The organism is Halomarina litorea (assembly GCF_024227715.1).
GTDB classification, from domain to species: domain Archaea; phylum Halobacteriota; class Halobacteria; order Halobacteriales; family Haloarculaceae; genus Halomarina; species Halomarina litorea.
On sequence record NZ_CP100451.1, the window covers coordinates 53,965 to 159,483 of the forward strand.

Genomic DNA, 105,519 nt, shown 5'->3' on the forward strand with positions numbered 1-105,519 from the left:
AGTCGGCCGTCGCTATCGGCGGGGCGAGCGCACTCAGCGCCTGTCTCGACCGTGAAGAGCCAGATATCCCTCGCGGGCCGGAAGACCTCTCGTCCATTCCGCAACGACAGTTCGCGTGGAACGAGGTGCTCGCGACCGACGACGCCAACAACCACCTCGGCCCGCGCCACCGCGTGCTGCTCTACCTTGACTACGCCCGCTCGGGCACGCCGAGCGAGCGCGACCGGCAACGGATGGAACAGGCGCTCCGAACGCTGGAACACGCCTATCCGCGCCGCCACGATGGGCTCCTCTTCACTGTGAGCTACTCCCCGGCGTACTTCGAGCGCTTCGACGCGTCGCTCCCTGACAGTGTGGATCTCCCCGCGCCAGAGCCCCTTTCGCCGTTCGAACAGCCCGAATTCGACACGCCCGACGCGGTCGTCCACCTCGCGAGCGACTACGGATCGGTCGTCCTCGCTGCCGAGGAGGCACTACTCGGCGAGAAAGACACACTCAACGGCGTCGACGTTGAGGCGTCCCTCGGAGACGTCTTCGAGCGAGCCGATCGCCGAACGGGCTTCGTTGGCGAGGGTTTACCGGCCGATCACCAGGACGTCGATGGCATCCCCGACTCCGATTCCGTCCCGGAGGATGCTCCGTTGTATATGGGATTCAAATCGGGATTTCAGAAAAACCAGGCCAGCGAGGACCGAGTCGCTATCGGGGACGGGCCGTTCGCCGATGGGACGACCCAGCACATCTCGAAAATCCGGCTTCGGTTGGAGGACTGGTACGGCGAGCAAGACCACGACGACCGCGTCGGGGAGATGTTCTGTCCCTTCCACGCCGAACAGAACCTCGTCGAGGGGACCGGCGAGAGCCTCGGCGAGTCGAGCCGGGTCGACGAGTGTGCCGAGCTGAATGAATCCGCCCGGGAATACGGCCGCGTCGGTCACTCCCAGAAGACGGCGCTCGCCCGGGAAGACGGCTCGCCGATTATCCTGCGGCGGGACTTCGACTCGACGGACGGTGGCGAGGCAGGTCTTCATTTCCTCTCGCTCCAGCGACGTATTAGCGACTTCGTGAAGACCCGCGAGGCGATGAACGCGACCGACGACGTTGATAGTCCAGCGGTCCGTCAGCGTGTCAACAACGGTATCCTCGAGTACACGTTCGTCCGCCGCCGCGGGAACTACCTCCTTCCGCCGCGCTCGCTCCGAGCACTCCCACCGGCCGACCCGAGCTAGCGACCAACACGAACCGTGAACAACGTTCACACGCGTTCGACGGTCCAACCAGAACCCGTTTTCGTGTGACCTCCGAAGCCCGACTAATGAGACGGCGGATGGTACTTCGGGGAGGAGCGTCGCTCGCCGGGGCCGCAGCATTATCCGGATGTACCTCGATCTCGGGACTGTTCGAGACGCGCAACGCGGGAGAACCACCGCTTCCGGAGAACCGTCCCGACGCGGTGTACTACCCGAGTCACGTCGAGGGAATGACGATGGCCGGGATGGGTACGAGTGGCGACTACAAGTTCGGCCTGATGTACAGTTTCGCCCACCGCTTCTGGAACGTCAACGGTGAGGGCGTCGAGAAAACGAGTATCGAAGAGGACGATTCGGCCCACCTCATGGCCTCGGTCTGGGACCCGGAGACGGGCGTCGTCATCCCTGAAACGGGACTAACCGTCGAGATTTCACGAGACAGTGAGTCGGTCAGTCAAGAGACAATCTACCCGATGCTCTCCCAGCCGATGAGGTTTCACTACGGTGCGAACTTCGGCCCGTTCGAGGACGGGACCTACACCGCCACCCTGAGTGTCGGTGGACTGTCGACCCGCCGAACGGGGTCGTTCGTCGACAGATTCGGTGAACCGACGAGCGTTGATATCGAGTTCGAGTACAGCGAAGAGACCAAACAGGAGGTGATGTTCCGGACGCTCGACGAGAAAGCAGGTACGAAAGGTGCGGTCGAACCAATGGAGATGGAAGGGGTTCCCCAGTCGTTCGCCCCGACCACAGACGACCTGCCCGGACGGGTCGTCGGCGAGGGAACGAGCAACGACGTAGGGTTCGTACCGACGGTCCTCGACAGCCCGCCCCAGGGCATCGACGAGCAGAAATCATATCTCGCCGTCTCGGCGCGGACGCCCTACAACCGAATGATCGTTCCCGCGATGGGCCTCTCGGGGACGCTTGTCCGGGACGGCGAGACGGTCTTCGAGGGATCGCTCCAGCGGACGCTCGATCCGACCCTGAACTACCACTACGGCGCAGTCGTTGACGACGTTCAGCCGGGCGACGAACTGACGCTCTCGGTCGGAACGCAACCTCAGACGGCCCGCCACGAAGGATACGAAACCGCCTTCGGCGGACTCATGGGCGATATGTCGGACGTAACGATCCAACTCCAATGACACGACCCGGCTCTACCGTACTGGCCCGTCGCGTGCTCAGTGCCCTCTGTGTCAGCACCGTAGCGACCGCGGCGATACCGACCGCCCAGGCACACAGCGGAACAACACACGCGGGAACACCACACTGGGTGTTGTTTGCGCTCGTCGCGGTCGGTATCATCGGGGCAGGGCTGAGCGCACTGGCCGCCCGACGCGGCGTTCTCGGCGGTCGTGGCGCAATTGTAGGGGTCTTCGCCGGTGGTATCTTGGCGATGGTCGGAGGGATCGGCCTCGTCGAACTGCAAGTCGTCGCTGCCAGTGGACCGCAGTTCGGGGAACTCTACGGCCCCGTGGCGTTCCTGACTGGAAGCGCCATCATGCTGGGAAGCCTCGTCGCCGGGTGGTACTATTGGCACGACCGGCCCCGATACATGGCACTCGGGGCCGTACTCGGCGCGTGGGTGATGTATCCAGCGGTGATGCCGAACAACGGCATCACACACCCACTCGGGTACGCGCTCGTGTTCGCGTTCCCGGTAGCCGTCGGACGTATCATCCAGCAGGACGCCCGGACGCTGCTCATGCGTATTCGACGCAATCAGCTCGCCAGTCGGACAGCACTGGCGGCGAGTGGACTGTTCGCTGTGTTCTTCGCGTTCTCGGCGGGAACCCTGTCGCTCAATCCGGACACCGTGCCCTCGATGGACACGACACGAAAGGTCGTGGTCGTCCCGCTGACCGACCCGCTCGTCTCGTGGCCGGCCGTCGAGTTCTACTTCCCATCCGTTCCGCTGGCCGGGTTCGTCTCGATCGGGACCGTCATCCTCGTCGGCGTGCTCGCGACACTGGTCGGACTGAACGCGGGGTACGTCGCCGACCGGTGGACACGTGCGAATGATGAGACGGCCGACAGCGCGTTCGCCGGGTCGCTCGCTGCGTCCGGCGCGACTGCCTGTTGTTGTTGCGCACCGGCGATGTACGGCGTGCTGAGTGCCGTCTTCGGCGCAGCAGCCACGCCCGTCTACTGGGCGTTCATGGACCCGACGTCGCCGGTCGGTGGCCTGTTCCTCACTGTGAGCGTCCTTCTACTCGTGGCAACGCTTGTCCGCTCGTCCGATAGGCGCCCCGTCCAGTCGTCGGCGTCAGCTGGCGTCCCGTCCTCATCGGACTGATCAGAGAGTCTGTCGATACTCCGTTCCTCATCGTTTGGACGTTCTATTCACTCTCGCTCTCCTACTGATACCCTGATCGGCACTCGGTACTACGAAGCTCGTAGTATCTCGACCGTCTCCGACCGAAGATCGGTTCGCTGATCGGCTGACTAGCGCTTGTCGAAGGCCCTCAGCAGTCGCCGGAGGAGTTCCAGTAGGTCCTCCGAGGATTGGTCGCCACCATACACTGAGACGGTGTCGACGCCGGAGAGACCGTGTTCCCCCGACTCGTCACGCTCCCAGAAGAGCCAGGCGGTGTCGTCGCCCTTCTCGAGTCCCGTCTCACCGACGGGGAAGCGCAACTCGAGAACCTCGGTGGTCTGTTTCTCGTCGCCATGTCCAGTCGTCATTTCTTTGACCTCACCGTCGTCGACTGGGCGAGCGCCCTCCCCATCGTCGAGCGCGCTCCGGGAGCCGAAGCGATAGCGCACGTCCTCCTCCGTCGGGTCGAACGTCGTCTTCTCGCCGTCACTGAGATACTCAGATGGGAAGACCACGACCGAAACCTGGTCGTGGTCGTCGAGGTCGACGAAGTTGTCGGCGTTGTCGGGTTGTACGTCGATATCGAGTTCGACGGGGAAGTGCGCCGACGCGACGCCGCTGAGCGCGGGAACGGCGCCGACACCGGCAGCGATGCCTGCCGAACTCTTGAGGAATCGACGACGCCCGAGATGACTGAGTATGCTCCTGTCCGTATCCGATGGCGTATCTCGTACCATGCTACGTTCGAGAGTACATGCAATGGCGACAGTATCTGTTCTGGTTGGATCGACGAATGAGCCATCGCTCTCGTCCTCTTCGGATTCCCAGTTCGTGGTAGGCCGACAATTCTTTACATCGACTTCGCTCCGAGATGTGCTACAACAACACGCGGATTGCGGACCCAATCACTCTACAACGTCCAATGAACGAATCAACGATCGAACGACCGAGTCGCGGCGAAGCGTCCGAATCCGAGAGCGCTGGACCGGACGAGGGCAGCCAGACGCAGTGTCCGGAGTGTGGCGGACGCGTCGTTCACGACCACGAACACGGCGAGACAGCCTGTGACGACTGTGGCATCGTACTGGGTGAGGATCTCATCGACCATGGCCCAGAGTGGCGCTCGTTTGAGGACGAGTCATCGACGAAAAGCCGCGTCGGGGCACCGGTTACGAAGCTCAAACACGATAAAGGGCTCAGTACAACGATTGGCTGGCAAGACAAAGACGCCTACGGCCGAACACTCTCCGGACGTCAGCAACAGAAGATGCGGCGGTTGCGAACCTGGGACGAGCGCTTCCGGACGAAGGACTCCCAGGAACGGAACCTCAAACAGGCCCTTGGTGAAATCGATCGCATGGCCTCCGCACTCGGCCTCCCGACAGACGTCCGCGAGACGGCGAGTGTCATCTATCGGCGTACCGTCGAAGCGGGACTACTCCCCGGTCGATCTATCGAGGGGATGGCGACGGCAAGCCTGTACGGGGCGGCGCGCCAACAGGGCTCCCCACGGACGCTTGTCGAATGTGCAGCCGTTAGTCGGGTTGAGAAACTCCCGATCCAACGGGCCTATCGATATCTCTCTCGCGAACTCGGCCTCGCGATCGCGCCGACCGATCCAGTCCAGTACGTCCCGCAGTTCGCTTCGGCGATCGAACTCCCCGACGAGGTCGAGCGGGTCGCCCGTGAGCTCCTCGAGACAGGAAAGCGACAGGGGGTTCACAGTGGGAAGCACCCTGCTGGGCTCGCGGCCGCTGCCCTCTATGCAGCGGCCCGACTGACGAACACGGAGATCACCCAGGCGACGGTCAGTCACGCATCGAACGTGAGCAAAGTGACGATTCGAAATCGGTACCAGGAGCTCCTCGAAGTCAGAGCGGAGCAGGGACGATGACCGATCTGCAACGAGATGTTCTTGGGGCGCTTGACACCCACGGACCGCTCGATACTGTTGAGATCGCCGAACGAATCGATGACCACCCCCTCACCGTCGATCGGATCTGTACCCAGCTCCGTCGAGACGGAGCGATCAGAACGATCAGTGGTGGACGGTACTGCGTGACCCCGAGTGGACGCGAACACTCACTGAGGAAGGAGAGCGGACGCAATCACGGATCGGCGACCCAGTACTGACTCCCGGCTTCCTTACAGCGGCGATTCTATCTCTTCTCCCCGAACCGTCCGACTATCGGCCCTACCACGGCTGTAGGTGAATTCGAAGACGCCGGAGAAACCAGAGCGGAACGATCGCTGCCACCGCGAGTCCAGCAGCCTGATCGAACACAGTCCACGCCATGCCACCCAGAACGACACTGATTGCACTCGCTCCTGTGTACGCGACACCGGATGTCGCCCACTCAACTCGCGCCGTCGGTCGCGACCAACTGAGAACCCGGCCGAACCGCGTCACTCGACTGAGCCAGAGGCCGAGAACAAGCCCGGAGACACAGCTGAGAAAGAGAGGGAATAGCTCCCGGAACTCGACGACGGCAGCAATGCCGACCCCGATTCCTACCGGCGAAGTGAGCACGACGACTTCCGCTGTCGTCGTCGCGAGTACGCGAGCAGACGACACGCCGTCGCGATCGTTATCCGGCATCGATATGGCAGAGGGCGACCAGTGAAATGAGCCCATTGATCGATTATCGTCGTTGTATTCTGCAACTGTGAGCCGGGGCACTACACCTGTTCGTCGAGAAGCACGCGCGAGCGATAGGGTCGCTGACCACGCGATACGGGAGACGAATCCCCCCGGAAAAATTGATAATAAACTTACATTTTTCCCGACGTGTCGAAAGATACTGGCCGTATCGTGCGAATCATCTAGTGATGACCAACCGGGGCGGATTGGGAAGGGGACCAGCAGACGTCCCCGTCTCTGAGCTGGAGGTACCACAGGGCGAGACTCCCGCAGCTCGCTGTGAAATCTGTGACGTCCCGTTCCCGACGACCGAGCAGCTCGCATTGCACCAGGGATTAGCACACGAAGCGGAGTTGAGCGAGCACGAGAAGGCCCAGTCCATACGGGCATACGAAGAGGAACAGGAGTCGCTCGGGATGTTTCGACTGAAAGCGCTGTTCGCGCTCGTTCTCCTCTACTTCGGCTTTCTCCTCATCTATGCGGCCATGACCTAGCTCCCTTTGGACGTCCCCATCACGCGTCGGACGGTCGCCCCAAGCTCTCGTCCTGCCCGTTCGGTTGTCCTGACGACGGGCTTTACGGGTTGGGTGATTCCCACTGAACAGGAACCCGACACAGGCTCTTTTCCCGGGTGGCCGAACTCGGGATAGCGACTCGAACGATGAACTATTTGCCTACCTCAACGCTGCTATCCGCGAAACGAGCAGCTACACCAACACCAGTGTACTCCGACAGAACGGAGGCACCGGCTCGCGAATCGAGGCTCATACACCGCTGTCACGAATTCCAATCGTGAGCGACTGCTGTATCCTCGACCGTCGAATGGGACGCGTGACCACCACTCTCGGTTGCGCAGGTCGGAGCGTGCTCTACTAACCCATGATTCTCACGGGACTCCTCTTAGGGACAGTATTCGTCGGAGCATTGGTACTCCTCGGCTATCGGAGGAACGGAGACGAGTGGAGGTCCGCTCGCACGGACGGGGGATACGTTTCAGAGTACGAGTCAGAGGCGACGAAGCCCTTCGGCGTAGTCCGATGGCTGACGACGGTCGATCACAAGGATATCGGCATCCTCTACATCGTCTTCGGGACCGTCGCCGCACTCTGGGGCGGAATGGACGCGATGATGGTCCGGACCGAACTGCTGACCGCCGATACCACCATCTGGTCGAACGAGACGTACAACGCACTGTTTACCACTCACGGCATCACGATGATCTTCTTCTTCGTCGTGCCGGTGTTCGCGGGTATCGCGAACTACTTCCTCCCGATTCTGATCGACGCCGAGGACATGGCGTTCCCACGGATCAACGCGATCGCGTTCTGGCTCCTTCCGCCTGCACTCCTCTTAGTGCGTGGTGGACTGGTCACGGAGATCGTCGCCAAGCTACTGGCACCAGCACTCGGCGTGCTAGTCGAACCGCTGTTCGCGTTGCGCCCTCCGACGACATCGTGGACGATGTACACCCCACTGTCGATTCAGCAGGTCAATCAACAGGTCGACCTGATGTTGCTGGGACTGCACCTCTCGGGGATTTCGACGACGCTCGGTGCCATCAACTTCATCGTGACCGTGTTTACGGAGCGTGGCGAGCGAGTCAGCTGGGCGAACCTCGACATCTTCTCGTGGACGATGCTGACCCAATCGGGCATCATCCTGTTCGCGTTCCCCCTGCTGGGGAGCACGCTCATCATGATGCTCATGGACCGCAACTTCGGGACGATGTTCTTCGCCCTCGAGGGTGGCGGCCCGATCCTCTTTCAGAACCTCTTCTGGTTCTGGGGCCACCCGGAGGTGTACATCCTCTTCCTCCCGGCGACGGGGCTCACCAGCTTTCTGCTCCCGAAATTCGCCGGTCGGAAGCTCTTCGGGTTCAAGTTCATCGTCTACTCGACACTCGCCATCGGCGTCCTCTCCTTCGGCGTGTGGGCCCACCACATGTTCACGACGGGCGTCGACCCGCGCATCCGCGCGAGCTTCATGGCCGTCACCATCGCCATCGCCGTTCCGAGCGCCGTCAAGACGTTCAACTGGATGACGACACTGTGGTCGGGTCAATTGCGGCTCACCGCCCCGATGATCCTTCTGTTGGGTGGCATCGGGACGTTCGTCATCGGCGGGGTGACTGGCGTATTCCTCGCCTCGATCCCCGTCGACTATGCCTTCCAGGGCACCTACTACGTCGTCGGGCACTTCCACTTCATCATCATGGGCATCATCGCGATGTCGATGGTCGCCGCGAGCTACTACTGGTATCCGATCCTCACCCGGCGGATGTACGATCAGCGTCTCGCGAAGGTGCAGGCGGTGACGCTCATCATCGGCGTCATCGTCACGTTCACCGTGATGCTCATCGTCGGATATCTCGGGCTCCCGCGGCGCTACGCCGAGTATCCCGAGCAGTTCGAACTGCTCCAGCAGGTCACGACAGCCGGGGCCTATCTCATCATGCTAAGTGTCGGCCTGTGGGTCATCAACCTCGTTCAATCACTGCGGACCGGCCCGATCGTCATGGATGCCGACGTCTGGAACCTCAAGTCGGTCGGGCAGTTCACACGAGAATGGCAGTGGTTCGAGGAGAAACTGGACGAAGAGCGAGGGATCGACTGAAAGCAACACCTCGTCAGAGGTCACACAGCTGCTAACGCATCGAGAGAGCGACTGTTTGGCCGGTCCTCAGCGGGCGTCAGTATCGTAGCGAGAGACGAACTGGACGGCCCCGAAGAGCCCACCCAGTACGACCGCTGTCATCAGTGCGCCGTACGTCGCGAGTCCACTTGGGGTCGGGTGGAATCGCACGACGCTGGCGACTTGGATGTGACCGAACACACCCGGTGCGACGAGGCCGATCACGTAGCCGAACACGGCACCGATCACGACGGCAGAGATGGCGACGATAAGTAGGACCGTTCGCCCGGAGCGCTGTGACTTCACTCGGCTCACAGTAGGAGTTGATATGAATGCCATCATCATGGTCGCTTCGGTACGTCGCAGTTGGTCTCTCTCAGAGCAGTCCGACCGCCTGCACGTATGCGAGACCGAACTGCGCGGCGTTGTACAGGCCGTGGATCGCCGCCGGAACGAGTAGATTGTCGCTAAGCACGTACGTCGCCCCCAGCACGGTCGCGAGCACGAATACGAATCCGATATACGCCGCTACACCAGCACCACTCCCGAGGAGCGAGAAGACGTGGATGGCCGCGAACAACGCACTCGCGAGAATAATCGCTCGACCGACGTGGAAGGACTCGGCGAGCGAGCCTTGAATGACGCCACGGTAGAGCAATTCCTCGCCGGGGCCAACGAGCAAGATCGACAGGGGAACCAGCAACAGGAACGCGATCGGTTCCTGACTGGCGGTACTCACGACGTCGTTCTGTGCCAGTTCGATACCGAGCAGTCCGAGGAGTTGTGAGATGCCGACGAGCAGTCCACCCAAGACGATGAACCCCCCGACGATCCACCCGATATCTCGGAGTGTGGGTACTCGGACTCGCAGCATCTCGAACCCGCGACCGGTGAGCCAGAGGTAGCCGAGGGCGACCCCACCGAAGGCGACGCCTTGCAGCAACACGGTCGAGAGGAGAAGTTGGCGAGCAGGGTGGTTCCGGATGCCGATCCCGACTCCCTCCAACGCCCCGATCGTCACCGTAAGGAGTGACGCCCCGACGACGAGTGCTCCGATCGCCAGACCCCCCGATTCGAGAAGTGTCTTCACTCCTTTGATGTCCCGTTCGGGCGTGTTCATCGACCCTGCTTCGGGTGCCTCCGGCAAACCGGTTACGTATCGTCACCAACTCCGAGAGAGGGCATCACTCCACGAGTCGAACTCAGTACTAAATCCACCTCTCGTTCGATACCGGTTGTAGTCACGGTCAGCATTCGATAGCTACAATCCTTTCCCGTGAGAACGTCATCTAATGACTGCCCGCGGCGCTTCGTTGCGTGCACTCTCTCGTCGGTTCGTCCTCTGTACGATCGCCGGAATCGTGGGTCTCCTGTTCGTCGAGACGGTTACGGCGAGCAACGCGGCGGCCAGCCTGAACAACGCGGCGACGGGCGACGATCTGGTGGTCCCTCGGTGGTTGTATCTGAGTACGGGAGGAGCGACCATCGGTGCCTCTGCGTTACTCGCGAGTTTCGTGACCGACCGGCGGTTCATCGCCTACATTCACGACCGACAGTTCGACGTCGAACTCACTACAGTGGTCCGACGAGGAGGAACACTCGTCGCTCGACTACTCGGGCTTCTGGTACTGGGATACATCATCGTCAGCGGGTTGACCGGACCACAGATACCGACCGTCAGCGGTACGGTCATCCTCGTGTTCGCAGGCGTCAGGGCAGGGCTGACGATGGTCTCGTATCTCGTCGGAAACCCGTGGCCTCTACTGAACCCTTGGCGGTCGATCGCATCGGTGCTTCCGTCCCTCGACTATCGCTACCCCGACCAGTTCGGCCGATGGCCGGCGACTGTCGGCTTCCTCCTGCTCATCTGGATCGAGACGACGACTCCTGTCAGCACCCGTCCGGACTACCTCGCACTGATGGTCATCGGGTACTCCGTGATCACTATCTTGGGGGCCGTCTGCTTCGGAACCGAGCGATGGTTCGACACGGTGGACCCGATTTCGGTCATGTTCCGGTTCTACGGTAGCGTCGCACCCCTCAAACGAACCGACAATGGAGTGACGCTCCGTCCTCACGGGTTTCGCCTTCCGGGGTCGACACTCGTCGATGGGTTCGACGACATCGCCTTCGTCATCGCGCTCGTGTGGGAACTCACGTTCACCGGGTTCGTCACGACAGAATCGGGGGCGGCAGTCGTCCGGGTGCTCGCAGCAACGGGTCTCCCCCCACTTCTGATCTATGCTGCCCTCTTCGTCGGCGGATACGCTTGTTTCCTCGGTGCGTACCGCTTCGCGGCGAACACGTCACGAAAGACCGTCAAGACGTACTTCACGGGGAAGGCGCTCGCGATCCGGTTCGCGCCACCACTACTCGGTATCGCCGCCGGCTACCACCTCGCGCACTACCTCGGCTTTTTCATCTCCCTGAGTCCGTCGCTGCTCGGTGTATTGCTGTCGCCGCTCTCACCGCCCGCAAATCCTGTCGTCCTGACGCTCCCGGGGTGGTTCGGGGGGCTCAACATCGCGTTCATTCTCGCCGGGCACCTGCTGGCGATCTGGCTCGCGCACGCGGCGGCCTACGGGACGTTCGCATCGCGACTCGTCGCGATCCGGAGCCAGTATCCGTTCATCGCTATCATGATCGGGTACACCGTAATCAGTCTCTGGCTGATCTCGCTTCCGACGACGTCTCCTGCATTCCTGTAACAGCACGCCCGAACGCGACAGCTTACCCGCCGATGGCGACCGTCGGCATCTCGAAGAACGCCGTCTCGTAGCCGTCGTGGCGAGCAACCTGTGGCGGGAGTTCGGTCGCGAGTTCGAGACGGTCGACGGTCACTCCCTCCTCGAGATTCGCCCCGTAGTGATAGCCGAGTTTCGGATCGAACGTCGGCTTGAGCGGGTACGTGTCGGTGCCACCGGACTCGTTCTGGAGTCCTGCCTGTAACTGCATCATCGGGAGGACGATCTGGTTGTACGGTGTATGCGCTGTAACGGCCAGATAGGGCTGCTCCCCGAACCGGGCTTCGTCTTGGAACACCCGAGCGGTGAACTGCGCGTCGCCGCTCGTCCCCGACCCGACGACCGAGCCGGTAGTGACGTTCGGAACCGTCCCAGCCGGAACGTCCATATCCATCGGTGGTATCGCGTCCCGGGTTCCCTGTCGGTCTCCCAAGCGTCGAATCGAGAGGTCGTAGAGTTCGTCGGTGTCGAAGGTAAACGGTATTTCGACGGACCGTGGCTCGCTGAATCGGTCCGCGAACTCACCGGTCCGAGCTGTCGAGAGGCCACCGATGCTGACACGGGCCCGGTACTCGCCCTCCCCGTCGAGTGTGAAGTTCGCCCCATAGTGGAATCCCATCTGTTGGGAGAGCATCGGGTAGATGACCTCTTGGGAGACGGGGATATCGCCCTGGAGGATCTCCAAGGAGACGCCGCTCGACGGAACGACGAGTCCGCTCTCCCGGTCCCAGATCGAGGCCATCAGGTGAATCGAGTCATCAGCGTCGACGATGACTTTCTCCCGCGTGTCGCCTTGCACGTTCCAGAACCGATGGGGGTAGGAGTACGTCAGCGCTACTTCGTACTCGTTAGTCGTTCGTCGGTCCGCGAGTGCCATGCCCTCGGTAATCGCAGGAACGTACACGGCCTGTGGGCGGTCCGCTACGAGTGGCGGGTCCCGCCATGCGGACTGGCGCTCGAACCCACCGAGACAGCCGGCCACGGCTGCGCCGATACCCGTGACCCCAGCTCGAAGCACGTCACGGCGATCCATTAGTGGCAGTCCGAACTGCACGGGAAAACGCCTACCGATTGCTGGTGCCACCCTCATTGCCACCCGCACATGTTATTAACTCGTACCGAAAAAGATAGTAATCATTCTAGCTCAAATGCCCTCTCGTAACAGCCCGATTAATATGATGACGACGACTATCGGGAGATATGACAAACGAGCCGTCTGGGGCGACCAATCACCGTTCCGAGGCGGAGGCAGCCAACGGTGAGGACGGATCCCCCGACCATGCTCACGATCACGATCATGGGCACGATGACGGCCACGGATCAGCGTCGACTGGCTCTGTCACCGACGACGGCGACGGCGAGACGCTCGAACTGAGCGTTCCGGAGATGGACTGCGCGTCGTGTGCCAGCAAGGTCGAGTCGGCTAACGCTCGACTCGACGGTATCTCTCGAATCGACCCGCAGGTGACGAGTGGTCAACTGGTCGTCGAGTTCGACGGAGCGATGACGAATACCGACGCGATCCGAGAGCGCGTCGAGAAGGCCGGTTACACCGTCGAATCGACGACTGGCGCTCAAAGCGAGCAGTTCTCAGTCCCTGACATGGACTGTGCGTCCTGTGCCAGCAAGGTCGAGAACGCATTGCAATCGACCGCAGGTGTCAGCGAGTTCGAGACCCATCCGACGAGTGGGACTGTCCGCGTCACGTTTGACGAGGCGGCTACCTCACGCCAACAGGTCGTCGAGGCCATCAAGGGGGCCGGATACGCAGTCGAGAACACTGACGCAGAACCGGACGCTAGTCAGGCTGCACAGCGTGAGAGTGTCTGGCGGAGCCAACGAGCGATCAAGACGTGGATCAGTGGTGCGTTCGTCACACTGGGTCTACTCTTCGAGTTCTTGTTGACTGGGCAGAACGTCGTGTTCGCGACCGTCATCGGACGTGAGATACTGGTCGCTGACGCGCACTTCCTTCTGGCTGTCGCGTTTGGCGGACAGGCCATCCTCCGGAGCGGCTACTACTCAGCTCGAAATCTGAGTCTCGACATCGACCTGCTGATGAGCGCGGCCATCGTCGGCGCCCTCGTCGCGAGCCTCGGGTTCGGCGAGGCGCTTTACTTCGAGGCGGCGACCCTCGCGTTCCTGTTCAGCGTCGCCGAGTTGCTCGAACGCTACTCGATGGACAAGACCCGGAACTCCCTGCGCGAGCTAATGGACCTCTCGCCTGACGAGGCGACGGTCCTCCGGGAGGACGAGGAGATTTCCGTTCCCGTCGAAAATATCGAGGTCGGCGAGGTAGTCGTCGTTCGCCCCGGAGAGAAGATCCCGATGGACGGTGAGGTAACGGAAGGCGAAAGTGCAGTCAACCAGGCGCCGATTACCGGCGAGTCTGTGCCCGTCGACAAGACCGTCGGCGACGAGGTGTACGCTGGCACCATCAACGAAGGTGGCTATCTGGAAGTACAGGTCACGTCTACTGCAGGGGACAACACCATCGCGCGCGTCGTCTCGATGGTCGAGGACGCACAGTCGAACAAGACCGACCGCGAGCAGTTCGTCGAGCGCTTTGCAGAGTACTATACACCGATCGTCGTCGCCATCGCGCTGGCCGCGATGGTCGTCCCGCCACTGGCTTTTGGCGCAAATTGGGTGACGTGGTTCGTTCGCGGGCTGACGCTCATCGTCCTCGCCTGTCCGTGTGCGTTCGTCATCTCGACGCCCGTCTCGGTCGTCTCGGGCATCACCAGTGCCGCGAAGAACGGCGTCCTCATCAAAGGCGGCGACCATCTGGAGGCGATGGGAGAGGTCGACGCTATCGCGCTCGACAAGACGGGCACGCTGACGAAGGGCGAACTCGTCGTCACCGACGTCGTCGCGCTCAACGGCAACACGGAGGAGGACGTCCTGCGGTGTGCCCGCGGCCTCGAAAGTCGGTCGGAGCACCCTATCGGCGACGCCATCGTGGCACAGGCCGATAGCCGCGGTGTTGCTGGCCGGGAGATCGACGACTTCGAGAGCATCACCGGGAAGGGTGTGCGTGCGGACCTTGACGGGACACCGCACTTCGCAGGCAAGCCCGGCCTCTTCGAGGAACTGGACTTCGAGCTCTCGCACGTCCACGCGACCACTGACGGCGGCGTCCCGACAGCCAAAAGCCGAGATCTCTGTGAGCGCAACGACTGCATGGACCTGCTGGAGGAAACGGTGCCGCGCCTCCAGTCAGAGGGCAAGACGGTGGTCCTCGTCGGCACCGACGAAGAACTGGAAGGGGTCATCGCTGTCGCAGACGAGATCCGCCCCGAAGCGCGGGCAATGGTCGAGCGCCTCCACAACCTCGGCGTCGAGCACGTCGTAATGCTTACTGGCGACAACGAGCGGACGGCCCGCGCCATCGCCGAGGATGTCGGCGTCGACGAATTCCGCGCCGAACTCCTTCCCGAGGACAAGGTCGAGGCCGTGGAGGGACTGCAGGAGAAATACGGGACGGTGGCGATGGTCGGCGACGGCATCAACGACGCCCCCGCGCTTGCCACCGCCGACGTCGGCATCGCGATGGGGGCGGCCGGGACCGACACCGCCCTCGAAACCGCGGACATCGCGCTGATGGGCGACGACCTCTCACGCCTGCCGTACCTCTACGACCTCTCGCACAGTGCGAACCGCGTCATCCGGCAGAACGTCTGGACGAGTCTGGGCGCCAAAGCGGCCCTCGCCGTCGCCGTGCCCTTCGGCCTACCCATCTGGGCGGCCGTCCTCTTCGGCGACGCCGGCATGACCGTCGGCGTCACCGGCAACGCGATGCGCCTCTCGAACGTCGAACCGACCCTCGACGAAGCGTAACACCGGCTTTTCGTCATTCACCATGAGATCATCACTCACGTCACGTGGCGCGTTCTTGCTGATTGCGTTGACGGGAATCGTCGTCCCCGGTGTTATCGATTTCTTCCTCGTCCAGTACGGGTACTCCGGTGTCGGAAGCGTCGTTTGGGCGATCGGATACGGCAGTGCCGTTATCGCGATCTGGTACGGCTGGTTCCGTCCTATCGATTTCACCGGCGATACGGGTGAATCACAGACATGGACCGCTGATATTGACGAGACGGAAGCCACGGAGAAACGGCACACAGTCGTCGACGAAGACGTAGACAAATGAGCGGCCACGGCCACGATCACGACTACGACGGACAGTCCGACGAACACGCGGACCACGCTGGGGCGGCCTCACAGGGGCCACGTACCCTCGCAGTCGTCGCCGGTATCAATTTCGTCGGGTTCGTCGTCGAGTTGGTCGGCGGGCTGGCGTTCGGGTCGGTCGCGCTCATCAGCGACGCGGTACACATGCTGTTCGACATGCTCGCGTACGTGATGGCGTTCGCCGCGAGCTACACCGCCGAACGATACGACGGTGGGGATGAGTGGTCCTACGGACTCCATCGGCTCGAACCGGCGGCGGCGTTTCTCAACGGCGCCCTCCTGCTTCCGATGGTCGGGTACATCCTCTGGGAGTCCTACCAGCGGTTCGTCGACCCGGTCGACATCGACCCCGTGTTGACGTTGATCATCGCGATTGGTGGCCTGCTCGTCAACGTCGGTTCGGTGTATATCCTGCAAGGGGGCGAGATGAGTCTCAACGAGCGTGGGGCGTTCTATCACCTGCTGGGCGACGCTGGTGGCTCAGTAGCAGTTATCGTCTCGACGGTCGCCGTCTGGCAGTTCGACCTCCCGATCGCTGACCCGATCGCAGCTGTGCTCATCGGCGCGCTGGTTCTCTGGTCGGCCGGGAAGGTGCTCAGAGAGAGCACGGCAATTCTCCTCGAACGAAGTCCGGTCCCGAGCAACGAGGTGCGATCGGAACTACAGACCATCGACAACGTCGACGCCATCGAGGACCTCCACATCTGGCAGGTCTGTAGCCAACTGACAGTCGCGACGGTTCGGCTTACGACCCAGTGTGAGTCACTCGCCGACCAGCAGGCAGTTCGACAGGCAGTCCACGAACGCCTCGCCGAGTGGGACGTCGACCACGCGACCGTCGAGTGTCTCGACGCCACCGCGTCCGACGTCGTACAATCCGCAGCGACCGACCAGCACTGACCGTTCACGTCACCCCAGCCAGCGAGATGTTTGAGCCCCTCGACCCAACCAGGGATGACCTCATCGCGGTTCGGGCCGGTCGTGGAACCCCGACCGCTACTCGCTGCCCATCGAGGAGATTCAGCTGTACGGCAACACGATACGCACTTAGCAACTGGGTCGGACGAGAGGGCGAGTCAACTCGTTTCGATAGTGTATCTGAGTCGCAGTCATCCTCGTTCGAGGTACAGCGAGTAGAGGATCGTCACGAATCCGAGTGCGACGAGGATACTGTTGAGGAGGACACCGACTTCGAGTGAAACCGAGAGCACCTGATCGGCGATGCCCGCGAGGAGTGCCCCCAGTGTGATGATGGTAAATCCGATGCCGAGAAGCCGGATAGACGGTGATTCAGTCTGCCGGTATGCCTTGTACGCGATGTACGTAATGGCCGCCCCCAACAGGAGGATGACGGTCTTGACGGCGACGATGGCCGGGCCGACCCACGTCATAGCTCGTCCCCCATCTTCGACCAGATATCCGCGAGGCGCTCGTCAGCGCCTCGTGGCGGGCGTTCGACGGCGACCGAGAAGGTGTCGTCGTCCTCCATCGAGATCGTCACGTCATCGAAATCTCGCTCGTAACGAGTCACTCGGCCTCCGTTCGGCTTGATCGCGTCCTGTTCGTGGACGAGCGATGCCGTTCGGAGGAGGTCGAGTTTCCGATACAGCGTCGATTGCGGGATGTCACAGGCGTCGATGAGTTCGGTTGCAGTCATGGGTTCGGCTGTGTGGCGGAGGATGGCCCGGCAGTCGGCATCATCGAGCGCATCAAGGACCTCCTGCAACGAGGGCGAGTCCGTCGATGACGCCGAATCATGCCCCATTGCCGTTCCTTCGAGACGTGTCGAAATAGGCTCCCTGATTGTCGGTTGAGCACGACGTGCTCCAGTGAGGGAGTAATGAACCACTCACTCGGAGAACGCCTCGTAGGACACCGTCTTCTGGTCGACGATTCTCTGGCTCGCGGGCACCTCACCGTCGGGCGGCATGCTCCCCTCTGCCGGGCCACCGGGTTCGCCGACCACGAGTCGGCCGACCATCTCCAGTGACTTGTGCGGGGTGCAGAAGTAATCGTACGTCCCCTGTGTCTCGAATGTGTGCTCGAACGTGGCTCCCTGCTCGCCGAGAATCCCACTGTCCCACGCGGCGGCTCCCGATGGAATTCGCGTGACAGCAGCCCCACCATTGCCGTCTTTGTAGGCCGTCGAGGAGTGACTGCCGCTTTCGATCCGCCACGTGACAGTCGTCCCCGGTTCGACGAACAGCCCGATCGGATCGAAGTAGTACGCTCCACTCGCTGTCACCATCTGTACGGTCGGAGTGCTCGTAGCTGTTGTCTCGGAATCGGCCGCTGTCTCGTTGCCTTCGTTCGTCTCACTCGTTCCGTTGCCCGTCCCTGGATTCGAGTCGCTACAGCCAGCGAGTCCAACGAGACTCGCGGTGGCAGCGGTCCCGACCGCCTCCAGAACCTGCCGTCGATTCATACTGATAGCCACGAGACTCGTCGGGAGATGTGTTCGGCGGATTCCTATGCGTTGAGAATCCGAGTGCTACTTTCGTCTTAGGCCCTACTTCGACGATATGATTTGACACATCTGCGCCCCTGTATTATCGAGCGCCCCGATCCGTGGCGATCGTGGCGAGAAATCCGGGGAAGAGCTGCTGCCGGCACAGCTACGAGAGAAACCAACAGCGCTCGGGCGAGAATAACAAGACAGTGCGTATGAATTGCTAATACTTGTGAGCTACAACCGAATCAATAGCAGCCGGATTAACAACCCGTGGCTGAGTCGGTGGCGTATGGACAGCGACGGTGCAGTCGACCCTGCTCGTACGCTCGTTCTGTGGTGGAACACGCCGTCCCCGTCCGACGACGGGGGAGGGTCGAGCCGCCTCGACACCAGTTCGGACACGACACAGCCGCTGTCCTGATAATGTCCGAAAACGACCAGTACGGATCGCCGAGTAGACGAGACCGGGGAACGAAGCTCGGACTGATCGCCGGGTTCCTCGGGTTGGCGTCGTTCCTCTGGGTCGCCCGGATCACCCCCGCACGGGGCTACGAACTCTCGCTGTACGCAGCGACGCCGGTCGCTGCGTGGGCCGGGGCTGGCGTCGCGTTCGTCGCGGCGGTACTGGTCGCGGCGTACGGGACCCGAGGACGGACGAGAGTGGGGGCGTCCGTGCTCGCGGTCGGGACAACTGCCGGTATCGCGCTGTTGCCGTTCATTCGAAGCTATCACTCCTACGGGCTGGCGGACTCGCTGACCCATCTCGGCTGGACCCGCGGTATCGCGACCGGGGGGATGAGCGTCCTCGAAATCGTCTACCCGGGTGCGCACGTGACCACAGCGACGATCCATGCGCTGACCGGCATCGCTTTGGGTCGTGCCCTGACGCTCGTCATCGGCCTGTTCACCGCCATCTTCCTCGTCTTCGTCCCGGTGACTGTCCGGGCCATCACCGACGATCAGGCGGCAGTTTCGATCGCGGCGTTTTCGGCGTGTTTCTTGCTTCCCATCACGAACGTCTCGACGTTCCTCGACTTCCACACCTACTCGTTGACGACGTTCTTCTTCCCGGTCGTCCTGTTCCTGCTGCTCAAGTACCTCGCCGCGGAGCCGCGGCTGACCGGCTGGCGGAACGCCACGTCGGCGACGGGGCTCCTCCTGATCGTCAGCGGAATCGCACTCGACTTGCTGCACCCACAGGTGGCCGTGAACGTCCTCGCCTTCTTCGCCGCTATCGTCGCCCTCCAGCGATTGGCACCGTACCTGCCGGGCGAGTCACGGTTCGCGAGGTCGCGGTCGGTACTCTTCCCGCTGGTCGGCATCTCGGCGTTCTTCGGGCTGTGGACGCTCCGCTACGAGGTCGTCTACAGTATGTTCGGACGGCTCGTCGGCGCGGCCATCGGGTTCGTCGTCGGGGACGCCCCGGCCGCGAAAGTCGTCGCCAACCGCCAGGAGTCGGCGACCGGCGTTGGGACGAGCCTCGTCGAATTGTTTGGAAAATTGTTCGCCGTCCACGCGGCCTACGGCCTGCTAGCGGCCGGCCTCGTGCTGGCGCTGCTCGCCGGGGTGCTGAGCAGCGCCCGCGAGGACCGCAACACGGCCATCGCCTACGTCGGCTACGGCGGCATCGCGCTCGTGCCGTACTTCCTGCTGTACTTCGTCGGCGACGTCTCGAAGTACTTCTTCCGGCACGTCGGTTTCGCGATGGTGTTCGTGACGTTCCTCGGGGCGCTCGCGCTCCATGCGCTGTACCGCTACGCGACGTCGATGAGCGACGGAACGGGAGTGAACGTCGGAGACTGGCTGCGGCCGGTCGCCGTCGTCACGGTCTGTATCGCGTTAGTGCTCTCGGTCGCCGTCATGTTCCCCTCGCCGTACATCTACAAACGCAACGGGCACGTCAGCGACCAGTCGATGAGCGGCTATCGGATGGCCTTCGATCAGGGAGGAGAGGATGTCGCTTACACGAGCGTCGGAGCCGTTCCCTACCGGTATGGCGACGCGCTCCGGACGGACGTACAGACGATCGACCAGCTTCCGCCACGATACATGGCCGCGGGGAATTTGACGACCTACACGAACGGGACGTCCTACTACTTCGTCGTGACCGAGCAGGCCTACCAGCAACAGATCTACGCGAAAGACCAGCTCAGGTACGATCGATCGATGTTCGCGACCGTCGGCACGTCGTTTGGCGTCAACCGCGTCCAGACCAACGAGGGATTCACCAAGTACTACGTCGACTCGGGCGTTCGTACCCCAACCGCGGTGAACACAACCGCACGGCGCTGAAGAACCACCGTCTCAGTCGACCAAAGGCATTGGAGCCCCTCAGTCGGTAGATATTCCATGCGCCGGGCAAATCGTACCGGCAACCAGCGTAACGTCGGTGGCGATGCTCGTGAGGCGGGATCAATCGACCCACGAAACCTCATCAGCGTGTTAGCGTCCCGCCGATAGAATCCAGATGAGCACTCCGAAGGCAACCAGGCGCGATCAAAGTCCCTATGAGTGCCTCACCTCAGTCCGACGTGAGGTGTCCAACGAAGCGGGCGACTGGGGCGGTTCAAGACCGCGGAACTGCCTCGCGATATTGCTCATACTCGTCGCCATAGTGGTCGCGGAGCCATGGCTCCTCTGCGAACGGCATCAGTACCAACCATACAGCCGCCGTGATACACATCGCAGCACCGAGTAGCGAGTTCCCCGTAACTGCGAGGCCGCCAACAGTGAACAGGAGTCCGACGATCTGTGGGTTACGCGAGTACTGATAGAACCCGTCCGTTCGAAATTCGCCGGGGAGTCCACTGGTCTCACGGACGCCGAGGTCGGTCATGCTCGCCACGGTAACGAGCAGACCCAATCCTGCGATGAACTCACCGACGGGCAACAGTAGGGACGGGACTGTCGACAGGTGCCGCCAATCGAGATAAGCAGTCGCACCGAGCGTGACTGTCACAACGCCACTCAGTATGAGATACAGCCCGAACCGCCAGTCGTGGTCGCCTGGTGGCCACAGTCGGTGGTTCGGAGCACGGATACTGATGACCATTGCTGCGGCTAAGAGCGCGCAAGCGGCGATCCCTATCCCTGTCGTTGCCACTGTCTGAAGCGCGTGAGTACTGACTATCCACTCGATCATGCACACCTTTCTCACTGAAGGAGCAAATAGTGCAGGACGAAACAGGAACCGGCATCCCGAGTGAGTGAACTGGGCATACTGGAAAGTCCTATATCACCGTACAGAGAGAGAGAGCGACCACGAGCAGAGCTGACGCACCAGTAGATTCCCACTATCGAGAGAATCGGTGTTCGGACGAACGACCGGTCATTCGATTGGTAGTGTATCCATCCGAACGGCTGAAGGACGGCTATCTCGTCTAGGAAATCGTATGGGGGCTGACGATAGTGCCGCTCCGTCGAAGAGTGCTGAGAACGCACTCGACTGGCAGGCGCTTGCCTACGGTACGTTCGTCCAAGTCGTCTATCTCCTCGCCCTCTCGTTCGTTCAGCCACTGGCATCCCACCCTGTCCGAAGTCTCGGGCTGCTCGCTGCAACTGGGATCCTCGGCGGTGTGACTGCCGGACGACTCGCCGGACGTCCGCAGCATCGACGAGCCCGGTACGGGGCTGTCAGTGGCGTGATCGGAGGTATTGGGTTCGCAGGTGCCTACTGGGCGACGATGTACGTCGAGTGGATGCCGTATGGAGCGTATCGGTATCCGACGAACCTTCTCGTGACACGGCTCCCGATTCACTGGTATATCGCTGGGTACGATCCCTACATCGTGTTCGCTGTGGGACTACTCGCGATTCCTGCCTTTGGTACCCTCGGCTACGTTGCTGGGTGGGCGATTCCGTCCCCAGAACGTCCCCTTCGGCTCATTCGTTGGTGAACGATGTGCGACTCAGCGCTGCCTCCGGGTTCAGCTCCGTAGGAATGAGCTTGTTCTGAGTGGACGATAGCAACTACGCGCAGAAGTGTCGAAGTAGAGACATCCGTGAGTAGGACTAGCAAAGCCTTATTTTAGATGCGTCTAAAGACCAATCATGGATGAATCGAAAACCGATGGCTACCTGATGGCCATCTATCGGTTACAACGCTCAGACCGACGAGTCTCACCGTCAGCCATCGCGGCTGAACGGGGGGTGACATCGCCAACAGTGACGCGAACGCTCCAGTGCTTGGACGAGGAGGAACTCGTCGACTACGAACGCTACCGGGGTGCTCGGCTCACTGCGAGTGGGGAACGGCGCGTACTCGCGGCACTCCGCCGCCGTCGACTCCTCGAACGGTTTCTCACCGAGGAGTTCGGGTACGACCGGAGCGAGGTGCACGACGAGGCGGACGCCCTGGAACCTCACGTGAGCGAACAGTTCGTCGATCGCATCGCCGCGCGGCTCGAATCCCAATCGGTGGGTCCGCACGACGCACCGGTCGCCCTCGTCGAGTCGATGGCTCGTCGAGAACGAGCTCTCCAGTCGTTGGCACAGTGCGAACAGGGAGCGACTGTTGTCGTTTCCGCTATCGAAGACCAGTCGCTCGAGACCCTCGCGTCCCTTTCGAAGAGTGGCGTCGTTCCCGGAACGACGCTCGATGTGCTCGAACCCAGCTCCACCGGGGAGTTGACGGTCGAAGTGAGCGAGACCGGCGAACAAGTGTCTGTCTCCGCGGACGTCGCTTCGGCCGTCTCCGTCGTACACGTGGCCGACGAGCCGACTCACGACCACCGGCAGCACACGGAGGCACGCTGATGCCGTCACTGGACTACTCACGGGCAGCGGAGTTCTCCGAGCGGTTGGAGCAACGCTTAGTCGACTCCCTCGAGTCGGACGTCACGACGACGCGCCGAGCCGTCCTCGGGAGCATCGGGCTGGCGGGAAGCGCCGCGCTGGCCGGTCTCGGGCGAGCGGACAGCGAGGGTGAACACGGTGGTGGCGGCGGCGGGTCACACGGAAACTTCGGTGCGGTCGGCGAGTACGACAACACCACCTTCGACCCTCACGAGTTCCTCTATCAGTTCAACACGGGACGTGGGGAACAGGAGAACGTCCCGCAGGCCATCTACGAGGAGGACGGACGCACCGTCCGTGAGTTCGAATTCACGGCAGTCGACACGACCGTCGCCATCGCCCCCGGTATCGAGTTCCCCGCGTGGGCGTACAACGGGCAGGTCCCCGGTCCGACCATCCGAGCGGTCGAGGGCGACCTCATCCGCGTGACGTTCGAGAACCTCGGTCGCCACGCTCACACCATCCACCCCCACTTGCGGAACCTCAACCCGGAGATGGACGGGATTCCACAGAACGGGCCGGGGGTTCTCGATACGGGCGAGTCATTCACCTACGAGTGGATCGCCCAACCGGCGGGCACGCACTTCTATCACTGTCACTCGCTGCCGCTGAAAGAGCACATCCACCGCGGCCTCTACGGGACCATTGTCATCGACCCGGACCCCGAGCGGGTCGCCGAGCGACCGGAGGAGTACTGCAACTACCACGCCTCGCAGATTACGGACGAACTGCGAGCCGACCTCGTCGCCGAGGCGAAGACGCGGAACCACGAGTATCCCGAGAACGACGCCGTCAACGAGATGGTCATCGTGATGAACTCCTTCGACACCAACTTCGACGGCGGGAACGAGGTGTACGCCGCCAACACCCGGGCGTTCGCCTACGGTGTCGGCCGGACCGACGGTGAGGGCAACTGGGACGCCGGCGAGACCAAACGGCCCATCCAGATCGACGGCCAGCAGCGCCAGCGGGTCTACCTGGCTAACGCGACGGAGTTCGACCTCGTCAACTCGTTCCACACCCACTCGCAGTTCTTCGACTACTACGACCACGGGACGACACTCACACCGACACTCCAGACGGTCGACACGGTCATGCAGTGTCAGGCACAGCGCGGTATCATCGAACTGGATTATTCGACGCACGACCCGGGGCTGTACATGTTCCACGCCCACCAGTCGGAGTTCGCCGAACTGGGCTGGATGAGCTTCTTCGAGGTGGTCTAAATGAGCAAACCAAACACCGATGGCGGAACGACTGTGAATCGAACCGAACGCCCGCTGGGTCTTCCCAAGTGGGTCGCAGCTCTACTTCCAATTATCCTGCTTGCCCTCATCGCGGGTGCGTTCTTCGCGACGGCGCCGTTCGCGTCGCTCGACAACGGTGGTGCGCCACTCCCCGACGTGTCGGTGACGCATACGACCCTACCGAGCGAAGAGACCGTCGTCCTACACGTCACGAACAACGGTCCGGACGAAGTGACCATCTCACAGGTGCTGGTCGCAGAAGCCTACTGGGACTTCGATGTGCAGGGTGCAGGCGGTGATAACACCCTCGCCCCTCGTGAGAGCGCTGAGATCGTCGTCCCGTACCACTGGAACCCAGGCTGGGACCTCGAGGTAGCCCTGCTACTCTCGGATGGCGCAACCGTCCACCACACCATTATCGCCCCCAGCCAGTCACCAGGATTGACGACTGACCTGCTGGTGACGATGGCTGTCATCGGCCTGTTCGTCGGCGTCATCCCCGTCGCGCTGGGGATGCTGTGGTTCCCGTTCCTGCGCTCGATGAGCGACCGGTGGCTCCACGCCATCCTCGCGTTCTCGGCGGGGGTCCTCGCCTTCCTCGCCATCGACGCGGGCTTCGAGGCGTTCGAACTCGCCGAGCAGGTACCCGGGGCGTTCGAGGGACCCATCCTCGTCGCTCTCGGCGTCCTCGGGGCGCTCCTCGCGGTGCAGGCGGTCAGCGCGTGGCGGACGGGCCGGGCGGCCGCCGGTGACAGTCGTGCACAGAGCGGGCTGTGGGTCGCCTACCTCGTCGCGCTCGGCATCGGCCTGCACAACCTCGCGGAGGGGCTGGCCATCGGGAGTTCGTTCGCGCTGGGACGCGTCTCCCTCGGCGCGTTCCTCGTCATCGGGTTCATGCTCCACAACGTGACCGAGGGGCCGGCCGTCGTCGCGCCCCTCACCCGGGGCGAACGGCCGCACCTCGGCCACTTCGTCGCGCTCGGGGTCATCGCGGGTGCGCCGGTCATCCTCGGCGGGTGGCTCGGGAGCCTCGCGTTCTCGCCGACGCTGGGAGCGTTCTTCCTCGCCGTCGGCGTGGGTGCCATCCTGCAGGTCGTCTGGGAACTGCGTGGGATGATCAGCCGCAACGGCCGGGTGGGGTCGGCGCTGAACCTCGTCGCCCTCCTGTCGGGTCTCGTCGTGATGTACGTCACCGACCTCTTCGTCACACTCTAACGTCTGTGGGCGACTCGTACTTCGACATGAACAGGAGGCAGGTACTCCGACTCGGCGGCGCAGCGCTCGTGGCGACCGCGACGGCGGGCTGTTCGTCCATCGGCGGGTCGAACGGGTCACCGAGGGTGTCGATGGCCGACGGGTTCAGCTACGAACCGGAGCGGGTCACGATTAGCCCGGGGGCGACGGTCCGCTGGGTGAACGACAGCGACGTCGGGCACACCGTGACAGCCTACGAGGACGGCATCCCCGCGGACACGGCGTACTTCGCCAGCGGCGGGTTCGAATCCGAACGGGCCGCACGCGCCGACGTGAACGGTGGACTCCTCGCCGCCGGGGAGGCGTACGAGCACGCGTTCGAGGACCCCGGGACGTTCGAGTACTTCTGCATCCCCCACGAGGGGTCGGGGATGACCGGGAGCGTCGTCGTCAGGTAGTCCCGGCCCGGAGCGAGGAGGTTCCCACAACAACCACCTCTGCGCCGGGTTGATTAGCAGGTGAGTGCGCTGTCCTGTAGTACCGCACGTATCGTGTACTGCACAGTGGTGCCTCCGACTGCGAGCGTCGGGTCGTTCAGGGGAAGGGAGGTAGTCAGGTAGAAGTAGCTCGCTGTGCAACTGGCGCTAATGGCCTTTGAGTGGGAGACGTCCATCTGGAGGCGCATCTGGAACCGTTTCCACTCATATGTCGGCAGGCAGTCGCTGTCACTACTCCTCGTCGTCGGAGTGCTGCTGACACGTGTACCTCTCGCCTCCGCCCATGAGGCAACCGCGACTGCGGGGCTCACAGACGGACACGGTCTTCTGCTCGTGCTCGTCGGTATCGGGTTGATAGGTGGTGCCGTCGTCTGTAAGCGCCTCGAGTACCTGTCGCCGACTGTCGCTCTCTATGGGGTCTTCGTTGGAATCGTCGTGACTGCACTCGGTGCTGTTCTCTTCGAAGGGCTGTCCCCGGACCCGTCCTACACAGCGAGTTCGGTGCCGTTCCCCCGGTCGTGGTACGAACCGCTCGGGCTAGCTGTCGGCCTGTTCATCGCAATGGCGAGTTTCGCCATCGGCTGGCTCCGCTGGCCGACCCGCCCACGATACACCTTCCTCGGTCTGCTGATGGGACTCTGGGTGTCGTATCCCTATCTCGTTCCGGCTCCAGCTGGCTACTACCACCCGCTCGGCTATGCAATCGTCCTCGGAACACCGATCCTCGTCGGCTACATCGTCTGGACGGATGCGGGTACCGTCCTCCGTGCCGTTCTCCGTGATCCGATCGCCCGCCGCTTCGGCGCTGGCGTCGGGTTCATGCTCGCGTTGTTCTTCACTACCGTCACGGGGTATCTCTCGCTGTTCCCCGAGGAGGGGATACACGAGACGACCATCGTCGTCCTGCCTGTTGTCTACCAGTTAGTCATGTGGCCAACGCTCGAGATCGTGCTGCCACACATCCCGTTCTTCCTGGCCATATCACCCGGTCTGATCATCGTGATCGGCGTCCTGAGTTCGCTTATCGAACTGAACGCCGCGGTCATCGCTCGCCACTGGCGCGTCGATGAACGGGCGGGCATGACACAGGGAACCGCTGGAAGTGCGGCAATCGTGGGCACGTGTACGTGTGGGTGCTGTGGGCCACTGGTCGCGAAGCTCGCAGTACTGGCAGCCGGTCCGGCGATCGCGGCGCCACTGTACTGGGTGTTCGTCGATACAGCCTCCCCACTCAGTGCGCTGTTCATCGTCGGCAGTTTCGTCCTGTTCACCGGGAGCCTCGTCTATTCCATCGAGGCAGCACAACGCCCGGACCGGTCGACAGCAGTTGCCTCCATGGATTGAAGAACTGAGACTGCCGTTCACCTCTACAGCGGATACTACGGAATAGCGTCGTATATGGATGAATCCAGTCTAGCAAAGACGTCACGGGATATCAGATCGCTCTAGACGCTGGAGAAGCAGGGAAGCACAACCGTTCTTCGACGTTACTTTCGGTCGACAAACGTGTCGAGTGTTGTGGAATTCGGCCCGCCATCGCCGGGGGTCAACGAAACGAATTCTAGATCACGTTCGACGAGCATCCGCTGGGCCCGATCGGTTACTGATGGCGCGACGAGGATTCCTCGTACAGTCTTGTCGGTCCGTTCGCTCTCGGCCGCCTCGACATACCGAGCAAGTTGGCCAACGGCATCCGGGCCGACGCGTCGCCGTTTCAGTTCGACGATGACAGGGACGCCGTCGCTATCGATCCCGTAGAGGTCGACGGCACCAGCACTCGTCTCGCGCTCGGTCGCCCGTGGCTGAAACCCTGATTCGATCAAGTCAGGGTCGGCGAGAATTCGCTGACGAAGGTCCTCCTCACTTCCAACGAGGTCGAGGTCTTGCTCGTCGGTGAGCGAGAGCGCCGACACTTGGTAGATCGTCTCGAACTCGATGCGAACCGTCTCACTGGGTGTCGAGCGTTCGCTCTGGACAAGGAGTATCGCATCGTCGGCCGCATCGCTCTCCTCAAGGTCGACCGTGTGTCGACAGCCCGGTGGTTGCCAGTTGACCGGGTCACGGTTCGTCGACTGGTGGACGAGCAATGTCCCGTCCGGTTTGAGCACGACCAGTCGGTCGCCTGCGCCGAGCGTACTCTCGGTTCGTCCGGAGTAGTCGACCGTACAGCGGCCGACGACCGTCAGCATCGCGTCGGCGTCGAGTCCATCAGTGAGAACTGCATAGGCCACCTCCAGCGTCGGGGCAGTCTCAGTCGTGATGGGCGTGGACACACCGGAGCGAACGGGCGGCAGGACGAAATCACTTCGGGGGTGGCCCGTGTGCTCAGTCTCCAGCAGCGTGTCCAACGACTCTTCTCCAGGCTGGAGGTGCGTTGGTCTGCGCTCGTGCGCTGATATCGTGATACATGTTACTGATGACCGGTGCGTCCGAGGCGGTGATCGAGAGCCACGCGTCGTCACGAGTGACGTCAGCGATGAGCAACTGTGTCGTCTGGTCGGCGTCGTCAAGAGCAGCCATCACCTCTCGATCGGCCGTCGACTGGGGGACAGAGCGGGTCATGGAGGGGCTAGTAACCGTGCTATACACAGATACATTAACTCACCGGAGAATGATTGCCCATGGTGAATCACTATGCTCAGTAGTGGTACTCCACACTATGATGGACACTGGCACACGATGCAGAGCGACTATATGCTAACCGTTCAGCTGGCGCTAGTGGTTCTACTGGACATGGAGCTGTGGCCGCTATCGCTCCAGTGCCCTACCCAGAGGAGAGACCACCACGGACGGTTGCGAACGCCACATTGGGTTGGACGGTCTCGATTTCGATGGTCACAGTATCGCCAGGCTTGGCCTCGGGGACGATAACAACGTAGCCACGTTCGACATAGGCGATGCCGTCGCCCTGATCGCCCGTTGTTTCGATAGTCACCTCACGCAGTTCTCCTTCCGTGACTGGCGGTCCACGTGCGTGTGTGTCATCGATCGACGATTCGGGAGTCGAATCAGACTGTGCTGGGAGAACCGCCACACGGTAGGTCGTCCCCGCAGTGAGTGAATCGCGGTCGATCTCCGAGGCAGGTACTTCAAGAACGTACTGGTCATCCTCGCGTTCGATTGTCGCATGAAACACCGTCCGCAATCCATCGGGAATCTCGACCATGGACGACAGTGCCATGGACGGGGCTTAGCTTCTGGTGATTCATCGAACCGACCTGCTCCACACTCCAGTCTCAGACTGCCACAGCCACCCACGATTTTCGATGCGCTTGTCGATCTTGATCGTACGGACTGGTTATGGGTCCGTCAAGCGAGCGAAGGCTGAATTGGCCACGATATGTCGAGTCACTCTTCAGCAGGCGCCGATGAATGTGGTGCTGGGAAGGCAGCCTCGCGATAGTGATTATACAGGTTGGTGCCCCACTCAACGAGGGCGTCGTTCGAACTGATGCACATTGCGATGTGATCGCCCTCGCCGACCTCGTTGTACGCACCGATGGCCACTTTTCGGTCGTCGTAGAGCCCGATGCCGAGGGTGAGTGGTTCGTCGAGATGCCCAATCTGGAAGTCCTCGTAGTCCGAATCGTCGAGGAAGTGTTCCAATCCGGCGTCGTACAGGTGGGTGTACACCGAGCGATCGACGATTGCCTCGCCGGGGAGTCCGAGCTTCAACAGCGTATTGTAGGCGCGAAAGAGCGTCGGATTGTAGATCGAGGTGAGTGCTCGAAAGCGCGAGAGTCCGATGTCACAGCGGTCGAGTGCGTGCCCGAGGACGATGCCCGGGGAGTCGACGACATCTGCGTCGGCGAGCACGTCGACAGGGATGTCAGCCCGTGCTGGGGCGAGATGCTACAGTTGTGGCGTCGTGATGATCACCCGCCTGATGGCTACCGTGAGATCGGATTGTTATCGGAGTCCGGGTGTCGGGTCCGGCCGCTGGGCACGGTCGTGCTCTCGTTGGTCAGCGACGGCGTCGCACTCGATTGTGAGATGGGCTGCAAAGTTCACCGTCGCGACTGACTCGCCACAATACGAACACTCGCGGTTCGCTGCCATCTGATCGGTCATCGTCCGACACCCCGATCATCCGATGAGATATTCAGTGGCTGTCCGAACGTAGCTGTACTACTCCCGTTAGCTGCCCGCTCTGTATCTCCACAGTAGGGTGAAACCCAATCGAATGCGAGTATTGATTTCATCGTTTGCCAAGTCCAAAACAGAAGGAACTCAATGTAGTCGCACCCCTCTTGACGCTGTCAACACCTCTGCAAGAGTTGTTCGCCAATAGACAGAAAACCCCCCGTCTATGCCAATTAACGGTCATTATGAGACGCCCGACATTTTATCGATGCAGCGGCCCTCTCACCCGGATTCGGGCCATGAGTCTTTTATGCGATGGCAAAAGCAATTGATTGTATATGAGTCGAACGCTCCCAACAGCTTCGTCAGACCCACGAGCGTCGGCAGATCTCGTCTCTCCACGGACCGTTGTCCGTGAACTCTCTCGTAACCAGGTCTGCGTTGCCGTTCTCGAAGCACTCAACGAGGAGCGAGGGACTGCGACGGACATCGCGAATCGGGGTGATGTGTCCCGACAGACTGCTCAGCCGTGGCTTAAGACGTTTCGTGAGCGACGCTGGGTCGAGCAGGAACAGAGTGTGTACATCCCCACAGGGGTCAGCGCAATTCTGCAGCATCAGTACGACACAGCGACCGAGGATGTCACGGCTGATTCGCTCGCATACCTTGCTGGCGCAGCCTATCGCGGTCCACTCCTCCAAGAATTTGACTCCGTTGAGACGATGTCTCCTACAGAAATCGACTGTACAGACAACTTATCCGATGAAGAGAGTCCCTCTCCGTCGACGATCTCACGAGCTCGAGCGAAGTTCGAATCCCACGGCTGGCTTACACGCGAGGGAACGAGCTACCAACTTACCACACAAGGAGAACGAGTGGTCGAGTCATACGAGACGCTGCTAACTGCCTGTGAACAAATCATCGACAAGACACCGACCCTACGTGATCTCGATCCGGCGGTCGCCGAGCTACCGGTTCATACGCTTCAAGATGCCACGCAGGTCGTGTCGACACCGGATAGTCCGTTCGACGCGGTGAACGCGTTCTTCAAGTTACCAGAGGTTGAGCACCTCGCGTTCGAGCGACTTCGCGGGTTCAATTCGTTTTTCGATATGCGGTACGCACGAGCCTTCGAACCAGCCATTGACGCAGGCAAGCAAATGGAGCTGATCATGCCTGCATCGATGATGAGTGAGATTCCGACGAGTGGAGCGGAAGCACAGTTCGCCCAGAAGTGTATGGGTGCCGAGCACATTCAGTCTCAGATGTACCCAGGAGAACTCCCGGCCGGGCTCACGGTGTTCGACCGGGATCGCGTTGCAATCGGAGCGCGGGGTCCCGCCCGAGCGAACAAAGAGCGGGCTGGCAGCATCTATTCGGCAAATGAGGAACTCATCGAGTGGGCGCTTGATTTGTACGATACTTACCGAGTCGACTCGGAACCTCCGCTCCGACATCTTTTCACTCGAATTCGAGAGTATGGCGCTGACATGCTGCAAACCGTCCGAGAATATTCTCAGAGCGACTCAGCTGACCAATCGGTAGTCTCAGACGATTGAGTTGGTCATTTAATTCGCCGGATCTTTCTCATAAGTAGAATGGTTGAAATGTTGGAACATGACTAAGCGTGATGAGACCAAACCGATGGAACACGACGACTACTCATGAGTCAACGTCCCACTCAATCACTCATCGATATGAGCGATCCGTTCACAGTCGATATTGACGGCACGACACTCAAACTTGGCGTTCATGCTGACAACGTCATCGGCGAGCCGCGAGTCCAGTGGGCCACAGAGGATGGGACGACCGCGGGGAGGTGGGCACTTCCCAAGGTGCCACCGAACCGTTCTCGGACACACACAACCCCGTTCGAAACACTCGACGTCGCTGAACCACAACTCGTGTTCGGTCGGGATGGCAGCGCGACACCAACAATCGCAGATATTCCCCGTGAGCACATCATTCTCCCCGACGATGCCAGTGAACAGCTTCGGGCAGCTCTCGAGGCATTAGGGACGATCGACATCGATGCGCCACATGTCGAAACCGACCCGGAGCAATTCCCTTCGGTGATTGAGGATGCTCGTAAGTATCTCGGGGCTGCTGAATGGGACCAACAAGAGTGGGATGCTGAATACAATTTGATGTGGTACGTCCACCGCGGCCACGACGAGACGCCGCGCGCCTACCAATTCGTTGATGACACTCTCGTCTGGCGGAAGCACAGCTGGAAAACGATCACCCGGTCGAAGCGAGAGTTGATGAACGCATTTGAGAGCGGCGAGACCGCGTAGCGCAATCCCCTCACCCGGCTGTCTTGGTTGACCGTTCCACGAAGAATCTCGACCCGTCACGCTATTTTCTTCGTTCAACCGAAGATAAATAGACACGGCAGCCCTACGGCAGTTATGCGTCAACAGATCCCGCAACCGCCTGACGCAGGCCTTGTGAACGCGATGCGGTTCGGGACCGACACGTTCCGCTTTCTGGATGGTATCCAACGACGGTTCGACGATATCGCTGCCGTTCCGATTCCTGGACGTGCTCCGTTGGTGGTCATCACGAACCCGACGCTCGTCCACGACGCACTGTCGCGACCATCGGAGTTCAGTCGGATTCCAGCGCAAGGGTCGGCTGCGCTCATTGCCGAGCAGGGACTAGTACAAAGCGAAGGGTCACTCTGGCGGCAACAGCGTTCAATCATGGGGCCAGCGTTTACTGGCAAGCAGGCACGTGCATATGCGAATACTGTCGGTGAGCAATTAGGCGATCTAGTCCAGGAATGGGCCAACGCTGACGGTGAGGAGCAAAACCTCCATCGTGAGCTGACGTCGCTCACGATCCGAGTCGCTTCTGAGATTTTGATTGGCGAGGACCTCGGTCGTGACCGGGCCGAGCAGTTCTACGAGTGGATGCAAATCACGGGAACCGAGTTCGAGTTCTCGCCGACGAGCGTCGCTCCTGAGTGGCTCCCACAGCGGACGTCTACAGAGTTCGAAGAGGCGGCGGCGGGTATTCACGGGATGGCTGATGACATCATCGAACGCCGCCGAGCAACCTTGGGTGAAGACCCTGACGGCCGACCAACCGATATGCTCGGTCTACTACTGCAGGCAGAGGATGACCCGAGCGTTGATTACCCGACAAATCAGATTCGCGACGAAGTGGCAACGTTTCTGATCGCCGGGCATGAGACGACAGCATTGAGCCTCACGTATACGCTCAGTCTGCTGTCGTGGCACGACTCAATGCGGAATCGCGTCCGGGACGAAGCTGAAGCGGTTCTTGGCGAGGAAACACCTCGGTACGAGCACGTCGCCGACCTAGAATACACTGGTCACGTCTACGACGAAGGCCTACGGCTGTATCCGCCCGCATGGGCAGTGTTCCGTCGAGCCGATACGACCGTCCGACTTGGTGACTACCGAGTTGAAGAAGGTTCTGCGGTAGTTATGCCACTCTGGTCGATTCATCGCGACCGACTCTACTTCGAATCACCCCTCTCGTTTACCCCGGACCGGTGGGAACGACGCAACAAGAATTCGACTGAAGCGTATCTCCCGTTTAGTACGGGGCCGCACGCTTGTGTCGGTCGGCAGTTCGCAGTTTCCGGAGCGACGCTCACTCTCGCTCGTCTCACGCAGATGTTCGACATTGACATCCCAACAGATGCGCTCAATGATCTTCGAGCAACACCAACGCTCCGACCTGGCGACGGGGTTCCTGCGGTAATTCGGCGAGCAGAGTAAACTACGGTGCGCTCAGGCTATCCATTTGTGCGGTATCTCGCTACTATCCGTTCGCTGTAGAATAAATAAAGTACGTCCGTTTCAGTCGAAGAGCATTATGTTGATATGCTCTATAATTGTGTTCAACCTAGCTTTCACTCGATTTCGTTGAAGAATTAATGCTAAACCATCAAAATAGAATATATTTGAGTATATTTCCTTCAATCGTCTCTACTTTACTGAAAATTTGATAATTAACTCTGGAGAAGTTTATAGAAGATGTTGAGAGGTGTGAGGAGAAAAAGGTAGAAGAAATCAAAAATCAAGTAGCAACTATAGTCTATCGAGGATGACTTTCCAGAGAGGTATCCAGAGTAAGATCCAGACAGGAAGCAGTATACTCATATACATAGTTCCAATTTGGATCCCACTGATGAGAAAGAATATTGATAATAGGGAGGACCAAATCAACAAACCACCAACAAAAGGAGCAGTTCCGGACAACTTGTCAATGGATGATTGAGAGGGGGTCATAGTTTACGCTACGGACTCCTACTACTTTCCACTATCTGACTCTTACTAATCCACCAAAACAATTATTAATACCTATCCCATTCAGTCACTCTCGAAAGAATGTCTGGTAAAAAATCAAATGGGAGACGGAATTTCCTTCAGCAGATTGGCGTTACAGGATTGGCTGCTACGGCTTTTACTGTCCCAGTCTCAGCAAAGCCACAGTCTCAAGAGGATCTCTTTAAGGAACTAGAGCACCTTGAAAAAAAGCACGGCGCAGTTACTGATCAAAAGTTCAGTGGTTATCAGCCACCGTATGAGTGTATTCTGACCTATGAAGACGGGTTCAAAGTAGTGGTGAACGCAGACGTGGTTCAGCATAACACAGTAAAAATTGTGCTCAATAATTCCCTCTACCAGTTCGAAATTCCTGCTGAAGTTACTAACCGACAGAATGCTGAGGTGCGACAAAAAGCAGAAGCAGCGATGACGAGCGATATTGAATCGGTTCCAAATAAAAACGAAGTTCAGCAGACCGCAACGATACAGGCCCAGTCAAGTTGGGATGAAGTTACCATCGGCCGGAATCAGGAGAATCAGGGATCCACAATAAAAGTGGAAAACGAGATTGAACAAGGAGCAAATGCAGGAGCCTATCATTATCTTGAAACATCTAACTACGACTTAGGTGCTACTGGCCATGCTCCTGGATTCGTTGTTCGGGGAGGAAGAGTGAAGCTCCATCGTGATTTCAAGATTGTTGATTCGGTGACTGGTAGTTCCCAAGCAAGCATGAAATGGAAGGCTCATGGCTATCTGAAAACCCGCCTGCAGTCGGGAGTGACTACTGGCAGCGCGAGCGTAATTGGGTACGCAATTCTGACGAACAGAACAAACAACGATGAGATGGAACGTTCGATCATTGTTAATGAATCAACATCACCCCCCGGAAATTCTATGGTATTAGATCAGTATTGGGAAGATACTATCGAAGAAACCGTCGAAGTCGGTAACCTATATCGAATGACCTACGACTTCCGGTTCGTTGCAGACACGAGTGTTGGAAACGTCGCTGTCCCATTCGATGGTGGAAGGATCGATGGCGCTTCGACAGAATCGTACGGTCCAGCGACTACATACGACGGCGGATTCACGTCGACTCGCTACTACATCGACTGGTATTAGATGAACTAACAAGGTAATACCAACTTCTTGGCAATAAAGTCCGGGTACTAATTATCGAGTCAACACATTGTTTGTCAAAATCGCGAGCGCGAGAAATAGAATTTCCAAATTTCTCAGGTACTCAGTAGGCCACTGTTATGACAATATATATGATTTATATGTAGGAAAGATAAGCCGGCGAGCTTTTTTACTCTGATTTTGTTCCGTGGCGGTGAGATGAACACAGAATTGCGTTTGGGAAGCCTACAGCTATATTCGCGTGAAGCAGTAGGCGGTACAATTGGATCCAAAGGAGCAGCTACGAACATCCCAAGAAAATCTACCATCTCCGACTTGCTGCGTTTTTTTCCTCTTCGTCCGCGCCTCTGGCAAGTCGTGGTACTCCTCAGTCTATCTATCCTCGTCGTACTTGGAGGCGGCACGCCGGAGACTGCAATTCAGAGCGAACTCCCTAGCACGAATAATACGACGGAGTCAACGGCTACGATTGTACTTTCAAATCAGACCATCTCTGATGACACGCTCATCATCGAAAGCGTTCAGCTTTCTGATGGTGGGTTCGTCGTCGTTCAAGGCTCACGCTATGTCTTTGACAATGTTCCGAACCCTATCGGTGTCTCTTCGTACCTGCCCTCAGGAACGCATCAACGCGTTAGTATTCAACTGACTGCTGACGCTATAACGAATCGAACTGCAGGACGCGTCGCTGCAATCGCCCATCGCGATGATGGCGACGAAGAGTTTGAACACTTTGAGAACGCCTCAGCGGACCAGCCGTACTTGGATTCAGCTGGAGAACCAGTCGCGGACATAGCGTCTATTCAAGCTGCAGGAATCGAAGCTGGTACGACTCAATCGCGTGTTCAGTCGCCAAATTCGGATACCCGAAGAAGTTCTGAGTCCGCTTCGACAACGCGTATACCTACTGCATCGACCCCGTCATCGGATTCTTCTCCACTGCCAGAGAATGCTCTCGGGCTCGCGCTGGGTGCTGTACTGGTCGTGTTCGTGGCAATCAGTCAACGGTGACCGCGATGCCTGTATCAGACTCTACGATCAAGACTTCTACCGAGCAACGACAGAAAACGAATCAGCGTACACTCAGTCAAGAGAATACTCGCTCCGTTTCTCGGCGTCAGTTCCTTGTGACCACAGTGGCAGCGACTACACTCACCGGACTACCACATACGAGCAGAATATCAGCAGCTCGATCGAGACCACCGACATACCAGCCCCACCGCGGTTCGACTCCAGCTACTCAGGACGCCCGAACCTATGTGCTTCCCGGCCCTGGTCCAGATACAGTCGATATCGACGATCAAGGCGATCTTGGGAGTCTCGATGAGCTAACAGACGATCAGCGTAGTGGGCTCGATGCACATACCAAAGCGCTACAGCGAGAGCTCGAGACCACATTCGACCGCCTTGAGGATAGACCATCACACCAGACTATCAACGTGCAGGATGATCTCGACGTTACTGTCCATCCGGCGCGTAATCTCAACGTGGATCAGTCTCATGATCTTGATCCTGACGACCTCATCTATCGACTTCAGGCCGATGACATAGACCTAACAAGTGGCACGACAGTCGAACTTCCACCTGGAACATACACTATCCCTACCACGCTCCAAGGAAGCGTCGACAACTGGACGCTGCGTGGTACTGGGGACAGTCCGCAAGACGTCCGCTTAATCACTCGTGGCCAGAACAAGCGACTTATCGAGATCCATGGAGGGTCGAATATCCGTGTTGAGAACCTCACGATACACAATGGTACAGATGGGGAACACGCTGTCGGAATCCGAATCGACGGAACTGGAGGGATTCTTACGAAAGACATCCATCATACAGGCCTATCTCCACGAGAGGGAAACACAGGGAACCACGAACAATTCAACCGACAAGAGAACTCGCTGTATATCACTGTCTCCCAGTCAGACGGTGTCGCAATCACGGATGGATTCGTAAAGAAGAGCCCCACGGAGGTGAGTGGTCATGCCGAAAACGACCCAATATTTACTGCCTACGCATCGCACCGCGGAATATGGTACGTTCGGAACTCTGTCGCAATGCATGCAGGTGGTGATGGTGCTACGTACGCATCTCGGACGCGAGGTGGTATTCGGTTCACGAACTGCGTGTTCAAGAACAACTACGCATCCAGCATCCGGCTTGGCGGTGGACAGTCGTGGGTCCGCAATTGCACCGTCATCTGTGACCATCAACAGGCAACCGGTATCGATCTCTTATCGCCAACAGCTACTCACATGTCGCCGATCGTTTGGGAGGCTGGCGGAGTGTACGAAGGTGCGAGGTCACGGACTGGCGGGCTAATCGAGAATACCCGTGTTGAACTTCGATCAGTGCCCGCTGGACAGACACGGGGATGTATTGGCATCGACGGCTCCAGTGGCGGCATCATCGTTCGGAACTGCCAGCTCATCAACAGCACAGATAGCCCATCAGTTGCTGTGGATGCGCCCGGTTCCTCGTTTATGAACGATTACCAGATTCCAGCGGAGCCTCACGGAGTCTATCTCGAGAACCTCCAACTATCGGGAGACGGGACAGGACCAGCGATCGCCGCCTCTGGACGGCAGGTACTGGCACAGGGTATTTGCATTTCGATGCCGAATGGTGGCGCTGTCCGTGGAGCCCGATTCCTTGACAGTGGACCGCAGCGGTCTAGTTGTTCGTTCGTGAGCACTCCGGACCGACCAGCGCTCTATCAGCAGCTACTCTCCCTCCAACAGGGGGTTCCCACAGCAGGTCAGGGAATCGGTGCTACTGGCTTCGAAATACCAGGCCTCAGTAATCTCATTGATGGTATTTCCACGGTCGTAATCATGGCTGCGACGTTGCTACTTGTATTTGGGCTTCTCATCATCGGCTTCATCGTGTTGATTAGTGCAGGAGGAATATTCGCAGTGAAGCGACTCGTTTCATAGCTTCTGTCAGATATCGCAACGAGATACCGTTATCTCAGGCACTAAATCGCTCATATACGCTCATCTTGCATTCATACTAGACATTCAGTATATCAGTACAAGCCACAAGCGGTAATAACCTGTTCTGGCAGGACTCGGTCGTATGCTACCAATTGGACGCGACGAGAGTCGACAGGGTAGGATGGTTGACTGGGGCCGGACCCAAGAGAGACGACTGTACCATACCATTAGTAGAGTAGATATCCTCGGGAGGATTCACCACCTCGGGGCTACTGCTACGTTTGCCACCCTAACGCTCTCCTCAACGGCCGCGGCGCAGACGGCGGAGACCGATAGTGCCGTCGTGGAGTTCATCAACAGCGCGGCGCCGACCGTGCTGGCGTACCTCATTCTCTTTGGGACCGTCATTGCTGTCGGCGCGCACGTTGTGTCCGGCTTCCCGAAGAATCCCGAGACTGCGAACCGGCTCAAAGACTGGCGGAATCGGGCCGCAATGGGTGTGCTTGGTGCACCGATAATGGCGCTCATCATTGAGCAGATGCTCAGCTTCGTTCCGATCCCCTGGCTACAGCAGATCGATCTCGTCCCGCTCGTCTAACTCGAATCGCGTCGGGTGATAGTGCAGTTGAAGCTGAACATGATCTTCACTACATTCAGAACATGAGACGAATACGGTTCCAGCTACTCCTTGCGGTCGTTTTCGTAGTGCTTATACTCGCTACTGCTGGTCCGGGTGTAGCAGCGCAATCAGCGCCAACTGGAAACACCAGCAATGTGACCGCCAACGAGTCGACACAGGTTCCATCAAATAGCTCTCGCCAGTCGGGGACCAGCAACAACACGACCGGTGCTGCAGGGCCTGCCGTTGGAGTCGGCGGTGGCGCCGGTTCGATGCGGGGCTCAGAACCTAAATCCGGAATCTGCAAAGACCTTGGTGCCATTCAAACGATGACGTGCAACGGTGCAATCGGGACGCTACAGGGCATCGGCGACGGTGTCGGTGAACTGTATGGTGACGTCATGCAGGGTGTTGTCTACTTCATCGTAAATCGACCGCGTGCAATGGATGGTGGCGAGCCATCACTGGCTGGTCAGCCGACGAACCAGCCGATGGAGACGGTGTACGATATCTGGCTCAACAAAGGCCTTGCTGCGGGGGTTGCGGTGTGGGGGTTCTTCATGCTGTTCAACCAGTTCCGCGGAGTATTCCCAACGGGGGCGACGAGTTCATACTCTCGAGACAAGATGGCTCGTCGCGGGTGGTTTATTCTCGGTTTCATGCTCGCGTCGTGGCCAATTTCGATGGCTCTCCTCCATCTCGCCCATGGATTATCGACGTTCATTGCACCTGGCAGTGAAGCGCTCAGCGCTGATCTCCAGACAGCGACAGGAACCAATGCAGCAGCCGTAATCGGTGGTCTGGCTCTGTACTTCGCTTCTGGAGTGGTCGCTCTATTCGCGGCTATCGAGTTCATCCTCGCGTACGTTGGAGTGTTCGTTCTCACACCGTACCTCCCGCTGGCGATGGCACTCACCACGCCCGATTTCTGGATTTTCGACCGCGTAGCATCGATTGGTGAGACGATTGTCTCGCTGTACATCCCAACTGTCTTCTTCACCCTCCCGACAGCGATGGTTCTCGGAGCTGGTTACCCACTTGCGAACGCATTAGCCACGAATATCCCCGATGCCTTCGCATTCATTCCGGGGCTCGCGACGGGAACTACGGCAGTCATGGGCGTCCTATTGCTGGCAGTGTGGATACTTGCGTTGCTGGCACCAGTTTTCGTCTTTGCGGGCGCGTCCCAAATGCGGCTGTTCTCTGGAATGCTCGCCGGGGCAACGGGGGCACTTGCTATCTCGAAGCTTCGTAATCGAAGTGGGACAGCTGCCGCTGCCGGGGAGGCAGCATCGTCTGCGACCGCCTCAACAGGGGCTAGCAGCGGGTCAGTATCATCCGGACTTAGTCACAAAACGAACCCGATTCAGGGATCGTCGTTTTCAACGGATACAGCTGGATCGGGAATCGTAGCGACGCAAGAATCAACGGCGAATATCTCAAATTCCTCAGCAGCGATTTCACCGCAGACAGATTCCATAGGAGCGACGACAAACCAGACGTCTCGTATCGGTACGACGACTGGGACAGGAACGACATCCACTACCGGAACTCGACAGAAGACCACCAGCGGTGAGCCAACCGTCCTCTATGACCGAGGCCAGTTCAACGGCGAGAAGAATTACCTGGTCGGATATCTCGATAGTGACGACGAGTTCCAGTCGATCTATCGAGAGGGTCGCAATGGTAAGTGGCTCGTCGACCAAGGAGCGTATAGCCGGCTCGAGAGCAATTTCAGCGACGAAAGGCTACTTCTCCGAGATAAAGGCTCCAAGGAGTTATACGACGTACAGAACATCGTAGGCGACCGTCTTCGAAATCAGGGAGCGTACGATGACATCAAATCACAGAATCAGGCGAGTCGTGATGTCGTGTACGATACGTGGGGGCAGTAACTATGTCCGGGAACCAGGACCCAACGAGTCGACTTGTTGTCGAGACGTTCGGCACAGAGGATGAGATCTTCGGACTCGAACTAAAATACAGCCTCTCGGATCTTCGCCTGTTCTTCCCAGCGGGACTCATCGCTTTCTGTGTGCTTCTTTTCGGCAGTGCAGTAACGCCGGTTCTCGGCTGGGTTGGTGCCGTGGCAGTGCTGCTCGGAACCGGCCTGTTTGTCTATGTGACACCGGCACACAAACAACCTCAGAACCACCTGCAAGACATCGTCGCATTCAGACGACTTCCAGATACAATGAGCTTATTCGCAGCTGATTCCGATGAACAGACCGATCAGATAACGCACCTTGAGCGCGTCTTCCCGGACGGTCATGCCATTCGGCGTGACGACGGGTCGATGGTTGCTGGCTTGTCAATCGAGCCACAGAGTATGGCACTCGCTACTGAAAGCGAGTGGGAGGCAGCAACCCAACAATTCGACAAGTTACTCAATACACTCTCATTTGCAACCGTGACGACTTCGACGGGGATTCCAGTCGATCCATCGCTTATCACGAACGACTATGCCGACCGCTTGACCGATGAGGACGTACGCGACAATGCTGAATTGAAGCGAATCATCCGGACCTATCAAGAGGCGTTTCCTAATGAGTTCGAGCAGCGGGGGACGAGCGTTCGCCGGTACCAAATTCTCGTCCCAGTTACTGTTGAAGAAGTACTCTTACAGGATCGAGAAGCGATGGCGAAACTCGCAGACCTCCCCGTCATCGGAGGGTGCTTCCGCATTCTCGGAGCAGAGTCTAATCGACTATCCGAGCAAGAGATCATAGAGGAGCAACAAAAGACGCTCACTCAACGACTCGCCGACATCAAAGACGGCGTGCTTGACCTCAACGGCTGTTCTGCCGAGCGGTTGACTGGAGATGATCTAGCGGCGAGCGTCGAAGCATTCTGGACGGGGCGAACGATGGAGTACCAGACTAGCGGCCAGTACGAGAGTCGTTTCGAAGATACCCCGGCTGACGCTGGCGTTGTAATGTCGACTGGGGCGCCGTCCAAGGATAGCGGTACGCCTCCAGATGATACTGACCTTGAAGCTGATACGGACACTATTGGGGACATCGCTGTTGACGGCGGCCATCGGGGTGGATCCCAATGAATCTCAGCTTCGAACAGGTTCAGAATCTTCTATCGCGAGATGGCCGGTCCAACAGCAACACGACCACAGAGAAGCACTCGACAGCGGTCGCTCCGTCCGGTATCGACCGAGAACGGACGGCGATTCACACGGGCGAGCAGTGGTGCCGAACTCTTGCAGTCGTTAGCTGGCCCAAACACCTCCCACCGGGTATTCTTGATAAACTTCACACGCACCCGAGTTCGAACGTAGACGTCACAATTCATGCGAATCCGATTGGACGTGACACGTCGATCAATAGCTTCGAGGATGCGATTCGTGATCTGAAGGGCGCAAAGATCGAGAAGCAGAATCGGAACTCAGCTACGCTTGAGGAGACGGAGCGCCGCCTCCGTGAACACGTCTCCGTCCGCCAGCAACTCTCGGAGGGTGAGCAACGTGTCTACGATGTTGCTGTGTACATCACGCTTCGTGCAGAGTCACGAGAGCGACTCGATAAGCTGACCCGACACATCAACGCAGAGTTGACTGGGAGCCAGATTACGCTTAAGCCGGTGACCTATCGGCAGGAGGGTGCGATGGTCGCGGCAAGCCCGATTGCACTCGATCCAATCGAGGAGACTACGAAGATGGTGAGTGGAGCAGTAGCGTCACTGTACCCATTTTCAACGTCGACTGTTATCGAAGAATCGGGCATCCTCGTTGGCTATCACGCAACTACTGATGCGCCCGTCATCATTGACCGCTTCACCCGTGAAAACGGGTACAACTGTATCGTCTCCGGAAAGACTGGCGACGGCAAGTCCTTTGGAGCGAAGCTCATGCTACTACGTCGGTTGGCGAAGGATCCAGATACCATCGCGTTCATAATCGATCCACTCTCGGACTATCGGCGTCTTGTCGACAAACTCGACGGGGAACATATTGTCATCGGTGGGCGACGAGGACTCAATCCACTCGACATTCAGCCAACTCCCGAAGCAGTCCTCGACCAGAAGCCGGATCTGAACCCGTTCGGTAAGAAGAAATCTAGCGTGATGGGGTTTTTCAGTGACTATTTCGAGAGTCAAGGCATGGAGATGGGGTTCAAACGAACGGTCCTTGATATCGCTGTGACCGAGGCATACGATCGGGCGGGCATTGACGACCGTATCGAGACTCACCATCATGAGAGTCCAACCCCTCGAGATGTCCGTTCGATACTCCGTGAGATTAGCGAATCTCCCGAGGACCTTATCGACGATCTCACTGATCGAGGGGTCGACGCGTACGAGGATGCAGCAACGAAACTCCGCATGGCCCTCCACCCATTCGCGGAAGGCCAATCTTACGCACACCTCGGTGGAGAGAGCGACATCAGTGTAACTGATTCAAAGCTCGTCTATCTTGATCTCCAACAGTCTGAATCAGAGCGAGAACTCGGGCTGATGATGCAGCTCCTACTGGACGCGATTTACCAGCGGGCGAAAACCACGACGAAAGACGTTATTCTTTGCATAGACGAAGCTCACTATCTATTAGAGAATGAACATAGCCTTGGATGGCTCGATCGTGTAACCAGACACGCTCGACATCACAGCATGTCGCTACAACTCTCGACACAGAAGATCGAGGACTTCCTGCAGGACGAGAAGCGGCGGACAATTCTCGGTAACTGCTCGATGCAACTGCACTGGCGAGAGAACAAGCTCTCCGAAAGTCATCGCGAAGCACTTGACCTCACGGAACGCGAGGGAGAATTCGTCCGAAATGCACTTCCTGGAAGCATGGAACGTGGGTATTCACAAGCGCTCTGTGTCGTCGATGGCAAGGGTGCGTATCCTGTCAAAGTGAGCGCACTCACACCTGAAGCGGCACTCATCGACGAGAGTGTTGCGCGTAATCTCGGGGTGGAGTGACAATGCCCGACCAGAATGAACCTATCTCCGAACCACGACGGCGTGAGACAGATCCGGACGGTGATGACATCGCTTTCGTACCATCACCAGACTATGATGTTGATTTAGTAGAGTATCGCACACTCCGTCGTGCCAACTACTGTTGTGAAGCCTGTAGTACCCGAGTAGAGCTGGGCGAGGGGTTAATATGGAAAATTCGATCCAATGATTTCAGCTACCGGAATACCGCATACGTCTGTGTAGAGTGTCTCCACCGCCAGGGATGGCGGGACGATGTCCGTAAGCGTCGAATACAGGAAGCGGGACCTGTCAAAGGACGACTCATCGGATGGTTCTGGGATGCGCCGACTGCCTTCATCAGATACGCCGAGCATGTCCTCATCGGATTGGTTCTGCTGAGCACTCTCCTCTTACTCGTCACCGCTATAGGAGCTCAGGAGTACTTTCTCAATGCGGTCGTTCAGTCCAGCGGACTCGTGATCGGTATCACAGCCGGGCTGTATCTCTGCCATCTTGTTGTGTGGGTCTATCGCGATCCTCGAGGATGGGTATTCAGCCGACGACCACCATGGTACTATCTCTTGATTATCTGTGGGTTTGGCAGCATAGCCTATTTCCTTACTCTCGCCATCGACGACGTCTCCAGCCTCGTCTCGACAGCTATTCTCGTCGGAACTGGAGTGGGCTGTGCTATCGCAATTGACCAATCGGTTCGCCGTGACCGTACACAGTACTATTTCCCAGGCGCTCCAATGTATCGCGCCATTGTAGTGGGAACGGTTCGAATCAGTGCGTTTCTCTCAGTCGTCATCACAGTGGCCCCACAAGCACTCTGGGGGTCGTCTACGCTGTCAGCGGTCAGTTACGGGATGCCGATCATCGTGAGTGGAGGCTATCTCGTCTATCGGTCAACGAAGGACCCAGTGGTTCGAGACTCGTTCGTCCACATGTACGACTACATCGAACATCCTGTACAACGAGTCTACACCAAGCTGATTCCATCCTCATCTGAAGTGACTCAACAGCAGGAACCGCTCGCCGGAGAGAGAGAAGCGGAGAACTCTAGCAACCAGCAACGAGGTAGCTCTGATCAATGACGTGGCTGAATTGCCAAAATATCGCTGACGAGCTATTGGACACAGTCAACCGCTTTGCGACTCCTCCGTGCTCACAGGGCCGTTCCGCCTCATTGCTTCGTCGATCGGTGGGACTGTGTCGCGAACCAGCTCGAATACTCTCGAGGAGGTATGCATGACCGAAGGTTCCCCAGATTGGGTACCGTGTGCTGCTTCAGAGGAGGTTCGCTGGTACGGTCAGATTGCATGGCGAGCACTCACAGTCAAACTAATCGGGGGAATCGGAGCTCTCGTCGTCGGCTGGTTGACGTACATGGGTGCGTTCGAGTTGGGCACGTTCGGTAACATCTTCTTAAACCACCTCCCAGATTCGCTTGCGGATGCACCAGTTGTTTACTCGTTTGGATGGCTCTCGGCACTTCCACTCGGGTTGGTTCCGCTTGGGGGCCTCTACATCTGCTGGAGTCTCTATCGTGGGTTCACTACGAAATACGCGATTACGACCCAGCGGCTTGTCGTTCAGCAGTACCCGACATCGAATACCGAAACGCTGTCCTTAGATTCTATAGAGGCAATCGACTGCCGGCGAACGGTGGTCGGTCGGCTCCTGGGCTATGGTGACCTCAGGTTTACAACGACAAGCGACACGACGCGTCAGCCCGTGTTCAGCGGTCTCAACGATATCGAACAGGCACGGTCCACGCTTTCCGAATTGGATGACGATGCATCGCCGCTCCAGCTACAGCGAGAGTATCTTCGAGTAACGCCTGCCCACGACGATCTGCAGGCCGACGACGTTCTCCAGCATATTGGTGGACTGAGAAACGTCGAGGCAGAGCCTGTACAACAAGGACTTACCCGATTCTTGCCGATCGAATCTTCCTCACCACCGACGTTCGAGTTCCTCATAGTTACTGAAGGTGCCGACGCACCAGTCGAGTTCTACTACTCCGCGACTGAGCGACTGAGTGTTCTTGAACAGCATTTGGAGACTGCCTATCCCGAAGCCTTCGATATTGAACGAGTCCGAGCCGATCTTGAGACGAAGCTCGTCCCACCAACCGAATATACACCGGAGCAGTTCCAGACCGCACTTGAGCGTGGAGATGTCCAGTGTACACCTCATGACCCTTCCTCTCTCCGAGAAACTCGCTCGTCTCCCTCTATGAACACTCAGCGGGCAGATGGTGGAACACGTATTGAGGGAGTACCTGACGAACGTACACAGCCGCCACTACCGCAGTACGACAGCGAGGACAGTAGCAGCGATGGTAACGGTACTCACCAGCCCTCGGCTATCGAGACGCCACAGGCAACGACTGCAGAAATCCTCGCACGACCGAGCCTTGAGAGCGACGATGTGACCCTGAAAGGCATCGAATGGCACGGAGAGGGCGACTGGATGACACCACTCGCACAATTCGAGAGCTACCCCTCTCAGACAGGCTCCGACGAGCGTGCAAAGGCCCCACTGACACCCCTCGTCGACCAGCTCGCCGAGGCTGAACAGCCAACTGTATTTCAATCGGTGTTTCAGCGACGGTCTGACTGGAGTCAGAAGGCCTACAACCGGAAACATGATATTCGCCATGGTCGGGATGGATTAGCGGAGACTGTACTCGATGCCCTCTCGAAGATGCTCTGGGGGTACGAGGACTACGAAGACCAGACGGTCCCCCACGATGAGCAGCATGTGGCCGCTATCGACGAGAAAGAACCACGCCACACGTTTGTAGCGAACCTCCGACTACTCACAGTCGCCGAGACGCCACAGGACGAAGCATCGACTGATCGGCGACTCGAGACGCTCAGTACCGTCTTCGATCATCTCGACGGACACTACTACGGTCTCGATGGCCAGCGGCTCACATCGAACGGGTTCCGACAGTCGACCAAACAGGATCACGTTCGCCAAACGTTGCGCCGACTGCTCAATCGCGACGTTGTCACAGAACGTCGCTGGAAACTCCCATGGCAGACATCGCCTGAGCTAGTCTGCAACCCCAGTGAAATTGCGAATTTCATCACCGTTCCCGACGCCGAGTCGCTTTCGACAGAAGGCGCTCGAACGACTGGGGCAGAAGAGACGAGTCGTAACCCACTCCCACGGCCGAGCGACGAGACACTCGAGGAATTCGCGTCTGGTGTGGCCCTTGGACGAGCAATCGGAGAGACCGGCGAGCCAACCGAGCTTGTAAGTCTGCCGCCGCGACTTCTCACGAAACACGTCGGTCGCTGGGGGTCGTCTGGGGCCGGGAAATCAACGGCGATGATTAATGACGCGCTCTCAGCGCATGCGAGTGTTCCGGGACCAGTCGTCCTCTTTGATCGGAAGGGCGACGGGATGTGCCAGGAGTATCTTCGTTCGCATTTCTCCCGGTTCGGTGCATTCGACGACGTCTATTCGTTCGATATCCCCGAGCGACTCCCAGCACTCTCTGTTATCGATATCCGGCCTGCACTAGCGACTGGACGCGATCGTGAACTCGCGGTCCAAGATACTGTCGAGCACTTCCATGAGGTACTGCGGCTCGTCATGGGTCGTGAACAGTACGAACGGGCCTACGTCGCTATCGACATCATCGGGTATCTGATTCAGGCGTTGCTCGACGAGGAGTACGGTGCTGACGCGATCGGTCTTGATGCCTTGTTTGAGGCCGCGTTGGACATGCAGCACAATCAAGAGCTCCCGACGATCTCCGATGGTCGGCGTGACATCGAAGCCTCGCTGCGACGGCACTTCGCCAAGAATGACCACCAATTCCATCAGACGATGGATGCAGTTGCCAACCGGCTGGATAAGCTCAAGAACGACCCCTATCTCTATCGACTGTTCAATTATGTCCCCGAGTGGGACGACGCCACCGAGACGTATGCCGAACCGTGCTTCGATTTCCGAGCGTTCCTCGATCAAAATGCAGTGCTTCTCTTCGATCTCGGCGCACTCCGACCACGGGCCCAGAATGCACTCATCATGGTGTTTCTCTCGACACTCTGGGATGCGATTCAGACACGCCGACAAGAAGCGACAGCTGAGTACGAAACGATTACCAACCTGATCATCGACGAAGCTGCCCCCATTGCTGCAACTGACCTCATGGCGGAACAGCTACTCCCCGAATCGCGCTCCTTCGGACTCAGTGTCGAACTCGCTATGCAGTATCCCCGACAGGTCGCGCATACCAATCCGACGGCGTACGAGGAGCTACTGACAAATGTCCATACGAAGATTTTCGGGAAGATATCGGCCGACGACCGTGTCATCCAGTCACTCGCTCATGATGCGCTCGAACCCGAGGCCATCCGAAATCGACTAAATCGACTCCCCCCTGGTGAGACACTCGCTGATTTACCGAGTCCTACGTTTGGCGAAACGGGGCCCGCCCCATTCAGTCTCGCGCCGCTTCCACTCCCAGAAGGCCATCCAGAGAGTGAAAATCCGCTGACCGATGAGCAGGTCTCCAAGTTCGAAGCGCTCCATACAGCGATGTGCGAGCGAACCGCCGAGCAGTTCACTCCGTCTAGGAGTGAAGATACCATCGGCCAGAGTGCTTCGTCAATTCACGGGAGGGATGCAACCGCACCCAGCGAGCCAGGAACGACGAATGATCTTGGCACTCTCATGGCCAGTTCGATTCGTGCAGTCCAGCTTCGAGAGGACCTACGCGACACAAACGACTGGGTCCCTGCCTCGACAGTCGACAGTGATCTCCGATCTCGACTCACAACGACTGAGCACGACCAGCCCACACAGGAGACCCTCGGCGAACTCCGAGCGCAGTCAGAATTCATCGACGTCTCACTTGATGCCGACCACGAGACAGTAATCGTCAGGCTCACCGATGCTGGTGAACGCGCTGCCGTACCTGATACGGGGTCGGTGCGGGCGTCCGGGGGCGAAGCCCATGACGATGCACTCAATGCTATTGAACGGGCCCTGATTGGCCTCAATTTCACAGTCGATATCCTCGAACAGGACGGAAGCGAACAACCGGATGGTGTGGCTACCCACCCGACACTCGATGCTCCGCTCGCGATCGAGGCGGAGACGACGACACCAGACCGGCCAGTGAAAGTTCTCACCAATCTCAAGCGTGCTCACGAAGCAAGACACATCCCGCTATTCGTCGTGGAGACAGACGACACAGAGACGTACTGGGCGAACCGTGTCACTGGAATCCTTCACCCACCGGTCAAGGAGGTACAGGGGGAGAGGCGATTGTACACGTACGACGACCCAATCACATACGGTGGTGGCGCCGCAGCGGCCAACGGCGTGACCGCTGTCCGCCCGACTGCTGGAGCTGAAGACTCCCGGCAGACCATCTGGTGCGTTGATGAAGACGGATACGTTCTTTCCGATAGCTCGGGGACCGAGCACGCTCAAGTGTCAGCTATCGATGACGCGCCACGAGCCGTGTTTCCGGCACTCTACACGTATGATAGCGAAACTGAGACGTTCGTCGTTTACGACCGCGGTGAGACTCAAACGTATCCGACCAAGGACGCGTTCGAAGCTGAGTGGGTGACCGTCAAACGCCCGTTCGTCCCCGAGTCTGCACTCTCCTCGTCAGCTGTCGAGCAGACGACCTATGCCATCGCTATCGTTCACACAGATGGTGAAGTTGTTATCTATTCTGCAGGCGATATTCATCCAGTCTCGGCACTCATTGACGGGACGATCGACCTGCACTCACCGTCGAAATCGAGCGCAGATCCGAGCGAGGCAGGAGAACGGGAACAAAGCGCTAGCTCTGGGTCGGTAACACAACGTGATGATCAGCGTGATGCTTCGTCAGTCGGCCGCTCAGCCGCCCCATCGAGCGAAATGGATACCCAAACCCATCTCGAGCACTTCATCACAACTCGCCTCAGGCTGGATTCGGACTCTGTCGTTCCCAAGGACGACTGTTATCGTGCATACGCTACGAACGCGAGAGCCCACGATGTCGAGCCACTCTCGAAGAGCTGGTTCGGTCGGCGCCTCGGTGAACATCTCGATATCGAGACGCGCCGTGTTCGACGTGAGGGTGAGTTGATTCGCTGCTACACCGGTATCCGACTCACCGATGGAGATGAGTCGCTGGAGGGTGAGATATCGTGAGCACGGACGACTCCCGAGGGGCCCATCAGTCGCTTCACCATCCAGCCTGCCACGAATCTTCACAACCCCACATAAGACTCTGCTCGGAGTATCACTGTCGAACAGTGGACTGTCTCAGGCAGCTGTTCCATCCAGTACTGCAATTCATTCACGCACATTGGGTAGAACATTGCCTGGAACACGCCTCTTGGGTGGAACAATGCATGGAACACGCCGCTGTCTGGTGGTTTTCCTCGCTATTTCGCTCCTGTTCCAGGCAAAAACCAACTAGTATAGCGGGGGGTGAGGCCGTTGGACGTATGGATAAGCGTCGCGCTTCCGCGGCGGTGGTGTCGTTCAGTTCCCGAAGGGGTGCGGGAACCAGAACCAGATTTCGAGGAAGTAGCCAATGACTCACACTTCACCACCGAACATCGATCTCGATCGGCTCCCTGACAAACTCACGACTCGCGACCAGTGGGTCTGCTGGCGGACCGAACAGCGCGATGGGAAACCGACGAAAGTTCCGGTCGACCCACGGACCGGTGAGTACGCATCGGCGACTGATTCGACGACGTGGACGGAGAGCGAGACGGCCGTGGAGTATCTTCGAACGACGACGAGTACCGATGGAATCGGGTTCGTCTTCACCGCGGACGATCCACTCGTCGGGATCGACCTCGATGACGGTCGTGACCCCGACAGCGGTGCTATCGACGAGGCTGCGAGCGACATCATCGAGCGCTTCGATTCCTACACGGAATGCTCGCCCTCTGGGACTGGGTTCCACGTACTCGTTACAGGGACGCTCCCGGACGGACGGAATCGTCGTGGGGCCATCGAGATGTACGACAGCGCTCGCTTCTTTACCGTGACCGGTGAACACGTCGATGGAAGACCCCAGAGCATCGCGCGTCGGCAGGATGCCCTCACAGCGATTCACCGTGAGTACGTCCAAGAGACGGACACGAATTCGACAGGTGGTGACGATACCAGTGGCGAAGCGGCCGGGCGAACGAACAAAGCACCGAGGACAGATGTCACTCTCACCGATGACGACCTCCTCGAGAAAGCCCGAGCCGCTTCGAACGGTGAGAAGTTCGACCAGCTCTGGAACGGGACGGTAGCCGGATACAACAGTCACTCGGAAGCAGACATGGCGCTGTGCTGTTTGCTGGCGTTCTGGACCGGTGGCGACCACGCGTGGATCAACCAGCTGTTCCGGCAGTCAGGGTTGCTGCGAGAGAAGTGGGACGAGATCCACTACGCAGATGGGTCGACGTACGGTGAGAAAACCATCGAACGGGCAGTCGCAACCACCTCGGAATTCTACGACCCGGAGTTCAGTAATGAGGCCACGCAGCCGTCGTCTGCAACTGGTGGCTCGTCTACCGGAACCAACCATGACGATACGGAGCGGAGTACTGCATACCGCAAGGAGCGCAACCGGTTGCTGGCAGACCGCGTCGACGACCTCGAAGCGACGCTCGAACAGAAAGCTGAACGGATCGAGACGCTTGAAGCCGAACTCGAGCGGCTCAAGCACAACACAGATCCTGACCAGCAGTTGGACGCTGGCCACAATCGCCACGCGACTGATTCGGACGAGTGTGACGAACCGCCAGCGACAGCGTCCATGTGGAATCGAGCAAAGCGATTGTTCCGAGACGATTCCGAGTAGTTCACGAGGACCGTCAGCATCCTTGTGACGGTTCGTCGCCTGCTTGCTATCAGCTACGAGTCCCTGTTTCGTGGTCTTAACCAACAGAACGTCGTTGAAAGTAGTATCTGTTGGTTAACTCTCATCGGCGAGGACAATCATTGACTACGAGCGCGAATACGACTCGGCAACCCTAACCGGCGTCATCGCAGTCACAGAGACGAGCGACGACCGGACCAGCGACGATGTCTATGCGGACTTCACCGACTGGGCGACCGCTCGCTAGGAGCGTGAACATTCTGAGCGGGCTCGCCGACAGTGTGACGGGGTCGAGTACTTACGCGTTGTCGATCGACGAACACTGACAGAACCGCTCGAGTTGTGGATCGAACGTGACGATATGCTTGTGAACCGTTGTGGCGACTCGCCGCATCGCACGAGCCTGTTCCTTCGTCGTGACGGTCGTCCCGTAGTAGTGTTCCGTCCGGCGTGCATCGTACAGCGTTTTGAGCGACTCGATCGTGCTGTCTTCCAAGGGGACCTGTCCCTTCGCGAACTCGTAGGGTGATGTATGATCCCGTAACTCCCTCGCGTCAGTCCCAGTCATCGCTAGCAGGTATCCCTGGAGCGTGTGCTCGATGACGATGAACGAGTGTTCGAGAATCGCCCCGTAGTACTCGCCCAGTTCATCGATTCTGTTCGTCAGCTCGATCAACCGGCAGGCTTTCTGGATTTGGACCTCCCCATCGCTGGCATCGGGACCGGGGTTCAGTGTGGGCTCGAACGTCGGTTGCCCATGTGCGTGGCCAAACGCGTCTTCGGCTGCCGAAATCTCCTCGAGCAAGTGCGTTGGGTCACTCATGATCGAGAACTTCCTGCTTGACGCGGTCGAGCGTCTCTGAGGACAGCAGGGTGATTCCCGTCCCGAACAGCCGCTCCGTGTCGACTCGTTCCAGTTGATTGATGATCGATTGGGGCGTCTCGACGAGGATCTCGAACGAATATCGGTGTGCGGAGGCCCAGTCCTGGTCGTCCGCTTCGAGGGTCTCTTTCAGGTCGGCCCAGCCGCTTTCGAAATCGGCGTTCACTGCGTCTACGACCGCAATGGTTGGCGGAATCTGGAGTCTCTCGAGGCGTTTGGCGAGTTTGTTCGCGTGGTGTCGTTGCTGCATATGATCGCCACCGACGAGGACCCAGAGGTCGATATCCGATTGGCGGTCGGCCTCCCCTCGGGCAACGCTCCCGAACAGGATGATACCCAGGACGTCGTCGAGTTCGTCTTCCAGATAGTGGTACGCGACGCGCACGGGCGTCTGGAAGTTCGTTTGTGGGATGCTACGAATCGGGTCGTCCGGGTTGTCGAGTCGCTCCCTGTTGATGTGGACCCGCCGCGCATTGCCCTTGTGAAACGTCTCGACAAGCTCATTCGCCTCAAGGACGTCGACAGCTTCGCGGGTCGCCCGCTCGCTGAGGGGAACGACCTTCGAGAGTTGTCGAAGTGAGACGTTGATACTGGGATTGTCGCTGAGGAAGTTGAGGATGTATGTCGTGGCACCGTGCTTAAACAGGTCGGCATCTCGAACAGGGAGCGCGAGTTCGATCGACATTCCCCGATCCGAGTCGGGGGGGTCACCTGGGGCTTCTGTTGAACTGTGATTCTGCATACGGCATTGCAGCACACCAAACTATTTATACTTTATATTTAGTTGGTCGGGAGACTGAGCCCGGATACTACGACTCATGTTCGAGACAGCCCAGAGGTCAAGATAATAGCACCTCGCGCATCGGTCGTCCCTCGTACTTGACCATGAGGGAGCAGTCGGTTGGGCCGAGCATACCGAGACGCGAGACTGCGATGAGGTTAAGACCCGTTAACCTCATGTGCTCGCGGTTCGTTGCCGCACGTATGGCCGACGGCTCATCCGCATCGGCGTCGGGTGCCGACGATGGGGACGCCATCGACGCCCTCACGGCCGACCTCTTCGGCGAGCCCGCGCTCCTCGACCTCGATGCACATCTGGAGTTGTTCGAGGAGGTGGCCGCACGCCCCCGGTTCGGCGTGCTGTACGCCCTCCAGCAGGAAGAGCGACTGAGCGCGAAAGAACTCGGCGAGCGCCTCGGTCGGAGTGAAAACGGGCTGCACTATCACCTCGATCGGTTGGTCGACGCCGGGCTCGTGGCCAACCGTCGCGAATCGGTCCCCGACCGAGACGGGTTGTACTCGTATTACGAACTGACTGGGCTCGGTGCGGACCTCGTCGACGCAGTGACGGCGTTTATCGGTTCCGAGAAGACCGCACTCGAGGAGTACTGACACCCACGCACGGCGACCACGACTGCACACCTGGTCAATGACATCCAGCACTGATTCCTCGACCGAGGTCGGCGAGGAGGTCCGTCGACTCTACGAGCGGTAGGCGGCCGAGACCGACGAGGAACGTCGTGACATCGCCCTCGAAATGGGGACACTCGACGGTCGCCGTCACACCGATATCTGCACAGCGCTCGAAGACGAGTAACGCGGGGTAGATTTCTGCAGGAAGAATCGGAGACGTTTTTCGCCCAATGTCTTCGTAATCGGCAACGCTGCTTTCCGATAGGACACTGGCGCTACTCGGAGTGATAGTCTCCGTCGTCACTGGCCACTGTTCACTCAGGAGTTCCAATCTCGCTGGACACAATATTTCAGGCCACTCTATCTGCTAGGCACCCCCGCCTATGCCCCGTCAGACGGAGGTTTGGAGAGTAGTGAATATTCTTAACAGATGATTCGGACAGGAGTGGCTGATCTTAGACCTTCTGCTGATCGAGCGAGTTGTATCACAACTCGCTTACTCTGACCGCACAGCCCCCTGTTTCGACTCCAATCCGGGAGCACTCACCGCAAAGACTAGACGGGTTGCCCTGCAAACCCGTGTATGGTTCGCGTCGACGACTCGGGCGGTGTGACGAAGTGCTGGCCTAACCGTGACGAACTCGCCGGGCTTGACGCCGCCGCTGCTCGGGCCGACTGGAAACGAGAGATCGCAATCATGCTGATGGGCCGGTGTGGATTCCGCGCCGACGAGGTGAACTACCCCGGCGATGCTGAACTCCGGTGGTCGGAGAAAGGCGGGTGCTGGTTCGTCGAGATTCGAGGGAAGAACACCCGTGGGGGCGAGCCGAAGCTATGCGACGCCTGGATGCCCGAAGACGTCGAGGCGAATGTCCGCCGATTCTCACGCGAGCGGGGCCGCGGGACGGGAGAGTCATGGGTCGATGCCTCAAAGTCGAGTGTCCGCCGGTGGGTAAAAGAAGCCGCTGCGGAGGTGGCCGAGGACGCCGAGCAGTCCGAACGGTGGCTACAGGTGTCGAGCCACGATCTCCGGCGCTCGTGGGCGACATACCACCTAGTCGAGCGGCAGGTGGACGTGCGGACGATGATGTCCATTGGTGGGTGGAGCGACTACTCGACTATCGAACCGTACCTCGCAGAGCCGACAGAAGGGAGAATCGGCGAGGCGATGTCCCTCGCCTGACCGGGGCCGCTACACTACGTTCGAGGGCGTCGCGACTCGAACGTCAGCGTCGACCCGATTCTCGACGAACTCTTCGGCTACCGGAACGGTCGACGAAGGGACCACCAGGACGGCGGTGTAGTTCCGCTTGGAGGCGAACGCTTCGAGCTGCTCGCTGGCGTGGGTGTCCAGCGAGTCCCTCGTCTCTATCTCGATGGCCAGAAACCGAGGGAAGTCGCGGACCGTGATGTCGGGCCGGTACCTCTCGATTGTATCGGGCTGCCCGTTGCCGACCCCGGACTCATGGTCAACGTGGAGCGTTGCCTCCGGGGCTTCTCTCTCGATACTCTTTGCCGTCTTCCGGACGACGCGGTCGTGCTTTGAGGTAGTCAGATGGTCGTGGATCGAGACGGCACCAACGAGACCCACGAGGGCCGCGAGCGCTTTCCCGGAACTCATGCAGCACCACCTCGAATCGGAGTCCCGGCCGCTTTGTGGGTCAGCCGGTACCGGAGCGCGCCGTTCCGGAAGCCTATCTGGTCGTAGCCTTCCCCTTTCTCGACCTCGTCGGAGTCCTTGATCGCCCCGACGACCTTGTCGAGTTTATTCATCCGCTCGGCCTCCTCACCGGAGGCCATCGCATCCTCCAAGTTCTCTGGCGAGACGTCGAGGGCCTGCGACGCGACACCGCGTAGCGTCGACTCGTCCGCGCCCCCGTCTGCAAGCGGGGCTGCTTCTCGCTCGGCCTCGCGTGCGTGCAGGTCTTCGAGGAACCGTTCTCGCTCCTCGTCGACGTGTGCGCCAAGGTCCACGTCCTCACCCATGGGGTACTCGCCGGTCCGCTCTTTCAGGATGAAGGTAGACGGACCGGAGGGTTCGAGTTCCTCGACAACTCCCACCGCTTCGAGGTTGTCGAGGACCGTCTCGACCGTGTGGTCGAGTTCATCGCCGAGTTCCTCGTCCACTTCGGACCGTCGGACCGTCTCCTCGCTGGCCGCGGTCAACCCCTGTCGAGCGAACCATTCCGCCGTTCGGATTTGGTCCGCAACACTTGGTTGGCCGCTATTCACCGATCGTATCTGCTCTTGTATCGTGTCGAAACTCACGTGCTGACTATCGCAGCAGCTCGACTCGCCCAGTAGAGTAACGCTTAATCCACTCCAGCAAGAATCATGGGTTGCAATCGCCTTGCTGTCAGGGTGGACCGCTGCCGGGGAACCCATACTCGTGTGGGGGACCCGGAGCCTGCTCTAACAGGCTCGGTCCCCCTTGTTCAGTTCGTACCTGACTTATTAGCGGGTAGTAACACGTCCGGACTTAAAAATATCTAGGGTGCGTACCACCCCATTGTCTGGATTCAATCATGAGTCTGACTCAGGTCATATCGTAATACGATATGACGCCAAGATGCTAGTCCAGCCTACTCTAGAAGATATTGGGCTACACGAACTGTGTCACAATTCGGGTTTTCTATCCGAATTCTATCACACCGTTGAATCGGGTCTATTAATAGATACGTTACCGGGGTGAAAGTGGTTCGACAAGGGCACTAATTCCCAGACATAGCGTGGATTCCGAGTGGAAAAGAAGGGGGGTTGGGGTGATGATTTTCAGCCCTCGTGGGCGACGTACTCGGCAGAGTTGGCACTCTCAAAATAGCACTTCCTATTCAAGCAGTCATCCTTCCATCCACGACGGTTCGTGCGCCGTATCAAAGTGCCTCAGCATTCCCTCAGTCGGGGTTTCATCTGACGCTATCTCAACAATCGTACCGCAAATCATACACTCGTACGTTATTTTCTTATCTTCGGACGGGTCTGATGCTCCGCGTCAAGATCGCCTTCCAGATACCGCTCCCTGCCCTCGTAATCTCATACATCTGGTAGTCCCCCATCAACGGAGCCACCAATCCTGCTTGCGCTAGCATCCGACACCGTTCTCGAATCCGCCGCTCAATAGCGTCGAACCGCATTACGGAGGCCATCAGATTAGGACCTGACAGCGGCTCCTCCTCGACAAACTCTAGGATACGCTCGTCAAGCGTACACATCCAGCCCGCGGGCAATCGATCGCTCAATGTCTCGCGGCCCCCACTACGCACCTCATCCTCAGGGTGCTTACAGGGCCAGGGGATGGCCGAGGTAACCCTGTCTGTTCTGAGTCCTCCAAGGTTGCGACAGGATCACTGAGCGTCAAATCCGATTGAGCAGGTGGTTGGGATGGCTCGCCCCGCTCGCCGCTGCCGCCCTCCGCGTGCTCACGGCTCCTCCCGGTCGCCGTTCGCTATCGAGGCGCTCCCTGCAGTCGCGCCTCGCTTCGCTCGCGACCGACCATTCCGGGCATGCAGCGGCTCCCGATAGTCGCCGCTGTTCCGGGCTGAAGTGGATGTGCCCTCGCGCCAGCGGGTATCCGTCGGGGGTTCGCGTGGCTCACCCCCCACGCATACTCCGCTGGCCGCTCGCTCCGGGCGGGTCGGACGCGCGGGGCTGGTTGGTTCATCGTCCGACGGCGCTCTCGCTCGCGCCCCATGGGCGCTCGCGACGGCGCGAGCGAGAGCGCGCACGTGACTGGTCGTCTTCGTGTGAAAAGCCGCGATGTAGTAGCATCGCGGCGGTCGGGCGCTGTGTGAGCGCCGTCGGACAGACAGCAATGTCGAGTACTAACGGTACGAGTGAAGTAGTTTCGGTCGATGAACAGGGCTTCGAACAGACGAACGCAGGTGCGGTCGACGAGGAGGGCTTCGAAGTCGTCGAGGAGACCCCGGAGTTCCGGGCGAGCGTCGATCAGGAAGTGCAGGCGAAGGTGGACGCCAACCACCCCGACGGGCGGGTCGAAGACGGCCCGGATCACATGGTCGGGAAGACCCTCGCACAGGAAGAGCGCATCAAGGCGCGAGAGGCAGAGTTGGCGCACATCAGTCAACAGGCGACGCTGAGCGAGCAGGAGGGACGGGCGGAGCGAACGCGCGAGGTCGTGACCGAGCAATGTGGGCGGGAGGACGAAGCGGAGCCGGACGTGGCGCCCCAGGCGGTGCTGACAAAGGAGGAACTGGCCGAGGTGAATCGGCAGGCAGCCCGGATCAACGAGCGGGTCGATGGCGGCTGGTCGCGAGCAGTCGTCGCACAGGAACTGGCCAAGCGGGCCGTTGGTCGAGAGAACCTGACGGAGGCAGTGTTTGAGGTGCTGGACGAGCAGCGAGCAGTCCCAGGGACGGTCGTGCCGATCGCTGAAGTGCCAGACGTGCCGGTCGGCGAGGTGACCGTCGAGGGCGTCGTGACGGAACTCTGGGCGTCGTCGTCCCCCCGAATCCAGCAAGTGGGACTGATCGAAGACGAGAGCGGGCGAACGAAGTTCACCGTCTGGGAGCGCTCGAACCAGACCATCGTCCGTGAGGGCGAGACGATCAGGTTCCGGGCGGCAGCGAAAAACTGGTACCAAGGGCGGTGTTCGCTCGCGCTGACCGGCTGGTCGGCCATCGAGTTCCCCAAGCGCGGGCGGTGGTGGGACCAGTAGATGGGGCGTGGGCGGTTCTTTTTTGTTGGGTGCCGGACCGACCCGAACCCCGCCGCCCCACCCTCCGCTCCCGGCCTCCCTCCGGTCGGCCGGCAGCCACAACCGGAGTCACAGCTTTGGGAGTGGTGTGCCCAGAAACAGGACCGCTGTCGCGACGCAGTCTGTTTATTTGCCCCCTGGAAGGGCGGAGGACGGACGATGGATTTACAAACTCATCTCACCGAAGACTGTGAAGCAGACCCGTTCGCTTGAGTCCTGTTCAGCCTATACAGACTAGTCGTCCAGGTCTAGTCCTGCTGTAGGCTTCTCTTCGCCCGCGAACGTCTCCAGCAAGTACAGCACGCTGAACCCGAGGTTCTCATGGATCCAGTCCTGATTCGAGTAGATGTCCGTGAAGTCGCCGGTCACGAAGTGGCTGATACCGATTTCCTCCTTCAGGAACACGGCGTCACAGATCAACGCGATATCCGCGTTGTTCTTCATGTGGATTGGCCACTCCTTCAACCGCTTCTCGACGTCGGGATACTCGCGGTCCCGCATCGGTTCCAGATAGACACGGGCCTCGATCTGGTCCTTGTGCTTAATTGACCGCTCCATTAAGACGTCCTTCAGCTTCCGAGCAGCCTCCCGAGCTGTCCGCCGAGTGAGCTCGCCCTCCTTCTCGAAGTACCACTCAAAGTACTTCTGGAGCCGAGGCCGCACCTCCTTCTCCTCGGACTCCTTCATATCGAACCGCTCGACGTACTCGTCCATCACCGTCTCAATATCGAGCTCGTCGTCACTGTAGGTTTGCAGCATCTTCCCGAACTGCCTCAGCTTCAACCGGAGCTTCGCCCGTTTCTCCCCGTACAGGCCTTCGTCCCGGTCTAACCGGATGTCGGCGGAACGCCGACTGTTGTCCCCGGTACTGGAGCAGTACTCGTAGACGGCGTTCTTCCCGGTGTAAATCGTGTTGTCGGTGTCGAACAATCGTTTGGCGTCAGGGTACCACCGGTCATTGATGAAGGTGAGTCCGAGCAGGCAGTTGGTGTCTACGAAGTACCGGGTCATGGAGGGGGTGGTTAGGGGGCGGGTGAGAGACCGAGGAGGGCGATTGCAACCCCGTCAGCGGCTTCGGACACTACTTGGTTCTCTTCTAGGTCTGTGTGTAGCCGGGAGCGTTCTCGCTCTATCAGTTCGAGTTCCTTCCGGATATCCTCTTGTCGACCTTCAAGGTCCTGCGTGTCTAGTTCCTCGGCGATCTCTTCGGGGGTCAACCCGGTGTTTTCGCGTTGGGCGAGGTCGATGCAGAAGATGGTCCAGAACAATTCAGAGACCTTCAGGGCCTTCTGCGGCCGGTACTCTTCGGCATCAAGTTCAGCACTTACGACCGAGTACCAGAGATCTAGGTCCTGCACCAGCCACGGGTAGTCGTCGACCGGGAAGGTATCGATGATATCGAAGACCGTGTTGATGACTGCTTCCCTGCTGGAGTCTACTTCGGGGTAATCTGGTTTATCGTCGATAGCGTCACTGAGCTGTTTGTCGAGTCGTCGGTAGTGGCGTTGGACGTCGTAAGGCGCGTCCTCGTACATGTCATCGGTCAACCCCTCCGTATTTTGTTCGTATAGACGGTTGAGTGCTCGGGAGAGTGCGAGTCGAGCCTTTGTCTCTTCCTCCCTGGGGAGGCTGACCTGAGAAGCTGAAAGGCTACAACGGACTTCTCGGCTATCGTCACTCCAGTCTACCGTGACCGGGGATCCACCGGTCTTCGCCATGGTTCCGAACTTGTACCAGAAGTGCTGGATATCCGTGTCCAATCCGACATCGTTGAGTTCCTTGTCTGCGAAGTAGAGCAGTTTATAGAAGGTTTTAGGGCGTAACGGGTTCGAGTAGAATCTCTCGTCCAAGAGAAGGGCCGTTACCTCCCCTACGCTCAGTGTAGAGGTCATGCTTATTCGAGGCTAACAGCACCACCTCTAATTACTGTATTGAAAACAGTGAATCTGAATCAGGTACCCCCAATACCGTGGCCAGGCATCCAATTCTCGGCCTGAGTCCGGGACCGTTCACTGCGACGAAACGATTTAGGTACTCCATTGTGAGGTTCGGCATAACGTGGCGCTCACCAACCTCCTAGGCGAACGCGAGGCCCTCGCTAAAAACTCGGAGATCTACGGTGACAAGGTCCAGGAGTACATGGAGGCGATGGGATATTACATCACGGAAACATCGCCCACCCATGGCGGGCTTGTCGACCAGAAATACGAACTCCCAGAGATCAGGGGTGACCGAGAGGTCTGGGTCGAGCTCAAGTGGACAAACCAGCGCCGTCACGGGAAGAAATTCCTCGAGGAAATGGGGAAGTACTTCCTCCACTACATGGACCGGTCTCCTGAGAAACGGTTCGACGTGGCCATCTTCGGGCGGAACCTCGAGAACTTCAAAGAGTGGCGGAAGATCTTCGACGTCACCAAGCGGACCGACGAGGCAATCCAGGAGTTCTACGACCGGGTCTGCGAGAACGACAAACTCTCGGACGACCATCGAAGGAAGATTAAGAGCTATTCGATGGACGATTTCGAGGAGTTCCTGAGTGACACCCACGTCTACCAGGCCGACTACGACTCGCTCTTGATGAAGATCGAGGAGTTCGAGAAAGACGACCGATTCAAACCCGACTTCTTCCAGCGCGAAGCCGAACCCTTTACCGACAGGTCAGAGCTGACCACCAACCTCGTCGAGATAACAGAGTACCCTGAAACTCTGTACATCGGAGACCAGGTGGAGGGCGCGACACAAGAGGTAGCATTCAAGCTACGCCCATTCACGGTACCGACGTGGTTCAAGTCGAACAAGGTGTATAGCCTGTTGCCGCCGGAGGAAATTCCGAGAGCGGTCAAACAGTTCATTGATCCGGACACGGTCGAGGTGACCGGGTTCCGGTCGTGGGTAGAAGCCGACCAAGGGAACGCCGATATTGGGAAACGGCTGATCCGGGCCGTTGTCCTCTCCAAGGGTGAAGACCGTGGCTGCATCGCGATAAACTACCGTAGCGACTACCACCTCTACTTCCCACACGAAGACCCCGAAGCGGAGGTCCGGAAAGAAGAGGGGCGGCAGGTCACAAAACACTATGATGAGGCCGAATCACCCTTCTTCCGCCACCACTCACTCCGTATCGGCATCCTCGAATACTCGGGACAGTACTTCCTCACCCTGAAACCGGCTATCCTGTTCACCACCAACGGGAAAGAAAACCGGATCACCGGGGAACAAGCCAAACCGTTACACGACAGGTTCAGCCCCAGCCGACACGGGAACAACCGGAAAACACGGAGCCGGATCAACCACTGGTGGAAAATCCTGGACTACGGCGACCCCAAACAGGACAATCTGGACATCGGGACAGACCCCGTGATGCTCGAAGTCAACAAAAGGCCGCCCAAAGACACCGACGAACGGGACGGCACCATGCAGAACAAGTGGATAGGAGATTTCCAATGAACGAGTTCACCGCCGAAGTCCTCGACGAACCCGGCTTGATGTTCGCCGACGGCGAGGAATCCATCGACCCCCGAGTCGGATTGATGAAATACGGACCAAGAACTCCATCCGGCAAATCCGAACACCAGGTAATCAACATCGGGTACATCGGGTCTGGCCGGTCTCTCGGCGGCCTCGAGAAACTGTTCAAGGACATGGAGCTGGCGATTACCGCCGACGAGGACAAGTCGAAGCGGTGGAAACCACCGTTCCCCGGCCTCGGCGAACGGTCGCCGCTGAACTTCACGTTCAACACGCAGAAGCGGTGGCGGCAGACGATCACTCGAGGCGAGATCCGGGACCTGAAACAGATCCGCAGCCGGAAAGATCGGTTGGAAGAAGCGGTTGAGATCATCAAGATCAACCTTGAAGTCCTGTACGCCAAGGAAACGCCGCCTGACGTCGTGTTCATCGCGATTCCAGAAGCGATGTGGGACGCATGCACTCCATCCCACCAAGACCATGCCCGGATGCAGTCAGAGACCAGCGACTTCCACAACCGGATTAAGCTGCTAGGGATGGAAGTCGGGTTGCCGACGCAGCTGATGCAGCCGAAGACCCTCCGCGGTGAGGGCGTCCAGGACAAGTCCGAGATCGCATGGAACATCGCGGTCGGAACACTGTACAAGGCGCAACGCGGCCATCCTTGGAAACTAACCGAGCTGGAGGACGGAACGTGCTTCGCCGGGATATCCTTCTACAAAGAGCGAGGCGGAGACCAATCCCGGACACGGACAGCTATGGCCCAAGTCTTCCTGGAGACAGGGGAGAACTTCATCCTTCGAGGCGACCCCGTCGAAGGAGAGAAGCACGGCCCAGGGAACAACCACCTCGCAGAAGACGACGCCAAGCAACTGGTAAAGAAGATTCTCAGGCACTACCGTAGCCACAAAAAGACTGAGCCGCGACGACTGGTGCTTCACAAGCGGTCGGAGTTCTGGGAAGAGGAGCGAGAGGGCTTCATCAAAGGTGCCGGGAACATCGAGTTGATGGACTTCGTTACGGTCCGAGAGCGGCACCCAGTCCGGGCCTTGAGTTCCGGGATCTATCCGGCGCTTCGAGGCACGATGGTCTCCGCACCGAACAACGAGGAGCACTACCTGTACACGAAGGGGTACATCCCGGCCTTGTCGACGTATCCGGCCTCGAACATCCCGGAGCCGATCGTGGTCAAGCCGGATCCAGAGGTCAGTGACTCATCGCCACAGAAGCTGTGCCGAGAAATGCTGGCGTTCACGAAACTAGACTGGAACACTTCGGATTTCTGCACGAAGCTTCCGGTTACAATCGGAATCTCAGATGCCGTTGGGAACATTCTGGCTGAAGCTGAAGCTCAAAACACCAGTCTGGACATCCATTACTACCATTATATGTAGAACATCAGCTAGATTGTGCTCTAGTTGACTGGAGTACCGATGCCATCCGTTTCTATCGGCCCCTCAATGGGTGAGGGGCCCGCTGTACTGGCGGGTCCCTGAATACGGTGAGAACGATGGCAACCAGAGACATCTACGAAACTGGCTTCGACGAGGACGTCCGAGTTGAGTCAAGCGCGAACCAATGTCCCGAATGCGACGGCCGGGTCACCACGAGCGCGGTCGAAACGGTCTGTGAGGACTGTGGGCTAATCATCGACGAACAGCCAATCGACCACGGCCCCGAGTGGCGTGCCTACGACCAAGAGGAGTGCGAACGCACGGGTGCCCCACTCACGGCAGCACGCCACGACCGGGGCCTGTCGACGGAGATCGGCCGGAACGTCGACGCGAGTGGCAGTGACCTCTCGGGGCGAAAGCGACGACAGCTGGGTCGACTTCGACGGGAGCACCGACGCGGGAAGTTCCGGTCGACCGCCGAGCGGAATCTCGCACACGGACTGGGTGAGGTTCGACGCATCGCCGGGGCACTCGGCCTCGCCAAAACGATTCGCGACCAGGCGTGCCAACTCTTCCGGAGCGCGCAGTCAGAGGGACTGCTACCCGGGCGGTCAATCGAGGCGATGGCCGCGGCGAGTGTCCACGGCGCCTGTCGGTGCAACGGCTGTTCGCGAACACTCGACGACGTCGTGATTCCTGCGCGAGTCGACGAGACGAGCGTGCGCAGCGCCTACAAGACGCTCAACCGAGAACTCGGTCTTCCGGCGAAGCCCGTGACCCCGAGCGCGTTCGTTCCCCGACTCGCGTCAGCACTCGACGTTTCGAACGAGGTGCGACACCAGGCGCGACGGCTCGCAGAACAGGTGGAGTCGGCGGGCGTAGTGACGGGCGCCAGTCCCTCCGGCGTCGCTGCGGCCTGTCTCTACGACGCGCTCCGTGACCACGAACGAGGCGTGACGCAGGCAGCGGTCGCCGAGGCTGCGAACGTCACGGCGGTCACGGTACGAATCCACTGGAAGACGCTCCAGGAAGTCGCCCACTGACCTGCTCAATTAGAGACGGTGCACTCAGTATCAGGGGTGGGAGGGAGGCGAGCGTTTATCCGTGAAGCTAGGACCAAGGCGTCGTAGAGTAGCCAATGACCGGACGTCACTATGACTTCGAGGAGTTCGCACCGCTGGGTGAAGTGACCGATTGTTCTGATACTGACCGTCCCACGAAACGTGGTCGGCAGTCGAGTCGGTCGGCTGCTACTCGTGCGCCCACCGACTATCCAGCGAACATGAGCGATGCAGCGCCCGAGTGTCGGTCGTGTGGCGCGTCAGTTCCGTCGGGTCAGACGAAATGCCGGTTCTGTCTGTCGAACCACATCGATCCATCGAACAGTCGAGCCTCGTCAACGACGGAGTGGAGGCTACTCCACGCCGTTCACTTCCTCGTCGAAGCGTCATCGGCCGACAGCGCACTCGCGAAGGGGGCGGCTGCAGCGGAACTCCTTGCCGATGGAGACGCAGATGCCGTAGTTGGTGACTGCCGACTCGTCGACGCGTTCGACGAACCGCCAGCACTACAACTAACCGACCAGTGGCCCGCCCTCCCCGCAGCAGTTCGCGTGAGGACAGCACTCGGTGAGCGCGTCCTCGACCATGCTTGTGACCGGACGGTATGGCGTGATTCTGCTCACTCGAGCGCCGCCCGCTCCCACGCGACGTATCTCTACGATGAGGGTGGCAGACCGATTCGTGACAAGCGTCGACTCGACGATCGTCTCGAGGAGGCGAGCGACGACTGGCTCGTGCCCGCGATCGCGCTTCAGCGAGATGCTGAGGACGTGAACGACCAGCCCAGTGATTACCAGTCGCTGGTGACACGGACGCTCGACTGTCGGGAGTGCGCACGGTCAACCGACCACCGATTCTGCAGTATCGAGGAGCTCCCGAACGAGCACTGGAGTGGCCAGCCAGTCTGGGGATGTCAGCGATGCGGGACGCACCGTTACGGCCCACATCCAAGCGACGAGCGGTAGCGAGCCGTGGGTGGTCATCGTGTCTAACAAGGTGTTATATGGACGTAGTCGCTACAGGCGCGTATCTGGCGCTGTTATGTCTCGCAATCCACCGACGCCACTCGGCCCGACCGCTTCGGAGGCCCTCGAAGAACTCAGCGACCCCCTCGAAGATAACGATGGCCTGACGCTAGACGAAGCGACGCAGATACTCGCTGACGGCGACCTCGATGCTGTCGGAGCACAGGATACGATCGAGCAGCTCCGACTGCGCGGCTACATCTATGAGGTTGAGGGGCAACTCTTCTTGACACCGACGCGGTGAGCCGCCTCCGGTGCTTCTGTAAGGAGCCTCGTCGCAGAGCGCTTCGTGACGTGGGTGAGCGCTTCAACCCGTTTACGGTGCTTCTGTAAGCCTGATTCATAGTTGTGGATTAGTGGTCCACTCGTCAGTTCTGCTGGTAGGCGCCGTCTGCGTGTCTTTCAGTCATCGGTGGTTCCCACACAGTAGTTCTCCGTCTGTTTGTTCCCATACCGGTGTTACTCGGTGGTGCCGCCGAGCAGTCGGTCGCGTTCGGCCTTCGGAACCATCGTCCGTTCCTCTCCGCACATTTCGCATTTCCGGGTTATCACGCGTCGGATGTCGCCGACGACGGCTGTTTCGAACGTAAACCACTCGTGGTCAGGAAATTCGTTATCGCCGGGGCATTTCGCATTGTTCGGTATCCCCTCGTGTTCGGAGGGGTCGAGCGTCAGCGGTCGGTTGGGGTACTTCGCCATACCCGTCGTACCGTCGGGGTATCGATATGTCTTTCCGACGATTCCATTCGGGTTAATGGAACTCGCGTTCTGTTCGCGCGCTGTGCGTCACTACATATTGATGAAACTGTCATCCCCAAGTACTCCGAGCGTCAGGTATGTGGATCGAATCTATCCCATATGCACAGCATCTGGATGTCTTCGGATTGATCGTAATCGGTCTGCTCGTTGAGAGGCACTACATCAGTCGCCCATCGATCTTCGCGAACACAATCGCGCTCAACGTCCACTTCTATCAAAATCCGATCTTTGAGCCGCTACTCGTCTGGTATGCAAATATTGGACTCGTGTTCGGGGCGATCGCTATGTTGACATACCTAATGGATGAGCGGCTCCCATCCTCCTACTACGAGCTCGCAATGCTGGTCTACTCATCAATTCCTGCTGCCCTAGTCATATTCTTGACGCTATAATGCGTCTGTGGGGCATTGCTCTCTCACGGAGCGATAACTACCCATACTGCCGCTAACCCTCCGTAGACGAATAGTAAGACGATAGCGAGGGCGATAATTGCGATGACGGCAGTTCGATAGTCGGTTTGCGCGCGGTATGGTAGTAGATATTAAGGGTTCGATTGCGAGATATTATCTTCTCAAGCTAATATTGTTGCCATCTCACTCTGCGAGTTTGTACCGCCCGTCGACCTCGACGAGCAGCCCCTCCTCGACGGCCGTCACGATCGCATCGCGGACCTCCGCCGGTGAGACGACCGTCTGTGACGGCCCGGGGTCGCTGCGGTCTACACGGATGAGCGTCTGGACGATGACGTGTTCGGCGACGGTCTCGGGTTGGTTTGGGGTACTATTGGCGGCGACGACGCCGGCGACGCGTTGGGGGAGCGCCTCGCCCTCACCGGGAGCGATGGTAGGCATGTCTCATTGATACTACCCTAGTGGCAAAGGTCTGCCCACTGCGAGAGTTCCACGAACAACAATACTGATAGACGAAACAACTATTGAGTGGTGATTGCTGCTGCTGTATGGGGAAAGACCCGCGTGACACTACAATTGGCCCCTGCTGGCTTCTCGATTCCACACTTCCCGCGACAGATTCTTCCCGGTTAGTCGCCTCACCCAGCCCGGTACCAAGATAAGATTACTATTCCGTTCCTAGTGGAGTACCGGGTTTATCACGAATGACATTATACAGCGTATAACGGAGGTGAGAATATGGACACCAGAACAGCACAGACCCGAACGGAAATCGACTTTCTGCCGCCTTTTGGGCAGCCGGAAGTCGTCACGACGGGCGATCGTGCCGTTGATGTCGCATTGGGAGCTGCGGCAATCGGAGGTGCCGTCGTGTTGCTATCAGACGACTGACCTGCACCTGTAGGGTCAGTAGAATCCAACTTTTCGCCGATAACCAAAAAGGTGGCACTCTGAGTAAGTGGGTGTTCGGATCCTATTGGGCTATCAATGCATCATCTGCGTTGAGTAGTGTCTGACGCGCGTCGTTCGGTGAGATGACATTACCGAAACATCTAGATAGGTGGCAGTGCAAGATGGTTCCATGAGCGCCATTGAATCGCCACCACACATAGTCGACCAGGATGTATCTCTGAACATCGATATTCCGGAAGTCCGTGAATACGAGTCGGAAGCCGATGCTGACCTTGACCGAGAGCTCCTGGATACAATCGAAGCGGCACGTAAGGCTGGCAACGACTACCTCGCGAAACTGCTGACGTTCGAGCTGGGTTCGCACTACTGGGAAAATCGATAGCCCAGACGCCCTTTCGGACATGTCGTTTACTCACTAGATGTTTATATGCTGGTAGTTCATCGAACGTCGTATGGACGACGATAAAGCCCGCGAACGCGTGCTTGAAATCCTCCAAAATCGTGTCGGCAAGGACAACGCAATCACTTCCCGCGAGATCAACGAAGAGATTCAAGCCGATAATATTGGCTCGTTTCCCAGTACTCGGGCAATCATCACGGACATCATCAAAGAGGAGCGGGTGCCAATTCTCGCAAACACGAACGGCTACTACGTTGCCGAAACCGAAGGCGAGATTGAAGAGTACCTCGAAACACTCGAAAACCGTGTGATGGGAATCACTGAGCGCCGGTACGCAGTCAAGCGCGCTGCCAAGCTCTGGGAAGACGATATTGAAGGCAACGACGATTCTGACGTGCTCTGACGATAGGGGGTTACAAGCGCCGAATACTCGTTCTATCGTCAGTTGTTACAGTAGGACCGTAGATAAGGTAAGCCAGAGTGCAAACGGCCCGCTCGGTTACTCAAGTGCCATTACAGCAAAATCATCGAATAGCTCCGACTGAAAGGCTATCTCTATCAGGTCGACGATCAGCTGTTCCTCACCCCGAACAACTAGTGCTATACTAGCCGCGGTGCCATCCCAAACGGTATCCGTCAGACACTGTGACGTACCCGCATGGATGGTGGGGACATCCGAGAGCATGCAGCCGAGCTCGTCGAACGCGAGACGGCGACAGTGATCGAATCGACGCGCATCGCCGAGCAGCTGACGACCAGCGAGGGGAGCGCACTCGTCATCGCTGTCGAAACCGCCGACGAGACCTACTGGGTCGTCGACGACGGACACGGCACTGCGTGCTATCCCGCCGCCAGCCGCGACTCAGCCGATGCCGTCCTGACCGACCACATGACCATCCAGTCGTGGTGAACGGCGTGCTTGTGACCTGAGCGGTCTACGCCGACGGATCTGCTGAGCTCGTCCTTCTCGACGATGATGAACCCACGTCGAGTAACGAGCGTTCCGGTTCGGATAGTGAATGGGGGCAGGCTCTAGCGGTCACTCTCGGGACCACGCATGGCGATCGGGCGCTGATCGGCCAATAGACCGACAGTCAGCACTATCGGAATTCCCAGTGCGGGGCTGTCAGAGGCACCGTCGTCTGTCGATTCTCCCCGCTTTTCACCGCGTCTGAACCGATAATGTAGACGGACATGCCGCCCCGACCACGCCGTGGTGTCGAATGGCCACTGGCATGATGGAGATGAACTCATTGCCACGGCCGAGAGTGATAGCGACGTCTCGACACAGTATGGACGTCACCGATCTGATTAACCAACAAGAGCGGGGCCTGGTTCCAAACTGTTGGTTAAGAGATTGATAGGCATGAGGCGCTCTTGAGACGTATCGGACTAGGTAGTCGATCAGTCGAATGCCGGTGTGGAGTCACTTCCTGTCTGTCCGCGCCGGCGATGAGCGCCGGCGCAGTGGGCAAAGCGACGTCCGCTGGTCGCCGGCAGTGAGTTGAGTTCCAATGCATATGGTCATCTACGCACTGGTAGCAGCATCGACAGAAGACGACGCACTGGCCGCTGGAACGACGGTCTTCGATGGGCTGGTCGGCGGTGGCGTACACACGAAAGCAGTTTTCGACTACTACGTGACCTTCGACGAGGAAGGGACGACCGTTGCTGGGCAAACACGCTGGGGTGACCTGCCGGTGGCAGCTCCCGTCGACTCCGAGGATGGACAGGCACTTCTCGAGCGTGGCTGGACGGCGACTGAAAAGGCGTTCCAGCGCCATCTCGAGCGAGCGAAGGAGGCACTCGAGGAGTACGATGATGAGGCGATCATGCGCGACCAAGACCTCGTCCGCCATACGTTCCATCAACTCGGTGCCTATCGAGGGTCGTCGATTGCACTGTACGACGAACATGGCAACGGGATTCGCCACCGTGAACAACTCGATCGCCGTCTTGAGGCGAGTGGAGAATGCTGGATTGTCCCTGCCGACGTTCATTACTAATCCGGGGACCGGCTCGGATCGTCTATACGTCTTAACCAACAACTGCTCGTTACTCTGTCGCTCTGTTGGTTAACCGATAGCGGAGTAGGCAGACGAAGGGTTGGCAACCACCGCTAAACACTACTTTCTTTCAGGCCGGTTCAGGGTGACGCAGCTGTTAGACACGTGCCGCGAGTCTAACACTCAGGCAGTTGGTCGGTGCCGCCGAATACTCCATCCCAGATACGCAAATCCAGCGACGACGAAGACGGGGAGAATGATTTCCAACCGACCGAGGAGGAAGGCAGCGGAGAGCAGCCCACCGAGAACGCCAACGACAGTCGCGTGTTCGCGGTCACCTCGTCGTGCGAGGAAAGACACCGCACAAATCACGGCCACACTCACGAGTCCGAAGAACAACTGCCCCTCGATGACTACCGCATACGCCAGCACGAGTATCGAGAGGAGGGCTGTCGCAACGATTGCGCTGTAACGGTCCATATTCTAACTATTTCCTTAGGAGGGTATAGGTCTTCTCGCGGACTGATAGACTCACGCTCTCTGTCTAACATGCGCTATTGATACCGGAGATTCTCAAACACGACCTCGGATGCCAGTTCGTGAATCGCTCGTGACTTCGGTCGGGATATCTCCCATAGCGACGCCGGAACGTGATCAGCCACAGCTTCGTCACCCTGAGTCGCTTCGTACCGCTATGATGGTTTGTGGACCCCACCGGCAGCTGAGTTGATGCTCTCCGGGAGCGTGGGGTGGATATGCATCGTGTCCGCGACATCCTCCGCTGTCGCGCCGAGTTCGATCGCGAGCACCAGTTCGTGAACGATCTCCGCGCCCTGCTCGCCGACGATGTGCGCGCCCAGTAGTTCGTCACTGTCGGCGTCCGTAACGAGCTTGACGAATCCAGCAGTCTCGCCGAGTGCTTTCGGCTTTCCCTGTTCGGCGAGGTCCTGACGGCCGACTCCCACCTCGTAGCCCGCATCACGGGCTTCCCGCTCGGTGAGTCCCACGTGTCCGATCTGCGGGTCGGTGAACACCGCCCACGGGACGACCCGATCCTCCGTGCTGACGTCGTCGCCGTGCGCAAGATGCCGGGAGAGACGGTCCGCGTTGTCCCGGGCCGAGTGAGTGAACATCGGTGGACCACTGACGTCACCGATGGCGTAGACACCCTCCGCCGTCGTTGCGAAACGATCGTCGGTTGCAACGAACCCGTCTTCGTCAGTTTCGATACCAGCTTCGTCGAGTCCGATCTCGTCAGTATTCGGGGTTCGTCCGACTGCCATGAGGACGTCCGAGGCGGTCACGTCGAGCGTGCCATCCGATCCGTTCCCCTCGACGCGAATATCCTCACCCGAGGGGTCGAGTGATTCGACAGCGGTCCCAGTGTGGACGTCGATCCCCTCCTCGACGAAGACGTCCTCTATCACACGGCTGACGTCGGGTTCCTCGCGAGGGAGAAGTCGATCGGGGCGCTGGACGACCGTGACGTCCGCGCCGAACCGGTGGTACATCTGGGCGTACTCACAGCCGACGTATCCGCCCCCGACGACGACGAGCGAATCGGGAACCTCGTCGAGGAACAGCATATCGGTACTGTCGAGGACCGCCACGTCGTCGAGTCCGTCGATCGGTGGCATCGTGGGCCGGGCACCAGTATTGATGACGACTCGCTCGGCGGAAATCGTTCGATCACCGACGTGGAGTTCGTGTGGGGATTCGAAGCGTCCTCGCTCCTCGATGAGCGTGAGGTCGTCGTTGTCGTCGACGTTATCGTAGGCCCCCTGGCGGATGCTCTCGACGACACGGTCCTTTCGGTCGACGATCGCCTCCAGGTCAGGGGCGACCTCACCGCCGATATCGATACCGAACTCCTCACCGCGTCGTGCCAGGTGTGTCACTTCCGCACTCCGAATCATCGTCTTCGTCGGGATGCATCCCCGATTGAGACACGTCCCCCCGAGGAGGTCCTGTTCGACGAGTGCAGTCTCCATCCCGGAGTAGGCACACTTCATCGCGACCGGGAGCCCTGCCATGCCGCCACCGAGAACGACGAGGTCGAAGTCGTGGTCGTCGCTCATGCGGTAACCACCCCCACCCCTGTATCCGGAGTCGTCCTCCCGGCTACCACAGGGTCCTGGCTATCGGGTGAAGCTCCTCGGTGATGGCCACGATATTCATCACATCGCTCCGTGATGTGGCTGAATTCGGACGGTGGCGTGTCGATCGTACTGGCGAACCGTGAGTCGGCTGGGACCGTCATATTCACTCCAACAATTCAACGTCTATTAGAATAAATCTGTGGTCCGATATCCGCTACTCGACGCAGCAACTCATCGTCGAGGTATCGCGGCGGAACGCCTGACAGGCGTGTTTGAGCGCTTCGCTGAACGTCGGGAACGGGTGGACGGTGTCGATGATGTCGTCGACGGTCAGGCCGAACTTCACGGCCAGCGTCGCTTCCATGATCATGTCGGCGGCACGGGGACCGACCATGTGGACGCCGACGATCTCGTCGGTCTCGTGGTGTTTGACCACCTGGAGCAGCCCTCGCGTGTCCTCGACGGCTCGTGCTTTCGGCACGTCCGCCATCTGAACCGTCCGGCACGAACAGGCCCCGTGCTCGTCCATGTACTCCCGCTCGGTGATCCCGACGCTGGCGACTTCGGGACTCGTGAAGACAACCGCAGGGACGGCGTTGTAGTCGATGATTTTCCCTTCATCGCCGAAGGCGTTCTTCACCGCGTGGTTGCCCTCCTTCGCAGCGACCGTCTCCAGTTCGGGCTCGCCGATGACGTCTCCTGCGGCGTACACGTCGGGATTCGTCGTACGGAAGTGTTCGTCGACGACAACTGCCCCACGGTCGTCGGTGTCAACACCGATTGCGTCGAGTCCGATGTTCTCGCTGTTCGGTTGCACGCCTGTCGCCACGAACAGTTCGGCAGCGTCGAACGTTCGCGGCTCGCCGTCGACGACCGTCTCGACGCTGATGCCGATTTCCTGCGTCGCGAGGCCGCCATCCGTTGCCACTGAGGTGACTCGCTGGAAGTCGTTGCCAGTGATAACGTCGATTCCTTCCTCGCGGAAGCATCGCTGCATCTCGCGACCGAGTTGACCTTCCATCCCCGACAACACACGTTCGGAGCGCTGGAGAATCGTCACGTCGACGCCGACGCGGTGGAGGATCTGCCCCCATTCGAGTGCAATGTACCCACCACCGAGGATGATGATGCTCTCGGGGAGTTCGTGGCGATTCAAGATGGTCTCGCTCGTTTCGTACTCGACGTCATCAGACTGCGTCTGATGGGCTGACGAGCTTTGCTCGTCAACGTCTTCGAGTCCGTCGATGGGCGCGGCCCACGGTGAACTCCCGGTCGCGATGAGGGCCTTCTCGCCGGTGATGCGTGTCCCTTCAGCCGGACCGTCGACCACTTCGATGGTCGTCGAATCGACGAATCTCCCATACCCCTCGTGGATATCGGTTCCGAAGTGCTCGGCGACGTCGACGTAGTTCTCCTGGCGAAGCTGACCAACGAGTCGATCTTTCTCGTCGAGCGCAGCCGACCAATCGATGGTGGGTTCATCACTGCTGTACCGAACAGCGTCGAACGGGTTGTTCGGTGGCTCGTACGCAGTCTCCGAAACGGCGAGGAGGTGTTTGCTCGGGACGCACCCGACATTGACGCACGTTCCACCAAGCGGGAGTCCAGTGTTGACCATGGCGGTCGAGAGGCCACGGCTGCTGGCTTCAGTAATCGCAGCGAACGCTGCTGCGCCGCCACCGAGAATCACGAGATCGTAGTGTGTCTCAGCACTCATCCTAATGGTCATTAGAGTATTGTAGTTATTAAGATTCTGGCTTTGAGGCGATGGTAGCCACACTAGGGTGACAGTATCATCCGAAACGTCTATCACTCGATGTTCCAGTATATATTGTAATGAGTATCCAGCTCCTTCAGTCGACCGCCGACGTAAACGAAGCGCGAGCCAACATCTTCGGGGCGTTGAGCGACCCGACCCGCCTCCGGATCTTCCAGACGCTCCTCGAGGCAGATGAGCCGCTGAACGTGACTGAGCTGTGTGAACGGACCGACCTGAAGACGAATCTCGTCTCACACCACCTCCAGTGTCTGAAGAACTGCCAGCTCGTCGACGCCGAACGCGACGGACGGAAGAAATACTACGACGTGAGCCGCCCCGAAGCCGCAGAGATGGTCGGACTCGCCGACGACTGCATTCGACAGAACATCGAGAGCGTCCTCGGCTGTGAAATCGTCACGGACGACGCGAACGCCAATGAGTGACGACGAATCCCTCCTCCCGTATGCAGGTGTCGGGGGTGTCGCACTGTGCTGTCTCGGTCTGGAACTCCTCGGCGGCGCGGCACTCCTGAGCGGAGTCGTGGCCGCTGTCGGGGTCTCAGCCGAGGTTGGGTATCTCGTCGTGGTCGGTATCGGCGGGCTCGTGGCGGTGCTGCTCGTCGCCGGATACCAGCGAATCGGCGCGAACGCCACCTACTGAGAGACTGCCCGAGTCGATACTCGCTCGGTGATGCCCGTTCGATGATGGACCGAGACCCGGTACCGCAGGCCATCGGAAGAACACCCAATCAGGTCAGTAGCGGTCGAACCACCGTGCGAGGGCCGCGCTGCTTATCATCTCGATAACCCCGAAGGCCACGGCGGGCAGCGACGTGACGGGTGGGAGTCCCGCTGCGATGAGCAGCGCAGCAGCGACCGCGAAGTCCCGCATGCCGACCGAGAGGACTGACGCGATACGGGTCGGACGTGTCCAGCGACTCCCCACGAGGAACCCGACACCGTAACCGAGGCCGTTCAGCAACACCGCACCGATACCGACTGTGAGCAGTAGCGTCTGACTCGATCGAATGACCCCAGCGTTGGCCGCAGTCACCCCGCCGATGATGAGGACGACCATCACAGCAGATACGGCGGGATAGTACTCGTCGTAGCGACTGACCCGATCGGGCTGCCATGCCCGCGCGCCGACAGCGACGAGCATAGGCCCGACGACGGCGACGACGAGTTGCTCGACGATCGGCAGCGTCGGGACATCGACGTCGCCGCCGAGCAGCACGGAGACGACGACAGGGATGAAGCCGATACTCCCGACACCGATGACGACCAGCGCCGTCGTCGAGAGCGCCGTCTCGCCACCCGCGAGTTCGGTCATCACTGGCGTGACGAGTTCGGGGGTAACCGCACCCAATACGACGAATCCAACGGTGAGTTCCGGCGATAGGCCGAGTCCGCGGGCGATCCCGAACGCGAGAAACGGCATCGTCACGTGGCCGACCAGGACGAGACCGAGGCTCCGAGTATCGACCGCCCGAAACTGATCAACGGACAGCGTTAGCGAGATACTGCCGATCATCACCGCGAGGATCAGCGTCGATGCGCGGGTCACTACAGCTAGTTGTGGGACGAAGAAGCCGAGGCCAACCGAGCAAAGCACCCAGAGGAGGAGATAGTCCTCGACCAGGTCGGTCATTCGGAGACTCGACATTTCACGGGACTTCGTGGCGAGGGTGTGGTAACGATTCTGCGTTAGCGCCGTCCCGATGCTGGGGAGAAGCCGCTCTGCTCACGCAGTTGCTCGGCTGGTGACAGCCTCGACGATGGACTCGATATCGTACCCCTGTTCGTCCTTGTCGAAAACTATCTCGCCGTCGACGGCGACAGTGAATACCCCGCTATCTCCGGGTATCAACCGGAGGTCGTCGAGGGCACGGCCAGTCTCGGCCAGTAGCCGGTCGGCCGTCGTCAACGCGTTCTCTCGCAGTCCACACGGCACGCAGTATTCGATTTCGACTGTCGTCATTGTGTGATTCCCGGTTCGATGTGTATGTGGAAGCCACTTAGCGTTCAGACAACCACTAGGTGAGTCGGTTAGGTTTCGCTAACCGGCCGTTGCCGTCGTTGAAGTGGTCGCCTCCGAGGTACGATCGAGCGCCCAGCCAAGCACGCCGCCGTAGATCAGGTGCAACACGAGCGTCGCGGCGGCGATCTTCGGCGTGACGCCGACCCCGAAGAAGCCCCAGCCGACGAGCGGCAGGACCACGACACCCATCGCGATCCACAGCGCGACACCGAGTGCGAGCCCCGTCCGAGCCGACATCCGATCGACCGTTACGGCGAGGAGGGCACCGAACACCCCACCGTAGAACAAGTGAGCACTGACGGCTGAGAGCATCCGGATCGGTGGGGCGACGTCACCGACGACCAGACTCACGACGGCCTCCGGAATCGGGCGCGGCATCGGTGCGGCTCCCGTGAGGAAGCCGACGAGCATCAGTGTCGACATGGCGAGTGTCGCGATGATTCCCCAACCGAACCCGCGTTTCGCTCGGTGTACGTTCACGGGAAGTCCGACGGGACGCGAGCGGATAGGCCTAATATAAGCTCGGACTACCCAGGTTAGGATACCTAACTGGGTTGTCGGCCGCAAGCGTATAGGGCCCGAAGCGGGAACGACGACGACATGGGGACCGACGAGTGTCTGGCGGGCTGGTGTCACGACGATGAGTGGTGTACGATCACCTGCACGGCGGCGATCATCGGCAAGAAGTGGCATCCCGTCATCGTCCACCGCCTCTTGGTGAACGGTCCCTCGGGGTTCAACGCGCTCAAGCGAGCGGTCGATGGTATCTCCAGTAACGTCCTCTCGAACAGCCTCGACGACCTCGAAGGGAACGAATTAGTCCATCGGGAAGTCGTCAGTGACAAGCCCTTCAGAGTGGAGTACTCGCTCACCGAGCGTGGCGAGGACCTCGCGCCGATCATCGAAGCGATGAGTGACTGGGGCGAGACGCACGCACGACCGGAGTGTTCGTAGGAGAAACTGGAGGGGACACGACTGCTGTCGGACACCTACTACTGCGACCCGCTCCGTTACGTTGTGGCGGCTTCGTCTCCGTCGCTGGTCCGACGATTGGTCGAATTCGACCGGTGTGCGTTGCTGGTCACTCGGCGCCCCGGTCGCTGACTTCGTCGAACAGTGCGACGACAGACGGTTCGATAGTATCAGGAATCGCTCGGACCGCCTTCGGGTCGCGTCCGTCGGGGTCGTCAAGCGTGCGCCTAGTCGCGGACCTCGATGTCCTCGCAGACGGTACCGACGCGGAGGGTCGAACACCCCATCGTCGCCCCAACTGTGGAGTGATGAGGGGTGCTGTCCGACCCTGCTTCTACCGAGAGGACGTGGCGCTACGGTGTTGTAGTAGTGTGTACTCTTGTCCTGTGGTTCTACCTCTCAGACAATCATCCAGATAATCCGTTCAATCATACCCATCGATTGTCCCGCGATTAATACGTCAGCCGAAGCAAGCCAGCGACGATGACAGACGAATCGGCGGACAGTGTCCGTGTCTGGTTGGTCGAACGGACGTATTCGGACGACGAACAGAACCTCATCATCCTCACGTATGCAACACCCGACGGCGAACAGTACTACCGCAAAGAGCGAGCACTCACGTCCTTTACCGACGTTCGAGATACGACCGCGGCCGTCGATGCCGAGCCCGACAACCTCGGGAGTGTCGACGATCCCGAGCAACAGGAACAGTACGCTGCAGAAGCTCGGCGAATGAGTGATCGTCACGACCCCGACGACAGTATCTGACGACCAGCGACACGATACCAGCGCACCAGCTACCCAATTCGTTAATCCGTCTGCTCCCTACTGGCACGTATGCGGAGTCTCGTCTTTGCCCTCGAATACGACCCCGGGTGTAACCGTGTGGCGGACACGCTCGCGGACCATCCTGATGCGAGGATTCGCTCGCTCTCGTTGCACGTGACCGAGGAGCGACTCTGGCGCGTCGATCACGCGACCGGTACGCCAGCCGCTCTCGACGACATCGAAGACGCGTTCCTGACTGCTGATTACTACGCGGACTGTTTGGCGACCGACGACTGTGGGGCGACCCAGTCGACGCAGGTCCTCGACCACACCGACGACACGCTCGTCCTTTACTCGTACTGGGAGCGCACTCCCGACTGTTCGTCGGTCCCCCACATCGCGCGTGCGCACCTCGGCGACGGGGTCCTGTTCGATACCCGCCACGAGAGCCGCCACTACACGTGGCGCATCATTCATTCGGGACAGGGTGACGTGGGGGCCTTCTTCGACGAACTCGAGACGGCCGTCGGCACCTGTGCGCAGATGGAACTGCTCCGGACGGCGGACACCGAGGTATCGAGACGGGTGGGCCACAGCGATCGAGCGGAACTCGCACCCGAGCAAGCGGCGGCACTCGAAGCAGCCGTCGAACACGGCTACTACGAGACGCCGCGAGCGGTCGACGTCGGTGAGTTGGCCGAGCATCTCGACGTCCCGCGGTCGACGCTCACCTACCGGCTCCGCCGAGCCGAAGCGTATCTGGCAGCGCAGTATGTCGAAACAGAGCCGATTCCAGAACACTCGCCGAACCCGACCTGAAGTCGGAAGCGTCGGTTGGAATATTCCAATAAAGGCCTATCGGCGTGACGGCCCTCGTTTCACGTAATGAGCGACGACGTGACCAGTAGTGAGCAATCAATCGACGACGGAGACCGTCGCGAGGTGTCCGTCCGGCTCACGGTCCCCGAGATGGACTGCCCCTCCTGCGCCCAGAAAGTCGACAAAAGCCTCCAGCGTGTCGACGGCATCAGCGAGGCGATGTTGCAGCCAACGACGGGGACGGCCACCGTGAGGTACGACCCGGAACGGGTCTCGGATGAAGACGTAATCGCCGCAATCGAGGGCGCGGGGTACGAGGTCGTTAATCGTGGTGGAGCAGACGACGAATCGACCGGTGGAATGGATATCGCACCGCCATCGGACGTCTGGACGAGTCCACGAGCCCTCAAGACGTGGATGGGGGCTGTGTTCGTCGCTGTCGGCCTGCTCGTCGAGTTCGTCCTGACTGGTCTCGACCCCACGATCGCGACCCTCCTCGACTACCCCCTCTCGCTCGCCGATGGACTGTTCCTCGTGGCGATTGCGACCAGCGGGTATCCGGTCGTCCGGAGTGGCTACTACTCGGCTCGAAATCTGAGTCTCGACATCGACCTGCTGATGGGAACGGCCATCATCGCTGCCACGGGCATCGGGTATTTCGTCGAAGCCGCGACGCTGGCCGTCCTGTTCAGCATCGCTGAGCTGCTCGAAGACTACTCGATGGACCGAGCACGCGACTCGCTTCGCGAGTTGATGGAACTCTCCCCCGACGAGGCGACGGTCCGACGTGAAGGTGAGGAAGTGACCGTTCCGGCAGAGGACGTGAGCGTCGGCGAGACCGTCATCGTTCGCCCCGGCGACAAGATCCCGCTGGATGGAACCGTCACCGACGGCGAGAGCGCGGTCGACGAATCTCCGATCACCGGCGAGTCGGTTCCTATCGACAAGTCCACTGGAGACGAGGTGTACGCAGGGACGATCAACGAGGGCGGGTATCTCGAAGTGGAGGTCACCTCGACGGCGGGCGAGTCGACCCTGTCCCAGATTATCGAACTGGTCCAAGGAGCACAGGAGAAGAAAACCGAGAAAGAGCAGTTCGTCGACCGGTTCGCGGGCTACTACACCCCTGCGGTCGTCGTGTTAGCGATACTGACCGCTGCAGTACCGCCACTACTCATCGGTGACGGTGTCACCCTCGGCGTTGCGGGATTCTCGCTAGTCCTTCCCGGCGGGTGGCAGGCGTGGTTCATCCGTGGGCTGACGCTGCTGGTCATCGCCTGTCCGTGTGCGTTCGTCATCTCGACGCCCGTTTCCGTGGTATCGGGCATCACGAGCGCCGCGAAGAACGGCGTCCTCATCAAAGGCGGGAATCACCTCGAAGCGATGGGCGAAGTCGACGCGGTCGCCCTCGACAAGACGGGAACGCTCACGAAGGGTGAACTCACCGTTGCTGACGTCGTCCCGCTTGGCCAGTACGAGGAGACGGACGTCCTTCGCTACGCAGCCGCGCTCGAACAGCGAAGTGAGCATCCGATCGCGGAGGCGATCCTCACCCGAGCAGATGAGGCGGACCTCGATGCTCGTCCGACCCCTACTGCGTTCGAGAGCTTAACCGGGAAGGGAATCCGTGCAGACCTCGACGACGAGACGTACTACGCGGGGAAACCGGCACTCTTCGAGGACTTGGGCTTCGACCTCTCACAGTCGCGTCGCGCCACTGACGGCGGTGTCGTGACAGAACCCTCTACCGAGAACGCACACGACGCCCTCAGCGAGTTGGAACAAGACGGAAAGACGGTGGTCTTCGTCGGAACCGAGTCAGAACTGGTCGGGCTCGTTGCGATTGCCGACGAGGTCCGACCGGCTTCTCGCCGGGCCGTTGAGCGCCTCCACGAACTGGGCGTCGAACACGTCGTGATGCTCACCGGCGACAACGCGGGCACGGCACGTGCTATCGCCGAGGAGGTCGGCGTCGACGAGTACCGGGCAGAGCTCCTCCCCGAGGAAAAAGTCGACGCGATCGAAGCGCTCCAGCGCGAGTACGGGTCGGTCGCGATGGTCGGCGACGGCATCAACGACGCGCCCGCACTCGCCACCGCCGATGTCGGCATCGCAATGGGTGCCGCCGGGACCGACACCGCCCTCGAAACCGCCGATATCGCATTGATGGGTGACGACATCGGGAAGCTCCCGTACCTGTATGCGCTCTCGCACGAGGCGAACGGCGTGATTCGGCAGAACATCTGGTCGAGCCTCGGTGTGAAGGCCCTGCTGGCTCTCGGCGTTCCGCTGGGGGTCGTCAGTGTCGCACTCGCAGTGGTCGTCGGAGACATGGGGATGAGTCTTGGCGTGACGGGGAACGCGATGCGACTCTCACGGGTACAGCCTGAGCAGGTCACCGACTCGTGAGGAATCGTGGAACCAGCCTGCAGTAAGACCGTGAGCTCCTAGAGCCGAATTCGACGTACAGTAGGCAGAGACGAACTGGTGAATCGACCTCTTTGGTACGGCGCTGATCGCTGTACTCACTACTGGTTCGCCTGTTGAGCTGAATTCAGTCCTTCGCCGTAATTCCCATCAGCACCAGCGACCGCTCGGAGATGTTTGTCGTCCCCAGAGGGGTGCGGGGGTGCTCGATAGGACACTCTCGTACCGATTATGAGTGAGACTAGCGACACGACTACGACGGGAAATCCATCGACCGCAAACAGAAATGAACAGACAACAATCACCGAGCACGTCGAACCACTCGCACAGGGCGGCAAACGCTACGTTCGGTGTGAGGCCTGTGGTCGAGAACTCCTCTGTGCGCTTGGCGGGCGAACGGGACTCCCCCACACTGACGAGTGCCCACTCGGGGAGGCCGACCGATGAGCCTCGCAGACGATACGACTGGCGACCTGCCGATGACCGACCCACGGGACGTGCGTGCGATGAACGAACTGCTGGCCGTCTACGAGCAGGCACCGGGCCTCTACTCGGTCTACAGCGAGGAGGGCACGGAGTATACGGTCGACGCTGAGACGGGCGCATGTACCTGCCCCGATGCGGAGTACAACCAGCCCGACGGTGGCTGTAAGCACGCCCGGCGCGTCGCGCTCTGGCGCGGCGACGAGGCACTTCCAGGCTGGGTGAATCTCGATGCCGTCGACCCGCTGCTCGTCGACCATCTCGGCCTCGAGAAGCAACAAGCGACGGTCAGTGCTGACTGACGACACGGTACGGTTGTTCGTCGCCGCAGGAGGCGTGGAGGCGACCAATCATGACTGACGCTGCAGATAGGACGATGGAATCGAGCGAACTGACACCGGCCCAACGGCTCGACCCACCAGACCCCCGACTCATCGAGGCTGGCATCGTGACGATTCACGATATCGAGACGCTGCAAGCGTGCGTCGCCTACGAGAACGCGAATCACCAGCGCGTTCACATCCTTCGCCGACTCGACTGTCGGGCAGCGACGCTTCGTCGTTCGGAGGACTGAGCCGCCGTCCGTGGTGCTGTTTGTCGGCGCCAGAAAGGGCGGAGGCTCAACAGAGATGAGCAATCGACCAGACATCGAGATTCGACGACAGACTGCCTTCGGCGAGGATGGCCACCTCGAAGTGACCCAGAGGAGCGTCGAGACATCACTCGAGGACTTCGGTGCTGACGTCGACCATCGCGAGCAAACGTCCCGAGTGGACCGTCCCGAAGCAAGTGAGTTCGGCGTCGATGACCGTCCGGAGGTCGACCAGTCCTCGGAGAGCAATCAGGCGACGCTCTTCGCAGATACCGACGACGATCAGCAGACGCTGACCGGTGAAGACGCGGCCACGCGCTGCTTGTTCGACGATTAACCAACAATAGCGGACACCAGCTCGGTGTGTTGGTTACCTCTCGTGGTGGGGTTTCTCCCGCCCCTCGGGGAGCTGCGGGGCGGCGGTGCCTCGCGAGTGACTCCCGATGGCTATTCACGAACCTCTCGATTCGAGGAGCGGCAGGGCGAGAGATGCGGTCAGTACCGCGCGACAGGCACAGTATATCGCGCTTCTCCATCGCGTACCGTTCGCGCTCGATGCAGCACACCTCGGCTTCCTCCCGGGGTTTCGTGAGGACTGTACCTACCAGCAGTCGTCATTGTGCGGCCTCGATCTGTCGGTTGGGATGCTCGACAACGATTTTCGGAATCCGGATCTCGAGCGGTACGTCGAGCGGGTCATCGAGTACGAACCCGAGGTCGCGGTCATCGGTGATGCGTACGACGCGACGGAAGCAGAGACGTACGTCCGGACGATTCGGGACGTGGAAACACGAGTCCCCGGCACGGAGTTCGTCATCGTTCCGAAGTGCAGGTCGGCGATCGAGGCGATTCCCGATGAAATCGTTCTCGGGTACTCACGTGGCTACGCCGACCGATTGGCCCACGAGTTCTCCGATCCCGTCGACTGGCGAGGCCGTCGCGTCCACATTCTCGGTGGCAGTCCCCCGAAGCAACTCGAGGTCATCGACCAGCTCACCCAACCGACGCTGACAGGGGCACCACCGGCAGACATCGTCGGGCTGGACTGGAACGGCCTGCATCGGGGTGCGCAGTTCGGCGAGTTCTGGACGCCTGATGGGTGGGACGACAATGGTCGCGACGCCGACCACGTCACCGTTCGCTCACTGGTCCGCCAGAGTCTCGCGCGTGTACGCGAGTTCTGGAACGCACACGGTGTCTGGCCCGCTTCGACACCATGGACAGACGGAGCCGTCGACTACCGAGGACCGTCACTCAGCGACCTCGAGAGCGCCGCCTGTACGGAGTGTAGTGCGAACATCTGGACGACCGAGCGTGGGCCCTACGTCGTCGAGTACGACACTGGCGCCGTGTGTGGCTACTGTAGCTACAATTGTTACTTCGACCATCGGCATCGGAACCACCTCGAAGAACTCGCTGGCGAGCAGAGCGTGGTCGTCCCACCGACGTGAGGACACCACCATGTCCGGTGTTTCCGCTGGTGCTGTTTGTCACCCCCTGAGGGATGCGGGGGCGCTCAGAACGATGAGCGTCGGCCGCACGATCTCGTATGGCTTCGAAGACTCACCAGCGGGTCGCGTTCGACGACTCGGAGACCCGCAGCGAGGAGATGCACAGTACGATCGACCAGTGGCTCGAGGACCTCGTTACCCTCACCGACGAGGCACGGGCCAGCGAGCAGTTTCAAAACTGGTTGGACGTCCAGTCGCGGTTCCACGACTACTCGGCCCGGAACACGCTGCTCATCAACCAGCAGTGCCCCGAGGCGACGCGAGTCGCTGGGTATCGGACGTGGCAGGAAGAGTTCGACCGGCACGTCCAGGAGGGCGAGCAGGCGATCTGGATCTGGGCGCCGATCATTACCACACGATGTCCCGAGTGTGAGAACGCGCCGTCGTACCACGAGCAGATCGGTTGTGAGTACGATGAAACGCCACCCGAGGAGTGGTCGCGAGGCCTTGTTGGGTTCTCGCCGACCGCTGTGTTCGACGTCTCACAGACCGCGGGGGAGCCGCTTCCCGATCTCGATACCGAAGCGACAGGGGACGCTGGTGACCTCGTGCCAGCACTCACGGATGCATCGGATGACTTGGGAGTAGGAGTTAGAGTCGTCGACCCCGAGGAGTGGGCGCACGGCGAGGCGATGGGCGTCTGTGAGTATCCCGACTCGGACGACGACCAGCCACTCGTGGAGGCGAAGGCTCGATCGAATCAGGCCGACCTCGCGATGACACTCGTTCACGAGTACGCGCACGCGGTACTCCACGTTGACGACGACACTGAACGGTCGAAGCGCGAAATCGAGGCCGAAGCCGTCGCGTACGTCGTTGGTCGGCATTTCGACCTCGACACCAGCAACTCGGCGTTCTACCTTGCTGCCTGGAACTCAGACGACCCCGAGAAAGTGCGGAATCGCCTCGGTCGAATCAGTCGCACAGCCCAGCGAATTATCGGAATACTCGACGACTGAGTCGCACTGTTCACCCATTCTATTAACCAACAGTCCTACGTCCTCTCCCATCAGTGTTGGTTAACACGAGCAATGCCCGACTCAGTACCAACGCCGCCGACTACTCTTCCGGACGATCTCGTCGCGACGCTCGGCGACTGTTCTCCTGAACAGCTGCGCCAGGTCGCCCGCTATGCGGAGACCCTCGCTAACCACCGAGAGCAGATGGCCAATCATGGTGAAGCGGCAGACAAAGCCGAACCCGACGAGCGATCCGAGGACCGTCCTGATGATGTTCCTCCAAAGGCGACGATTACGATCAAGGAAATCAACGACAACCGCTACTACTACTGGCAGTGGCGGGAAGGCGATCGCGTCAAGTCAACGTACAAATCCCCAGTGAATCCAGACGAGTAGACAATATAACACCCTGGTCGGATGACCGATGATTCGGGGTGACACCCCGTCTGCGAAGTGACAGACGGGAGCTGTTAGCGTTCGGGCCGGGGGGCAGTCTCGTACCGTTCGATGTCGTCGGTCTTCTCCACTCGATCGTAAATCTCGCGAAGCGTGTCTTGTGCCCGGAGGAGCTTGTGCTCTGCGAGGAACTGCCGACCACTCTCACTGATTCCGTAGAACTTGTACGGGAGATCGTTCTTCCGGCGGTCCTCGGGCAGGAGGACTTCCTCGACGATGCCAGCGTCGACGAGCTGCTGGAGGTGCTGGCGAATCGTCGTCTGGCTCTTGCTTGGGTTCACGTAGTCGAGTTCCTTCAGCGTCGGCAGTTCCGACGGATGCCCGAGGATGTCCTGGAGGAGCGCGAATCGCGTCTCCTGGGTGACGACGTTGAGCCGCTCCCGAACGGACTCCAGGTCGCTTGGCGTGTGGTCGGAGGTACTCATTACACCACAATTCGTGTAGTGTGTGCAAAAGCGTTTCGCTCAAATACGAATCGGTCTATTGCGATACGGTCACCGATTCATTCGCCACATTGAAGCAGGGTACGGGAGAAGTCCCGGTTAGATGAGTGAGGAGCCGGTCACCGTCGACGAACTCGCCGAGAAAGCCGACGAGTATCTGCACGAGGCCTCACTCACGCCGACGGAGTACGAAGCGCTGAAACAGAGTGTTGCGGAGCTCACGCCGATCTTCTCAGCTGAGAGTTCGTATTTCGTTCTTGGCAGCTACGGGACACCCGAAATCCGTCGTCTCCAGCTCGTGAAGGATCGCCTCAACCGGCAGCCCGGTGCGTACGCGTTCCTGATGGTCGACATTCGAAGCGAGTGGACGAACACCTACCTCAAGTTCCGGCTGCTCGCCGATTACACAGACGTCATCGTGGGCGTCGCCGAACACGCCCAAGGCGGCTTCCTCGTCGAGCAGGGCTATTTCACGGCCCTCGAGGAGTACTTCGCGAAGACCCATGTGTTCAAACGAGAGTATGAAGACGTAGATGAGGATGCGATCGACACGAACGTCGACGTCGATAATCCCTACAGCGGAATGCAGACCGCGATCTTCGAGATGCTCGACGAGGCTGGACGTCTCTGCCGGTGGACGACTGAGGACGATCTGGTCGAGTGTACTGAGGCTCTCGTGAGTGATCTGGAATACCCGTAGACAGAGACGAATCGGTAACTCACATCCCCGACGTTTCCGTCGTTTCTCCACGACATCCTCGTCATCAATGGCACCGACGACGAGAAAATCGTAGGATACATCCCCCCATTTTCGAGTTGTAAACGGGAGAGGGCGAGGAGATAGTATATTACATCAAACCGGCACGTCGACTCTCTTGGCTCACCCACCCCCCGTTTTCGAGTAGTAACGAGATGCCCCCGATGAATGACCCTCCATTTTCGAGCTGTAACGCATCACTCGGGTCGCGACCACCCCCCGTTTTCGAGTAGTAACGAGAAAACCCAGAGAATGACACCCCCCATTTTCGAGTTGTAACGCATCTCCCAGAGCGCGAACACCCCCCGTTTTCGAGTAGTAAGTCGGTGGAGAATAGAGTCGAGGTTAATTCTTGCTCCGGAACTGCTTCAGCCGTTCGCGGACAACCGCGCTGATAGTCGCCTCTTCGTGAGCTATATCTTCAAACCGAGAATCCTCACGAATCGTCTCCATGATCGTTTCCGGATCCTCGGATAGGGAGAAATACATATGTACTCCTCTGCCTCGCCCCTTGCCTCGACGCTCGAAGTCCAATACACCATACGTACTCTGCTCCGTGACATGATTTACGAATGTCTCACGACTGTACTGATCCGCATCCATCGTATCAGCAATGAATTGATACGTCTTGAACGCAGGTCCAGCAGGGATCCACTCAGGATGTTCTCTTGCGTAGTGGGCAGTGGCCGCCACAGCGTAGATGGAGAGTTTCTTTTGAGTGGAGATTCCGCTAATATGGCGAAGTTTTCGATTTTCGGTGTATTTCTCCTGGGCTTCACGGACATCAGTCTCGGTAACAGTGTCAGCTCCACGCCGCTCGGCTAATTCGCCAGCCCATCTGAGGAGATCGATTGCTTTCCGTGCATCTCCATGCGTTTGGGATCCGAACGCGGCAACAAGCGGAACGACGTCTTCTGCGAGTGATTCTGGCTTGAAGGCGTCCCGTCGGTTGTGGAGAATACTACGGAGTTGCGTCGCATCGTAATCGTCGAAGAAGATGTCGTCAGGGTTGTAGGAACTCTGTGCGCGGCTGTTGAGGTCCTTCATGAAATCAGCGTAATTTGTGATAGTCGTGAGCGAAATCGGGCCGTCAAAGTCGGCGAGCTTTCGAGCCCGTGAAAGCTGGTAGATGAGAGAATTGTACTCCGCTTCCTGATACGGCCCCTCGAGCATATCGATCTCATCGAGGATGAAGATGACACCGTCGTAATACTCTCGCATGAGTTCGTACAGTCGCTCGAGCTTCTGATCCGTCGAGACGCCGGTTTGAGGAACACCAGGTTCGACACCGAGGTCGTCGGCAGCAGCTTTAACTAGCCGGTAGACAGCTCGGTCTGCAGTTTTCGGTCCCTCGCAGTTGATAGAGAGAACTCCGAAGGTCTTGCCTTGTGACTCACACAGTTCGACGATCTGTTTGCAGACTGCATGAATGATGAGTGATTTCCCCGTTCCAGATGGCCCACTCAGGAGCATATCGGGGATCCCCTCATTCTGGAGGACCGGTTTTAGGTTGTCGACGACACGGCCCAGCTGGTCATCACGGCCAACGATACGATCCTCGTCGATGATAGTGTCTGACCGAACGAGGTCTTTGTTCGCGAAGACGCCACCGGACGACTCAGTTTGTAACCGATCACGAATCGAGATGCCACCACCGTCGCCGTTGGATGCTTCTTGAGACGAATCGGTGGGATCTGATCCATTCTCGAAGGTCGTTTGTGACGTATCAGGAGAATCCACATCCTCACCCGTCGACTCAGGATGTTCAGAATCAGCAGAGGACGATTCACGATCCTCCTCAGCTTCCGGATGATTCGATCCTGCTCTACGTCCCTCTCGTCCCATTATGAACCCCCTCGAACTCCGGGTATAAAAATATGGACCCTTGTGGAGTTGTAACCAGGCGAAAACAGGCTATCTAACGACTACAGCCCTGTATTCTCGAAATGAGTCGGATACCGTCTTCGGAATCTATCACCCTCCGTTGTCGAGTTGTAACGGGTCGTCAGGATTCTCTATCGTCGAACTCCCTCGATGACCCACACCCCCCGTTTTCGAGTTGTAAGCACCAGAATTGTCGCGAAAGGGCGACACTCGTATGAGTAGTTCGCGAATGAGAGTGGTATCGACCTATGGATACGATGGCTGGTGAAGCTCGTTTGGTGAATTCGGCCATTCTACCCCCTCCCCCCTTTTTCGAGTTGTAAGTCGCTGGGTGTAGACCACTTCAGACGCTATGTAGTGAGCATGAAGTTCACAAAAGGGGACGTAGAAGCGATGAGACGCCAAGGACTCTCGAGACCGGGTTCTCCATACCCAGAGATCCCAATCTTCTGCTGAGCTAGAAGAACTTTTCTTTATCTCTATTATGGATGTGGTAAGCCAACGTGAGACATAAACTTTCGCATTTCTAGTTATAGGTTAGAGGAATAGATGCTCAATCCTTCTATTGCGTGTATCCGTCACAATCGGCTGTTTTGCAGTCCCTCTTGCTGTTCACCCCTCCCCGTCGTCACGAGTTTACAACTCGAAAAAGGGGGGAGGGGGTTCGTCAGGTCCAGTCCGTGATACCGACTACACGTGTTCCCTTGAGCTCTCGTCGGATGTCGTTCCGACCCCAGTCAAGGGGAGCCAGTATGCTCTCGACAGCTCGGATCAGCTCCGTCTCGTAGTACGAGGCGTCGTAGATCTCGATCTCTTTGTGGGCCAACGCGACCCGTTCTCGCGAGGACTTCTCGTCGTCGACGACCACATACTCGATATCCTGCCCCGGGTGGACAGCGAGGTCTTGGTTACGAGCCCGTTTCAAGGCCGCCACGTTCTGAGTATTCTGCGTATAACCTTCCAACGGCTTGGAGACACGATTCCGTTCGACGAGCCGCTCCACTGCAACAGTACCCGAGTGCAGTTCCTTGATTGCTCGTTCGAGACGTCCGAGTACCGCGTCTGGGGACCGCGTGGCATCGAGTCGGTCGAGACAGTCCCGTTGAACGTTCTCGATGAACGGCGGAGTCGAGCGTTGCCGGGCTTCGATGCCTCTGATTTTGAATTCGTCTTCGCCAGCGACCTTCCCGAAGTACTTGGTCAACGCGCCGGCGTCGCTCTCGCGCTGCGGCACGAACGCCACCCAGTCGTAGTGGGCTTCGTGTTCGAACCGAATCTCGACGCGTTCCGTTATCTCCGTCGTGAGTGTCTGGAGGTCTTCGCGGTCATCGTCGTCGACATCGGGATCCGGCGTCACCCAGATGGAGTCGACGATGCCGTGGACGACGCGCCAGCCGCCGGCTTCCAGCCGCTGTTTCGCCGTCAACAGAATCTCGCGAGCGAACGCGTTGATCGCTTCGTGGCACTCAATCCGTCCGAACTTCGCATTGTTAAATCCCTGATACCCGAAACAGGCGACGAGAATCCACTTCAGCGCTTCCGACCGCCCCTTGAGTTCCGCCAATCGGTAGTCGTCAGGGTCGTCCCGCTGGTTCTCGCGACGGATGGCAGCTTTAATCTCGTCGCGAGCATCGATGATTGGCTGAAGGACGTCGACGAGGTAGCCCCGCTCGTCACAGATCGCGTAGCTGAGACCGGGGACGTCGTCGCGGCCGCGATGGCACTCACACCGAATCACGTCGGGCGAGACGTTCCGCGTACAGATGATGTTCGGATACAACGAGGAGAAATCGAGCTCGTGGACATCCTCGTGGAGTCCGACCTCTGGCGCGAAGATGAACCCGCCACGATCAGCGTCGTGAAGCACCCCTATCGGTTTGTATTTCTCGTGCCGCCAGGAGTGCCACGGCACCAAGACCCTCCGCTTGTGGGCTTCACAAATCTGGATGGCGGTCAGAACGTTGCCGATCGAGGCCCAGGCTGTCTCCTGAATTGGCTTGCGTGACCGCGAGACGAGGTCGAGGACGCCGTCGATGTTGGTCTCGCCGAAAAAGAACGTGTTCGACCGGTCGATGATCGCTCGCCCGGGTACGTTGTATCGCGCCGGGGAATGCCCGACGCGGCCGTAGCTCGCGTAGGTCGATCGATTCGCGAGTTGTTGGTAGTCAACATCGGCCCACCGGCTCAGCGAGAACTCGTCGACGTCGGTGCTGGCAGCCATCTCGTACAGAGTCGGAATGATCTCGCTCGTCGAACAGATGAGGACGTCAGGGTCGAGTTCGTCGAGTGTTGCCTGGACTACCGACAGGATGTCTGCTGGCGGGCCTGTAATCCTCTCGCCGGCGACGGCTAGTTTCGCGTACGTATCGCCGGTCGTCTCGGTGATCGGGACGTCGAGTCGGAGTGTCGAAAGGTTGCTCGTCGGCGTCGGATCCACATTGTTCTCCAAGCAGTATCGGAACTCTCGTGAGAGATCGACGTTGAAGCAGGCGAGATCTCCCACGGGGTAGTCGGACAGTTGGCGTGCCTGCCGAGCAAGCGGTGTGACCCGGTCGATGTGGGCGACATCGACGGCGAGGACGTCCTCGTCGTCGCGACGGAAGCCGGGCCGCCGGGCGACGATATCAGTCGCGACGACGTCCGGGTGCCGGTCGTACACGGTGCGGAGTCGCGTGAGATCGATTTCGGCATCGGGGGCCCGGGGGGCGACGTAGAAACGCGGCGTATAGTCCTCGCGTTCGGTCGCGACGGCGCCGTCAGCCGTCGCCTCCCATTCGAGGACCCGGCCATCGTCGAGGTAGTCGATTGCGAACGGGATGACTACTCGTCGCCTTCTTTGATCTCCCGACCATCCTCTGTTTCGAGCGCGGCTTCGAGGTCGTCAAGGCGGTCTTGGTGGCTGTCAAGCCGTGCCTCCTGTTCGAGATCGATGCTGAGGAGCGCCGGCAGCAGCGGGTTCTGGTGGTTCAACAGCCCGCTCGCGTCGGCGTGCTCGCGAGTGTAGGTAAACAGTTGATCGAACCGGGGTTGGTCGCGACGCCGGAGCGCACGCCGGAAGTCCGTCCAGCGCTCTTCGATGGCTCGCAGCGCATCTCGGTAGGTTGGATTCATACGCCCCATCGCTATCGCCCCCCGCCGGTCGCCGTCCACGCGTCGAGCAAGGGGTCCGCGGTGGCCGCCACCGTCTCACCGTCAGCTGTGACACCCGTCCCGACGCCCTCCGGGGTCGGCGTCGACGGCGCCAGCGTCCTCGGCTCCACGCCGACCTGCGTTGCGCGTGCCGCGAGCAGCTGCCGCCAGTACGCGAACGTCGTCTGGTAGTACGCGCCGTCGTCGACGGGATAGACGAGCGTCTCGAAGTTCTCGCCGACGACCCGTGGGCCCATCCGAGTCTGCTCGCACTCCAGGTGGTGGTCAGCGACCGTCGCAATTGGCTCGGTGAATTCGTTTCGTTCGTTTCGCGTAACAAGCACCGGGATGTCGTATCCCTCGGCGTAGGTCGTTAACCGGGCGAGGGTGCGGGCTTGGAGGGTTGTCGCGTGAGTCTCGCCGAGGGTATCGTCGGCGCAGTACTGGGCGTCGACGGCCGGGGCGACGATGAGGGCGGGCGTGTGGGGTGACGTGTCCTCGTCACGACCTGGCGCCCCTCGACCGGCCGCCCCGGAATCGACGGTGGACGTCTGGATCGACTTATTCACCGCTGACGGGAGATCACAGACGGCGCCGTAGTGCTGGTAGGCGGTAAATCCGCGTGCGACATGGATTCGATCGAGCAACCGTTGGCTGGGCGCGATCTGGGCGAGTGTCGTCGTCGTCGCGTGTCCTTTTGCGTCGACCCAGAAGGCGGGCCCGTCGTGCAGAAGGAGATGATCGAGCACGAGCGACTGCAGGATCGGGACGCCGCGGCTCCCCTTGATGTCGAGCAGCGTGGTGCCGTCGTCGAGCTGCGGCAGCAGCATCTCGTCCGTAGCCGGAGCGGCCTGGTCAGCAAGGGATCGATTGCGGTCAGCCCCCCGTGTCGGCTGGTCCACCGCCAGTCGATTCGATGTTGAGTGTTCTCTCATACTCGACTAGTTGTCCACATTCCCGATAAGCCGCGGCGTGTCGTTTCCGCGTTTCCGGGATTACCATCGCATTCGCGGAAGGCAGTGCTGTCATAGGTTCAGAACTGGCGACAACGGGTTTCCGAGGTCGGTTCATGAACTCTTATGTCTCTCTAATTAACAACACAGTCTCAGAACACAGACTGGATGTTGGTTGATTAGGAAAATACGCCGTATTCTCGTCGGCATCAACTTACCTGACGAACATGACGTAATACCCACTAAAGAGGGGCTACAAAAGGGCTAGACCCCGTTTTCGTCTCGGATTTCGATATTCCCGACGTTCAGATAGTGGTCGAAATCTCCGCCGCTCATCGCCCTACCAACCGCTGCATCAAAACTACTGATATAGATCTCCTCGTAATCCTCGGGCCCTTCCGGAGGAGACTCCGAAGGTGTTCTAACCGGAAGAGGGAGTTCGCAACGCCCTTCATCAATCCAGAGAACATCGACGTAGTCTATCCTTGAGGAACCCCAATATAGCCAGAACCGGCGTTGGAATACGTCCTGCTCGTGATGGAAGTTGTCTAACCAGGGTTCGTAGAAACTATTCTCATTGTGAAGCCGTACATCTTCCCCGTAGTCTTTCTCCTCAAGACGAAGATCCGGCTCGGGTTTGTAAACGTACTCGGGTGGTGCATCAATGAATTTCCAGTCGCTGGTCTGGGATTCATAGATCATCCGTCTTAGCTCGGACACCGATGGCATACCGCCCCCTTCTAAACCCATTGACAAAAGAATACCTCTAACTGTTCAACGCAGAATCCCTGCTCAAACCAGCCATCTCTTCTTGAATGAAGCTAAACCGGAGCTCACCAGCGACTTCCAAGAGTCCAGCCCTGAACTCGGCTCTGCGAATATATACCAGGGCAGAGTCTAAACAAAGGATATGGCACGCGATATCGAGAACTTCCGAGATGTCGTTGAGAGGCGGTCTCAATTCTATGAATCAGCCGATCTCCGAACCATAGCGGTAGAGCAAGACTCGAAGTGGTACAACCTGCATACCGATGCTCAACTCCGCCCTGAGAAACCAGATCAACTCTCTATTTCCACAACGGAAGTACTGGGGCCAGCCGCATATTTCCGAGATGTTGTTTCGTTTGATGAGCTATGGACTCTGTTACCGGAGATGTTCGGAGGCGAATACTCCGGCTTTGATGAACCAGTAGTCTTCCCTGGCCTATCAGTAGATGAAGACGGTGAGGAGTACTGGAAGGAGAATATTCACCGAGCAAATTATTGGGACTACGACCGGGCCGACGACGCCTATGGAATCCTTGTCCAATCCGATACCGAGGAGCCACTACCAGACAGGAACGAGTTTCAAGAAAAGCTGAGACAGCTGGATCCTCCCTACTACGATGTCGATGACCTGTGTCGGGGACACTTGGGTCATACCTCCTACCGATGGACCAGTCCTCAGACCCAGTTCTTTGCTCCACTCTACGTAAAAATGGCAAAACACGAGATAACCGAATCAGGGGATCTCGAACTCAGGATACAGGCCCACGAATCAATTACTGATCCTGTGGTGAGTACCTGGGCGAAGAAAGACCGGGAAATAATCGACCGGGCAAGGCACAAACCTGCTGAACCTCAGTCTCTCGACGAGTGCTTCCACCAATTCAGTATTAACTGGGAGATCGAGGGGAATCCATCCGATGTCTACACCAGCATCTTTCATTCTATGTTCGATCAGATCCAGGAAAGCAGCCGGTTATCCTCTTCTGTCCCTGTGATAGCTCTCGAAACAGTTCTCGGATTAACGGATGAAGAACTCTCCAACTTCTTCGATCAAATCTTGGTCACACCGGACAAGCAAACACTTGACAAAGTATCGTTCGCTGATGACTTCGAGGCCGCTGTAATCACGTTGTTCAGTTTGGCAGGATTCCTCGCCTTTTCACCCGACTGGTTTGACCACTTTACTAACAAAGGATCTCTACCAGATCTCTTAGCGTACTTTCCAGAAGAGGGCGTCCTATTAGTCGGTGAATGCACCTTAGCCGACAGTGACGACAAAGTCAAAACGAAAGTCAACGACGCACTGGCTTCTGCTCACGAAATAGAAGATCGGTTCGATGAAATAGATCTACTTGATCCAATGGTCATACCCGTCTGTATCACCCCCACAGAATCTGTATCCTCTGTGGGCTTACCAGACGACGTTGAACTGCTCACAGGGCCAAATCTTCAAGAGATTAAACGACAGGCCGAAAAGAGCGGTGACGCTAACAACGTCTTGAGGGAGTGGGATACCTATAACCAGGAACAACAGTTCAGATAGATATTTACAACTATTGAAATCTGTTAGCCACTATGTGCGGACGCAATTCTCTCTTCGTCGATCAAGGCGACCTCGAGGCTCGCTTCGACGCCGAAGTCGTCGCAGACGGCGGGTACACACCCCGATACAACATCGCGCCTGGCGAGGACCTCTACATCATCACGAACGAGGCTTCAGACGAGATCGACGCCTACCACTGGGGGTTGATTCCGTTCTGGGCGGACGAGCCCGAGGAGGGCATCATCAACGCTCGCTCCGAGACTGCCGACGAGAAGAGCGCGTTCAAGCGGGCGTGGGAATCTCGTCCCTGTCTGGTCCTCTCGTCAGGGTTCTACGAATGGAAATCGCCAAACCGCGGGTCGAAACATCCCTATCGGATTCACCGCGAGGACGACCCCGCGTTTGCGATGGCCGGCCTCTGGGACGTCTGGGAGGGTGACGACGAGACGATCTCGTGCATCACGATTCTTACGACGGAGCCGAACGACCTGATGAACTCAATCCACGACCGGATGCCGGTCGTCCTCCCGCAGGACGCGGAGTCCGACTGGCTCGCCGCAGATCCGGACACCCGCAAGGACCTGTGCCAGCCGTACCCGAACGATGATTTGGACGCCTACGAGATCTCGACGCGAGTCAACAACCCCGGCAACGACGATCCCCAGGTCATCGAGCCGCTGAACCACGAGCAATCGGGCCTCGGCGAGTTCAGTGCCTGATTGGTGACGGCGTCACGGTCATTGCATCGGCGACCCAGCAGCTGAATCGGCGAGTGGGTACTCTCGATCCCGGATGGTGCCTTCTGCCGTGAGGCGGTTTTCGAGATGCTCACGCTCGGTCTCATCCAATTGTGTCTTCCGCTGAGGGGTATCACGTACTATACGACGATGGCCCGTCTGTTATCGGGCTAGCACCCATCCTGATCATCTGATTCCGTGTCCGATGGCCATGTTGGGCCTTCTGGGCGGGGGATCTTCTCAACCAGATCCTTCTCGAACTGTGAAGCTCTCCAGGCTATCACGTTCTCCTTCCGCTGGACGTACTTTTCGTCGGTATCCAGCCACCGGGCAATCTCCTCGTAATTGTGACCAGCACAGAGCAGCACCATCACTGCGAAATCGAAGCGATCGAGATTGCTCTCGTTCGCATCGGCATCAATCCGGTCGAGGAACGCCTGTGAGGCATCACCGACAAACTCCATCAGTATCTCATACAGCTCTTCGTCATCAAATCCATCAAACGTGAATCCCTCCGTGATGTTGTTCCTAGGGTCATTCTCTTCGGTATCCCAGCGAATCTCTTCGAGGGTTGCTCTTTCACAGTCGTGAAGTCTCGATAGGCGCTCTGGATTCTCCTGTTCCCAGGTCGTGATTGTGTCGGCTACTGCCTCAGATTGAGCGTGTTCGATATAGGACTCATACCCCCGCTTCGCGATGACTGACTCGATGTTCTTTCCCGAGATCGTCAGTAGGACGGACGCACATCGATCAGTCTGTTCGAGGATCTGTGCGACTTCGCGACGCGATTCGAGTTCGTCGAGGCCTGCACGTTTCTGCGCGTCGTGGACGAGGTTGTTTCTACGTTCTTTGACCTCGACAAGCGATCCGTGGTCACCCCCGGTCAGTATTTGGATATCACAGAGTTTCTCTAATCGCTTAGCGTGCCCCATACTCCGGACGTGCTCTGTGATACTGTCGAGACGGGCTTCCTCGCGAAAGAGTTCGTTGAGAACTGTCTCTGTCGTCAACTCTTCGATGAGTGCCGAGGCGAGGAGGAGATACGAAAAGAATGACCGCTCAACGTCGCTGTCGATCTCGTCGGTGGACCGGAGTTTTTCAGCGATTTCAGCACGCTGTTCGAGATAATACTCGAGGACGTTGTCTGAGTGCCCGATGAGAGAGTTTTGGCGTTCTACGTAGGCAACTTGGAGGAGTAATTCCTTCTCGAAAGGGGTGCTCTCACTCAGCTTCTGGCACTTCTGGAGCGAAGTTGTGGGGAGATGGCGAGTCAAATAATCGATGTCGTCGTAGACCAGCGGCGTATTCGTCGGACAATTGTCTACGATTGACTGAAAGTCGTCGTTATCAGCGAGCTCGCTGAGTGCAGCACGTATCTCGCCGACGCTAAGTTCCCGGACATCTTCTGACGGGTCTGATTCTTCACCGACCGGAACAACGCGGTACGACGCATCTCCAACGATGACCACCGGCCCTTCCAAATCGAGAACCTGATATTCCCCGATTGGGCTCAGAGAGACTGTCTCTGCGTCTATTGCGAACGATAAGTTGAGATCAGTTTCGTCGCCCACGCGTCAAAAACTGCAAAGGGGTCTATTCGACCTGGGCTTCGTACTCGTCCCAAAGCGTGTCGATGTCCGTGCCGGTCTCCTCAGAGATATGGCGCAGCAACTGCGCCCTGTTCTCGAACCGACGGAGCTGGCCCTTTGCGCTCATAGTAAGACATAATCGCTCCTGCAGTAATAAATCACGGGGGTACATTCTCTCGATCCACAAAACACGACCTATTAGCTCTTTAATCACCCTGCTCAGCGAGTGTGGGAGATGGTTGGTTGACGGCTGTGTATTCCCGATCTCGGCTGGAACCGTCTGCTTCGAGGAGGTGGTATTGAGTCATCTTTGACAGATATACCCGAAAGGATTGCTTGGTCCGTGGATAATCGACTGCCTCAGAATAGCGCTCGTGGATCTCGCTCGACCCGACCGGCCCGTGCTCGCGAACGATGTCGTAGACGTCGAGCTGGTGCGGCGTAATCGAGTCGATGCTCGTCTGGCAATGGGCACGGATTTGCTATTGATCTTCTGAGACGGTGTCTGAGCTGTCTGAAAGTGACTGATTCTGTAATCGACCAGCGGGATAGTATCTACCCTCGTCTTTGCTATAGAGGTAGGTCTGGATCGGTCTGAGTGTGTTTGATTTTCGCCCGAAGAGAAAGGCGAGCCCTATCGGGCCAGCTATGAAGAGATGAATGGTCGATGTTTTTGGCAGTTCTTTGACCGCGTCTCGTACCTTGGTTCGGAAAACATCTGCAGCATGGGTTGCCTGTGGCGGGGACAGTTCCACATCAGGCCCATCTTCCGGTGTCAATCTGAGAATACCGTTGAAATCCGGAAGGTCGTTATGCATCTGGTCTATCTCCGGTTGCACATCGGCAGCGATGTTGACGAGCACCGCCAGCTCCGATCCGTGATTCGGTTGTCGCTGGAGATCTCCTTCTAACCCGCTTTCCTCTTCGTTGATATCGAGTTTCCATTCTGTCATCCCGGCAGGGCCGGTGGGTTGCATCCACGTTGCTTGGATACGACGTGTGGTTGGAAGACAGTAACCGGCCGCGAAAGCAGCGGGGAGATGCGTTCGGCCACGGAAGCGGAGGTGGCGGCCCGATGCGTTTTGAATGAGACAGTCCGTTACCGTGGTTAACGCCGGGAGTAGACGTTGGTTCCATACTTCTTGGGATGGTGGACCATGTTCGAAAGATCTTGACCAGTCAATAGCAATCGCTGGATCGATGTCGTGAGCCGGCGATTCGTAGGTGTCAAGTGAGCATTCGAGAGGCTCACCGTCCGGTACATACCCATCTATCCGCTCGATCCGCTCTGATAAGACGGCCTGGACGATATCTGTAGCTTTGTCAGACGTGGCCGCCTCTAGGGGGAGCATTTTCCAAGCGGAAAAGTCGTGGAGGATCGGTGCCTCGTTGAGTATCGATTTGGCTTCTCCAACGCTGATATCGGGACATGGCACAACGACCACAAAAAACTCGTCATCCCTATCCCACCGATTATTGAACCCCGGCAACTCGTCGTTGAGAATGATGTCAGAGTCGGCTACGCCCTCACTGACGAGCGCAATACCACTGGCTGTTTCCGGGTTCTCCAACTGGTCGATGATTTCATCTCTGAGTGGCTCCGGCTTCAAATCGAAGATATCCCGCCAAATCGGCACCCCGTGTCGCTCCAGTTCCGTTTGCAAGAAGTTGGCGACGTCCGTCTGTTCGTGCTTATAGCTGAGAAATACACGGCCAGTTGGATCAGTCATATGTCGTCACCGACGTTGAGAGTTGAAACAGCATCTGGGTTGTCAATCCGTTCTAACTGCTCGTATTCCTTACTATCGTGGAATAGATAGGCGTTAATCGAGAACTGACCCTCTTCGTCCTGACCAACGATGAAGAGTAGCGGATGCGGACAGTCGTAGCCGTCGTCGTTGGCGATTTCATTCATCGCAGTTCGATCGTCCCGACTGATATCGGGTGAAGCGCCGGGATGGTAGTGCCATTCACCGAGATAGTCGATACCGATGCTCTCCCTGGCATCTTTGAGCCACTCCTCGACTTTGTCGGTTCCTCGGAGGAATCGAGTTGGTTCTTGAATGGAGTCCCGCGGTGGGTCTCGGGCATTAACCACCAGTGCTGGTCCATCGAGACGGTCGGTACCAGCCAGAATACCGCCCGTTTCACATGGATGTTCCTTTCGGCAGCGATCATACATCGCTTCAAGACACGTGGCCGGAATCTGTACGGTGATTGGCGATTCCGGCGCTCGCCATATTGTTCCGTCCTGGAAGGGAGGTGTGGCCTGTGAAATAGTCGGCAGCTCGTCGTCACTACCGGTCTCGAGTACGGTGAAGTGATTCTCGCGCAGACTCAATGCCGTCGCCTGATCAAGAAGCCGTGTCACTGTCCCAGCCCACGTCATCACCCGGTCCGTTCGGATAACTGATGCTGGGTGCCAGCAGCCCACTCGTTCGGGGATGGCATCCTCGTCTTCGTCCCATTCGATCTGTTCTTGCAACCGCCATGGATCGAACGCTTCGTTGTAATCGCTGTACGGAAAGGTATGTGAGTAAGCTGTGAAGCAGAACAACCGGTTCGCTCGCCGACCCATCGCAGCGGAGCAAAACACGACCGGGTGATTCCATCTAATCGCATCCAGAGCGCGACGAACTCCCCGTGACGCGGTACAGTCAATTACTACCTCCGCTTCTCTAATTGGCTCCGGCAACTCACCGCTCGGTGGAAAGGCGCTATCCACATCAAGAACCTGGGCGTACGGTGCAATGGATTCGAGCCGGTCCGCGATTGCTGTCGCCTTGTTTCCTCCCACCTCATCGATTGTTAGTGTGTGGCGAGCCACGTTGCCGATCTCATACGTGTCGTTGTCGATGATGGTAAGCTGCTGACAGCCGGCTCGAACGAGGTTCTCGGCAACCATACTGCCGAGCGCTCCCGCTCCGATGAGCACGATGTTGCGATCCAGAAACCACTCTGTCATATGCCCGCGTCTGGTGAGCTGCTCATGCGACCAGTTGTCCGAGTCCAGCCACCGAATCTGTTCCTCTCTGGCTTCCCGCCGTTCGGCTATCTCAGGCCCCTTTCCAGTATCTCGAAATCCGCCGGAGAGGTCATTCGGATCTTTGAACTCTTTTATTTCGATTGGTTGCCAATAGATGATCTCGGGGTCGCCGTCAACCGTTGCTGGGATGGGGAATCCAATTAGAAGGACCTTGACCGGCTCATCGTCCAAGACGGGCTTGATATTCGCCCGTAGTTCGTACGGGTCGGTCTCGGTACCCTCGAAAAATACGTCTAACTGTTCCCACGTCTCCGGGGCCTCCCACGGGGGTTCAATCGGCACCTCTTCTAACAGTGCCCACGCTCCGGAAACAGAGTCATCAGGATTCGAATCGATATATCCGCCCCATTGTGGCTGATAGACGACTTCATCGTCGCTATCTTTGAACGTACCAGTCGCGTATGTCTCTTCAGCAGTTGGCAACGAGCGGAGATTGACTGTCCCCCACTGTCCATACGCCGTCCTCCAATCTGAGAACGACTCCTGCGTCTCGTTGAATGCGATGGTCGTGGCCGAAGCCGAGTTCGTATCGAAGGCCGGGATTTCAAACGGTTCGTCTGGTTTCCGGAGTTCCCCTTTCGCAGCATTACTTAACCACCGCAATGCTCGGTCCATATGCCAACAGAGTCGATCACGGCTTGTGCTGGGTTCGCCGGTGGCTCCCGTTTGACTGAGGGTGTGCCCATACCGAGCAACACAGATATCGCCTCTTCGCCACGGAGTATCGTCGCTCCCAGCAACGTTCAGCTTCTGGTGGGGAAATGTGGCGGTAATGGTGTTCTCTTCTTGATCCGCAGGGTAGATCCCAATTGAACCGGCGGGGTACGTATCCCGTAGATGGAGATACCAGCCTGTCTCGCGTGGCACGTCCGGATGGGGTTCTAAGTCGTCTGGAGAAAGCCTGATCTTGACAATCCACTGTCCGTTGCTATCGTCTCGATATGGGTCTTTGAGGACGGTGACCCCATCCCGTTCGGCAATGGCTGCGACGGCTTCTGTAATTTCGTGGGGAGGCATTTATTACGTTAGCTGTCCGACTCGGCGAATTGGTGGTCCGATGGATCCTCTACCTGTGAGGACGACCCTACTGACATGGCTTTCTCCCCTCCATCGTCAGAATCGTCGTCACTTCCGAATGGAGGGAATTTCTCGCCGAAGAGCTGGTACCAGTAATCCCTCGATGTTTCGTTGTCTTCCTCATCCAGTGCTGTCCGCGCGAGCTCTGCGGCATCCTCTGTCTCATCGTAGAACGCCGCGAAATCTTTCCCGTCGATTTGTTTTAGGACATCATTCTGGGAGGTTCTCGGGAGACCGTGAGCAGGCAGGGTAGGGGTTTCCTCAGCCATTGCTTCGGTCTTGAACTTCCGTGTAAGTTCTTCGAGCGTCCTTGTCACGCCCTCGGCGACGCTGTTGATATCATCAGGACAGCACTGGCCAACGATGTGCTCGAGGGGATAGCTTGTCGGTCCTTCGACGTCAGGTGTCTTCGTTCGCCGCCACCATTTGATGGCCTTGACGACGTTCACGTAGTGACCATCCGTGATATCGTTCTTATTTACAGTGAAGGCGATAGTCGCGAGGGGATGGGTATTCTCCCACTCGTTCTCATCTCGATGTGGGATCTTGAGCGGTTCGTCCTTCCACTCGTCGTCGCCATCTGCCGAGATATTGAGGGCCTCTGCCACCGTCGAAAGGTTGTCCGGAGTCAGGGCTGTTCCCACGTCCAGTGAACCCAGTGATTTGACGGCTTCACGTGTTGCCTCGCTGGGTGCCGCTGTCAAGACGAGATCGATCTCCACCTTCTCTTCCTCGATCTTGTAGGAGTGGGCATTCGGTTCCCACTGCCCCTCATAGTGTTCCTTCAGGAACGGTTCGCATTTCTCCAGCGCTACGTCGGTATCAAGGTCACTGCTGAGATCAGAAACAAAGACGACGTCAACGTCGGATTTCTCGTCTTCCTGCGGTCTGAGTGCCGTCCACCGGCGGTAGCTCCCCTGTAGAAAGTCTGCAACGTAGAACTCGTCGATGTCGTCGTCAGTCTGCAAGTGATCGCGGAGGGTTTCGTGACCCTCCTTGTAGGCATCATTGTGTTCGTCCTGCGGGCGGATGTCTGACAGGAAGGTCTCGAACAGTGTGGGAAGTGTGGTCATAGTGTATCGATGTTCTGGAATGTTTTAAGTGGTTGTTGCAGCAGGCGGTGACTCAATGATTGCGTATTCTCGATCTCGGCTCGTGCCCTCGGCCTCGAGTAGGTTGTACTGGGCCATCTTCGAGAGATAGGACCGGACTGTCCGTTTCGTCCGTGGGTCGTCGACTTCGTCCGTATAGTGGTCGTGGATCTCGCTCGGCCCGACCGGGCCGTGGTCCCGGACGATGTCGTAAACGACGCGCTGGTGGGGCGTGAGTGAATCGAGGCTCTTCTGCTTGATCTGCGCACGGGCATCCTCGGCAGCGTCTAGGAGGACATCGTCGGTGATGTGCTCGTGGTTCTCGCGATCTGCCTTGCCGGCGGCCGTTCGGAGGATGCCGATTGCGAGGCGGGCGTCGCCGGCGGCCGCGTCGGCAATCCGGTAGAGTTGGTCGTCGGTGATGACGTCCTCGTCGAGCCCCCACTTCGCCCGCGCACTCAGGATATCGTACAGCTGCTCGTCGTGGTACTTGTCCATCCGGACGTGCTCACTGGAGCGCAGCCGGCTCACGAGGCGGTCGTCGACGCGGCTGAACAGCTCCTCTTCCTTGTTCGCGATGCAGATGATCGCGAACTACGGGAGACTGTGGAGGTCGTAGAGGACGCTGGGGTCTTCGAGCTGGTCGACCTCGTCGAGGATGACGACGGTTCGCGGGCCGTCATGCTGCTGGAGGCGGTCGACGAGTTCGTCGTGGGGCGTCGACTGGCGGTGGATGTCGATGGTCGCGCCGAGATCGTCGAGGATTTGGTAGAGCGTGCGGAACCGGGTGTAGTTGCGCCAGCAGTTGACGTAGGTGGTCTCGACGTCGAGGACCTCTTCCCGGAGTCGTTCGGTGACGAACTTCGAGATGCAGGTCTTCCCCGTCCCGCTGGGTCCGGTGACGATGGCTGTGTCGGCCGGTTCTCCGTTCATGATGGGCTCGAGAACGCTGGAGAGATGGTTGACCTCGGCGTCGCGATGCTCCACTTCCCGTGGGACGAATCCGGTCCGGAGAACGCGAGCATCGCGAATCATACGGTATTGACAGGCTGATTTAGCGTCAAGTCTTAAATACATGACTGGGTCGTTTCCGGAAAGCAATCTCACGAGGGTGTTGATGGTGCGAGAGAACGCGTCTAAGACCGATTTGTCGGGACTTCGTAGAACTCTTCGTCCATCTGTTTCCGGAAACCGAGAGTTTCCTGAATTTCGTCACCGGCGGAACAATTCGATCAGATGTTCGAGGACATCTTCACCACCAGAAACAAGACGGATCGCTTGCGCAATAAGCGAGATTCGATTATCGGTCGCCATCAACCCTAGCCGCTCTCCCCACCCAACGGCTGATGCAGCTATTGGAACCACTTTCACGACTAACGCCGCCAAAATAACTGGCAGCAGGATTATCATCAGGAGGACGGTCTTGAACACGCCCGGTGCTAACTCTGAGAGGAGGGTGAGGACTCCGATTCCCAATATTATCCAATTTCGGATGAGTTCGTAAGCACCACCGCTAAAAAACCGATCATAGACCCAGAATAGGACTCGCACCCATATCGATGGTTGCGAATGGTTCGGATCCGAATCAGCCGAACTCGTAGCCATCGTAGACCTTAGATTTCCGGTTCCTCTCCGTATGAATGGGAAACTTGATCCAGAATCTGACTTTTGAGTTCCTCCCAACTCGGTTGATTCTTCTGGGATTCCATCTGCTCGATCCAGTCCTGCTCGAACTCGAACAGCAAGTAGTCTGAGTTCTCTGAGCAGCGAATAATCCCCTTCACATCCTCGAATACCCCCTTCCGACAAGCCATCAAGAAGTACTCAGGAATCACTTCACGGACTTGCTTTTGTTCGTCTCGGGGAGCAAGATCGCCTTCATAGTTTAGCTCGAGGATGACGGTCTCATCGCGGACCTTGAGATCCTCGAAATGTATCTGTGTGGTGGTAATTTTATTCTGCAGATAATTAATGAAGAACTGGTAACTCCGATGAGTTGACGTCATAGTACAGTACGGTGTGCCGTTTTTAATAGGCTTTGTGCCGAGTTACCGTGGCTAGCCATCAGAACCCTCTTTGGTGCCGTCTGAAACTGGATCGAATGATGGAATTCCCCGAAGCATTGGTCGGGATCGTATTCGCCATTTTGGCCCTCATCAGCGGCTTCTTCCTCATTACAGCAGGGATTGGTCTATCACTGATTCCTCCCTCCGTTCCGATCTTCGGATCCGCTTCCCAGATCTCCTCTGTAATCTATGTTTCCGGTGGTGGTATACTCGTGACTCTGGGCTGTGTTGGACTGTACTCCATACTCCATAACTCGCTTAGAGGTTCACGAGGAAGAGGAGGATTTAACCGATAATCCAGTTGTTCGATAGTCTATCCTCTCTTCAACGAAATAGCTCTCCCAGCCAAACCCAGACCCGCTGCAACCTTTACTTTCACCCTGGTTAGCGTGCCTTTTTGAAACCACAGCAAAGTGCTAGATGTATGGACGATAAGAGTAAGAATCAGCTCGGCGGTGGGGCCATTGGCGGTGCCCTTGGGGCAGCAGCTGGCGGTCCCACTGGTGCAGTCGTCGGTGCAACAATAGGTGGGTGGCTGTTCGGACGGGAGAGCGACCACAACGACACCCTCCGTAAGACGTTTTCGGCAGTCAAGGAGTCGACGAGTGACGACGCGAATCTCTACGTCTCCCATATCGATCCTGCCGGAGCCGAATCGACGAGTCCCCAGGGTATTATCGACGGTGTCAACGGCGAACCCGATCTCATCTCGATTGACTCAACGAGCGCGAATTTGATCGTTGAGGTCGAGACGATGAAGGCGATCGCCGAGAACGGGAGTCATGCACTGGATCAGCTTCAAGACTACCGTACATCAGGATTCAAACGTGTTCTCGTCGTTCCTGAAGATGAGATCGAAGCTGCCGTCGAGTGGGTAGAAGCACACGAAGATCAGGGTACTCTGGAGGGATCAATCACGGTTGCATCCCCCGAGCGGATTGCGAATGTACTCTAATTTCTCGAGCTACGAGCCCGAGCGAGTGCGATTCTCAACGAACTCTTTGCCCACTGATCGAGGAACTCTATAGTCTCCAGGCGTTTATCGACCGAGCCATCATCAGTCAGGTGGTGGAGGGAAGTATCGGGACGATTTGATGGCCTATCGCAGTAGATACGACGTTTCGGTTGTACCTCTATGCTCTTCCTGGTGATGAGCCAACTGTCGAAATTGAATAGGTTCAAAAGAATAGCACGTTCGCGAGCGTCGTTGCGACTCCCTCGTGATCTCTATGATCTCCTTTCTAAGAGGGTGGTTGACTACCCG

101 protein-coding genes and 2 pseudogenes (1 of these 103 only partly in view) are annotated in these 105,519 nt (G+C 58.7%); 61 read left to right on the forward strand and 42 right to left on the reverse strand.

The features are described 5' to 3' along the window. The 3 genes from NKG96_RS19815 to NKG96_RS19825 form a co-directional block, all read left to right on the forward strand. Positions 1 to 1,229 carry the 3' portion of a DUF7405 family protein gene (locus NKG96_RS19815; protein WP_254538837.1) on the forward strand. The gene continues 46 nt to the left of window position 1, outside the view, so 1,229 of the gene's 1,275 nt are visible here — the last part of the coding sequence; its start codon lies off the left edge, out of view; it ends in the stop codon at positions 1,227 to 1,229. A 98-nt stretch (positions 1,230 to 1,327) separates the two neighbouring features. Next, positions 1,328 to 2,401 carry a DUF7350 domain-containing protein gene (locus NKG96_RS19820; protein WP_254538812.1) on the forward strand — a complete coding sequence of 358 codons (1,074 nt, stop codon included), beginning with the start codon at positions 1,328 to 1,330 and terminating at the stop codon, positions 2,399 to 2,401. A gap of 251 nt (positions 2,402 to 2,652) precedes the next feature. After that, on the forward strand, positions 2,653 to 3,552 hold the full coding sequence (locus NKG96_RS19825; protein ID WP_254538813.1) for a hypothetical protein: 900 nt from the start codon (positions 2,653 to 2,655) through the stop codon (positions 3,550 to 3,552). 149 nt (positions 3,553 to 3,701) lie between these two features. On the opposite strand, the gene NKG96_RS19830 is transcribed toward NKG96_RS19825, so the two are convergent. Continuing rightward, the gene (locus NKG96_RS19830) at positions 3,702 to 4,478 is read right to left on the reverse strand and encodes a hypothetical protein (RefSeq protein WP_254538814.1); all 777 of its coding nucleotides are present in this window, start codon (positions 4,476 to 4,478) and stop codon (positions 3,702 to 3,704) included. Positions 4,479 to 4,495: 17 nt separating this feature from the next. Here NKG96_RS19830 and NKG96_RS19835 point away from each other — a divergent pair, with 17 nt between their 5' ends. From NKG96_RS19835 to NKG96_RS19850, 4 genes are all read left to right on the forward strand, one after another. After that, positions 4,496 to 5,467, forward strand: a complete 972-nt coding sequence (locus tag NKG96_RS19835) for a transcription initiation factor IIB (RefSeq protein ID WP_254538815.1) — start codon at positions 4,496 to 4,498, stop codon at positions 5,465 to 5,467. After that, complete coding sequence (locus tag NKG96_RS19840; protein WP_254538816.1) at positions 5,464 to 5,706, forward strand: hypothetical protein; 243 nt, start codon at positions 5,464 to 5,466, stop codon at positions 5,704 to 5,706. The genes NKG96_RS19835 and NKG96_RS19840 overlap by 4 nt, the downstream gene beginning before the upstream one ends. Before the next feature lie 696 nt (positions 5,707 to 6,402). Next, complete coding sequence (locus NKG96_RS19845) at positions 6,403 to 6,708, forward strand: DNA-binding protein (RefSeq protein WP_254538817.1); 306 nt, start codon at positions 6,403 to 6,405, stop codon at positions 6,706 to 6,708. Between the two features lie 385 nt (positions 6,709 to 7,093). Beyond that, the gene (locus NKG96_RS19850) at positions 7,094 to 8,827 is read left to right on the forward strand and encodes a cbb3-type cytochrome c oxidase subunit I (RefSeq protein ID WP_254538818.1); all 1,734 of its coding nucleotides are present in this window, start codon (positions 7,094 to 7,096) and stop codon (positions 8,825 to 8,827) included. A gap of 66 nt (positions 8,828 to 8,893) precedes the next feature. Here the strand turns inward: NKG96_RS19850 and NKG96_RS19855 are convergent, their stop codons facing one another. Both NKG96_RS19855 and NKG96_RS19860 read right to left on the reverse strand, forming a co-directional pair. Beyond that, positions 8,894 to 9,190, reverse strand: a complete 297-nt coding sequence (locus NKG96_RS19855) for a DUF7520 family protein (protein ID WP_254538819.1) — start codon at positions 9,188 to 9,190, stop codon at positions 8,894 to 8,896. A 31-nt stretch (positions 9,191 to 9,221) separates the two neighbouring features. Continuing rightward, positions 9,222 to 9,965, reverse strand: a complete 744-nt coding sequence (locus tag NKG96_RS19860) for a CPBP family intramembrane glutamic endopeptidase (protein ID WP_254538820.1) — start codon at positions 9,963 to 9,965, stop codon at positions 9,222 to 9,224. Between the two features lie 172 nt (positions 9,966 to 10,137). Between NKG96_RS19860 and NKG96_RS19865 the strand changes: the two genes are divergently transcribed. Beyond that, complete coding sequence (locus tag NKG96_RS19865) at positions 10,138 to 11,553, forward strand: hypothetical protein (protein ID WP_254538821.1); 1,416 nt, start codon at positions 10,138 to 10,140, stop codon at positions 11,551 to 11,553. A 22-nt stretch (positions 11,554 to 11,575) separates the two neighbouring features. On the opposite strand, the gene NKG96_RS19870 is transcribed toward NKG96_RS19865, so the two are convergent. After that, positions 11,576 to 12,622 (reverse strand): DUF7350 domain-containing protein, encoded by a 1,047-nt coding sequence (locus tag NKG96_RS19870; protein ID WP_254538838.1) that lies wholly within the window; start codon positions 12,620 to 12,622, stop codon positions 11,576 to 11,578. Between the two features lie 167 nt (positions 12,623 to 12,789). Here NKG96_RS19870 and NKG96_RS19875 point away from each other — a divergent pair, with 167 nt between their 5' ends. The 3 genes from NKG96_RS19875 to NKG96_RS19885 are packed head-to-tail and all read left to right on the forward strand — an operon-like array spanning position 12,790 to position 16,683. After that, the gene (locus NKG96_RS19875) at positions 12,790 to 15,429 is read left to right on the forward strand and encodes a heavy metal translocating P-type ATPase (protein WP_254538822.1); all 2,640 of its coding nucleotides are present in this window, start codon (positions 12,790 to 12,792) and stop codon (positions 15,427 to 15,429) included. 22 nt (positions 15,430 to 15,451) lie between these two features. Then, positions 15,452 to 15,742 (forward strand): DUF7996 family protein, encoded by a 291-nt coding sequence (locus NKG96_RS19880; protein ID WP_254538823.1) that lies wholly within the window; start codon positions 15,452 to 15,454, stop codon positions 15,740 to 15,742. Beyond that, positions 15,739 to 16,683, forward strand: a complete 945-nt coding sequence (locus tag NKG96_RS19885; protein ID WP_254538824.1) for a cation diffusion facilitator family transporter — start codon at positions 15,739 to 15,741, stop codon at positions 16,681 to 16,683. Before NKG96_RS19880 ends, NKG96_RS19885 begins: the two co-directional genes overlap by 4 nt. Before the next feature lie 209 nt (positions 16,684 to 16,892). On the opposite strand, the gene NKG96_RS19890 is transcribed toward NKG96_RS19885, so the two are convergent. The 3 genes from NKG96_RS19890 to NKG96_RS19900 form a co-directional block, all read right to left on the reverse strand. Next, positions 16,893 to 17,174, reverse strand: a complete 282-nt coding sequence (locus tag NKG96_RS19890) for a DUF7521 family protein (RefSeq protein WP_254538825.1) — start codon at positions 17,172 to 17,174, stop codon at positions 16,893 to 16,895. Then, positions 17,171 to 17,548 carry a winged helix-turn-helix domain-containing protein gene (locus NKG96_RS19895; RefSeq protein WP_254538826.1) on the reverse strand — a complete coding sequence of 126 codons (378 nt, stop codon included), beginning with the start codon at positions 17,546 to 17,548 and terminating at the stop codon, positions 17,171 to 17,173. Before NKG96_RS19895 ends, NKG96_RS19890 begins: the two co-directional genes overlap by 4 nt. Before the next feature lie 84 nt (positions 17,549 to 17,632). Then, on the reverse strand, positions 17,633 to 18,208 hold the full coding sequence (locus tag NKG96_RS19900) for a plastocyanin/azurin family copper-binding protein (RefSeq protein ID WP_254538827.1): 576 nt from the start codon (positions 18,206 to 18,208) through the stop codon (positions 17,633 to 17,635). 450 nt (positions 18,209 to 18,658) lie between these two features. Between NKG96_RS19900 and NKG96_RS19905 the strand changes: the two genes are divergently transcribed. Next, positions 18,659 to 20,527, forward strand: coding sequence for a PEX28-32 family peroxisomal membrane protein (locus tag NKG96_RS19905; RefSeq protein ID WP_254538828.1), 1,869 nt, complete (start codon positions 18,659 to 18,661; stop codon positions 20,525 to 20,527). Positions 20,528 to 20,801: 274 nt separating this feature from the next. On the opposite strand, the gene NKG96_RS19910 is transcribed toward NKG96_RS19905, so the two are convergent. Further along, a complete protein-coding gene (locus tag NKG96_RS19910; RefSeq protein ID WP_254538829.1) occupies positions 20,802 to 21,377 on the reverse strand; it encodes a methyltransferase family protein in 576 nt (191 codons plus the stop codon). A gap of 908 nt (positions 21,378 to 22,285) precedes the next feature. On the opposite strand from NKG96_RS19910, the gene NKG96_RS19915 reads away from it, so the two are divergent. The 5 genes from NKG96_RS19915 to NKG96_RS19935 all read left to right on the forward strand — a co-directional run bounded on the left by NKG96_RS19915 (position 22,286) and on the right by NKG96_RS19935 (position 27,311). After that, complete coding sequence (locus NKG96_RS19915) at positions 22,286 to 22,990, forward strand: metal-dependent transcriptional regulator (RefSeq protein ID WP_256558127.1); 705 nt, start codon at positions 22,286 to 22,288, stop codon at positions 22,988 to 22,990. After that, entirely contained in the window at positions 22,990 to 24,255 is a 1,266-nt protein-coding gene (locus NKG96_RS19920) for a multicopper oxidase domain-containing protein (RefSeq protein WP_254538831.1), read from the forward strand. The genes NKG96_RS19915 and NKG96_RS19920 overlap by 1 nt, the downstream gene beginning before the upstream one ends. Further along, positions 24,256 to 25,491, forward strand: a complete 1,236-nt coding sequence (locus tag NKG96_RS19925) for a ZIP family metal transporter (RefSeq protein WP_254538832.1) — start codon at positions 24,256 to 24,258, stop codon at positions 25,489 to 25,491. A 26-nt stretch (positions 25,492 to 25,517) separates the two neighbouring features. Then, entirely contained in the window at positions 25,518 to 25,928 is a 411-nt protein-coding gene (locus tag NKG96_RS19930) for a plastocyanin/azurin family copper-binding protein (RefSeq protein WP_254538833.1), read from the forward strand. Between the two features lie 189 nt (positions 25,929 to 26,117). Further along, positions 26,118 to 27,311, forward strand: coding sequence for a hypothetical protein (locus NKG96_RS19935; RefSeq protein WP_254538683.1), 1,194 nt, complete (start codon positions 26,118 to 26,120; stop codon positions 27,309 to 27,311). Positions 27,312 to 27,454: 143 nt separating this feature from the next. On the opposite strand, the gene nucS is transcribed toward NKG96_RS19935, so the two are convergent. From nucS to NKG96_RS19955, 4 genes are all read right to left on the reverse strand, one after another. After that, positions 27,455 to 28,240 carry an endonuclease NucS gene (gene nucS / locus NKG96_RS19940; RefSeq protein WP_254538684.1) on the reverse strand — a complete coding sequence of 262 codons (786 nt, stop codon included), beginning with the start codon at positions 28,238 to 28,240 and terminating at the stop codon, positions 27,455 to 27,457. Between the two features lie 52 nt (positions 28,241 to 28,292). After that, positions 28,293 to 28,529 (reverse strand): DUF7556 family protein, encoded by a 237-nt coding sequence (locus NKG96_RS19945; protein ID WP_254538843.1) that lies wholly within the window; start codon positions 28,527 to 28,529, stop codon positions 28,293 to 28,295. A gap of 202 nt (positions 28,530 to 28,731) precedes the next feature. Further along, on the reverse strand, positions 28,732 to 29,133 hold the full coding sequence (locus tag NKG96_RS19950; RefSeq protein ID WP_254538685.1) for a TRAM domain-containing protein: 402 nt from the start codon (positions 29,131 to 29,133) through the stop codon (positions 28,732 to 28,734). Between the two features lie 182 nt (positions 29,134 to 29,315). Continuing rightward, a complete protein-coding gene (locus NKG96_RS19955; protein ID WP_254538686.1) occupies positions 29,316 to 29,783 on the reverse strand; it encodes a transcriptional regulator FilR1 domain-containing protein in 468 nt (155 codons plus the stop codon). A 605-nt stretch (positions 29,784 to 30,388) separates the two neighbouring features. On the opposite strand from NKG96_RS19955, the gene NKG96_RS19960 reads away from it, so the two are divergent. From NKG96_RS19960 to NKG96_RS20020, 13 genes are all read left to right on the forward strand, one after another. Further along, positions 30,389 to 31,609 carry a transcriptional regulator FilR1 domain-containing protein gene (locus NKG96_RS19960; protein ID WP_438267446.1) on the forward strand — a complete coding sequence of 407 codons (1,221 nt, stop codon included), beginning with the start codon at positions 30,389 to 30,391 and terminating at the stop codon, positions 31,607 to 31,609. A gap of 105 nt (positions 31,610 to 31,714) precedes the next feature. Next, positions 31,715 to 32,347, forward strand: coding sequence for a hypothetical protein (locus NKG96_RS19965; RefSeq protein ID WP_254538688.1), 633 nt, complete (start codon positions 31,715 to 31,717; stop codon positions 32,345 to 32,347). Between the two features lie 114 nt (positions 32,348 to 32,461). Then, positions 32,462 to 33,802: a cytochrome P450 gene (locus tag NKG96_RS19970; protein WP_254538689.1), complete on the forward strand. Its 1,341-nt coding sequence runs from the start codon at positions 32,462 to 32,464 to the stop codon at positions 33,800 to 33,802. A 612-nt stretch (positions 33,803 to 34,414) separates the two neighbouring features. Continuing rightward, the gene (locus NKG96_RS19975) at positions 34,415 to 35,479 is read left to right on the forward strand and encodes a hypothetical protein (RefSeq protein ID WP_254538690.1); all 1,065 of its coding nucleotides are present in this window, start codon (positions 34,415 to 34,417) and stop codon (positions 35,477 to 35,479) included. A gap of 216 nt (positions 35,480 to 35,695) precedes the next feature. After that, on the forward strand, positions 35,696 to 36,508 hold the full coding sequence (locus NKG96_RS19980; protein WP_254538691.1) for a DUF7282 domain-containing protein: 813 nt from the start codon (positions 35,696 to 35,698) through the stop codon (positions 36,506 to 36,508). A 428-nt stretch (positions 36,509 to 36,936) separates the two neighbouring features. Beyond that, complete coding sequence (locus tag NKG96_RS19985; RefSeq protein ID WP_254538692.1) at positions 36,937 to 38,430, forward strand: right-handed parallel beta-helix repeat-containing protein; 1,494 nt, start codon at positions 36,937 to 36,939, stop codon at positions 38,428 to 38,430. A 181-nt stretch (positions 38,431 to 38,611) separates the two neighbouring features. Then, positions 38,612 to 39,028, forward strand: a complete 417-nt coding sequence (locus tag NKG96_RS19990; RefSeq protein WP_254538693.1) for a hypothetical protein — start codon at positions 38,612 to 38,614, stop codon at positions 39,026 to 39,028. Between the two features lie 176 nt (positions 39,029 to 39,204). Then, the gene (locus tag NKG96_RS19995; RefSeq protein ID WP_254538694.1) at positions 39,205 to 40,944 is read left to right on the forward strand and encodes a TrbL/VirB6 family protein; all 1,740 of its coding nucleotides are present in this window, start codon (positions 39,205 to 39,207) and stop codon (positions 40,942 to 40,944) included. Positions 40,945 to 40,946: 2 nt separating this feature from the next. Then, positions 40,947 to 42,107 (forward strand): TraC-like domain-containing protein, encoded by a 1,161-nt coding sequence (locus tag NKG96_RS20000; protein ID WP_254538695.1) that lies wholly within the window; start codon positions 40,947 to 40,949, stop codon positions 42,105 to 42,107. Further along, entirely contained in the window at positions 42,104 to 43,984 is a 1,881-nt protein-coding gene (locus NKG96_RS20005; protein ID WP_254538696.1) for a VirB4 family type IV secretion system protein, read from the forward strand. The genes NKG96_RS20000 and NKG96_RS20005 overlap by 4 nt, the downstream gene beginning before the upstream one ends. Before the next feature lie 2 nt (positions 43,985 to 43,986). Then, positions 43,987 to 45,081, forward strand: a complete 1,095-nt coding sequence (locus NKG96_RS20010; RefSeq protein WP_254538697.1) for a hypothetical protein — start codon at positions 43,987 to 43,989, stop codon at positions 45,079 to 45,081. Between the two features lie 154 nt (positions 45,082 to 45,235). Further along, entirely contained in the window at positions 45,236 to 50,164 is a 4,929-nt protein-coding gene (locus NKG96_RS20015) for a PH domain-containing protein (RefSeq protein ID WP_254538698.1), read from the forward strand. Positions 50,165 to 50,552: 388 nt separating this feature from the next. Further along, positions 50,553 to 51,824 carry a phage NrS-1 polymerase family protein gene (locus tag NKG96_RS20020; protein ID WP_254538699.1) on the forward strand — a complete coding sequence of 424 codons (1,272 nt, stop codon included), beginning with the start codon at positions 50,553 to 50,555 and terminating at the stop codon, positions 51,822 to 51,824. A gap of 316 nt (positions 51,825 to 52,140) precedes the next feature. Here the strand turns inward: NKG96_RS20020 and NKG96_RS20025 are convergent, their stop codons facing one another. Continuing rightward, positions 52,141 to 52,665 (reverse strand): DUF8154 family protein, encoded by a 525-nt coding sequence (locus NKG96_RS20025; protein WP_254538700.1) that lies wholly within the window; start codon positions 52,663 to 52,665, stop codon positions 52,141 to 52,143. Beyond that, positions 52,658 to 53,467: a nucleotidyltransferase domain-containing protein gene (locus NKG96_RS20030; RefSeq protein ID WP_254538701.1), complete on the reverse strand. Its 810-nt coding sequence runs from the start codon at positions 53,465 to 53,467 to the stop codon at positions 52,658 to 52,660. The genes NKG96_RS20025 and NKG96_RS20030 overlap by 8 nt, the downstream gene beginning before the upstream one ends. 143 nt (positions 53,468 to 53,610) lie before the next feature. Here NKG96_RS20030 and NKG96_RS20035 point away from each other — a divergent pair, with 143 nt between their 5' ends. After that, the gene (locus NKG96_RS20035) at positions 53,611 to 54,117 is read left to right on the forward strand and encodes a winged helix-turn-helix domain-containing protein (RefSeq protein WP_254538702.1); all 507 of its coding nucleotides are present in this window, start codon (positions 53,611 to 53,613) and stop codon (positions 54,115 to 54,117) included. Between the two features lie 34 nt (positions 54,118 to 54,151). Here the strand turns inward: NKG96_RS20035 and NKG96_RS20040 are convergent, their stop codons facing one another. After that, positions 54,152 to 54,442, reverse strand: a complete 291-nt coding sequence (locus tag NKG96_RS20040; RefSeq protein ID WP_254538844.1) for a hypothetical protein — start codon at positions 54,440 to 54,442, stop codon at positions 54,152 to 54,154. A gap of 279 nt (positions 54,443 to 54,721) precedes the next feature. Here NKG96_RS20040 and NKG96_RS20045 point away from each other — a divergent pair, with 279 nt between their 5' ends. Further along, positions 54,722 to 55,321, forward strand: a complete 600-nt coding sequence (locus NKG96_RS20045) for a tyrosine-type recombinase/integrase (RefSeq protein WP_254538703.1) — start codon at positions 54,722 to 54,724, stop codon at positions 55,319 to 55,321. Positions 55,322 to 55,330: 9 nt separating this feature from the next. On the opposite strand, the gene NKG96_RS20050 is transcribed toward NKG96_RS20045, so the two are convergent. Together NKG96_RS20050 and NKG96_RS20055 are read right to left on the reverse strand one after the other, a co-directional pair. Next, positions 55,331 to 55,759, reverse strand: a complete 429-nt coding sequence (locus tag NKG96_RS20050) for a hypothetical protein (protein WP_254538704.1) — start codon at positions 55,757 to 55,759, stop codon at positions 55,331 to 55,333. Beyond that, positions 55,756 to 56,265, reverse strand: a complete 510-nt coding sequence (locus NKG96_RS20055) for a hypothetical protein (protein WP_254538705.1) — start codon at positions 56,263 to 56,265, stop codon at positions 55,756 to 55,758. Before NKG96_RS20055 ends, NKG96_RS20050 begins: the two co-directional genes overlap by 4 nt. 1,684 nt (positions 56,266 to 57,949) lie before the next feature. Here NKG96_RS20055 and NKG96_RS20060 point away from each other — a divergent pair. Then, on the forward strand, positions 57,950 to 58,813 hold the full coding sequence (locus NKG96_RS20060; protein ID WP_254538706.1) for a DNA-binding protein: 864 nt from the start codon (positions 57,950 to 57,952) through the stop codon (positions 58,811 to 58,813). A 273-nt stretch (positions 58,814 to 59,086) separates the two neighbouring features. Here NKG96_RS20060 and NKG96_RS20065 read toward each other — a convergent pair whose 3' ends face one another. Together NKG96_RS20065 and NKG96_RS20070 are read right to left on the reverse strand one after the other, a co-directional pair. Further along, positions 59,087 to 59,863, reverse strand: a complete 777-nt coding sequence (locus NKG96_RS20065) for a hypothetical protein (RefSeq protein WP_254538707.1) — start codon at positions 59,861 to 59,863, stop codon at positions 59,087 to 59,089. Positions 59,864 to 59,874: 11 nt separating this feature from the next. Further along, a complete protein-coding gene (locus NKG96_RS20070; protein WP_254538708.1) occupies positions 59,875 to 60,744 on the reverse strand; it encodes a hypothetical protein in 870 nt (289 codons plus the stop codon). Positions 60,745 to 60,910: 166 nt separating this feature from the next. Here NKG96_RS20070 and NKG96_RS20075 point away from each other — a divergent pair, with 166 nt between their 5' ends. The 5 genes from NKG96_RS20075 (at position 60,911) to NKG96_RS20095 (ending at position 66,044) form a co-directional block, all read left to right on the forward strand. Then, positions 60,911 to 62,299, forward strand: coding sequence for a hypothetical protein (locus tag NKG96_RS20075; RefSeq protein ID WP_254538709.1), 1,389 nt, complete (start codon positions 60,911 to 60,913; stop codon positions 62,297 to 62,299). Next, positions 62,296 to 63,714 (forward strand): argonaute/piwi family protein, encoded by a 1,419-nt coding sequence (locus NKG96_RS20080; RefSeq protein WP_254538710.1) that lies wholly within the window; start codon positions 62,296 to 62,298, stop codon positions 63,712 to 63,714. The genes NKG96_RS20075 and NKG96_RS20080 overlap by 4 nt, the downstream gene beginning before the upstream one ends. A 116-nt stretch (positions 63,715 to 63,830) precedes the next feature. Next, positions 63,831 to 64,757, forward strand: coding sequence for a transcription initiation factor IIB (locus NKG96_RS20085; protein ID WP_254538711.1), 927 nt, complete (start codon positions 63,831 to 63,833; stop codon positions 64,755 to 64,757). A gap of 95 nt (positions 64,758 to 64,852) precedes the next feature. Next, positions 64,853 to 65,740, forward strand: coding sequence for a biosurfactant protein 1 (locus tag NKG96_RS20090; RefSeq protein WP_497007242.1), 888 nt, complete (start codon positions 64,853 to 64,855; stop codon positions 65,738 to 65,740). Positions 65,741 to 65,816: 76 nt separating this feature from the next. After that, positions 65,817 to 66,044 (forward strand): hypothetical protein, encoded by a 228-nt coding sequence (locus tag NKG96_RS20095; protein WP_254538713.1) that lies wholly within the window; start codon positions 65,817 to 65,819, stop codon positions 66,042 to 66,044. Between the two features lie 215 nt (positions 66,045 to 66,259). On the opposite strand, the gene NKG96_RS20100 is transcribed toward NKG96_RS20095, so the two are convergent. Then, positions 66,260 to 66,499, reverse strand: a complete 240-nt coding sequence (locus NKG96_RS20100; RefSeq protein WP_254538714.1) for a hypothetical protein — start codon at positions 66,497 to 66,499, stop codon at positions 66,260 to 66,262. Between the two features lie 137 nt (positions 66,500 to 66,636). On the opposite strand from NKG96_RS20100, the gene NKG96_RS20105 reads away from it, so the two are divergent. Then, positions 66,637 to 66,951 (forward strand): hypothetical protein, encoded by a 315-nt coding sequence (locus NKG96_RS20105; RefSeq protein ID WP_254538715.1) that lies wholly within the window; start codon positions 66,637 to 66,639, stop codon positions 66,949 to 66,951. Between the two features lie 201 nt (positions 66,952 to 67,152). Here the strand turns inward: NKG96_RS20105 and NKG96_RS20110 are convergent, their stop codons facing one another. Further along, positions 67,153 to 67,410: a hypothetical protein gene (locus tag NKG96_RS20110; RefSeq protein WP_254538716.1), complete on the reverse strand. Its 258-nt coding sequence runs from the start codon at positions 67,408 to 67,410 to the stop codon at positions 67,153 to 67,155. A gap of 297 nt (positions 67,411 to 67,707) precedes the next feature. Between NKG96_RS20110 and NKG96_RS20115 the strand changes: the two genes are divergently transcribed. The 5 genes from NKG96_RS20115 (at position 67,708) to NKG96_RS20135 (ending at position 70,287) form a co-directional block, all read left to right on the forward strand. Continuing rightward, positions 67,708 to 67,860 (forward strand): hypothetical protein, encoded by a 153-nt coding sequence (locus tag NKG96_RS20115; protein WP_254538717.1) that lies wholly within the window; start codon positions 67,708 to 67,710, stop codon positions 67,858 to 67,860. Between the two features lie 190 nt (positions 67,861 to 68,050). Next, the gene (locus NKG96_RS20120) at positions 68,051 to 68,263 is read left to right on the forward strand and encodes a hypothetical protein (RefSeq protein WP_254538718.1); all 213 of its coding nucleotides are present in this window, start codon (positions 68,051 to 68,053) and stop codon (positions 68,261 to 68,263) included. A gap of 70 nt (positions 68,264 to 68,333) precedes the next feature. Continuing rightward, positions 68,334 to 68,684 (forward strand): hypothetical protein, encoded by a 351-nt coding sequence (locus NKG96_RS20125; RefSeq protein ID WP_254538719.1) that lies wholly within the window; start codon positions 68,334 to 68,336, stop codon positions 68,682 to 68,684. A gap of 255 nt (positions 68,685 to 68,939) precedes the next feature. Next, positions 68,940 to 69,191 (forward strand): hypothetical protein, encoded by a 252-nt coding sequence (locus tag NKG96_RS20130; RefSeq protein ID WP_254538720.1) that lies wholly within the window; start codon positions 68,940 to 68,942, stop codon positions 69,189 to 69,191. Positions 69,192 to 69,795: 604 nt separating this feature from the next. Continuing rightward, complete coding sequence (locus tag NKG96_RS20135) at positions 69,796 to 70,287, forward strand: DUF7995 family protein (RefSeq protein ID WP_254538721.1); 492 nt, start codon at positions 69,796 to 69,798, stop codon at positions 70,285 to 70,287. Positions 70,288 to 70,470: 183 nt separating this feature from the next. Here NKG96_RS20135 and NKG96_RS20140 read toward each other — a convergent pair whose 3' ends face one another. The 3 genes from NKG96_RS20140 to merA all read right to left on the reverse strand — a co-directional run bounded on the left by NKG96_RS20140 (position 70,471) and on the right by merA (position 74,103). Beyond that, the gene (locus tag NKG96_RS20140) at positions 70,471 to 70,767 is read right to left on the reverse strand and encodes a hypothetical protein (RefSeq protein WP_254538722.1); all 297 of its coding nucleotides are present in this window, start codon (positions 70,765 to 70,767) and stop codon (positions 70,471 to 70,473) included. A gap of 212 nt (positions 70,768 to 70,979) precedes the next feature. Further along, the gene (gene lpdA, locus NKG96_RS20145) at positions 70,980 to 72,365 is read right to left on the reverse strand and encodes a dihydrolipoyl dehydrogenase (RefSeq protein WP_254538723.1); all 1,386 of its coding nucleotides are present in this window, start codon (positions 72,363 to 72,365) and stop codon (positions 70,980 to 70,982) included. Positions 72,366 to 72,600: 235 nt separating this feature from the next. Continuing rightward, the gene (gene merA, locus NKG96_RS20150) at positions 72,601 to 74,103 is read right to left on the reverse strand and encodes a mercury(II) reductase (RefSeq protein WP_254538839.1); all 1,503 of its coding nucleotides are present in this window, start codon (positions 74,101 to 74,103) and stop codon (positions 72,601 to 72,603) included. Between the two features lie 119 nt (positions 74,104 to 74,222). Between merA and NKG96_RS20155 the strand changes: the two genes are divergently transcribed. Both NKG96_RS20155 and NKG96_RS20160 read left to right on the forward strand, forming a co-directional pair. Beyond that, a complete protein-coding gene (locus tag NKG96_RS20155; protein WP_254538724.1) occupies positions 74,223 to 74,588 on the forward strand; it encodes an ArsR/SmtB family transcription factor in 366 nt (121 codons plus the stop codon). After that, positions 74,581 to 74,805 (forward strand): hypothetical protein, encoded by a 225-nt coding sequence (locus tag NKG96_RS20160; RefSeq protein WP_254538725.1) that lies wholly within the window; start codon positions 74,581 to 74,583, stop codon positions 74,803 to 74,805. Before NKG96_RS20155 ends, NKG96_RS20160 begins: the two co-directional genes overlap by 8 nt. Positions 74,806 to 74,898: 93 nt before the next feature. On the opposite strand, the gene NKG96_RS20165 is transcribed toward NKG96_RS20160, so the two are convergent. The 3 genes from NKG96_RS20165 to NKG96_RS20175 form a co-directional block, all read right to left on the reverse strand. Further along, the gene (locus NKG96_RS20165) at positions 74,899 to 75,795 is read right to left on the reverse strand and encodes a bile acid:sodium symporter family protein (protein ID WP_254538726.1); all 897 of its coding nucleotides are present in this window, start codon (positions 75,793 to 75,795) and stop codon (positions 74,899 to 74,901) included. Positions 75,796 to 75,888: 93 nt separating this feature from the next. Beyond that, entirely contained in the window at positions 75,889 to 76,125 is a 237-nt protein-coding gene (locus tag NKG96_RS20170; RefSeq protein WP_254538727.1) for an Rdx family protein, read from the reverse strand. Positions 76,126 to 76,203: 78 nt separating this feature from the next. Further along, complete coding sequence (locus tag NKG96_RS20175) at positions 76,204 to 76,665, reverse strand: DUF6789 family protein (RefSeq protein ID WP_254538728.1); 462 nt, start codon at positions 76,663 to 76,665, stop codon at positions 76,204 to 76,206. Between the two features lie 120 nt (positions 76,666 to 76,785). On the opposite strand from NKG96_RS20175, the gene NKG96_RS20180 reads away from it, so the two are divergent. The 11 genes from NKG96_RS20180 (at position 76,786) to NKG96_RS20230 (ending at position 85,112) form a co-directional block, all read left to right on the forward strand. After that, the gene (locus tag NKG96_RS20180) at positions 76,786 to 77,139 is read left to right on the forward strand and encodes a winged helix-turn-helix transcriptional regulator (RefSeq protein WP_254538729.1); all 354 of its coding nucleotides are present in this window, start codon (positions 76,786 to 76,788) and stop codon (positions 77,137 to 77,139) included. A 501-nt stretch (positions 77,140 to 77,640) separates the two neighbouring features. Next, a complete protein-coding gene (locus NKG96_RS20190; protein WP_254538730.1) occupies positions 77,641 to 77,925 on the forward strand; it encodes a DUF7967 family protein in 285 nt (94 codons plus the stop codon). 69 nt (positions 77,926 to 77,994) lie between these two features. Then, positions 77,995 to 78,744, forward strand: coding sequence for a helix-turn-helix domain-containing protein (locus NKG96_RS20195; RefSeq protein ID WP_254538731.1), 750 nt, complete (start codon positions 77,995 to 77,997; stop codon positions 78,742 to 78,744). 66 nt (positions 78,745 to 78,810) lie between these two features. Continuing rightward, on the forward strand, positions 78,811 to 81,153 hold the full coding sequence (locus NKG96_RS20200; RefSeq protein ID WP_254538732.1) for a heavy metal translocating P-type ATPase: 2,343 nt from the start codon (positions 78,811 to 78,813) through the stop codon (positions 81,151 to 81,153). Positions 81,154 to 81,402: 249 nt separating this feature from the next. Beyond that, positions 81,403 to 81,618 (forward strand): DUF8118 domain-containing protein, encoded by a 216-nt coding sequence (locus tag NKG96_RS21250; protein ID WP_497007243.1) that lies wholly within the window; start codon positions 81,403 to 81,405, stop codon positions 81,616 to 81,618. Next, positions 81,615 to 81,956 (forward strand): hypothetical protein, encoded by a 342-nt coding sequence (locus tag NKG96_RS20205; protein WP_254538733.1) that lies wholly within the window; start codon positions 81,615 to 81,617, stop codon positions 81,954 to 81,956. The genes NKG96_RS21250 and NKG96_RS20205 overlap by 4 nt, the downstream gene beginning before the upstream one ends. Before the next feature lie 50 nt (positions 81,957 to 82,006). Then, positions 82,007 to 82,228, forward strand: a complete 222-nt coding sequence (locus NKG96_RS20210; protein ID WP_254538734.1) for a DUF8129 domain-containing protein — start codon at positions 82,007 to 82,009, stop codon at positions 82,226 to 82,228. Positions 82,229 to 82,283: 55 nt separating this feature from the next. After that, positions 82,284 to 82,583 (forward strand): hypothetical protein, encoded by a 300-nt coding sequence (locus tag NKG96_RS20215; protein WP_254538840.1) that lies wholly within the window; start codon positions 82,284 to 82,286, stop codon positions 82,581 to 82,583. 106 nt (positions 82,584 to 82,689) lie between these two features. Continuing rightward, complete coding sequence (locus NKG96_RS20220; RefSeq protein ID WP_254538735.1) at positions 82,690 to 83,697, forward strand: DUF6610 family protein; 1,008 nt, start codon at positions 82,690 to 82,692, stop codon at positions 83,695 to 83,697. A gap of 98 nt (positions 83,698 to 83,795) precedes the next feature. After that, positions 83,796 to 84,716, forward strand: a complete 921-nt coding sequence (locus NKG96_RS20225; protein WP_254538736.1) for an ArdC-like ssDNA-binding domain-containing protein — start codon at positions 83,796 to 83,798, stop codon at positions 84,714 to 84,716. Between the two features lie 72 nt (positions 84,717 to 84,788). Then, positions 84,789 to 85,112 carry a DUF6788 family protein gene (locus NKG96_RS20230; protein WP_254538737.1) on the forward strand — a complete coding sequence of 108 codons (324 nt, stop codon included), beginning with the start codon at positions 84,789 to 84,791 and terminating at the stop codon, positions 85,110 to 85,112. 74 nt (positions 85,113 to 85,186) lie between these two features. Here the strand turns inward: NKG96_RS20230 and NKG96_RS20235 are convergent, their stop codons facing one another. Further along, the gene (locus tag NKG96_RS20235) at positions 85,187 to 85,597 is read right to left on the reverse strand and encodes a helix-turn-helix domain-containing protein (protein ID WP_254538738.1); all 411 of its coding nucleotides are present in this window, start codon (positions 85,595 to 85,597) and stop codon (positions 85,187 to 85,189) included. Positions 85,598 to 85,718: 121 nt separating this feature from the next. Here NKG96_RS20235 and NKG96_RS20240 point away from each other — a divergent pair, with 121 nt between their 5' ends. Continuing rightward, positions 85,719 to 86,315, forward strand: coding sequence for a DUF8170 family protein (locus tag NKG96_RS20240; protein WP_254538739.1), 597 nt, complete (start codon positions 85,719 to 85,721; stop codon positions 86,313 to 86,315). A 402-nt stretch (positions 86,316 to 86,717) separates the two neighbouring features. On the opposite strand, the gene NKG96_RS20245 is transcribed toward NKG96_RS20240, so the two are convergent. The 5 genes from NKG96_RS20245 to NKG96_RS20265 all read right to left on the reverse strand — a co-directional run bounded on the left by NKG96_RS20245 (position 86,718) and on the right by NKG96_RS20265 (position 93,067). After that, positions 86,718 to 88,217, reverse strand: a complete 1,500-nt coding sequence (locus tag NKG96_RS20245) for a Cdc6/Cdc18 family protein (protein WP_254538740.1) — start codon at positions 88,215 to 88,217, stop codon at positions 86,718 to 86,720. Between the two features lie 706 nt (positions 88,218 to 88,923). Next, the gene (locus NKG96_RS20250) at positions 88,924 to 91,074 is read right to left on the reverse strand and encodes a type B DNA-directed DNA polymerase (protein ID WP_254538841.1); all 2,151 of its coding nucleotides are present in this window, start codon (positions 91,072 to 91,074) and stop codon (positions 88,924 to 88,926) included. Positions 91,075 to 91,076: 2 nt separating this feature from the next. Further along, positions 91,077 to 91,376 carry a DUF8156 family protein gene (locus NKG96_RS20255; protein ID WP_254538842.1) on the reverse strand — a complete coding sequence of 100 codons (300 nt, stop codon included), beginning with the start codon at positions 91,374 to 91,376 and terminating at the stop codon, positions 91,077 to 91,079. Positions 91,377 to 91,378: 2 nt separating this feature from the next. Beyond that, complete coding sequence (locus NKG96_RS20260) at positions 91,379 to 92,215, reverse strand: hypothetical protein (RefSeq protein ID WP_438267457.1); 837 nt, start codon at positions 92,213 to 92,215, stop codon at positions 91,379 to 91,381. 387 nt (positions 92,216 to 92,602) lie between these two features. Continuing rightward, positions 92,603 to 93,067 carry a hypothetical protein gene (locus tag NKG96_RS20265; protein WP_254538742.1) on the reverse strand — a complete coding sequence of 155 codons (465 nt, stop codon included), beginning with the start codon at positions 93,065 to 93,067 and terminating at the stop codon, positions 92,603 to 92,605. Between the two features lie 181 nt (positions 93,068 to 93,248). Between NKG96_RS20265 and NKG96_RS20270 the strand changes: the two genes are divergently transcribed. Together NKG96_RS20270 and NKG96_RS20275 are read left to right on the forward strand one after the other, a co-directional pair. Then, a complete protein-coding gene (locus NKG96_RS20270; protein WP_254538743.1) occupies positions 93,249 to 94,649 on the forward strand; it encodes a hypothetical protein in 1,401 nt (466 codons plus the stop codon). Between the two features lie 32 nt (positions 94,650 to 94,681). Then, on the forward strand, positions 94,682 to 95,368 hold the full coding sequence (locus NKG96_RS20275; RefSeq protein WP_254538744.1) for an SOS response-associated peptidase: 687 nt from the start codon (positions 94,682 to 94,684) through the stop codon (positions 95,366 to 95,368). Between the two features lie 188 nt (positions 95,369 to 95,556). Here the strand turns inward: NKG96_RS20275 and NKG96_RS20280 are convergent, their stop codons facing one another. From NKG96_RS20280 to NKG96_RS20315, 9 genes and pseudogenes are all read right to left on the reverse strand, one after another. After that, positions 95,557 to 96,957, reverse strand: coding sequence for a hypothetical protein (locus NKG96_RS20280; RefSeq protein WP_254538745.1), 1,401 nt, complete (start codon positions 96,955 to 96,957; stop codon positions 95,557 to 95,559). Positions 96,958 to 96,979: 22 nt separating this feature from the next. Then, a complete protein-coding gene (locus tag NKG96_RS20955) occupies positions 96,980 to 97,102 on the reverse strand; it encodes a hypothetical protein (protein WP_008528531.1) in 123 nt (40 codons plus the stop codon). A gap of 79 nt (positions 97,103 to 97,181) precedes the next feature. Beyond that, a pseudogene (locus tag NKG96_RS20285) lies at positions 97,182 to 97,439 on the reverse strand (AAA family ATPase); the annotation flags it as partial. 18 nt (positions 97,440 to 97,457) lie between these two features. Continuing rightward, entirely contained in the window at positions 97,458 to 98,705 is a 1,248-nt protein-coding gene (locus tag NKG96_RS20290; protein ID WP_438267448.1) for an SAVED domain-containing protein, read from the reverse strand. Then, positions 98,702 to 101,038 (reverse strand): ThiF family adenylyltransferase, encoded by a 2,337-nt coding sequence (locus NKG96_RS20295; protein WP_254538746.1) that lies wholly within the window; start codon positions 101,036 to 101,038, stop codon positions 98,702 to 98,704. The genes NKG96_RS20290 and NKG96_RS20295 overlap by 4 nt, the downstream gene beginning before the upstream one ends. A gap of 8 nt (positions 101,039 to 101,046) precedes the next feature. Next, positions 101,047 to 102,171 (reverse strand): SMODS domain-containing nucleotidyltransferase, encoded by a 1,125-nt coding sequence (locus NKG96_RS20300; protein ID WP_254538747.1) that lies wholly within the window; start codon positions 102,169 to 102,171, stop codon positions 101,047 to 101,049. 24 nt (positions 102,172 to 102,195) lie between these two features. Further along, a pseudogene (locus NKG96_RS20305) lies at positions 102,196 to 103,224 on the reverse strand (Cdc6/Cdc18 family protein). A 177-nt stretch (positions 103,225 to 103,401) separates the two neighbouring features. After that, positions 103,402 to 103,794, reverse strand: coding sequence for a hypothetical protein (locus NKG96_RS20310; RefSeq protein ID WP_254538748.1), 393 nt, complete (start codon positions 103,792 to 103,794; stop codon positions 103,402 to 103,404). 8 nt (positions 103,795 to 103,802) lie between these two features. Further along, positions 103,803 to 104,195, reverse strand: coding sequence for a hypothetical protein (locus NKG96_RS20315; RefSeq protein WP_254538749.1), 393 nt, complete (start codon positions 104,193 to 104,195; stop codon positions 103,803 to 103,805). 484 nt (positions 104,196 to 104,679) lie between these two features. Here NKG96_RS20315 and NKG96_RS20320 point away from each other — a divergent pair, with 484 nt between their 5' ends. Further along, entirely contained in the window at positions 104,680 to 105,210 is a 531-nt protein-coding gene (locus NKG96_RS20320) for a hypothetical protein (RefSeq protein WP_254538750.1), read from the forward strand. Positions 105,211 to 105,519: the final 309 nt, after the last annotated feature.

Coding starts and splice junctions, on each gene's coding strand:
- NKG96_RS19820 (WP_254538812.1), top strand. CDS start 1,328: ATGGTACTTCGGGGAGGAGCGTCGCTCGCCGGGGCCGCAGCATTATCC.
- NKG96_RS19825 (WP_254538813.1), top strand. CDS start 2,653: ATGGTCGGAGGGATCGGCCTCGTCGAACTGCAAGTCGTCGCTGCCAGT.
- NKG96_RS19835 (WP_254538815.1), top strand. CDS start 4,496: ATGAACGAATCAACGATCGAACGACCGAGTCGCGGCGAAGCGTCCGAA.
- NKG96_RS19840 (WP_254538816.1), top strand. CDS start 5,464: ATGACCGATCTGCAACGAGATGTTCTTGGGGCGCTTGACACCCACGGA.
- NKG96_RS19845 (WP_254538817.1), top strand. CDS start 6,403: ATGACCAACCGGGGCGGATTGGGAAGGGGACCAGCAGACGTCCCCGTC.
- NKG96_RS19850 (WP_254538818.1), top strand. CDS start 7,094: ATGATTCTCACGGGACTCCTCTTAGGGACAGTATTCGTCGGAGCATTG.
- NKG96_RS19855 (WP_254538819.1), bottom strand. CDS start 9,190: ATGATGATGGCATTCATATCAACTCCTACTGTGAGCCGAGTGAAGTCA.
- NKG96_RS19860 (WP_254538820.1), bottom strand. CDS start 9,965: ATGAACACGCCCGAACGGGACATCAAAGGAGTGAAGACACTTCTCGAA.
- NKG96_RS19865 (WP_254538821.1), top strand. CDS start 10,138: ATGACTGCCCGCGGCGCTTCGTTGCGTGCACTCTCTCGTCGGTTCGTC.
- NKG96_RS19870 (WP_254538838.1), bottom strand. CDS start 12,622: ATGGATCGCCGTGACGTGCTTCGAGCTGGGGTCACGGGTATCGGCGCA.
- NKG96_RS19875 (WP_254538822.1), top strand. CDS start 12,790: ATGACAAACGAGCCGTCTGGGGCGACCAATCACCGTTCCGAGGCGGAG.
- NKG96_RS19880 (WP_254538823.1), top strand. CDS start 15,452: ATGAGATCATCACTCACGTCACGTGGCGCGTTCTTGCTGATTGCGTTG.
- NKG96_RS19885 (WP_254538824.1), top strand. CDS start 15,739: ATGAGCGGCCACGGCCACGATCACGACTACGACGGACAGTCCGACGAA.
- NKG96_RS19890 (WP_254538825.1), bottom strand. CDS start 17,174: ATGACGTGGGTCGGCCCGGCCATCGTCGCCGTCAAGACCGTCATCCTC.
- NKG96_RS19895 (WP_254538826.1), bottom strand. CDS start 17,548: ATGGGGCATGATTCGGCGTCATCGACGGACTCGCCCTCGTTGCAGGAG.
- NKG96_RS19900 (WP_254538827.1), bottom strand. CDS start 18,208: ATGAATCGACGGCAGGTTCTGGAGGCGGTCGGGACCGCTGCCACCGCG.
- NKG96_RS19905 (WP_254538828.1), top strand. CDS start 18,659: ATGTCCGAAAACGACCAGTACGGATCGCCGAGTAGACGAGACCGGGGA.
- NKG96_RS19910 (WP_254538829.1), bottom strand. CDS start 21,377: ATGATCGAGTGGATAGTCAGTACTCACGCGCTTCAGACAGTGGCAACG.
- NKG96_RS19915 (WP_256558127.1), top strand. CDS start 22,286: ATGGATGAATCGAAAACCGATGGCTACCTGATGGCCATCTATCGGTTA.
- NKG96_RS19920 (WP_254538831.1), top strand. CDS start 22,990: ATGCCGTCACTGGACTACTCACGGGCAGCGGAGTTCTCCGAGCGGTTG.
- NKG96_RS19925 (WP_254538832.1), top strand. CDS start 24,256: ATGAGCAAACCAAACACCGATGGCGGAACGACTGTGAATCGAACCGAA.
- NKG96_RS19930 (WP_254538833.1), top strand. CDS start 25,518: ATGAACAGGAGGCAGGTACTCCGACTCGGCGGCGCAGCGCTCGTGGCG.
- NKG96_RS19935 (WP_254538683.1), top strand. CDS start 26,118: ATGGCCTTTGAGTGGGAGACGTCCATCTGGAGGCGCATCTGGAACCGT.
- NKG96_RS19945 (WP_254538843.1), bottom strand. CDS start 28,529: ATGACCCGCTCTGTCCCCCAGTCGACGGCCGATCGAGAGGTGATGGCT.
- NKG96_RS19950 (WP_254538685.1), bottom strand. CDS start 29,133: ATGGTCGAGATTCCCGATGGATTGCGGACGGTGTTTCATGCGACAATC.
- NKG96_RS19960 (WP_438267446.1), top strand. CDS start 30,389: ATGAGTCGAACGCTCCCAACAGCTTCGTCAGACCCACGAGCGTCGGCA.
- NKG96_RS19965 (WP_254538688.1), top strand. CDS start 31,715: ATGAGTCAACGTCCCACTCAATCACTCATCGATATGAGCGATCCGTTC.
- NKG96_RS19970 (WP_254538689.1), top strand. CDS start 32,462: ATGCGTCAACAGATCCCGCAACCGCCTGACGCAGGCCTTGTGAACGCG.
- NKG96_RS19975 (WP_254538690.1), top strand. CDS start 34,415: ATGTCTGGTAAAAAATCAAATGGGAGACGGAATTTCCTTCAGCAGATT.
- NKG96_RS19980 (WP_254538691.1), top strand. CDS start 35,696: ATGAACACAGAATTGCGTTTGGGAAGCCTACAGCTATATTCGCGTGAA.
- NKG96_RS19990 (WP_254538693.1), top strand. CDS start 38,612: ATGGTTGACTGGGGCCGGACCCAAGAGAGACGACTGTACCATACCATT.
- NKG96_RS20000 (WP_254538695.1), top strand. CDS start 40,947: ATGTCCGGGAACCAGGACCCAACGAGTCGACTTGTTGTCGAGACGTTC.
- NKG96_RS20005 (WP_254538696.1), top strand. CDS start 42,104: ATGAATCTCAGCTTCGAACAGGTTCAGAATCTTCTATCGCGAGATGGC.
- NKG96_RS20010 (WP_254538697.1), top strand. CDS start 43,987: ATGCCCGACCAGAATGAACCTATCTCCGAACCACGACGGCGTGAGACA.
- NKG96_RS20015 (WP_254538698.1), top strand. CDS start 45,236: ATGACCGAAGGTTCCCCAGATTGGGTACCGTGTGCTGCTTCAGAGGAG.
- NKG96_RS20020 (WP_254538699.1), top strand. CDS start 50,553: ATGACTCACACTTCACCACCGAACATCGATCTCGATCGGCTCCCTGAC.
- NKG96_RS20025 (WP_254538700.1), bottom strand. CDS start 52,665: ATGAGTGACCCAACGCACTTGCTCGAGGAGATTTCGGCAGCCGAAGAC.
- NKG96_RS20030 (WP_254538701.1), bottom strand. CDS start 53,467: ATGCAGAATCACAGTTCAACAGAAGCCCCAGGTGACCCCCCCGACTCG.
- NKG96_RS20035 (WP_254538702.1), top strand. CDS start 53,611: ATGAGGGAGCAGTCGGTTGGGCCGAGCATACCGAGACGCGAGACTGCG.
- NKG96_RS20045 (WP_254538703.1), top strand. CDS start 54,722: ATGGTTCGCGTCGACGACTCGGGCGGTGTGACGAAGTGCTGGCCTAAC.
- NKG96_RS20050 (WP_254538704.1), bottom strand. CDS start 55,759: ATGAGTTCCGGGAAAGCGCTCGCGGCCCTCGTGGGTCTCGTTGGTGCC.
- NKG96_RS20060 (WP_254538706.1), top strand. CDS start 57,950: ATGTCGAGTACTAACGGTACGAGTGAAGTAGTTTCGGTCGATGAACAG.
- NKG96_RS20065 (WP_254538707.1), bottom strand. CDS start 59,863: ATGACCCGGTACTTCGTAGACACCAACTGCCTGCTCGGACTCACCTTC.
- NKG96_RS20070 (WP_254538708.1), bottom strand. CDS start 60,744: ATGACCTCTACACTGAGCGTAGGGGAGGTAACGGCCCTTCTCTTGGAC.
- NKG96_RS20080 (WP_254538710.1), top strand. CDS start 62,296: ATGAACGAGTTCACCGCCGAAGTCCTCGACGAACCCGGCTTGATGTTC.
- NKG96_RS20085 (WP_254538711.1), top strand. CDS start 63,831: ATGGCAACCAGAGACATCTACGAAACTGGCTTCGACGAGGACGTCCGA.
- NKG96_RS20090 (WP_497007242.1), top strand. CDS start 64,853: ATGACCGGACGTCACTATGACTTCGAGGAGTTCGCACCGCTGGGTGAA.
- NKG96_RS20095 (WP_254538713.1), top strand. CDS start 65,817: ATGTCTCGCAATCCACCGACGCCACTCGGCCCGACCGCTTCGGAGGCC.
- NKG96_RS20100 (WP_254538714.1), bottom strand. CDS start 66,499: ATGGCGAAGTACCCCAACCGACCGCTGACGCTCGACCCCTCCGAACAC.
- NKG96_RS20105 (WP_254538715.1), top strand. CDS start 66,637: ATGTGGATCGAATCTATCCCATATGCACAGCATCTGGATGTCTTCGGA.
- NKG96_RS20110 (WP_254538716.1), bottom strand. CDS start 67,410: ATGCCTACCATCGCTCCCGGTGAGGGCGAGGCGCTCCCCCAACGCGTC.
- NKG96_RS20115 (WP_254538717.1), top strand. CDS start 67,708: ATGGACACCAGAACAGCACAGACCCGAACGGAAATCGACTTTCTGCCG.
- NKG96_RS20120 (WP_254538718.1), top strand. CDS start 68,051: ATGAGCGCCATTGAATCGCCACCACACATAGTCGACCAGGATGTATCT.
- NKG96_RS20125 (WP_254538719.1), top strand. CDS start 68,334: ATGGACGACGATAAAGCCCGCGAACGCGTGCTTGAAATCCTCCAAAAT.
- NKG96_RS20130 (WP_254538720.1), top strand. CDS start 68,940: ATGGATGGTGGGGACATCCGAGAGCATGCAGCCGAGCTCGTCGAACGC.
- NKG96_RS20135 (WP_254538721.1), top strand. CDS start 69,796: ATGCATATGGTCATCTACGCACTGGTAGCAGCATCGACAGAAGACGAC.
- NKG96_RS20140 (WP_254538722.1), bottom strand. CDS start 70,767: ATGGACCGTTACAGCGCAATCGTTGCGACAGCCCTCCTCTCGATACTC.
- lpdA (WP_254538723.1), bottom strand. CDS start 72,365: ATGAGCGACGACCACGACTTCGACCTCGTCGTTCTCGGTGGCGGCATG.
- merA (WP_254538839.1), bottom strand. CDS start 74,103: ATGAGTGCTGAGACACACTACGATCTCGTGATTCTCGGTGGCGGCGCA.
- NKG96_RS20155 (WP_254538724.1), top strand. CDS start 74,223: ATGAGTATCCAGCTCCTTCAGTCGACCGCCGACGTAAACGAAGCGCGA.
- NKG96_RS20160 (WP_254538725.1), top strand. CDS start 74,581: ATGAGTGACGACGAATCCCTCCTCCCGTATGCAGGTGTCGGGGGTGTC.
- NKG96_RS20165 (WP_254538726.1), bottom strand. CDS start 75,795: ATGACCGACCTGGTCGAGGACTATCTCCTCCTCTGGGTGCTTTGCTCG.
- NKG96_RS20170 (WP_254538727.1), bottom strand. CDS start 76,125: ATGACGACAGTCGAAATCGAATACTGCGTGCCGTGTGGACTGCGAGAG.
- NKG96_RS20180 (WP_254538729.1), top strand. CDS start 76,786: ATGGGGACCGACGAGTGTCTGGCGGGCTGGTGTCACGACGATGAGTGG.
- NKG96_RS20190 (WP_254538730.1), top strand. CDS start 77,641: ATGACAGACGAATCGGCGGACAGTGTCCGTGTCTGGTTGGTCGAACGG.
- NKG96_RS20195 (WP_254538731.1), top strand. CDS start 77,995: ATGCGGAGTCTCGTCTTTGCCCTCGAATACGACCCCGGGTGTAACCGT.
- NKG96_RS20200 (WP_254538732.1), top strand. CDS start 78,811: ATGAGCGACGACGTGACCAGTAGTGAGCAATCAATCGACGACGGAGAC.
- NKG96_RS21250 (WP_497007243.1), top strand. CDS start 81,403: ATGAGTGAGACTAGCGACACGACTACGACGGGAAATCCATCGACCGCA.
- NKG96_RS20205 (WP_254538733.1), top strand. CDS start 81,615: ATGAGCCTCGCAGACGATACGACTGGCGACCTGCCGATGACCGACCCA.
- NKG96_RS20210 (WP_254538734.1), top strand. CDS start 82,007: ATGACTGACGCTGCAGATAGGACGATGGAATCGAGCGAACTGACACCG.
- NKG96_RS20215 (WP_254538840.1), top strand. CDS start 82,284: ATGAGCAATCGACCAGACATCGAGATTCGACGACAGACTGCCTTCGGC.
- NKG96_RS20220 (WP_254538735.1), top strand. CDS start 82,690: ATGGCTATTCACGAACCTCTCGATTCGAGGAGCGGCAGGGCGAGAGAT.
- NKG96_RS20225 (WP_254538736.1), top strand. CDS start 83,796: ATGGCTTCGAAGACTCACCAGCGGGTCGCGTTCGACGACTCGGAGACC.
- NKG96_RS20230 (WP_254538737.1), top strand. CDS start 84,789: ATGCCCGACTCAGTACCAACGCCGCCGACTACTCTTCCGGACGATCTC.
- NKG96_RS20235 (WP_254538738.1), bottom strand. CDS start 85,597: ATGAGTACCTCCGACCACACGCCAAGCGACCTGGAGTCCGTTCGGGAG.
- NKG96_RS20240 (WP_254538739.1), top strand. CDS start 85,719: ATGAGTGAGGAGCCGGTCACCGTCGACGAACTCGCCGAGAAAGCCGAC.
- NKG96_RS20245 (WP_254538740.1), bottom strand. CDS start 88,217: ATGGGACGAGAGGGACGTAGAGCAGGATCGAATCATCCGGAAGCTGAG.
- NKG96_RS20255 (WP_254538842.1), bottom strand. CDS start 91,376: ATGGGGCGTATGAATCCAACCTACCGAGATGCGCTGCGAGCCATCGAA.
- NKG96_RS20260 (WP_438267457.1), bottom strand. CDS start 92,215: ATGCTGCTGCCGCAGCTCGACGACGGCACCACGCTGCTCGACATCAAG.
- NKG96_RS20265 (WP_254538742.1), bottom strand. CDS start 93,067: ATGCCATCGGTGTCCGAGCTAAGACGGATGATCTATGAATCCCAGACC.
- NKG96_RS20270 (WP_254538743.1), top strand. CDS start 93,249: ATGGCACGCGATATCGAGAACTTCCGAGATGTCGTTGAGAGGCGGTCT.
- NKG96_RS20275 (WP_254538744.1), top strand. CDS start 94,682: ATGTGCGGACGCAATTCTCTCTTCGTCGATCAAGGCGACCTCGAGGCT.
- NKG96_RS20955 (WP_008528531.1), bottom strand. CDS start 97,102: ATGAGCGCAAAGGGCCAGCTCCGTCGGTTCGAGAACAGGGCGCAGTTG.
- NKG96_RS20290 (WP_438267448.1), bottom strand. CDS start 98,705: ATGACTGATCCAACTGGCCGTGTATTTCTCAGCTATAAGCACGAACAG.
- NKG96_RS20295 (WP_254538746.1), bottom strand. CDS start 101,038: ATGCCTCCCCACGAAATTACAGAAGCCGTCGCAGCCATTGCCGAACGG.
- NKG96_RS20300 (WP_254538747.1), bottom strand. CDS start 102,171: ATGACCACACTTCCCACACTGTTCGAGACCTTCCTGTCAGACATCCGC.
- NKG96_RS20310 (WP_254538748.1), bottom strand. CDS start 103,794: ATGGCTACGAGTTCGGCTGATTCGGATCCGAACCATTCGCAACCATCG.
- NKG96_RS20315 (WP_254538749.1), bottom strand. CDS start 104,195: ATGACGTCAACTCATCGGAGTTACCAGTTCTTCATTAATTATCTGCAG.
- NKG96_RS20320 (WP_254538750.1), top strand. CDS start 104,680: ATGGACGATAAGAGTAAGAATCAGCTCGGCGGTGGGGCCATTGGCGGT.